This window comes from Acidobacteriota bacterium (assembly GCA_030697165.1).
Taxonomy (GTDB): Bacteria; Acidobacteriota; Vicinamibacteria; order Vicinamibacterales; family UBA2999; genus 12-FULL-67-14b.
The window spans coordinates 1-115,343 of the sequence record JAUYQQ010000001.1; the positions used below are offsets into that span (position 1 = coordinate 1).

Annotated in this window: 84 protein-coding genes (1 of these 84 running past the window's edge); 22 read left to right on the forward strand and 62 right to left on the reverse strand. The window is 65.5% G+C overall.

From position 1 onward, the window contains the following. Positions 1-193: hypothetical protein (locus tag Q8T13_00005; GenBank protein MDP3716131.1), on the reverse strand; the 193-nt coding region annotated here is incomplete at its 3' end. Between the two features lie 288 nt (positions 194-481). Between Q8T13_00005 and Q8T13_00010 the strand changes: the two genes are divergently transcribed. The 3 genes from Q8T13_00010 (at position 482) to Q8T13_00020 (ending at position 3,627) form a co-directional block, all read left to right on the forward strand. Then, positions 482-1,483: an isocitrate/isopropylmalate dehydrogenase family protein gene (locus Q8T13_00010; GenBank protein MDP3716132.1), complete on the forward strand. Its 1,002-nt coding sequence runs from the start codon at positions 482-484 to the stop codon at positions 1,481-1,483. Positions 1,484-1,558: 75 nt separating this feature from the next. Further along, positions 1,559-2,683, forward strand: a complete 1,125-nt coding sequence (locus Q8T13_00015; GenBank protein ID MDP3716133.1) for a 1-acyl-sn-glycerol-3-phosphate acyltransferase — start codon at positions 1,559-1,561, stop codon at positions 2,681-2,683. A gap of 14 nt (positions 2,684-2,697) precedes the next feature. Further along, complete coding sequence (locus tag Q8T13_00020; GenBank protein MDP3716134.1) at positions 2,698-3,627, forward strand: proline dehydrogenase family protein; 930 nt, start codon at positions 2,698-2,700, stop codon at positions 3,625-3,627. On the opposite strand, the gene Q8T13_00025 is transcribed toward Q8T13_00020, so the two are convergent. From Q8T13_00025 to Q8T13_00035, 3 genes are read right to left on the reverse strand one after another with little or no spacing between them, the layout of a single operon-like run. Then, positions 3,624-4,775, reverse strand: coding sequence for a M20/M25/M40 family metallo-hydrolase (locus tag Q8T13_00025; protein ID MDP3716135.1), 1,152 nt, complete (start codon positions 4,773-4,775; stop codon positions 3,624-3,626). The two genes, Q8T13_00020 and Q8T13_00025, sit on opposite strands and share 4 nt — an antisense overlap. Further along, complete coding sequence (locus tag Q8T13_00030; protein MDP3716136.1) at positions 4,775-5,158, reverse strand: type II toxin-antitoxin system VapC family toxin; 384 nt, start codon at positions 5,156-5,158, stop codon at positions 4,775-4,777. Before Q8T13_00030 ends, Q8T13_00025 begins: the two co-directional genes overlap by 1 nt. Continuing rightward, on the reverse strand, positions 5,155-5,385 hold the full coding sequence (locus Q8T13_00035) for a type II toxin-antitoxin system prevent-host-death family antitoxin (GenBank protein ID MDP3716137.1): 231 nt from the start codon (positions 5,383-5,385) through the stop codon (positions 5,155-5,157). Before Q8T13_00035 ends, Q8T13_00030 begins: the two co-directional genes overlap by 4 nt. Before the next feature lie 61 nt (positions 5,386-5,446). Here Q8T13_00035 and Q8T13_00040 point away from each other — a divergent pair, with 61 nt between their 5' ends. Next, positions 5,447-6,808, forward strand: coding sequence for a polynucleotide adenylyltransferase (locus Q8T13_00040; protein MDP3716138.1), 1,362 nt, complete (start codon positions 5,447-5,449; stop codon positions 6,806-6,808). A 49-nt stretch (positions 6,809-6,857) separates the two neighbouring features. Here Q8T13_00040 and Q8T13_00045 read toward each other — a convergent pair whose 3' ends face one another. From Q8T13_00045 to Q8T13_00065, 5 genes are read right to left on the reverse strand one after another with little or no spacing between them, the layout of a single operon-like run. Next, positions 6,858-7,394 (reverse strand): RES domain-containing protein, encoded by a 537-nt coding sequence (locus Q8T13_00045; protein ID MDP3716139.1) that lies wholly within the window; start codon positions 7,392-7,394, stop codon positions 6,858-6,860. Beyond that, positions 7,391-8,011, reverse strand: a complete 621-nt coding sequence (locus Q8T13_00050; GenBank protein MDP3716140.1) for a hypothetical protein — start codon at positions 8,009-8,011, stop codon at positions 7,391-7,393. The genes Q8T13_00045 and Q8T13_00050 overlap by 4 nt, the downstream gene beginning before the upstream one ends. A gap of 43 nt (positions 8,012-8,054) precedes the next feature. Beyond that, complete coding sequence (locus Q8T13_00055; GenBank protein MDP3716141.1) at positions 8,055-8,990, reverse strand: threonine/serine dehydratase; 936 nt, start codon at positions 8,988-8,990, stop codon at positions 8,055-8,057. A gap of 49 nt (positions 8,991-9,039) precedes the next feature. Beyond that, a complete protein-coding gene (locus Q8T13_00060) occupies positions 9,040-10,683 on the reverse strand; it encodes a M20/M25/M40 family metallo-hydrolase (GenBank protein MDP3716142.1) in 1,644 nt (547 codons plus the stop codon). Between the two features lie 55 nt (positions 10,684-10,738). Next, positions 10,739-11,662, reverse strand: a complete 924-nt coding sequence (locus Q8T13_00065) for an NAD-dependent epimerase/dehydratase family protein (GenBank protein MDP3716143.1) — start codon at positions 11,660-11,662, stop codon at positions 10,739-10,741. 72 nt (positions 11,663-11,734) lie between these two features. On the opposite strand from Q8T13_00065, the gene Q8T13_00070 reads away from it, so the two are divergent. From Q8T13_00070 to Q8T13_00095, 6 genes are all read left to right on the forward strand, one after another. After that, on the forward strand, positions 11,735-14,266 hold the full coding sequence (locus Q8T13_00070; protein MDP3716144.1) for an AMP-binding protein: 2,532 nt from the start codon (positions 11,735-11,737) through the stop codon (positions 14,264-14,266). 54 nt (positions 14,267-14,320) lie between these two features. Then, the gene (gene infA / locus Q8T13_00075; protein ID MDP3716145.1) at positions 14,321-14,539 is read left to right on the forward strand and encodes a translation initiation factor IF-1; all 219 of its coding nucleotides are present in this window, start codon (positions 14,321-14,323) and stop codon (positions 14,537-14,539) included. Between the two features lie 19 nt (positions 14,540-14,558). Continuing rightward, on the forward strand, positions 14,559-15,839 hold the full coding sequence (locus Q8T13_00080; GenBank protein ID MDP3716146.1) for a DEAD/DEAH box helicase: 1,281 nt from the start codon (positions 14,559-14,561) through the stop codon (positions 15,837-15,839). Further along, a complete protein-coding gene (locus Q8T13_00085) occupies positions 15,820-16,080 on the forward strand; it encodes a hypothetical protein (protein ID MDP3716147.1) in 261 nt (86 codons plus the stop codon). The genes Q8T13_00080 and Q8T13_00085 overlap by 20 nt, the downstream gene beginning before the upstream one ends. A 105-nt stretch (positions 16,081-16,185) precedes the next feature. Continuing rightward, positions 16,186-17,145, forward strand: coding sequence for a radical SAM protein (locus Q8T13_00090; protein MDP3716148.1), 960 nt, complete (start codon positions 16,186-16,188; stop codon positions 17,143-17,145). Beyond that, positions 17,142-17,537, forward strand: coding sequence for a hypothetical protein (locus Q8T13_00095; protein ID MDP3716149.1), 396 nt, complete (start codon positions 17,142-17,144; stop codon positions 17,535-17,537). The genes Q8T13_00090 and Q8T13_00095 overlap by 4 nt, the downstream gene beginning before the upstream one ends. Here the strand turns inward: Q8T13_00095 and Q8T13_00100 are convergent. The 6 genes from Q8T13_00100 to Q8T13_00125 all read right to left on the reverse strand — a co-directional run bounded on the left by Q8T13_00100 (position 17,534) and on the right by Q8T13_00125 (position 29,161). Next, positions 17,534-18,709 carry a tetratricopeptide repeat protein gene (locus Q8T13_00100; protein MDP3716150.1) on the reverse strand — a complete coding sequence of 392 codons (1,176 nt, stop codon included), beginning with the start codon at positions 18,707-18,709 and terminating at the stop codon, positions 17,534-17,536. The genes Q8T13_00095 and Q8T13_00100 overlap by 4 nt on opposite strands. A 63-nt stretch (positions 18,710-18,772) precedes the next feature. Continuing rightward, complete coding sequence (locus Q8T13_00105; protein ID MDP3716151.1) at positions 18,773-20,320, reverse strand: glycosyltransferase family 39 protein; 1,548 nt, start codon at positions 20,318-20,320, stop codon at positions 18,773-18,775. Beyond that, positions 20,317-22,293 carry a glycosyltransferase family 39 protein gene (locus Q8T13_00110; GenBank protein ID MDP3716152.1) on the reverse strand — a complete coding sequence of 659 codons (1,977 nt, stop codon included), beginning with the start codon at positions 22,291-22,293 and terminating at the stop codon, positions 20,317-20,319. The genes Q8T13_00105 and Q8T13_00110 overlap by 4 nt, the downstream gene beginning before the upstream one ends. Further along, positions 22,290-23,801 (reverse strand): glycosyltransferase family 39 protein, encoded by a 1,512-nt coding sequence (locus tag Q8T13_00115; GenBank protein ID MDP3716153.1) that lies wholly within the window; start codon positions 23,799-23,801, stop codon positions 22,290-22,292. The genes Q8T13_00110 and Q8T13_00115 overlap by 4 nt, the downstream gene beginning before the upstream one ends. Positions 23,802-23,812: 11 nt before the next feature. After that, positions 23,813-25,540 (reverse strand): serine/threonine-protein kinase, encoded by a 1,728-nt coding sequence (locus Q8T13_00120; GenBank protein ID MDP3716154.1) that lies wholly within the window; start codon positions 25,538-25,540, stop codon positions 23,813-23,815. A 9-nt stretch (positions 25,541-25,549) separates the two neighbouring features. After that, positions 25,550-29,161, reverse strand: a complete 3,612-nt coding sequence (locus Q8T13_00125; GenBank protein MDP3716155.1) for an FAD-dependent oxidoreductase — start codon at positions 29,159-29,161, stop codon at positions 25,550-25,552. Between the two features lie 68 nt (positions 29,162-29,229). On the opposite strand from Q8T13_00125, the gene thiS reads away from it, so the two are divergent. From thiS to Q8T13_00145, 4 genes are all read left to right on the forward strand, one after another. Further along, a complete protein-coding gene (thiS, locus tag Q8T13_00130) occupies positions 29,230-29,430 on the forward strand; it encodes a sulfur carrier protein ThiS (protein MDP3716156.1) in 201 nt (66 codons plus the stop codon). A 99-nt stretch (positions 29,431-29,529) separates the two neighbouring features. After that, positions 29,530-30,300, forward strand: coding sequence for a thiazole synthase (locus Q8T13_00135; GenBank protein MDP3716157.1), 771 nt, complete (start codon positions 29,530-29,532; stop codon positions 30,298-30,300). Next, a complete protein-coding gene (locus Q8T13_00140; GenBank protein ID MDP3716158.1) occupies positions 30,300-32,060 on the forward strand; it encodes a hypothetical protein in 1,761 nt (586 codons plus the stop codon). Before Q8T13_00135 ends, Q8T13_00140 begins: the two co-directional genes overlap by 1 nt. Beyond that, positions 32,057-34,126 carry a glycosyltransferase family 39 protein gene (locus Q8T13_00145; GenBank protein ID MDP3716159.1) on the forward strand — a complete coding sequence of 690 codons (2,070 nt, stop codon included), beginning with the start codon at positions 32,057-32,059 and terminating at the stop codon, positions 34,124-34,126. The genes Q8T13_00140 and Q8T13_00145 overlap by 4 nt, the downstream gene beginning before the upstream one ends. On the opposite strand, the gene rfbC is transcribed toward Q8T13_00145, so the two are convergent. From rfbC to Q8T13_00160, 3 genes are all read right to left on the reverse strand, one after another. Next, on the reverse strand, positions 34,127-34,663 hold the full coding sequence (rfbC, locus tag Q8T13_00150) for a dTDP-4-dehydrorhamnose 3,5-epimerase (protein ID MDP3716160.1): 537 nt from the start codon (positions 34,661-34,663) through the stop codon (positions 34,127-34,129). Between the two features lie 96 nt (positions 34,664-34,759). Next, entirely contained in the window at positions 34,760-36,052 is a 1,293-nt protein-coding gene (locus Q8T13_00155; GenBank protein MDP3716161.1) for a nucleotide sugar dehydrogenase, read from the reverse strand. 5 nt (positions 36,053-36,057) lie between these two features. Next, positions 36,058-37,170 (reverse strand): DegT/DnrJ/EryC1/StrS family aminotransferase, encoded by a 1,113-nt coding sequence (locus Q8T13_00160; protein ID MDP3716162.1) that lies wholly within the window; start codon positions 37,168-37,170, stop codon positions 36,058-36,060. 65 nt (positions 37,171-37,235) lie between these two features. Between Q8T13_00160 and Q8T13_00165 the strand changes: the two genes are divergently transcribed. Continuing rightward, positions 37,236-38,333: an FAD-dependent oxidoreductase gene (locus Q8T13_00165; GenBank protein ID MDP3716163.1), complete on the forward strand. Its 1,098-nt coding sequence runs from the start codon at positions 37,236-37,238 to the stop codon at positions 38,331-38,333. Here Q8T13_00165 and Q8T13_00170 read toward each other — a convergent pair. From Q8T13_00170 to Q8T13_00180, 3 genes are read right to left on the reverse strand one after another with little or no spacing between them, the layout of a single operon-like run. Further along, positions 38,239-40,380: a hypothetical protein gene (locus tag Q8T13_00170; protein ID MDP3716164.1), complete on the reverse strand. Its 2,142-nt coding sequence runs from the start codon at positions 40,378-40,380 to the stop codon at positions 38,239-38,241. The two genes, Q8T13_00165 and Q8T13_00170, sit on opposite strands and share 95 nt — an antisense overlap. Positions 40,381-40,408: 28 nt before the next feature. Then, on the reverse strand, positions 40,409-41,392 hold the full coding sequence (gene gmd, locus Q8T13_00175; GenBank protein ID MDP3716165.1) for a GDP-mannose 4,6-dehydratase: 984 nt from the start codon (positions 41,390-41,392) through the stop codon (positions 40,409-40,411). 9 nt (positions 41,393-41,401) lie between these two features. Further along, a complete protein-coding gene (locus Q8T13_00180; protein ID MDP3716166.1) occupies positions 41,402-42,967 on the reverse strand; it encodes a sodium/solute symporter in 1,566 nt (521 codons plus the stop codon). Positions 42,968-42,988: 21 nt separating this feature from the next. Here Q8T13_00180 and Q8T13_00185 point away from each other — a divergent pair, with 21 nt between their 5' ends. The 3 genes from Q8T13_00185 to Q8T13_00195 are packed head-to-tail and all read left to right on the forward strand — an operon-like array spanning position 42,989 to position 45,818. Then, complete coding sequence (locus Q8T13_00185) at positions 42,989-44,386, forward strand: hypothetical protein (GenBank protein MDP3716167.1); 1,398 nt, start codon at positions 42,989-42,991, stop codon at positions 44,384-44,386. Beyond that, positions 44,383-45,438 carry a DUF4330 family protein gene (locus tag Q8T13_00190; protein ID MDP3716168.1) on the forward strand — a complete coding sequence of 352 codons (1,056 nt, stop codon included), beginning with the start codon at positions 44,383-44,385 and terminating at the stop codon, positions 45,436-45,438. The genes Q8T13_00185 and Q8T13_00190 overlap by 4 nt, the downstream gene beginning before the upstream one ends. Continuing rightward, on the forward strand, positions 45,435-45,818 hold the full coding sequence (locus tag Q8T13_00195; protein MDP3716169.1) for a hypothetical protein: 384 nt from the start codon (positions 45,435-45,437) through the stop codon (positions 45,816-45,818). The genes Q8T13_00190 and Q8T13_00195 overlap by 4 nt, the downstream gene beginning before the upstream one ends. On the opposite strand, the gene Q8T13_00200 is transcribed toward Q8T13_00195, so the two are convergent. Beyond that, a complete protein-coding gene (locus tag Q8T13_00200) occupies positions 45,811-46,755 on the reverse strand; it encodes a hypothetical protein (GenBank protein MDP3716170.1) in 945 nt (314 codons plus the stop codon). The two genes, Q8T13_00195 and Q8T13_00200, sit on opposite strands and share 8 nt — an antisense overlap. After that, positions 46,755-48,116, reverse strand: a complete 1,362-nt coding sequence (locus Q8T13_00205) for a hypothetical protein (GenBank protein ID MDP3716171.1) — start codon at positions 48,114-48,116, stop codon at positions 46,755-46,757. The genes Q8T13_00200 and Q8T13_00205 overlap by 1 nt, the downstream gene beginning before the upstream one ends. 35 nt (positions 48,117-48,151) lie before the next feature. Here Q8T13_00205 and Q8T13_00210 point away from each other — a divergent pair, with 35 nt between their 5' ends. Both Q8T13_00210 and Q8T13_00215 read left to right on the forward strand, forming a co-directional pair. Next, a complete protein-coding gene (locus Q8T13_00210; protein ID MDP3716172.1) occupies positions 48,152-49,819 on the forward strand; it encodes a twin-arginine translocation signal domain-containing protein in 1,668 nt (555 codons plus the stop codon). Continuing rightward, positions 49,816-51,174, forward strand: a complete 1,359-nt coding sequence (locus Q8T13_00215; GenBank protein ID MDP3716173.1) for a hypothetical protein — start codon at positions 49,816-49,818, stop codon at positions 51,172-51,174. Before Q8T13_00210 ends, Q8T13_00215 begins: the two co-directional genes overlap by 4 nt. 79 nt (positions 51,175-51,253) lie before the next feature. Here the strand turns inward: Q8T13_00215 and Q8T13_00220 are convergent, their stop codons facing one another. The 15 genes from Q8T13_00220 to Q8T13_00290 form a co-directional block, all read right to left on the reverse strand. After that, entirely contained in the window at positions 51,254-52,018 is a 765-nt protein-coding gene (locus Q8T13_00220) for a hypothetical protein (protein ID MDP3716174.1), read from the reverse strand. Between the two features lie 55 nt (positions 52,019-52,073). Beyond that, positions 52,074-53,939, reverse strand: a complete 1,866-nt coding sequence (locus tag Q8T13_00225) for a glycosyl transferase (protein ID MDP3716175.1) — start codon at positions 53,937-53,939, stop codon at positions 52,074-52,076. Then, a complete protein-coding gene (gene asnB, locus Q8T13_00230) occupies positions 53,936-55,852 on the reverse strand; it encodes an asparagine synthase (glutamine-hydrolyzing) (protein MDP3716176.1) in 1,917 nt (638 codons plus the stop codon). Before asnB (Q8T13_00230) ends, Q8T13_00225 begins: the two co-directional genes overlap by 4 nt. 6 nt (positions 55,853-55,858) lie before the next feature. Next, entirely contained in the window at positions 55,859-57,028 is a 1,170-nt protein-coding gene (locus Q8T13_00235) for a GDSL-type esterase/lipase family protein (protein ID MDP3716177.1), read from the reverse strand. After that, positions 57,010-58,851 carry an ElyC/SanA/YdcF family protein gene (locus Q8T13_00240; protein MDP3716178.1) on the reverse strand — a complete coding sequence of 614 codons (1,842 nt, stop codon included), beginning with the start codon at positions 58,849-58,851 and terminating at the stop codon, positions 57,010-57,012. The genes Q8T13_00235 and Q8T13_00240 overlap by 19 nt, the downstream gene beginning before the upstream one ends. Positions 58,852-58,857: 6 nt before the next feature. Beyond that, positions 58,858-60,048 carry a glycosyltransferase family 4 protein gene (locus tag Q8T13_00245; GenBank protein ID MDP3716179.1) on the reverse strand — a complete coding sequence of 397 codons (1,191 nt, stop codon included), beginning with the start codon at positions 60,046-60,048 and terminating at the stop codon, positions 58,858-58,860. Beyond that, entirely contained in the window at positions 60,045-61,286 is a 1,242-nt protein-coding gene (locus Q8T13_00250) for a hypothetical protein (GenBank protein MDP3716180.1), read from the reverse strand. The genes Q8T13_00245 and Q8T13_00250 overlap by 4 nt, the downstream gene beginning before the upstream one ends. Continuing rightward, complete coding sequence (locus Q8T13_00255; GenBank protein MDP3716181.1) at positions 61,283-62,890, reverse strand: glycosyltransferase; 1,608 nt, start codon at positions 62,888-62,890, stop codon at positions 61,283-61,285. The genes Q8T13_00250 and Q8T13_00255 overlap by 4 nt, the downstream gene beginning before the upstream one ends. A gap of 2 nt (positions 62,891-62,892) precedes the next feature. Continuing rightward, positions 62,893-64,812, reverse strand: coding sequence for an asparagine synthase (glutamine-hydrolyzing) (gene asnB / locus Q8T13_00260; GenBank protein ID MDP3716182.1), 1,920 nt, complete (start codon positions 64,810-64,812; stop codon positions 62,893-62,895). A 15-nt stretch (positions 64,813-64,827) separates the two neighbouring features. Beyond that, positions 64,828-65,649 carry an ABC transporter permease gene (locus tag Q8T13_00265; protein ID MDP3716183.1) on the reverse strand — a complete coding sequence of 274 codons (822 nt, stop codon included), beginning with the start codon at positions 65,647-65,649 and terminating at the stop codon, positions 64,828-64,830. Beyond that, positions 65,642-67,624, reverse strand: coding sequence for an alginate lyase family protein (locus tag Q8T13_00270; GenBank protein ID MDP3716184.1), 1,983 nt, complete (start codon positions 67,622-67,624; stop codon positions 65,642-65,644). Before Q8T13_00270 ends, Q8T13_00265 begins: the two co-directional genes overlap by 8 nt. Positions 67,625-67,714: 90 nt before the next feature. Next, positions 67,715-71,335 carry a hypothetical protein gene (locus tag Q8T13_00275; protein ID MDP3716185.1) on the reverse strand — a complete coding sequence of 1,207 codons (3,621 nt, stop codon included), beginning with the start codon at positions 71,333-71,335 and terminating at the stop codon, positions 67,715-67,717. 18 nt (positions 71,336-71,353) lie between these two features. Next, positions 71,354-72,133, reverse strand: coding sequence for an FkbM family methyltransferase (locus tag Q8T13_00280; GenBank protein MDP3716186.1), 780 nt, complete (start codon positions 72,131-72,133; stop codon positions 71,354-71,356). Between the two features lie 74 nt (positions 72,134-72,207). Then, on the reverse strand, positions 72,208-73,014 hold the full coding sequence (locus Q8T13_00285; GenBank protein ID MDP3716187.1) for a class I SAM-dependent methyltransferase: 807 nt from the start codon (positions 73,012-73,014) through the stop codon (positions 72,208-72,210). 2 nt (positions 73,015-73,016) lie between these two features. After that, the gene (locus Q8T13_00290; protein ID MDP3716188.1) at positions 73,017-74,342 is read right to left on the reverse strand and encodes a glycosyltransferase family 2 protein; all 1,326 of its coding nucleotides are present in this window, start codon (positions 74,340-74,342) and stop codon (positions 73,017-73,019) included. A gap of 88 nt (positions 74,343-74,430) precedes the next feature. On the opposite strand from Q8T13_00290, the gene Q8T13_00295 reads away from it, so the two are divergent. Both Q8T13_00295 and Q8T13_00300 read left to right on the forward strand, forming a co-directional pair. After that, on the forward strand, positions 74,431-75,396 hold the full coding sequence (locus Q8T13_00295) for a GDP-L-fucose synthase (protein MDP3716189.1): 966 nt from the start codon (positions 74,431-74,433) through the stop codon (positions 75,394-75,396). A 14-nt stretch (positions 75,397-75,410) separates the two neighbouring features. Continuing rightward, complete coding sequence (locus Q8T13_00300) at positions 75,411-76,913, forward strand: hypothetical protein (protein MDP3716190.1); 1,503 nt, start codon at positions 75,411-75,413, stop codon at positions 76,911-76,913. Between the two features lie 6 nt (positions 76,914-76,919). Here Q8T13_00300 and Q8T13_00305 read toward each other — a convergent pair whose 3' ends face one another. The 24 genes from Q8T13_00305 to Q8T13_00420 form a co-directional block, all read right to left on the reverse strand. Continuing rightward, positions 76,920-79,502: a methyltransferase domain-containing protein gene (locus tag Q8T13_00305; GenBank protein MDP3716191.1), complete on the reverse strand. Its 2,583-nt coding sequence runs from the start codon at positions 79,500-79,502 to the stop codon at positions 76,920-76,922. A gap of 8 nt (positions 79,503-79,510) precedes the next feature. Next, positions 79,511-82,240, reverse strand: coding sequence for a methyltransferase domain-containing protein (locus tag Q8T13_00310; GenBank protein ID MDP3716192.1), 2,730 nt, complete (start codon positions 82,238-82,240; stop codon positions 79,511-79,513). 2 nt (positions 82,241-82,242) lie between these two features. Then, complete coding sequence (locus tag Q8T13_00315; protein MDP3716193.1) at positions 82,243-84,885, reverse strand: bi-domain-containing oxidoreductase; 2,643 nt, start codon at positions 84,883-84,885, stop codon at positions 82,243-82,245. A 14-nt stretch (positions 84,886-84,899) separates the two neighbouring features. Next, on the reverse strand, positions 84,900-86,990 hold the full coding sequence (locus Q8T13_00320; protein MDP3716194.1) for an alginate lyase family protein: 2,091 nt from the start codon (positions 86,988-86,990) through the stop codon (positions 84,900-84,902). Then, positions 86,990-88,078, reverse strand: a complete 1,089-nt coding sequence (wecB, locus tag Q8T13_00325) for a UDP-N-acetylglucosamine 2-epimerase (non-hydrolyzing) (protein ID MDP3716195.1) — start codon at positions 88,076-88,078, stop codon at positions 86,990-86,992. Before wecB ends, Q8T13_00320 begins: the two co-directional genes overlap by 1 nt. 8 nt (positions 88,079-88,086) lie before the next feature. Continuing rightward, positions 88,087-90,111 carry a hypothetical protein gene (locus Q8T13_00330; protein MDP3716196.1) on the reverse strand — a complete coding sequence of 675 codons (2,025 nt, stop codon included), beginning with the start codon at positions 90,109-90,111 and terminating at the stop codon, positions 88,087-88,089. Continuing rightward, positions 90,102-92,288: a hypothetical protein gene (locus Q8T13_00335; protein ID MDP3716197.1), complete on the reverse strand. Its 2,187-nt coding sequence runs from the start codon at positions 92,286-92,288 to the stop codon at positions 90,102-90,104. Before Q8T13_00335 ends, Q8T13_00330 begins: the two co-directional genes overlap by 10 nt. Then, a complete protein-coding gene (locus tag Q8T13_00340; protein MDP3716198.1) occupies positions 92,285-94,192 on the reverse strand; it encodes a hypothetical protein in 1,908 nt (635 codons plus the stop codon). Before Q8T13_00340 ends, Q8T13_00335 begins: the two co-directional genes overlap by 4 nt. Before the next feature lie 141 nt (positions 94,193-94,333). Beyond that, positions 94,334-95,128, reverse strand: a complete 795-nt coding sequence (locus Q8T13_00345) for a glycosyltransferase family 2 protein (GenBank protein ID MDP3716199.1) — start codon at positions 95,126-95,128, stop codon at positions 94,334-94,336. Then, on the reverse strand, positions 95,125-95,952 hold the full coding sequence (locus Q8T13_00350) for an AAC(3) family N-acetyltransferase (GenBank protein MDP3716200.1): 828 nt from the start codon (positions 95,950-95,952) through the stop codon (positions 95,125-95,127). The genes Q8T13_00345 and Q8T13_00350 overlap by 4 nt, the downstream gene beginning before the upstream one ends. Then, complete coding sequence (locus tag Q8T13_00355) at positions 95,942-97,297, reverse strand: ArgE/DapE family deacylase (protein ID MDP3716201.1); 1,356 nt, start codon at positions 97,295-97,297, stop codon at positions 95,942-95,944. The genes Q8T13_00350 and Q8T13_00355 overlap by 11 nt, the downstream gene beginning before the upstream one ends. A 6-nt stretch (positions 97,298-97,303) precedes the next feature. After that, a complete protein-coding gene (locus tag Q8T13_00360) occupies positions 97,304-99,886 on the reverse strand; it encodes a hypothetical protein (GenBank protein ID MDP3716202.1) in 2,583 nt (860 codons plus the stop codon). 1 nt (position 99,887) lies between these two features. After that, positions 99,888-100,925: a dTDP-glucose 4,6-dehydratase gene (locus Q8T13_00365; protein ID MDP3716203.1), complete on the reverse strand. Its 1,038-nt coding sequence runs from the start codon at positions 100,923-100,925 to the stop codon at positions 99,888-99,890. Then, the gene (locus tag Q8T13_00370) at positions 100,922-101,641 is read right to left on the reverse strand and encodes a WbqC family protein (protein MDP3716204.1); all 720 of its coding nucleotides are present in this window, start codon (positions 101,639-101,641) and stop codon (positions 100,922-100,924) included. Before Q8T13_00370 ends, Q8T13_00365 begins: the two co-directional genes overlap by 4 nt. Further along, on the reverse strand, positions 101,638-103,506 hold the full coding sequence (asnB, locus tag Q8T13_00375; protein MDP3716205.1) for an asparagine synthase (glutamine-hydrolyzing): 1,869 nt from the start codon (positions 103,504-103,506) through the stop codon (positions 101,638-101,640). The genes Q8T13_00370 and asnB (Q8T13_00375) overlap by 4 nt, the downstream gene beginning before the upstream one ends. A 22-nt stretch (positions 103,507-103,528) precedes the next feature. Then, on the reverse strand, positions 103,529-105,043 hold the full coding sequence (locus Q8T13_00380) for a hypothetical protein (protein MDP3716206.1): 1,515 nt from the start codon (positions 105,041-105,043) through the stop codon (positions 103,529-103,531). Between the two features lie 10 nt (positions 105,044-105,053). Then, a complete protein-coding gene (locus tag Q8T13_00385; GenBank protein ID MDP3716207.1) occupies positions 105,054-105,977 on the reverse strand; it encodes a methionyl-tRNA formyltransferase in 924 nt (307 codons plus the stop codon). A 3-nt stretch (positions 105,978-105,980) separates the two neighbouring features. Next, positions 105,981-107,141 carry a radical SAM protein gene (locus tag Q8T13_00390; GenBank protein ID MDP3716208.1) on the reverse strand — a complete coding sequence of 387 codons (1,161 nt, stop codon included), beginning with the start codon at positions 107,139-107,141 and terminating at the stop codon, positions 105,981-105,983. Between the two features lie 46 nt (positions 107,142-107,187). After that, positions 107,188-109,686 carry a hypothetical protein gene (locus Q8T13_00395; protein ID MDP3716209.1) on the reverse strand — a complete coding sequence of 833 codons (2,499 nt, stop codon included), beginning with the start codon at positions 109,684-109,686 and terminating at the stop codon, positions 107,188-107,190. A gap of 35 nt (positions 109,687-109,721) precedes the next feature. Further along, entirely contained in the window at positions 109,722-111,707 is a 1,986-nt protein-coding gene (locus Q8T13_00400) for a hypothetical protein (GenBank protein ID MDP3716210.1), read from the reverse strand. Then, positions 111,704-112,501 (reverse strand): methyltransferase domain-containing protein, encoded by a 798-nt coding sequence (locus tag Q8T13_00405; protein ID MDP3716211.1) that lies wholly within the window; start codon positions 112,499-112,501, stop codon positions 111,704-111,706. The genes Q8T13_00400 and Q8T13_00405 overlap by 4 nt, the downstream gene beginning before the upstream one ends. Positions 112,502-112,575: 74 nt before the next feature. Further along, entirely contained in the window at positions 112,576-114,081 is a 1,506-nt protein-coding gene (locus tag Q8T13_00410; protein MDP3716212.1) for an SGNH/GDSL hydrolase family protein, read from the reverse strand. Next, the gene (locus Q8T13_00415; protein ID MDP3716213.1) at positions 114,078-115,028 is read right to left on the reverse strand and encodes a glycosyltransferase family 2 protein; all 951 of its coding nucleotides are present in this window, start codon (positions 115,026-115,028) and stop codon (positions 114,078-114,080) included. Before Q8T13_00415 ends, Q8T13_00410 begins: the two co-directional genes overlap by 4 nt. Next, a protein-coding gene (locus Q8T13_00420) for a DegT/DnrJ/EryC1/StrS family aminotransferase (protein ID MDP3716214.1) crosses the window boundary here: on the reverse strand, positions 115,025-115,343 show its 3' portion. 818 nt of this gene lie beyond the right edge of the window; 319 of the gene's 1,137 nt are visible here — the last part of the coding sequence; the start codon falls outside the window, past its right edge — the gene reads right to left on this strand; it ends in the stop codon at positions 115,025-115,027. The genes Q8T13_00415 and Q8T13_00420 overlap by 4 nt, the downstream gene beginning before the upstream one ends.

The following is a 115,343-nucleotide window of genomic DNA, read 5'->3' on the forward strand; positions in this document are numbered from 1 at the left end:
TCACAATTACGACTTCTCTTTGTAGAATAAGGATTTGTAGGACAGTGTACCTTGTTTCTGGTTGTCGAAACAACAAAAACTCTTCCGAACCAAAATGAAACAAGTATTCTGCCTTTGGATTATAAAGCTTTTGAACTTCACAAAGAAATTCATACGGTACGAAGGATTCAGAAAGGTTTGCGTGCAAACGCATCGGGAGAAGCCTCATTCGATTTACAATAAGATCATAAGACTTTCCTAGATGCTCTTTTGCTGTACAATATGCCCCTCCACCCCTAACGTCCTGATCCTACTTGCAGTCTAACAGTTGCTCGTAGTTTCGCTGAAGGCCTTCTCCCCGCAAAGGGGCTCGCTGTATTGAAGGGATAAGTGAGCTCTTCTGTGAGGGATGCCCCAGTTCTTCTCCTGTCCCGTCCTGTTGCAGTTGCAGTTGCAGTTGCAGTTGCAGGCCGGAGTTGACCGCTTGAGCCGCCAGGACCCGATGAGGATCACGCTGATTCCCGGAGACGGGATCGGCCCCGAAGTCACCCGCGCCGTCGTCAAGGTGCTGGCGGCCGCCGGCTTTTCGCCGGAGTGGGAAACGTTCTCGGCCGGCGCCGAGGCGGTCGCCGAACACGGCACGACGCTGCCGCCGGCGCTGCTCGAGTCGATCACGCGCAACAAGATCGCGCTCAAGGGGCCCATTGCGACGCCAGTCGGCAAGGGCTTCACCAGCGTCAACGTCGGCCTGCGCAAGGCGCTCGACCTCTACGCCAACCTGCGCCCGGTCTCGAACCTGCCATCGGTGCCGTCGCGCTTCCAGGGCGTGGACCTCATCATCGTCCGCGAGAACACCGAAGACCTGTACGCCGGGCTCGAGCACACGGTGGTGCCGGGCGTGGTGGAGAGCATCAAGATCATCACGGAAGTGGCCTCGACCCGGATCGCGGAGTTCGCGTTCGAGCAGGCCCGCCGGCGTGGCCGCAAGCGGGTGACCGCGATCCACAAGGCCAACATCATGAAACTCAGTGATGGCCTGTTCCTCGACTGCGCCCGCCAGGTCGCCGCGCGCTACCCCGAGATCGAGTTCGACGACCGCATTGTCGATGCGGCGTGCATGCACCTGGTGATGCATCCCGAACGCCTCGACGTGCTGCTGCTGCCCAACTTGTACGGCGACATCGTGTCGGATCTGTGCGCCGGGCTGGTCGGCGGGCTGGGCGTGGTGCCCGCCGCAAACCTGGGGCTGAACGGCGTCGGCGTCTTCGAGGCGGTCCACGGCAGCGCGCCCGACATTGCCGGCAAAGACATCGCCAACCCCACCGCGCTGCTGCTGTCGGCCGTGCTGATGTTGCAGCACCTGCAGCTGGACGCCAAGGCCGACGCCATCGTGAATGCCCTGAAAAAGGTGCTCGCCAGCGGCCACGTCACGCCCGATCTGGGCGGCACGGCAACCACCACCTCTTTTGCCGACGCAATCGCGCACGCGCTATCATCTAAATGATGGATAGCTTGTCAGCCCAAAGGCCGCTCCGCTGTCGCGGCCATGAAGTTAACAGGGTCCACCCAGTCTAGAGCCGTGGCTACTGACACCATCGCCCAGGCCGTTCTCGCGCGGGCAGATGTCGCGCGTTTTCTGGAAGGTACGCACGGCCTGACCAGCGACGATGCCCGAACGCGGGTCATGGGCTACCTCGAAGAGTTGCAGACAACGCAGCGCTACGAGTTGTACCGGGCGCTGGAGTATCCGCTTTACCCCATCTTGCGCAAGATCGAGCGCGTCGTCGAGCGGCAGCACCTGGCCGTGGACGCGGCCGCCCAGGGCCGGGTGGCCTACGTGTCGAACCACCGCAGCCACATCGACTACCTGGTGGAGCCGCTGGCCCTGGACGATGCCGGCATTCGCCCGCCGATCATCGCAGCGGGCATCAACCTGTTCGGCGGACCGCTCGGCCTGATCCACAAGCACGTAACCGGCGCGCTGCCGATCCGCCGCAACACCAAGGATCCTGCGTATCTGATCACGCTGAAGGCCTACGTCAGCGAGCTGCTGCACAAGCACGACCTGTTCTTTTACCCCGAGGGCGGCCGCAGCTACAGCGGCGAGCTCAAGACCATGAAGACCGGCCTGTTCAGCGCGTGCATCGACGCCGGTGTGCCGGGCATGCAACTGGTGCCGGTGGCGGTGTCGTACGACCTGGTGCTCGAGGACCACGTCATCGCGAAACAGAAGGTCAAACGGCGGCAGAAGGCGTTCAGCCGCGAAGTGGCGGAGCTGGTCCGCTATGCCGTGGGCTATCGCAGCCGGTCGTTCGTCACGTTCGGCCGGCCGGTGCCGATCGACGGCATCGACGGCGAATCGCGCAAAGCAGTCATGGACGTGACGCGCCACGTCCGCGGCGAGATCGGACGGCTCTACAAGGTGCTGCCCACGGCGGTGCTGGCCGCGGCGATGACAGCGTCGGGCTCGAAGGCCGAGCTCTCCGACCGCATCAACGTGATCCTCGACGCGCTGCGCGCCGCCGACGCCAACCTCGGCGTGCAGACGGCCGACGAAGTGCTGGCGCTCGGCAGCGAGCCGCTGGCCACGCGTAACATCATCGTGATCGAAAACGGCCGTTACCGCGTCCGCGAGCGCAGCGTGCTCCGGTATTACGGCCGATCGATCGCGCACCTGCTGGCGCCCCCCGGCGCCACCCACTAAGGTCCCGGCCACGAATGCTCGACGTCACCTCAAAGGCCCTGTTCCACGGCCTTGCCCAAGTCTCTGCGCTGCAACGATTCGCGTCCTCCTACGGGATGCGGCCGGGCGGGTTTGCCCGCCGGTTCATTGCCGGCGAGACGGTTGAAGAGGCGATCGCCTCGGTCGCCGACCTGCCCGGTAAGGGGCTGGGCCTGACGCTCGACTACCTTGGCGAAAGCGTGGCCAGCGCGGATGCCGCGGCTGCGGCCGCAGCCGACTATGTCGGCATCATCGGCAAGATCGTCGCGTCGGGCATCGAGCGCAACGTCTCGCTCAAGCTGACGCAGCTCGGCCTCGATGTCGACCACGCCACGGCGGTCGACAACATGCGGCGCATTCTCGAGCCGGCCGATGCCAACGGCTTCTTCGTGCGCATCGACATGGAAAACTCGCCCTACACCGACGCCACGTTGAACATCCTCGCGACCCTTCGGCAGCAGGGCCACACCTCGATCGGCACCGTGATCCAGACCTGCCTGAAGCGCTCGGAGGCCGACATCCGCCGGCTGAACGGAATGGGCGTGCGCGTGCGGCTGGTCAAGGGCGCCTACAAGGAGCCCCGCACCGTCGCGTATCAGCAGAAGACCGAAGTCGATGCCGCGTTCGTGGACCTGATGCGCTTGCTGATGGACGAGGGGACCTACCCGGCCATTGCCACCCATGACCCGATCATGATCGACGCCGCCAAGGCCTATGCGAAGAGCAAGGGCTACGCCAACGATCGGTTCGAGTTCCAGATGTTGTACGGCATTCGCCGCGACCTGCAGACGGCGCTCGTCGCGCAGGGGTACCGGGTGCGCGTCTACGTGCCATTCGGCAAGCAGTGGTATCCGTACTTCATGCGCCGCCTCGGCGAGCGGCCGGCCAACGTGGCGTTTGTTGTGAAGGGTCTGTTGCGCGACTAACGACACCACTCGCGCGCCAGCGAAACGAGCGCGTCGCGGCACGTAAGCACCGACTGCGTGTCGACCCACTCTTCGATGCTGTGAAGCCCGGCACCCGTCGGTCCGTAGAGGATCGCCGGAATGCCGGCTTCGCTGAGCACGGCGGCATCGGTCCAAAAACTCATCCCGATCACAGGTGCCACGGTGCCAGGGTGCCCCGGTGCCACGGTGCGGAGAGCCTGCAGCATGGCCATCGGCAACGCGTGATCCGGCGCGATCTCGTGCGGCGGACGGCCGAAGGCGACTTTCGCGGCGCCCTTGAATTCAGGATCGTCGCGGCGTAACCGTTCGAGAATCGCTTCGACCTCAGTCCCCGCGATACCCGGAGCTTCACCGGGCACCGTTCGCCGTTCCATCTGCAGGTGGCAGCGGTCGGGGTAACTGCTCAACTCGTGGCCACCGGCAATCACCGAGGCATGGAGTGAGGCGGTGCCCAGCAGTGCGTGCGGTGTGCGTGATTGCAGATCGCGGTCGAGCGCATCGAGCGCGCCCAGCACGCGTCCCATCAGGCGGATGGCATCGCGGCCGTCACGCGGCCGGCTGCCATGGGCGGCGCGGCCCTCGGTCTCGATCTCCACCCACTCGAAACCCTTGTGCGCCACGGCCACCTGGAGGTCGGTCGGCTCGGTGACCACCGCGCCGTCGGCGCGCCAGCGGGTGACCAATGCATCGGCGCCGATGCTGGCATGCTCCTCGTCCACGACGCAGGCAATCACCAGGCGGCCGGCGTCGAGTCCGCCGGATTCGGCGATGACGCGGGCGGCGCCGATCATGGCCGCCACCCCGCTCTTCATGTCCTGTGAACCGCGGCCGTAGATTCGGCCGCCTCGCTCGGCGGGATCGAACGGCCGCGTCATCTCGGAGACGCCGACGGTGTCGGTGTGTCCGCAGTACATCAGCGAGCGACCAGGCGCCTTCCCTTCCAACGTACCGACGACGTTCGGCCGTCCCGGCGCCACTTCCTGGATCTCGACGGTGAGCCCGATCGTCCGCAACTCGTCCGCGAGCGCGCGCGCAACCGCGGCCTCGCCCGCCGCTCCCGGCACGAGCGACGGATTGATTGAATCGATGGCGACAAGTTGTTTCAGCAGCGTGAGTGTGGGATCCATCACCAGACGACCTCGACGCCATACTTGTGGAAGACACGATCTCTCGTTACCACCGGGTAGCGTTCTGTCAGTGCCTGCGCCACCAGCAAGCGGTCGAATGGATCGCGATGGTGCCACGGCAGGTCTTCGACCCTGGCAGCGTGGGTCCACGAGATGGCCAGCATGCGGTAGCCCTGACCGACCTTCTCAGCGAGATAGCCGCCGACCGGACCCGGCAGCTGGAGCCGCCCCAGACTCGCCTTGATGGCCATTTCCCACACCGAGGCGGCGCTGATCAGCAGCTCGGCATCGTCGGCTTCGATGGCCCGGCGCGCGGCCTTGCTGAGCCGGCGGTCCCCGGCCTGAAACCACAGGAGCGCGTGGGTGTCGAGGAGGAGCTTCACCGGTATGACTTCATGTCGGGCAACGGGGCCTCGAAGTCGTCGGCCATGGCCACCCGGCCGCGATCGGCACCGAAGGTGGGGCGACCGGTGCCCACGGTGATGGGGCGCAGTTCGGCGATCGGCTTGCCACGCTTGGTGATGCGGTAGGCGCGGCCACGGCTGACGTTGTCGAGCAGCTCCGACAGCCGGGTCTTGGCCTCAAAGGCGCCGATGTCTTCGGTGTCCATACCAACTAGTTTACCGTACTGGTTGACATCAGCCGGGCCAGCCATCGGCTATTCTGTGCAGGTGAGTCTCGAGCAGGACGCCCGTCGTGTCGCCCTCGCCGTGCGCGAAGCGGGTGGCCGCGCGCTGTGCGTCGGCGGCTTTGTCCGCGACCGTCTACTGCAACAACCGTCCGAGGACCTCGATTTAGAGGTCTTCGGGATCCCCGAAGATCGCCTGCGCGCACTGCTGACTACCCTGGGCCGGGTCGAGCCGGTCGGCCAGGCCTTTCCGGTCTACAAGCTCGGCCACATCGATGTCGCGCTGCCCCGCCGCGAATCGAAATCGGGCCGCGGCCACAAGGGCTTCATCGTCGAAGGCGACCACTCGATGTCGTTCGAAGAGGCGGCGCGCCGGCGCGACTTCACGATTAACGCCATTGGCTGGGATCCGCTGACCGACGAGTACCTGGACCCGTTCAAGGGACGCGACGACCTCGACGCGCGGCGATTGCGGGTCGTGGATGCGGTGACCTTTGGCGATGACTCGCTGCGCGTGCTGCGCGCGTTGCAGTTTGCGGCGCGATTCGAGTTGACGATCGAGCCGGCCACCGCGGACATCTGTCGGCGCATCCCAATCGACGATCTGCCGGCCGAACGGATCTGGGGCGAGATCGAGAAGCTGCTGCTGAAGGCACCGCGGCCCTCGATTGGGTTCGCGCTCGCGCGCCAGCTCGGCGTGATCGAGCAAGTCCTGCCGGAGATGGTGCCGCTCTACGAGTGCCCGCAGGATGCGGAGTGGCATCCCGAGGGCAACGTCTGGATCCACACGCTGATGGTGATCGACGAGGCGAGAGCACGAAACGCGGATCTGGACCGCGCCCGGCTTGCCACCATCATGCTGAGCGCCGTCTGCCACGACCTGGGCAAGCCGTTGACGACGGCGCTGATCGATGGCCGGGTGCGATCGCCTGGGCACGAAGCCGCCGGCGTGCCGCTGGCCACGGCCATACTCGACCGCCTCAACGTGCATTCGCTCGATAACTTCGACGTCCGCGCCCAAGTGCTGGGCATCACGGCCGAACACCTGCGGCCGAGCGCGTTTCACAAGCAGAAGGACACGGTCACCGACGGCGCCTTCCGCCGCCTGGCGCAGAAGGTGGACCTCGAACTGCTGGTTCGTTTCGGCCGTGCCGATTGCCACGGCCGGACCGGCACGTTCGACTGCTCCGCCATGGACTGGTTCATCGACCGCGCCCGGGCACTGGGCGTCGAGCACAAGCCACCCGCGCCGATCCTGCTCGGGCGCCACCTGATCGAACTGGGCGTGGCCCCGGGCCCGCGGATGGGGGAGATCCTGCGGGCGGTCTACGAACTGCAGTTGGACGGCGCGGTCACGACACTTGACGACGCGGTCCTCAAGGCCAAGAATTTCACAGGAGCCTAGAAGATCAAGAGAACAATTTTTCTCCTGATCTCCTGATCTCCTGTTCACCTTACGACCCGAAATGCCGGACGCGCGGGAGTAATCCGGCCGGCGGCGCGCCGTGTTCAACGGCCTTCCATCCGAGAAGGCCCGCGGGTTCGCCGAAAATCACAATGACGCGTCCGTCGCGCGGGGTGGCCGGTCGCTCGAGCGCGTCGACCACCTCGCGCCCGGCGGCGCCACCCGGCACGAGCGCGGCCGTCGGCGCGACCAGGCGCGTCGCCCCTCGCTCGCGCAATTTCCGCGCGTGCTCCTGGCACGCCCAGTAGCTGTCCTGGTTACCGGTCGCGACCGCCAGCTTCAACATCACCGCCTGGGCGGGCTCATCCTCACTCAGTTCGACGGCCCAGAGGACACGTCGAAAAGTCGCCACGTCGGCGGGATCGTGAATCTCCTCGTGCCGTAACAACTCAGCCCAGGCGCCGTCGGGCGTATCGGCGAAGTAATGGGCCGGACCCTCGCCATCGGCATGCCAGCGAGCAGCAGGCTGGTCAGAGTCGCTCCAGAGAAAGGGATAGCGAGGATCGGCCTGGCGAAAACCAGTCACGTGGCCCCCAGCGCGACCAGCGATCGCGCCAACTCCCGCACCTTTTGCGGCGGCGCATCATCGGGATTCCAGTCTCCGGTCAGCAGGGCGGCGGGCGCACGGCCACTGAGCGCAGTGCGCTTGCGTTCGAACCATCGGCGGACGCCGACTTCGTTGTATGCCCCGGCGAGGTCGCCCACGATCAGGGCCACGTGGTGCAGTCGCGCCGCCACGTCGTCTGGCGTGTCGCGCTCGCCAGACGCATAGCGCTTCAGGCTCGAGACCGACACGTTTAGTAACGGGGCGAGTTGATCGGCATCGATGACGCGAGTGACTGCCGGCCACTCGAATTTGGGCGCCGGCGACGAGTCGAGGGCGGCAATCACCAACTTCAGGAGCGATTCAGCCTCGGCCGCCGAGGGCGGCTCGACGTTGTCGAAATGGAGCGCCGGTCCGCGGGCAATGCCGGCCTCGCTGACGCGCTGCAGCAGGCGCGAGATGTCGGCGGCGTCGAGCGAGGAGGCATTTGCTTCGACCAGGCCCATCCCCTCGGCGCGCCGCCACACCTCGATCGCCAGCGACCGAATGGAGCGGGTCGCTATTGGATCAGATTTGGACTTGATTTGGGCCTGAGCCATAACCCAAATCTATTCCCATTGGTGGGACTTGTCAAATCCGGGGTCAGACCGCGATGTACTTGGCGAACTTGTCGGGAGCAACGTTGCCACCGGTAACGATTGCGACCACCTTGCCGCCGGGGTGACCAAGACCCAGGTGGACGGCGGCGGTGGTGATGGCGCCGCTCGGCTCGGCCACGATGCGGGCGTGCTTGAACAACCAGGCGACCGCCGCGGCGATGTCGGCCTCGCCGACCGTTACCACTTCATCCACGTACTTCTGGACGTGCGCAAACGTGAGGTCGCCGGGACGCAGGTTCATGAGGCCGTCGGCAATGCTCGCCGAGGAATCGAGCGTCACCGGATGACCAGCTTCGAGTGAGCGCGACATCTTGGCCGCACCGGACGGTTCGACCGCCACCACCCGGACCGACGGATTCGACAGCTTGATGGCGGCCGCGACGCCGGAGACCAGGCCGCCGCCGCCGGCGGGCACGAACACCGTGCCGACATCGGCGCACTGCTCGAGGATCTCGAGGCCGGTGGTGCCCTGGCCAATCACGATCAGGCGGTGGTCGAACGGCGGCACCATGGTCAACCCACGCTCGCGCGCTTCTTTCTCGGCCCGCGCCTGGCGATCGAGCGACGTGGTGCCCTCCATGATGACTTCAGCGCCGTAACTCTTGCAGCCTTCCACCTTCACCGCCGGCGCGGTAGTGGGCATGACGATCACGGCCGGCGCGCCCAGTGTCCTGGCGGCGAGAGCGACAGCCTGGCCGTGATTACCGGACGAATACGTGATCACGCCACGCGTCAGCTGCTCGGGCGACAACTGCGCGATCATGTTGAACGCGCCGCGAATCTTGAACGCGCCCATCGGCTGCAGGTTTTCGCACTTCAGCAGCAGCCCATCGACGTCAAGCAGCGGTGTGTAGACGGCGGCGTTCTCAATCCGTGCGCGTGCCGCGCGAATCTCGTCGAGCGTAACGAATGGTTCCATGAAGGCCCCCGGCGGCACTAAAGTGCCGCCCTCCTGGCGTGCTCAGACACTACTTCCTTCGCACTTGGGCGAATTGATCACCGTCGTTGTACTTGGGCAGCTCTGGCAGCGCGGCGATCCGCCAGCCGAGCTGCGCCAGCAGCTTCAGGTCGTCGACGCCGCCGCTGAAATCCCACGAGGCGTCGTACTGGTCGGTCGGCTGGTGGTAGTCCTTGCCGTTGTACTCTTCCTGCTTCTTGAGGAGTGCCGCGGCGTTCGGACCGGTGAACTGCTTCGGCGAGCTCAGCGACAGCGCCGGCACGCCGGCCTTCGCGAACGGGAAGTGGTCCGAGCGGAAGAAATAGCCGCGTTCAGGATGCGCGTCGATCCCGAGCGTGCGGCCGCGCTCCTTCAGGAGGGCCTCGACCATCGGCCCCAGCGTCGAGCGATCCGAGCCGAGTTGCACCATGTCGTTCGTGGGCCCGAGGTAATTCACGCCGTCCACGTTGATGTTGGCGGCGACCTTGTCGATGGGGAGCGGCGGGTTGGCCGCCAGGAACGACGAACCGAGCAGGCCCGATTCCTCGGCGGTCACGAACGCGAAGTAGATCGATCGCGCCGGCGGCTGCGGCGAGTTCTTGAAGGCCTTGGCGATCTCGAGCACGCCGGCCACGCCCGAGGCATTGTCGTAGGCGCCGTTGTAAATCCGATCCGCGCCAGGCGCGTCGGTCGGCAGCGCCTCGCGCACGCCGAAGTGGTCCCAGTGCGCGCTGTAAATCACCGCCTCGGACGGGTTGGTCCCCTTCAGAACGCCAATCACGTTCGGCGAGGTCTTGCGGGCCGAGCGCTGGGTCAACGTCGCGGCCGCGCGGGTGTTGAGGGTGACGGCCTTGAAGCCGCGCTTGCTGGCGGCCTCGCGCAGGGTGTCGAGGTTACGGCCTCCGCGGCGCACCAGATCCTTTGCCGACCGGTCGGTGATCCAGCCCTTGATGTTGAGCGCCGGTTCGCCGGGCTGCGGCGGCAAGGAATACTGTGTCCCGCTCCACGACGACTGCACCACCTGCCACGGATAGGTGGCCGATTCGTCGGTGTGGATCAACAGCGCGCCGGCCGCACCCTGGCGGGCGGCCTCTTCGTACTTGTAGGTCCAGCGGCCGTAGTAGGTCAGCGCCGGCCCCCCGAACAACGTCGGCTCGTCCGCGGGCGCAGGCGGATCGTTGACCATGATCAGCACCCACTTGCCGCGCACGTTGGCGCCTTCGTAGTCGTTCCACTTCAGCTCGGGCGCGTTGATGCCGTAGCCGACGAACACCACCTCGCCCTGGACCTGCACGCGCGGTCGCTCGACACCCGCGTTCGCAATCATGTCGGTGTTATAGCGATAGGTGTTTCCCGGCACGCTGAGCACGAAGTTGCGGTCGGTCACCGCTTCCACAATGGGCACCTGCTGAAAATAGCTCCCATCAGGAGCACCAGGCTCAATGCCGATCGCGGTCAGTTGTTTCACCAGGTAGTCGGCCGTCTTCTCGCCGCCGGGGGTCGCCGGCGCGCGGCCCTCGAACTCGTCCGACGCCAGCACCTTGATGTGCGTCGTCAACGAATCGACCGTGATCTCGCCCTCAGCCGGAGTGGGCGGTGGTGGCGGCGGCGGGGCCGGCTGCGTGCAGGCGGCGGTGAAAATCAGCAGGCCGGCGATCGTCAGAAACTTTGGCACGTTGGCACCCTGCACTATAGGCACCTTAGGCACTCAGGCACCTTAGGCACTTTTGCTATTCGTTCTTCTCACGCTGGGCGTTGCGATATTCCTCGACCAGGCGCGCCACGCTGTTGGCGACACCCGACTGGCTCGGTGACCAGCCGAGCGCCCGCGCCTTCGGGCTCCGCACCTTCTGATCGAGCGCCAGGCAATCGGCATAGGCGCCGAACTTCTTGCGCGCTTCCGCCATCGGCATGTAGCGGATGTCGGGCCGCTGTGGCACCTGCCCGGCAATGGCCTCGACGATGTCGCTGACCTTCTCGTCGGCCTCGTCCGTGGCGTGGAAGACCCCCGTGGCCAGCGGCGACTCGAGCACCTTCACGTAGAGGTCTCCCAGGTCGTGGTCGTAAATACACGCCCAGCGGTTCTTGCCGGGACCGACCACCCGGACGAGGCCGTTCAGGGCGTCCTTGATGAGGTCCGAGACAATGCCGCGACCGCCGCCGTAGACAATGCCCGGCCGGATCACGACCGGGCGCACCCCGGACGAAGCGGCCCCCAGTACCAGATCCTCATGGGCCGGACGCCACGCCACGTGCGGCGGGGGATCGAGCGGCGAGTCCTCGTCCGCGGCCCTCGCGGCGCGCCCCAGCACCCAGACCCCCGAGGTGTAGAGAAACGCCCGTGCCTTGCCGTCGGCGGCCATGGCGTCGCGCTGGGCCGTCAGCATGATCTCAATCGCCTGCTGGTCGGCCTGCACGCCGCGGGGCGACGATTCGAAGGCCGTGTGGACCACCGCGTCCGCGGACTTCAGCAGCGACACGTACAACTTGGGCAGACCGAGCTCCGCGACGACCGGAGTGGCGCCCTTGGCGCGCAGTTTTTCGGCTTTTTCCGGGTCGCGGGCGATGGCCGTGACCTGGTGGCCCCCCTTGATCATCGCGTCGAGTACTGCCGACCCGATGTACCCGGTGGCGCCTGTCAAGAATATGTGCATCAACTCCCCGAATGAGACAGACAGGTATTGTAGTCGACCGGGATAACGGACGTTAGAATTTGAGATTCCCGCGTGAACACGCTGATTGACCTCTTCCGCACGCTCGAGTCCAGGCGCGGCGAATGCCTCGTGTATGACGATGGCTTTCGCGTGCGACGGCATTCGTATGCAGACGTCACGGCGGCCAGCCGGGGGTTTGCGGCGTACTTGTCAAGCCAGGGCCTCGGCCGGGGTGACAAGGTCCTGATCTGGGGCGAGAACCGGCCCGAGTGGGTGGTCGCGTATTGGGGCATCCAGCTGATTGGCGCGGTCGCCGTCCCGATCGACTACCGCTCGTCGTCGGACTTCGTGACCCGCATCCGCGGCCTCGTCCGCGCGCGCCTCGTTCTGGCGGGTGACGAAGTCGAACCGGGCGCCATGGACACCGTGCCGCTGGCTGGCATCGACTGGAACAGCGATGGACCGGTGCCGGACCTGCCTGTTGACCGCAACGACGTGGCGCAGATCGTCTTCACCTCGGGCGCGACAGCCGAGCCGAAAGGCGTACTCATCCGCCACCGGAACATCCTCGCCAACCTCAACCCGATCGCCCGGGAGATCGATCGCTACAAGCGCTATGCCCGTCCGTTCCGTCCGATCCGCTTCCTGAACCTGTTGCCGCTCAGCCATGTGTTCGGGCAGGCCATGGCCACCGGCATCCCGCCCCTGATCGACGGCTCGGTCGTCTTCATCCGCAGCCTGAACCCCCACGACATCGTCCGGCGCGTGAAGGCGTCCAGGGTCTCGGTGATCGTGTGCGTGCCCAAGATTCTCGAGGTGCTCAAGGAGCACGCGGCGCGCATCGATCCGGCTTCAATGGAGCCACCGGGCGGGTTGTCCGTTCAACGGCGGTGGTGGCGATACCGCCACCTGCACCGCCAGTTCGGGTTCAAGTTCTGGGGGTTTGTGGTCGGCGCCGCGCCGCTGGCCCCTGCCCTCGAGGAGTTCTGGAAGCGCCTGGGATTCGTCGTCATCCAGGGATACGGCCTCACCGAGACGGCGCCGGCCGTCACGATCAATCACCCGTTCAGGACCCGCACCGGCTCGGTCGGCGCGCCCCTCGCCGGCGTCGAGGTGCAGATCGCGAGCGACGGCGAGATCCTGGTTCGAGGCGAGAACGTGACGACGGGGTATTACCGGCCGGGAGTCGGGAGTCGGGAGTCGGGAGTCGACAGTCGGGAGTCGGCTGCCGAGGAAGGCGGACGAGCAAGTGATGCCGAGGGGTGGCTGCACACCGGCGACATCGGCGAACGCGACGAGGAGGGGCGGCTATTCATCCGCGGGCGCAAGAAGGAGATGATCGTCACGCCAGAGGGGCTCAACGTCTTTCCCGGCGACATCGAACGCGCACTCGACGAGCAGGCCGGCGTCGTGGAATCGGCCGTGGTCGGGTCGATGCAGGGCACCGCCGAACGCGTGCATGCCGTGCTGGTGCTGGCGCCGGAGGTCGACGCGGAAACCGTGGTGCAGAGGGCCAATGCCGGCCTCGCGGATCACCAGCGCATCCGTGGGTTCTCGCTCTGGACCAGCGGCCCCCTGCCGCGTACCGAAGGCACCCGAAAGCTGAAGCGCACGGCGATCAAGGCGTGGTTGACGGACGGCGCAAGCCCTGCGGCTCCGGCGGGCGACGGCGATCCGGTTACGGCGGTGTTGTCGAAGTTCGCCGGCGCGCGGGTGTTGAGCGGCGACACTTCGCTCGAGGGACTCGGGCTAAGTTCGCTCGACCGCATCGAGCTGATGGTGGCCCTCGAGGGCCGGTTTGGGACGCGCATCGACGAGACGCGGTTTGCCGGCGCCAGGACGCTTGATGATCTGCGGACGGTGGTGACCGCCGCGCCGCCGGCGGCATCGGTTCACGAGCCGGTCGACTTCCCTGCCTGGAACCGGGCTTGGCCCGCGCGGTGGTTGCGGCGTGCCAGCCAGTTCACATGGATCCTGCCGCTGACTCGCCTCGTCGCCCGGGTGACGGTTGAGGGGCTGCAGCACCTCGACGGCATCCGCGGGCCGGTGGTGTTCGCGGTGAATCACCAGAGCCACCTGGACGTTCCGGTCGTCCTTTCGGTGCTGCCCGGCGCGTGGCGCGCGCGCATCGCGCCCGCCATGGCGAAGGAGTTCTTCGCGGCGCACTTTCACCCTGCCCAGTACCGCTGGAGGCAGGTGCTGACCAGCCGGGGCAACTATTACCTGGCGGCACTCTTCTTCAACAGCTTCCCGCTGCCGCAGCGCGAGGCCGGCGCGCGGGAGACCTTGCGCTACATCGGCGAGGTCACCGGGGCGGGCTATTCGGTGCTGATCTTTCCCGAAGGCGTGCGATCCGAATCAGGCAACATCAAGCCGTTTCGTGGCGGGGTGGGGATGATCGCCGCGCGGCTGGGCTTGCCCGTGGTGCCGGTCCGGCTGGAAGGGGTTGACCGAGTCCTGCCAACGGGCAAAAGAATGGCCCGGCCAGGCCCGGTATCAGTGACCTTTGGCGCGCCCCTGCGCCTCAGCGGGAATGACTACGGGGCCCTGGCCCGGCAGGTGGAGCAAGCGGTACGCGATTTGCCTATCAAGGGCGGCGCATGACACAATCCGTGGGTTGGGACTGTTCCCGACCGCGGAGCCGATTACTGGACCTGAATGAGCAAAGACGATCTGATAGACATGCAAGGCACGGTCGTCGCCGTGCATAGCGGTGGCCTCTACCGAGTGCAGGTGGATGCCGGACACGAAGTGCTGGCGCAGCTGAGCGGACGGATGCGGCGTTTCCGCATCAAGGTGGTTCCTGGCGACCGGGTGACGGTTGGCATCTCCCCTTACGACCCTCAACGCGGCATCATCACCTTCCGCGCCCGCTAGGGCGCAAGTTCGAGAAGTCTTGAATTCAAATTCCACTTCATCCCGAAGACCCGGCCGGCGCCGGTCTGGTGGTGGTGGCGGCCGCGGCGGACGCCGCGGCTCCTCCAGTGCACCGAGCTTCCGCCCTGCCGCCCCACTGCCCGACCTGCCGTGGATCATCGTCGACGCCGATGCGCCGCCGACTCCGTTCGACGAGTTGGGGTTCGATCCCCGGCTCGAGGCCGGTTTCCGCTCCCTCGGCTTCGAAGGCACCCGGCCCGTCCAGGGCGCGGTGATCCCGCTGGCGCTTGATGGCGACGATGTGATCGCGTGCGCCGAGACCGGCACCGGCAAGACGCTGGCGTTCGCGGCGCCGATACTCGAACTGCTGCTGACCGAACAGCCCGGCTACGGCGACCCGGCGCGCGAGGCCTTTACCCGCGCCCTGATCCTGGCGCCGACCCGCGAACTCGCGGTCCAGATTGAAGACTCGCTGGTCGGCCTGACGTACCACACGCCGGTGACCACCGCGCCGGTGTTCGGCGGCGTCGAAATGGGTCCGCAGGAACGCGCGCTGCAGGCCGGGGTCGACATCATCGTCGCCACGCCCGGACGGCTGATGGACCACATGCGCCACAGCAATACCGACCTGGTGCGGGTGCAGTTCCTGGTGCTGGATGAGGCGGACCGGATGATGGACATGGGCTTCTGGCCCGACGTCCAGAAGATCATGTCGGCGCTTCCTCCCGACCGGCAGACGCTGCTCTTCTCGGCGACGCTGCCGGGCGAGATCCAGCGGATGGCGAAAGAGATGCTGCGCTCGCCGAAGTACGTGCAGGTGGGCAAGCAGGGCGGTGCGGCACGGACGATCGATCACCAGATGGTGCAGGTCGAAAGCGGCGCCAAGACCGACTGGCTGGCCAACTTCGCCAAGCGCGAGGTTGACGGCCCCGTGCTGGTGTTCGTGCGGACCAAGATCGGCGCCGATCGGCTCACGCGCTCGCTGGTCGCGAAAGGCATTCGCGCCGCAGCGCTGCACGCGGATCGTACGCAGCAAGAACGCAACTCGGCGGTCGAAGGGTTCCGCTCCGGCAAGCATCCCGTGCTGGTGGCCACCGACATCGCCGCGCGCGGCCTCGACATCGAGGGCATCGCGCACGTCATCAACTTCGAAGTGCCCGACTCGCCCGACACCTACGTGCATCGCGTGGGGCGCACCGGGCGCTCTGGCGCATCGGGCCACGCCGTGACCCTCGTGTCGCCGAACGAACAGCGCAACTGGAGCGCTGTGGAGGCTGCCATTGGATTCCGGGCCCGTTAACTCGGCCGCCGTCGCGCGCTTCCTGTCGTGCCGCTGGCGCAAGCCGGCCGAAGACGGCCTGCCCGACCACTGCACGCACCGTGACGTGCTGCCGATGGCCGGCAAGGAAGGGTTCAGCGCGGATTCGTGGTGTGCGGATTGCGCGCTCTACAAGGCAAAGCGGACGCCGCGGAAGCGTGAAGAGCAACAGCCGCAAGGCCAGCCAGGACAGCCGCAGGACGACTGGCGCTTTCGTTACTAACGAGCGCCTCCGGGGCAAAGGCAGCGAATCGTAAAATCTTGTAACGGCCTCGTTGAGGCGTGCGATCTCTGGACGACAGGAGTATTGTGACGAGAGGGAGTGTAAATGAGCCCTATCTATAAGGGTGACCCGTCCGCTAAGAGCGCCTTCCTCATAGACCTTGAGTCCCGCCAGACTCACCACGACTTTCCACCTCAAGTCATCATCGAGACTACGGCCGCATGCAATCTCACGTGCGCCCATTGCCGCCACGACACCATGACCCGACCGGTTGGTCACATGCCAATGGCGCTGTACCGGCAGATCGTTGACGAGATCGCCGAGCGCGCGCCGCACACCGAAGTGTGGCCGACGTTCTACGGCGAAGCGTTCCTGCTCGACTATCGCCTGTTCTACATGCTGCAGTATGCCAAAGGGCGTGGCCTCACCAACCTCGTGCTCAATACCAACGGCACCCGCTTTACGGGCGAAGTGGCGGAATGGGTGATCGAGTCGGGCCTCGACCTGGTGATGTTCAGTCTCGACGGTTTCTCCCCAGCGGTCTTCGAGAGCGTTCGCGTCGGCGCGAACCGTGACGAGGTGTTTGCGAACGTCGAGCGACTGCTCGAGATCAAGGCCAGGCGCGGCGCGACCACGCGCGTCGAGGTCCAATATTCGATCATGGACGTCAACGAGCACGAAGTGGATCAGTTCCGCGAGTATTGGCTGGCACGCGGCGCGGACGTGAAAATTCGAGAGAAGCTCAGCTGGGGTGGCACGGTCGGCGCGGACAATCTCGACCCGCAGATGCACCGCATTGCCTGTCCGTGGGCCCTTCGCACCTGCGCAATTCACTGGAATGGCGACGTGGTCGCCTGTGCCGTCGATTACGAAGGCCGATTCGTGGCCGGCAACGTCACCGGGAGCAGCATCCACGAGATCTGGACGGGACCGCACCGTCGCCTCGAAGAACAGCACCTGGCGCACCGATTCTCGGACCTCCCGTCGCCTTGCCATGACTGCCTGGACTGGCAGGTTGCCGGTGGCGCCGAACACTTCAAGGCGGGCGAGGTTCGCACGTCATGAGCGAACCCATCACGATGGTCGCTCGATCCCTGGCGCCGTCGCCCGACAGCCAGGCTGAGATGCTCCAGTGGAAGCGGCTGGTGTCACAGGCGGTGGCCGCCAACCAGCGCTTGGAACTGCATTACTTCGGCGGAGCGAACCAGATTTCTGCGTATCGCCTGTTCTATATGCTCCAGCATGCCAAGCGAGCGGGGTCGCCTCACGTGGCCCTGCTCTCCGATGGCTTGTTCTGGAGCGACGAAGCCACTGACTGGCTGGCCGAATGCGGCGTGGACGAAGTTGTGCTGGAAACCGCCGGCGAGCTGCCGCCGGCGCTGGCCACGCGGGTCGCCGCTCTGGCGGGGCGCACGGATCATCAGCCCACCGTCATCCTCCGGCCGCGGCAGGGCTAGTCGGAAAATTCTTTCGCCAACTCCACCCACTCGCCTTGCGGCGCCAGGCGCTCGTAGGCGCGCCAGTGGGCGCGGGCGTCCACGGAACGCCCCATCTTCTCGAGCGTGACCGCCAAGTAGAAGTGCGCGTCGGCGTAGCTGTTATTCAAGGCCAGGGCCTGGCGGTACGAGACCTCGGCCTCGCCGTAGTGGGCGTGGTCGTGGTGGATGTTGCCGAGGTTGAAGTGCGCCTCGAAGTACGAGGGGTCGAGCACGATCGCCCGTTCGTACAGGGCCTGCGCCTCGGCCAGCTCATCGCGCGAGTAGCGGATGTTGGCCAGGTTGATGAGGGCGGCCACGAGGTCGGGCTCCTCCTCGAGCGCGCGGCGATAGGCCTTTACCGCCTCGTCTACGCGTTCCGGCGTGCCATCGTCTAACAAAGAACCCATCAAGAAATACTGTTCGGCGCTGGACAAATCTCTAACGCCGCCTAGGGTGCCTGGGGTGTCCGCCTCCGCGGACGTAGGCCGCTTCGGCGGGATGCCGGTTCGAGATCTCAGGTCGATGATTCTTGCCGGCTGGGCATCAAGACGGAAATCGAACGCCAGTTGACCGACGCGCGACGCCTGAAGACTACGCAGGGCGGCGCGGAAGGCGGTGCCTTGCTGAAGCTCACCGGCCATTTGGCGCAGCGTTGTGAGATCGCCAAACCCGAAAAAGGTGTCGGCGTTGTTCTTGAACGCCGGCTTGATCAGGCCGCACTTCTCCATGTAGCGCAGGTGATCGAGGCGCAACGCCGGGTACATGGCGAGCACGTCTTTCTGGCCGTAATGCTGAGTCCGGCGTTCAGCGACGGCCGGCTGGCCGGCCAGGCGGCAGAACTCGTCTTCGCTGAGCACGCGAATGCGGCCCGGTGTGTCGGCATTGATCTGGGCCACGCGGCGCAACTTCTGGCTCTGCGTACTGGAGTGGTCGAGAAGAACCGAGAGGTCAGGGGCACCGTCGGGATAGCTCGCCGCACCGACTACCAGCAGCGTGGTGCGCACCGTCACTTCCTCGTCCGTCGCGCCACCAAGCTCTTCGACCAGCGCCCGCGCTTCCTTGCGGCCGAACGACCAGAGCTTGCCGCTGAAGACAACGGTCTCGCCGCGAAGCGGTGGTGCGTTCGGCGGATCGAATGGCAGTTCAGGCATCGATCGCGTTCACGATGAAACAGTTCGCGGCGGAAGTCAAACAAAGAAGACACCGGCCCTGCGTCATAGCTTCTGGAACACCACGAACGCCGGACGCCCCCCCGGCTCAGTAACCACAGTCTCTCGACGCCATCCGGTGCGGTCGAGCACCGCCGCGAGCGGCTCATCGACCGCCGTGATCGCCTTCGCTCCGGCCGCGAACGAGCGGGTCTCGGCTATCTCAGGATCCAGGAGCTCGGGGCTGGCCGGCGCCCCCAAGGTGGTTTGCGCATAGAAGCGCCAATAGACGTCGGCGTACGGGATGCCGCGGCTGACGTAGGTTGCCCCACTCACCGGCGGGTGCCGCATCACTTCCAGCAAGGCAGCACGAAGGTTGCCGCCGTACCACTCACTCGTGCGCTCCCGGTAGGAGCCCATGTAGTCGCGATAGAAGCCGGCAAACTGAATGGGGATGGTCAACAACAGCGCGGTGGCCGCCAGACGCCACACCCGGCGCGGCGAGGCCCACATCACCGAGAGGCCATAGGTGGCCACCACCACGCCGAACGGCAGCACGAACATGCCACGATAGCGGTGCAGGTGCAGGACGCCGGTCAACACGACGGCCAGCGGCGCAGTGATCAAGCCGACGAGAAGCAGGCGCTCAAATCCGCGCGTACGGGACAGGCGCCAGACGCCGATCGGCAGGAACACGGCCATCGCCAGGGGGAAGAGACCCGCCTGGCGTGTCGAGTTGGTTAGGCTGGAGTCGCCTGACAAAAACAGGTAGGCCGGGTCGAAATATAGCCACCACTCACTCAACTTGCTGCGCCAGCTGCCCGCCGACATCACGCGCGCGGCGTCGGTCAACGTGGACTCGCCGGTCACGTCTCCAGGCCGATACGCGCGCATCAGATCGTCAAAGCGCTCCGGATGCGCGATGGTCCAGAGCACCACCGGGACGAGAACGACCGCGAACCCGGCGGCGGCCCAGCCAATCAGCTTGAGCTGACGCCGCTCTGCCAGCACCAGCGCGGTAAGCAGCAGGTAGACCGGCATCATCACCATGCTGGCGAGATAGCCGTAGATCCCCAGCCCCAGGAACACCCCACCAACAAACAGCATCCGTTGGCTGGCCGGGTCGCCAACTCGACGCATGGCGATCAGCCAGGCAATGACGAAGGGCACCGGGTACAGCACGCTCAGGGCCAACCGGCTGTGAATGAAGTGGCCCGGCGAGAGTGCCAGCATCACACCGGCCGCGAGGGACAGCCGCGCATCGCGGAACAGCAGCTGTGCCAGCCATACGACCAGCAGGATGTTGACGATGCCGACGAGCGCCGTCGGCAACCGGACGGCGGACTCCGACAGCGGCAGCACCTGCAGGACGAGCGCCGTCGCGTAGATCATCATCGGGTCGCGCCCAGCCGTGAACGCGGGTTCGGAGAAGTAGACGGGCAGCAGCCGGCCATTCAGGTCACGTCCGGTGTCAGCCACCGACGCCGCTTGCAGTGAGAAGTTGACCTCGTCGTGAGTCAGGTAGATCGGCGCGAAGCCGAGCCTCGTGGTGTAGAGGGCCGCGGCCGCGGCGCTCAGAAACAGGACGCCCAGGTACAACCCCAGGCGCTTCATCGCTTGGGCATCCGCGCCCTGCCAGGCCGCAAAGTGTCCCACAGCGCCAGCAGCGACACCGCGACAAACGTCAGGATCAGTGGCTGCACGGTGATCGTGTAGCGCATGTTGATCAGCACGAAAGCAATACTCGCCGGCAGCGTCGCGATCACCGATAGCGGCAACGCCACGGCGTAGCCACGGCGCCACCCGATCCACGCTCCCGCCAGGAACAACATGAAGAATGCGCCCGAGACAACCGTGCCCAGGAAATACACCAGGCGGCTATTGTCGAACTGGTGCGCCGTGCCCTGATCTTCGCTGCCCATGATCACAAACAGGCGCACGCTGCGGTAGACGACACTTCCGGCATACGCGAGGGGGTCGCGGCGAACATTGTCGAGGGCGAGCGCGGTGTAGCGGCGCATCTCATGTGGCTGGACGCGATAGAAGGGCTTATTGATGGCGGTCTCGCCAGGCGCGAGGCAGCGTTCGGTCAAGGGCAGGAGCGGCGCGGGCTGCTGCGCCACGCGTCGACGGACGCTGAGCAGCGCCGACGACACCCCATCGTCGAAATGCAAATCGGTCAGACGGCCGTTCCAGTTCCGCGGCACCACCAGTTCGGTGCCGTCGACAAAGACGGCTCGGACGTCACCGTCTGAGACCTGCACGCTCGACAACCGGTCCACCGGCGGGTGGTCCCGGTCGAGGTGTGTGAGCATGAGTTGCAGGAGGCTGCGCAAGTCAGGCTCGGTGACCTGGCCGTCGCCGTTGCGATCGAGCAACGGCGCTGGCGGAACCGGCTCGCGCCATGCCACGTGGCGAAGCAGCCGGGTCACATCGAAGACGTCCCACAACGCTCCGTCAGCATCGAGGTCGGCCACGTGATCACCGCTGACGAAATACACAAACGGGTCCGCAGCGCCGCCCGGCGGCGACGACCGCAGTGGAGGGTCAACCGCCTCGGCCGGCCAGAGCGCCTCGAGCCAGTAGTACAAGCGGCCGGCCCTTCCGAAGGCCGGCACTTCTCCGCGCCAATGCCGGTTCGCGTCTTCCGTCAGGCTGACCCGTTGCTCGGCGCCGTTGGCGTCGACGCGATACACCAGGGTCACGGCAGTGGGCCGGCCCGGCGGACAAGTCATCGACACGTCGAACAGCACCGGCCGCTGCGACAAGCTGGTGTAGTCGAATGCCGGCGTCTCGAACAGCCGGCGGGGATTGTGCGCCCGGCTGGTCAGGTACGGTCCGGTCTCGAGCGACCCGTACCAAAGCTGGACGCCCCCGTGTGTGCTCGTCGGAATGAACTCGCCAGCCAGCCGGTAGTTACGCCAGACCCATGGCGCCAGCATCACGGCGGTCATCACTCCCAGCAGCACCCCCTGCCCGATCGATCGCCACGAGAAGCGTCGGCTGACAGCATGAAACACCGCCAGTACCGCAGGCAGCACCAGGAGATTGGGCCGGAACTGCGCAGCCAGTCCCAGCACCACCCCCGTCACGGCGAACATCGTCCAGCGGCCACTGACGCGTGCCTCGACAAAGGTCCACAGCATCAGCATGAACAGGAACGTACACACTGAATCGGACGCCTCGGTTGAGGCGTAGACGGTGTTGAACGACAACCCTGCAACCAGGCAGGTGGCCAATGCCGCTACCCGCCTGTCGAATTCCCGGCACGCAATTCGGTAGACGATCAGGGGAATCAGCGCGTTGAGGACCACCTGGGCGACCAGCGCCGGCGCCGGCGTCGGGCCGAACACCCAGTAGAACAGCGCCAGAAAGTAGCCATAGCCCCAGGGCACATTGAGGGTAGGAAACGGCTGGCCGCTGGCGAGATCGACCGCAATCTGGTGGTACTGATCGATGCCAAACCAGCCCCACGGGTGAGGCGCCCACACGAAGACGAAGATGAGGCCAAGCACGAGTGAGACGAGCGAGGCCACCATCGGCAACCGCGGGCTGACCAGCCAGGCCTCCAGGCGATCGCCAATCATCTGCGCAGTACGCTGAACCACGGCACGCCGGCGGGCTCAGGAATGGCGGCCACGCGCGTCATGCCCGCAGCCAGGAGTGCGCCTTCATCGGCGACACGGCAGAACAGGAGGCCGCCGGAAGGAATGCTGTTGACGTCGAGCGATGACACGTCGACGAACGCGGTGTGGCGATGGAGATCAAGCCGGCCATGCTTAGCAAGGTAGAACTGCCAGTAGTAGGACGCCCACTGGACATTATCTGCGATGTAGACCGGCACCGAGACAGCCGGCTGCCGCCGGATGATCTCCTCCAGCCCACCGCCGATGTTGTATTCCAGCCACTTAGCCGACCGAACCCGGTAGTCGCCGAAGTAGTCGCGGTAGAACCCGGCGAACTGCAGCGGCATCAGGGCCAGCAATAACACGACGGTCACGCGGCCGCCGCGCGACCCGGCGGTCCACAGGACGTCAATCCCCATCGCCGCGACCAGCGCGACGAACGGCAGAAGCATCAGTGCGCGGTTGATGCGGTAGGCCTCACCGACCACCGCGGCGGCCAGCGGTGAGGCCAGCAGGCACAGCGCTATCAACAGAGTGGCCGGCGAGCCGGCGGTTCTAAACAATCGAACGAGTCCGGCGGAAAACAGAAACAGCACCGGGAGCAGGAACACGCCGGTGTAGCGAGTGCCGTTGATTAAGCTGGTATCACCGGCGAAGAACAGGAATGACGGGTTGAAGTAGTTCCAGTAGGCGGCCACCCGATCGGCCAGCACGACCGGCTCGGTCGAAGGCGCCTGGCCAAGGGAATACATCTTCATCTGGCCGAGGTACTGCAGCGGGTGCAGCAGGTGCCAGGCCACAAACGGCACCAGCACGATCGCGAAGCCGCCGGCGACGGCCGCAAACGGCCTCCAGGTGCGGGTGCCTCTCCACCACAGCAGAACCCACGTGATCGCCACGCAGGCGGGCATCGTGATCACCGCGCCAAGGTAGGTGTAAACACCCGCGCCGAGGATGGCCCCGGCCACCAGCAGCCGGCGGGTCGACAGGACGTCATGACCAATCACGCACAGCGCCCAAGCGAGCACCGCCGTGACGGCGTATTCGTGGTCGGTCCCCATCCGGCTGTGGATGAAATGGGCCGGCGTGAAAGCCAATACGCCCGCCGCCAATACCGCCAGCCACAGGCTGGCGAACACGCGCCGCGCGATCAAGAACAGCAGGCCGATATTGAGGAGGCCGACAACCACGCTCGGCAGACGGACCGTGACCTCCGTCAGCGGCAGCACCTTCAGAAACAGCGCGGTCAGGTAGATGTTGACTGGCGTGGCGAAGAATCCCCCCGACACGTGGATTGAAAGTGGCAGGAACTGGCCGTTGATGTCGCGGAGGGTGCTGGCAATCGCATTCGCGTTGATGGCGTAGACCACTTCGTCGTGCACGAGATAGACAGGCGAGCGGTCGAGGCCGGCGCCGTAGACCCACGCCAGCAGGCTGAGCGCGGCGACCGCGAGCACTGGGCGAGACATGGCGGGCGCGGTCATTCCAGCGCGCGGGCGAACGACTCGGCCGATTCAAAGCGCGCGGCCGGGTTGCCGTTGATGGCCCTGAGGATGGCGTCACTCACGCCGACGGGAACACCAGGGGCCAGACCCGTCGGCGCCTCGGGCTTCGACTGCAGCATCTGGCCCAGTAGCTCCGGTACCGAGCGAGCCTGGAATGGCTGGCGGCCAGTAACCATTTCGTAAGCGAGCACACCAATTGTGAAGACATCGGCGCGCGCATTGGGGGCACCGCCCATCAGCACTTCGGGCGCGACATAAGGCAGCTCGTGTTCGCTGGCCTCCTGGCCGCGCAGCTCCTGCTCACGCATGGTGGCGAGCACATCCTGGACGGAACGGATGCCGGCAGAAGAAACGACGATCTGTTCCCCACCCGCCCCACCAGCCCCACCAGCCCTACCCGCCCCACCAGCCCTAATGCGCACCATGTCGGGGTTCACGCCGCAAATGAATCCACCGCTGCGATGGAGCGCGGGCACGGCATCGAGCGCCTGGGCCAGCAGCGCCGATGCGCGCGGCCACGGGAAGGCGCCGCTCTCGGCCAATGCCTGCCGCAGGCTGGGACCCTCCACCCATTCGGTGACCAGGAACACGTTCTGATCGTCCTCTCCAAAATCGCGAACCTGCAGGAGGTTCGGATGCGGCACCTGCTGCGTGCGTGCCTCGAGCAGAAACCGCGCCCGCACCGCCTCCCAATGCGGTTGCTCGTCGCGTTTCAGGATGCGGATGGCTACCGCAATGCCCAGGGCCCGGTGAGTGCCACGGTAGACGAGGCTGCCGAGCCGGCCACGGCCCACGAGTTGGCCCAACTCGTAGCGCGCGAGCAGGCCGCCGCCAGATTCGGAGCGGTCCGGAGCGGCCGCGCCGGCGGCAACCCGCAAGGCGTTCACGAAATCGGCGACGCTGCCCCACCGCCCGAGCGGATCCTTGTCGAGGGCGCGCATGACGGCCTCGTCCACGGCCACCGGCAGGCCCGCCTGGCGCGTCGCCGGGCTGACGGGATTCGCCGTCAGCGCCTGCTGAATCAGGGTCGCGTGATTGCCGGCGTCAAACGGCCGGCCGCCGGTCAGCATCTCGTACGCGATGACGCCCAGCGCGTAGATATCGGTCGCCGCCGTCACCGTCTCGCCGCGCATCTGCTCAGGCGCCGCGTATGCCAGCGTACCGAGGAAGAAGGCGGGGTTGGTGAGGCGGGTCTCGTCGCTGGCCGCCTTCATGGCGGCCAGGCCGAAATCGATCACCTTGTAGACCCGCTCGCCCGACTCGTAGCGGTGAACGACGATGTTGGCGGGCTTGAGGTCGCGATGGGTGATGCCGCGGTCGTGGGCCAGCTGCAGGGCCGCCGCCACCGGCGCCAGGATCGCCGCCACGCGGGCCGGCGGCATGGGCGCCTCGAGATCGATCTCCTCGCGCAGGCTCGGGCCGCTCAGCAGCTCCATTACCATGTACGGCTGGTTCGCCGCGTCGAAATCGAAATCGAGAATGCCGACGATGTTGGGATGGCGCAGCTGGGCGCAGGCGCGGCTTTCGCGCAGGAAGCGCTCGCGCAAGTCCGGCGGTGAATCGTGCGCCGCCTGCATCACCTTGATCGCGACCTCGTCACCGAGCCGGAGGCGGCGGGCCCGGTAGACATGGCCCATGCCACCGGAGCCAAGGACGTCGATGATCTCGTAGCGGTCGTCGATCCGCGTTCCTGGCGCCAGCACGCGAACAGCTTATACGTGAACGAGCTCTGATTCAGCCTGATCCAGCACGTGCTCGAACCACAAGTTCGAGATCTTCTCCTGGACGCTGTTCTGGCGGAGCCGTGCTCGCAGGTTGTCGAAGTCGACGCGATCCAGCTCCTGGTCCTGGTTGTAGCACGAGAAGATGAACTCTTCGCGGCCGGTCTCGGGATCGACGTGGCGCTGCAGGCACTGCGCGCACACTTCCTTCATCATGCACTGCATCGGTGAATTGATGCTGCCGATGCCGACGTGCTTCGGGTCGAGGTACGGCTGCAAGACGCCGTGACGGGCGATGCGGACACCGTTCATCATGCGATCCGAGCCGATCGCGATGATGCGCGTGACGTCCTGGAGCGACACGGCCTGCGCACCCAGCCGGCCCTCGGCATAGGCCACCATCGCCTCGACGATGTTGCCGCGGAAATGCGCGTCCTGCGGCCGGTGCGGTTCGATCGCCGTGCCTGCATCGGTGGCCCAGATCACCTGGTCGGTGGCCGCCTCGATGTCCTCGCGCTTGAACAGGTCGGCGCCATTCCGGTAGCCGGCAAAGTAGATGACCTTGTTGCCCTGGGCCTTGAGCGCCCTGGCAATCGAGAACAGCACGGCGTTGCCCAGGCCGCCGCCGGCCAGCAGCACCGCCGAGTTCTCGGCAATCTCGGTGGGCGTCCCGGTGGGTCCCATCACCACCACCGGCTCGCCCGGCTTGAGGTACGCGCACAGCCGGCTCGACACGCCCATCTCGAGCGTGATCAGCGACAGCAGGCCCTTCTCGCGATCAACCCAGGCACCGGTGAGGGCAATGCCCTCCATCAACATCGACGCCACGTGATCGTTGAGCCGCACCTGCGGGCTGAGCCGTTCGAAGTTCTGGAGGCGATAGAACTGGCCGGGGCCGAAGTGCCGGGCCGCCGCCGGGGCGCGCACGATCACCTCGATGATGGTCGGCGTCAGCCGCACGACCCGCTCCACCCTGGCAAGCAGCTGGTCGTCGAAGTGAGCGACCATCGCCTGCCACGCCGACTCGCGCGCCGGCTGGTCGGCCGGGTTGAGCTTCGCGAGCTCGTCGGCAAAGAGTGCCACCACGTGCGGGTAGCCATGCTTGCCCGATGCCATCGCCTTGACGACGTTGCCGTTGTAGCGAGGATGGTTGTCGCCGTAGTAGGTGACGAACCGGCCGTCGGTGTCGTGGGAGGTGAAGAAGCCGTTGGAATCCGGTTCGAGGCGGAAGCGGCGACGGCTAAAGCCATCGCCCTCCACGGGAGTGGCGCGGAAACCTTGGAAGAACTTCTGCTTGCCGTCGAGGCTGAAAGAACCCGGGTGTTCTTTCTCGTAGGTGATGTTCGGCACCGTGCCGGCCGCCACCAGCACCGTGCGGGCTGGCAATTCGATCGACGACCCGTCGGCGCGGGTGAAGACCATCGCCTTGACATGGCCGAACTCGTCGGGGACGGCCTCGACCGGGTTCATGTTCTCGGTGACCGAAATGCCTTCCTGCAGCGCGAGCGTGACCTCTTCGTGATTGAGCCGGTAGGCCGGCGCGTCCTGCAGGCGCTTGCGGTAGGCCAGCGTCACGCCGCCCCACGCGTTGATCAGGTCGATAAAGTTGGGCGACTCGTCGGCTGCCTTCGCCCGCGCACGCTCGGCGCGCACGGCCCGGCCATGTCCGAGGAACTCGTCGAGAATGCCCTGCTCCTCCAAATCCATGATCCCGCGCACGCGGGCCTCGCCCAGGTCGCGCACGAGCGCCTCGTAGCGGTCCAGCGTCTTCTCGACCTGGATCGGGTAGTACGCCATCAGCTCGGTCGCGGTATCGACACCGGTGAGGCCGCCGCCAATCACAATTGCCGGCAGGCGCGCCTGCAGGTTCGACAGGGCGTCGCGCTTGAACGCGCCGGTCAGCTGCAGCGCCATCAGGAAGTCGCTGGCCTTGCGGATACCCCGGATCAGGTTGTTCTTGATGTCGATGATCGTCGGCCGCCCGGCGCCGGCCGCAATGGCCACGTGGTGAATGCCGGCAGCCCACGCTTCCTCGATCGGCAGCGCGCCGCCGAATCGGACGCCGCCGTAGATCTTCAGCTTGCCGCGCCGCGCCAGCGTCAAGTGGATCAGCGTGAGGAAATTCTTGTCCCACCTGACGGTAATGCCGTACTCCGACACGCCGCCGAAGCCTTCGAGCACGCGCTCGTCGAGCGGGCGGTAAATCTCGCTCCAGCTCTCGATCGGCCGCGGCGGACGGCCATCGCCGCCAACAATCTCTTCGGGCAGCGGTTCGATCTTGAGCCCGTCGATCGCCACCACGCCGAAACCCTCGTTCAGCAGGTAATGCGACAGCGTGTAGCCGGCCGGGCCAAGGCCGACGACCAGCACGTTCTTGCCGTTGTAGGGCAGCGCATACGGGCGCTTCGTATTGAGTGGGTTCCACCGCGTGAGCAGGCCGTAGATCTCAACGCCCCACGGCAGGTTCAGCACGTCGGTGACCACGCCGGTCTCGATCTGCGGAACGTTGACCGGCTCCTGCTTCTGGTAGATGCAGGCCTTCATGCAATCGTTGCAGATGCGGTGGCCGGTGCCGGGGACCATGGGGTTGTCCACGGTCACGATCGCCAGCGCGCCAATGGCGTCGCCACGCTTGCGCAGCGTGTGCATCTCGGAAATCTTCTCGTCGAGCGGGCACCCCGGCATCGGAATGCCAAGCGGGTTGTTGGCGGCCTTGCCCTCCTTGTCGCGAATGCCCTTCGAGCAGGTGTCCTTGTCGCGTTCGTGGCACAGCACGCAGTAGTGGATCTCGCTCAGCGTTTCGCGCTGCGTGAAGCGCGGGTCGGTCAGTGCAAAGCCCTGGCGCCGGCGCAGCTTCTCGCCGGGACCGACGACCTGCTCGGGCAACTTCGCATCGGGCCGCTGGATCTGGACCAGGTGGTCGTAGTCGAGGTTCTCGGGAAAGCGGAACACGACCCAGCCGCGGTAATCGGGGCTGTGAACGTGCGCGGCGCACCATCGCTTGAGTGATTCGATCTCGGCCGCCACCGCGGCCTTGTCGGCGTCGGAACCGTTGGCCTTGAGCGACTCTTCGCGATCGAGGAGCGAGCAACCGTATATGGCGAGCGCCATTTCCTGGAGGGCGGGGGCTTCAGCCCCCGCCTGGCGACGGCTAAAGCCGTCGCCCTCCAGTCGGAGGGCCGGGGCTTTAGCCCCGGCCTCGACGGTGGCGTGATCCTCCGCGGTTGCGGTGACGTGGGCGCCACCCTTCAGGAGCGGCAGGGCACGGCGGCGGACGAAGTCGATCTTGAATCGGAACAGGACGTCGTAGGCGCGCGTCGCCGCGATCAGCGCGTCAGCCTCGGTTCCCACTCCGAACAGGCGCGCGAGGAACCGGCTCACATGCGGCGCCATGGCCACGACGAGGATGCTGCGAGTGACCGCGCCCAGCGAGTCGGGCACCTCCCGGTACTGCTCCCACTGCGTCCACAGCTCCGGTTCGGACGTCCTGACGGTCTCGACAAACCGGTCGTGCAGGTCGCGCAGGCGGCTGGGTTGGTGCAGGTCAGCGAAGGTGAATCCGGGGATTCCGAGGACGGTTTCAGGTGCGGTGGTTGGTGCCATTTCCAACTCTCAATTATATGTGATCAGCTATGGTACGATCGGGCTTGGACGGGCCCTGGCACCAACCTATGACCATTAAGTTGAACGGCGATCCGCACGAGATTCCCCAGCCGCTGAGCGTGACCGCCCTGCTCGCCACCCTGGACATCGATCCGCGCCGCGTCGCCGTCGAACACAACCTCGCCGTCGTCAAGAAGACCGCTTACGACTCGGCTATCGTCGGCGATGGCGATGAAGTCGAGATCGTCAATTTCGTCGGCGGAGGCTAATGCACACACGGAACCACAGAAACACCGAAGCCAAGCTTAAGGATTATGGTTTCCGTGTTTCGGTGCTTCCGCGAGCGAATTTTTGGGTGAGAACTTGGCATGTCTGATTTGATCATTGCGGGACGCACGTTTCGCTCGCGCCTGATCGTGGGCACCGGAAAGTACCCGTCGCACGCCATCATGAAGGCCGCCCACCAGGCGTCGGGGGCGGACATGGTAACGGTCGCCGTGCGCCGGGTCGATATCTCGCGCAAGACCGAGTCGCTGCTCGATTACATCGACACGGCCAAGATCTTCCTGCTTCCCAACACCGCTGCCTGCTACACCGCCGAAGACGCCATTCGCACGGCGCGGCTCGGCCGCGAAGCGGGCATGTCGAACTGGGTGAAGCTCGAGGTGATCGGCGACGAGCAGACGCTGTTCCCCGACAACGAAGGACTGCTCGAGGCCACGCGGGTGCTGGTCAAGGAGGGCTTCATCGTGTTGCCCTACACCAACGATGATCCAGTGATGTGCCGCAAGCTGGCCGAGGCCGGCGCCGCCGCGGTGATGCCGCTCGGCGCGCCGATCGGGTCAGGCCTGGGGATTCAGAACCCGAACAACATCCGCATCATTCGCGAACAGGCCAAGGTCCCGGTCATCGTGGATGCGGGCGTGGGTACGGCGTCTGACGCCGCAGTGGCCATGGAACTGGGCGCGGACGGGGTGCTGATGAATACCGCCATTGCCGGCGCGACCGACCCGGTGATGATGGCGCGCGCCATGAGGCTCGCGGTCGAAGCCGGACGTCTCGCCTACCTGGCCGGCCGCATTGCTCGAAAGTCGTACGCCACCGCGAGCAGCCCCCTGCAGGGCGTCGTCGGATCCTGATGCACCTGGGCTGGTCGCGCCTCGCGGTCGTCGCATTGTACGGCGTCGCCAGCTACGTCTTCTGCTCACCGCTCTTCGCACAGCCCGCCGCCCTCGGCGTCAACGACTGGGATCAGCACCTGTTCTACTACGGTGCCGTGCTGAAGAACGTCGTCGAGTACGGGCAAATGCCGTTCTGGAATCCGTGGTACTGCGGCGGCAACGTGCTGTGGCAGAACCCGCAGATCGCGCTGCTCAGCCCGGTGTATCCGCTGACGGCGTTCATGCCGCTGGCGCTCGCGATGAAGGTCAACATCCTGCTGCACTATTGGATGGGCTTCGTCGGCATGCACTTGCTGCTGTCGCGGGTGGTCGGCTTGCGTTCGCTGCCGCTGATCTTCTTCCTGGCCACGGTGTTCACGGCCTCGGGCGGTCCGGCCATTCACCTGCTGGTCGGGCACAGCGTGTTCCTGCCGGCGTTCTACCTTCCGTTCGTCGTGTACTTTTTCGTGCGTTCGGTGCAAACCGGGACCGTGCGTGGGTCACTGTTGGCGGCCATCCCGATCGCGATGATGGTCTACAACGGCGGCACCCACATCCTGCCGATGGCCATCGCCGCAGTTGGACTCCTGGCCGTGGTGTCGGCCGCGGTCTTGCGGCAGTGGCGACCGCTGGTCTTTGGGGTCGCCTGCTGCGTCGCGGGCCTCGCCTATTCCGCGCCGAAGCTCATTCCGGTGGTGTCGTTCGTCAGCAGCGAGCAGTTCTGGGACACGCGTCCGCCCATTGAGCGTCCGGACCTCACCACGCTGGAGATGGCCGCGGGGATTTACCTGGATCCCGAACAGAAGAAGCGCACGCGCCTGCCCGAGCAGCGCCATGGCTGGCACGAGTACGGCAACTACATTGGGCCCGTCGCGGCCCTCTTGATTGTCGCCAGCGTGGTCTGGGCCTTCGTCAGGCGGCGCGCGGCCGACTACTGGCTCGGATTGGCGCTGGCCATCGCGACGATCGTGTTCTTCGTGTGGTCGCTCGGCGACTTCAGCCGGTTTGCGCCGTCATCGCTGGCAAGCCACCTGCCGTTGTTTTCGAGTTTCAGGATTCCGAGCCGCTACAACATCGCGTTCGTTCTGTGCGGAGCCGTGACTGCCGGCTGGGCCCTGCGATCGCTCAGTCTCGACGTGCTTCGCCCGCGGACAGCGAGAGTCGCGATCTCACTGGTATGCATTGCGGCCGCCGCGCACCTGATCGGGCGCAACCGCGAACTGCTGGCCGGCGGGTTTACGCAACCGCCGCTCGCCGTCACGTTCGAATGGTTGGGCGGCCCGGCACAACTGATTACCGACGCCGAGTCGAGCGCTTACACGGCCGGCTCGCCGATGTTCACGGCCCTGATGTACGACCGGTCCTTCTACAGCTGCTATGAGTCCCTGCAGCTGAAGCACTCGGCCAATGCGGAGTCACCGCTGGTGTACGCGGACGACCACGCGACCGTCACCGACATCGCGTTTTCACCTAATCGCATCGACTTCACCGTCACCGGGGGCGCTGAGCCCTCGCGTATCTCGCTCAACCAGAACTATGCACGGGGCTGGACCAGCACGGCCGGGCCCGTCACACAGCCTCCGGAGCGAATGCCGGGCGTGACGCTGGCCCCTGGCCAGACCGGGAAGTTTACGTTCGTCTTCGTGCCGGAAGGTCTCTGGGCGGGTATCGGCATGCTCGCCATTTCGCTGGCGGCCACATCCTGGCTGTTACGTGGTCGCCGGCCTCAGCGCTCATGACTCGCGCAACCTGGTTCAGGCACGCGAGCCTGCTGGCCTGGATCGCCTATTTCATCGTTCCCAACGACGGCGGTGGCTGGGTTCACGGCCTGCCCCTGGGCCCGCTCGAAGCCGTCGCGCTGCTGTCGCTGACCTGGCTGGCGCTGTTCAGTGAGGCGCCTCGACGCGGCTGGATCCCCGCGGCAATCCTGATCGTTGCCGGCCTCGCAGGAGCGGCAATCCCCGGCACCGGCGGGTTTCGAGCGAAATACTTCGCCAACGCCGCCGCCACGGGGCCGCACGAGCGCAGCACCGAGTTTCGCGATCCCAGCTTCACCCGCATTGACGCGCGCCTGGACTTCGCTCCCGGCGGACCAGAATTCCCACTCGCCTTCGTTAACGACATCAGCCGATTCAATTTCTATTCACCCGGCCAACCACGGCGGCGACAGCTCGAGTTCGCCGCTGCGTGGAGCGGCCAGTGGTGGACGGAGGCCGGCGACACGACGCTGTATCTCGAGGCACCGGGATCAACCGCGCAGTTGTTCGTCGATGGCACCGAAGTCGCGTCGCTGACACCGACGGTGGGCGCCATCAACGTCGTGGTGCCCCTCACGGCGGGATGGCACCGCATCGACGCCACCTTCTCGTCGCCATATGGTGCCCCTCGCCGGTTCTCGACTGGAACCGTGCGGGGCGATGCCCGTCAACCGTTCGATGCGACCTCGGTCGTGACCCAGAGAATGCGTCCGTGGCAGCTGACAGCCGTACAGCTCCTGCGATGGGCCAAGACCGTCGCCGACGGACTCATCCTCGTGTGGCTGGGATGGATGCTGACGCGCGCCCTGAAGCGCCATTTCTCCCGCTGGTCGGGCTGGCCGGCACTGGGGCAGCGGTCATGGCTGCTTCCCCTGCTTGCCATCATCGTCGCCATTGAAGCGCTGGTCTTTGCCTGGCCGTGGTCGCGACTCTTGATGGTCATGGCCGGCGGCGACGACCCCATGACCTACGAGTGGTACTCGCGCGACATCCTGTTCAACGGTCTGCTGATGAACTTCGGGCAACCGGCCGGGCAGGGTGAGCCGTTTTACTACCAGGCGCTCTATCCATACTTCCTCGCCGCCGTTCACGCGCTGTTTGGTGAAGGCATGTTCGGGGTGATGCTCGTCCAGCGATTGCTGGTCGCATTCACGGTGTGGGCGATCATCGAAATCGCGATCGCGATCGGCGGCGAGGACGCCTGGCTGGGCGCGCTCGCGTGCGGAACCGTCTTCGCGGTCTGGAAGCATTCGGGCATCGCCGCCGACCTGCTGAACGAAGCGCTCTACGTGCCGCTACTGGTGGCCTGGGTAGCCGTGTTGGTGCGCCTGGGGCACTCGCCCTCCACTCGCGGTTCGTTCAACGCAGGAGTCCTGGGCGCCCTCGCCGCCATGACCCGGTCGACGGTTCTGCTGGCCTGGCCCGCCGTGTGGATCGCCTGCTGGCGGTGCTGGCGCACCGCTGCAGGCTGGCGAGTGCCACTCGTCGTCCTGGCGCTGACCTCGGTACTGGTGTTCTCGCTGGTCGGCGCCCGGAACTGGATCGTGTCCGGACGGTGGGTGATGACCTCCACCGGATTGGGCGTCACGCTGCTCGGCGGTAACGAGCTGCCGGCGGATGTCGTGATCGACCTTCAGGCACGGGGCTCGCTGTACAAGAGCCTTGGACTGCGCGACGACACGGCACAGGTCGTGGAGTACGCGATCGTGGCGCCCAAGGCGTTTGCCCTGCATCAGGGGCGGAAGGCGCTGTTCGCACTCGGCTTCTACGAACCCTACGCGCCCGGATGGGGCTATTCGCCGATCTACCTGGCGGGCTTCGTCTTGGCTGTGGGCGGCCTGGTGTTGGCCATCCAGGGCGCTCGCGTGCCCCTGCCGGCAGTCTTCCTTCCGGGACTGATCGCGGCGGCGCAGTTCATTGCAGTCGTGGCGGTCTACCCAAAGGCTGAGCGGTTGATTCTGCCGATCCACGCGCTGCTGGTTCCCTATGCGGGCGTCGCCCTCGCGGCGGCAGTCGGTGCGGCCCGGCGGCGACTCGGGGGGAGCTAGCTAGCGGGGGCGAGCGTGGTCAGGCCAGCTGGCATCTTTGGACGAGATCACCACCGGCGCTGAGGGCCACTGGATCGCGAAGGCCGGATCGTTCCAGCGCACACCCGACTCTGCCTTCGGCTCCCAGGGCGTCGACGCGTGGTAGTAGGCCTCGGCCTCATCGGTCAACGTCAAATAGCCGTGGGCAATCCCCTCTGGCATGTAGAGCATGCGGCGGTTGTCGGCCGTCAGTTCCACGGCTTCCCACTGGCAATAGGCCGGCGATTCGGGGCGCAGGTCGACAATCACGTCGAGCAGGGCGCCGCGGGTGCAGCGAATGATTTTGGCCTGCGCGTGGGGCGCGTTCTGGAAATGCATGCCGCGCAGCGTGCCCTTCTTGATGCTGAAGGCCAGGTTGCACTGCGCCAGCGATGGATCCATGCCGCGCGTGATGAACTCGTCGGGCCGCCACGTCATCGCGAAGAGGCCCCGGTCGTCGTGGATCGGCGTGACGTCGATGATCCAGGCGCCGGGGATGCGCGATTCAGTGAACTTCATTGATCTCTCGGCGGCACTAAAGTGCCGCCCTCCTGGCACAACAGGCCGAAGTGCGGCCCTCCTGGCACAACAGGCCGAAGTGCGGCCCTCCTGGCGCTACAGACGGAAGATCTTCGGTCCGGCCACGCCCTTGAGAGCGTTCCGCGTATCCACCAGCAACGGGAACCGCTCGACCATGGCGCCGTAGTCGAACACCTTGTGGTCGGTGATGATCACGCCGCAATCGACACCCGTGTGAGCGACCGCTTCGTCAACATGCTGCAGATCCAGCGACGCGTGCTTGAACGCCGCCACGTAGGGGTCGGTGTAGCTGACGAGGGCGCCGCGGTGGGCGAGCAGCTCGAGCACCTCGAGCGCCGGCGATTCGCGCAGGTCGTTGACGTCGCGCTTGTAGGCCACGCCGATGATGTGCACGCGCGAGCCGTTGAGCGACTTCTTCTGCGAGTTCAGCGCGTCGATGATGCGCTGCACCACGAACTCGGGCATGGCGCCGTTGACGCTGCCGGCCAGCTCGATGAACCGTGCCTCGAAGTTGTACTGGCGCGCCTTCCACGACAGATAGAACGGGTCGATCGGGATGCAGTGCCCGCCCAGGCCTGGGCCCGGATAGAACGGCATGAAGCCGAAGGGCTTGGTCTTGGCGGCGTCGATCACTTCCCACACGTCGAGGCCCATGCGGTGGCACATCAGCGCGAGCTCGTTGACCAGGCCAATGTTGACGGCGCGGAACGTGTTCTCGAGCAGCTTGACCATCTCGGCGACGCTCGGCGAACTGACCGGCACCACCTTGTCCATCACCTGGCTGTAGAAGGCGACAGCGCAGCGGGTGCTGTCTTCGTTGATGCCGCCGACGACTTTCGGGATGTTCTTGGTCTGGTAATGCGGGTTGCCCGGGTCAACGCGCTCGGGCGAGAACGCCAGGTAGAAATCCACGCCCGGCGTGAAGCCCTTGGCGGCCAACACCGGCTGGACCACTTCCACGGTCGTCCCGGGATAGGTCGTCGATTCCAGGATGATCAGCTGGCCCTTCTTGAGCACCGCTGCGACCGCATCGACCGCCTGCACGACGTAGGTCATGTCGGGGTCCTTGGTCTTGCGCAGCGGAGTCGGGACGCAGATATCGATGATGTCAGCCGCGGCCAATGCCTTCGCATCCGTCGTCGCCTTGAAACGGCCGCTCTTCACGACCTCGGCCAGGTGCTCGGAGGGAACGTCCGGGATGTAGCTGCGACCGGCCATGAGTTCGGCCACCTTGTGCGCATCCACGTCGTAGCCGACCACGGGGAACCCGGCGCGGGCAAACTCCACGGCGAGCGGCAGGCCGACGTAGCCCAGCCCGATGACGCCCAGAGTGGCCTGCTTCGTTTCAATCTTCTTCAGCAATTCCATAAGAGTTATCCGCGGTAAAAGTGTGCGATGGCTTCAACGACCGCGGCCTGCTGGGCCTCGGTGAGTTCGGGGTAGATGGGCAGCGCCAGCGAGTCGAGCGCCGCTGCTTCGGCAACGGGGAACGCGCCGGCTTTGTAGCCAAGGTCCGTGAAGCACGCCTGCAGGTGGAACGGCACCGGGTAGTAAACCTCGCAACCAATGCCAGCGGCATCGAGATGCGCACGCAGCTGGTCGCGGCGGGGCACGCGGATCACGAACTGGTTGTAGATGTGCGTGCGGTCCGGCGCTTCCACCGGCAGCACGACCTGCGACAGACCCGCATCGGCAAACGCGGCGCGGTAGCGCACTGCGTTGTTACGCCTCGCCGCGCTCCACTTCGCCAGGTACGGCAGCTTCACCCGCAGCACGGCCGCCTGCAACGCGTCCAGGCGGAAGTTGGCGCCCACCATGTGGTGGTAGTACTTCGGCTCCATGCCGTGATTGCGAATCAACTTCAGGCGATGGGCGAGGTCCGCATTGGTGGAGGTCACCAGGCCGCCGTCGCCAAACCCGCCGAGGTTCTTGCTCGGAAAGAACGAGAAGCACCCAACTGCGCCCCAGCTGCCGACCGGCTTGCCGTGATACATGCAGCCGATCGCCTGGGCCGCATCTTCGATCACCGGGATGCTGCGTGGCGCAGCCGCGGCCAGAATCGGTTCGAGTTCCGCCGACTGCCCGAACAGGTGAACCGGAATGATCGCCTTGGTCTTCGAGGTGATCGCGGCCGCGGTCGCGGCCGGGTCCATGTTGAACGTGCCGGGGTCGACGTCGACCAGCACCGGGGTTGCGCCCAGGCGCGCCACCGAGCCGGCTGTGGCAAAGAACGAATAGGTCGGTGTGATGACCTCGTCGCCCGGGCCGATGTTCAGGGCCATCAACGCGGCCACCAGGGCATCGGTGCCTGACGACATGCCGAGGGCATACGGGGTGACCAAATAGGCCGCCAGTTCGCGCTCCAGACCCTCGACTTCCGGACCGCCGATAAATCGCTGGCTGTCACACACGCGGGTGACCGCGTCGAGAAGTTCCGTCCGGATGGGTAAGTACTGTGCGTTGAGATCGAGCAGCGGGACAGTCACAAACATCCAATGGTACACGGCGGCGGCGTTCCGGCGCAACCCGACCCCTTGTATAGTGAAAAGCCATGATAAGCGTCGATGTCGCAGTGATTGGCGGCGGCGTAACCGGCCTGGCCTCGGCCCTGGCCCTGGCTGAGGCAGGCGCGTCGGTCTGCCTCCTGGAACGCGAGGGCAAGCCGGGCCGGGCGACCAGCACCCACAACAGCGGCGTGATCCACGCCGGCATTTACTATCCCGAGGGCTCACTCAAGGCGCAGTTGTGCGTCGAAGGCCGCGATCGGCTGTACGCCTTTTGCCCGGCGCACAACGTCCCGCACGCGCGCGGCGGCAAGCTGATCATCGCCGCCGACGACCACGAAGCCGAGCAACTGCCCGGGCTGCTGAACACAGGGCGCAGCAACGGCGTCGCGCTCGAGTTGGTGGATGCCGCCTTCGTCCGCACGCGGGAACCCAACGTTCGCGCCGTCGCCGCGATTTGGTCGCCCGACACCGGCATTCTCGAAGCCGAGGCGCTGGTCAAGGCGCTCGAGCACCTGTGCCGCCAACACGACGTGGCGATGGTCGTGGGCAGCCCCCTGATCGGCGCCGAGCCAGCCGCCGAGGGCATTGAACTTGTCACGCCGCACGAACGCTTCGTCGCGGCCACGGTCGTGAACGCCAGTGGCCTCTACGCCGACACGACCTCGGCCATGCTGGGCGGCATGACGTTCCGCATCTACCCGTGCCGCGGCGAGTACGCAGAACTGGCGCCCTCACGCCGTCACATGGTCAACGGGCTGGTCTATCCCCTGCCCCATGCCTCAGGTGCCGGACTCGGTGTGCACCTGGCCAAGACCACGTGGGGCAGCGTCACGCTGGGGCCGACCATCCATTACCAGGACGCGAAGGACGACTACGAGGGCGGGCGCCTGCCGCTCGAGGCATTCGTGGAGCCGGCGCAGCACCTGCTGCCGTGGGTCACGCTGGCCGACCTGCAGCCGGGCGGCAGCGGCATTCGCGCCAAGCTGCACGGGCCCGGTCAGCGCTTCGCGGATTTCCTGATCCAACGCGACACGGTCAACCCGCGTGTCATCCAGGCGTCGGGAATTGACTCGCCGGGCCTGACGTCGTGCCTGGCGATTGGCGCGCGGGTCGCAGCCATCTGGGCAGACGAGCGTCCGTGAGAAACAGTGACACCGCGCACACCGACAGGGCGACCGTGACCGGGATCAGGTGCACGGTGAAGCGCCCCGGATAGGCCGTGCCTCTCGCGACGAAGCTGCCGACCAATCCGGCCAGGCAGAGCATGACCGCGTTCAGCGGTAGTTGACGGAAACGACCGACCCGCAGCACACCAGCGACCGCGGCCAGTACACCAAACATCACCGGCACCGCGCGCGGATCCAGTCGCGGCGGGTCGCTCATCGTGAGCACCATCATCAGGCTACCTGACAGCAGTTGGATGCCCTCGACGACGGTATCGGCCTGTTTCCAGACCGAGAGGTGACTGGCCTGCGTGCCGTGGAACATGTCGATGACACCGGTGTAGTACCACGTCCGTGCGGTGAACAGCCACATCGCCACCGCGGCGCCCAGCAGGATGGCCGCGGCCACAGGACGTGACGCCTTGGCCAACAGGACGCGGGGGTGAATCCACTCACCCACCGGCTGCGTTACCGGCCACGCCATTCCGACCAGTGCCACCAGCATCGGCAGGTTGTTCAGGCGCGTGTAGAACGATAACGTGCCGAGCACCGCCGCCGCGAGCAGCGCCGTGCGGTCGCCATGCCGCCCGCGCAGCGCGCACAGCGCCGCCGCGTAGAGCAGGCCCATCGACGACAACTCCGACAACCCGCGGCCGAACAAGTACCACGCCGGCCCCAGGGTGAACAGCATCAGCGTGAGCACGGCTGCGATGATGCCGGCGCGAAAGCCCGCGAACGTACGCGCGATCTGAAAGGCAAACGCTGCACCGGCGGCCATGCAGAGGCCATCCCAATACAACTCGCCGATGCTGGAGTCGCCGAAAGCCATGTGCAAGGCGCCGGAAATCCAGCGATACAGCGGCTGGAACCAGAACGTCAGCGAGCCGCCCTCGAGCCAGTAACCCTCCATGAAGATCCGGTAGCCGTAGCGCTGGAACATCCACCAGTCGTCGCCGCTCGAATACCACGTGAAAATACCTGCCTGCGGCAGGCCCAGCATGACAATCAGCGCGAGAAACGGCACCACTACGAGCAGCGAGGCGCCGAAATGGTTCCGCACTCGCCGCGGCAACGGCAGCGCAGCGACACCGAGCAGGAGGATGGGGGCCAGGCGCGTGAGCGCGTTCGAACCAACCGCGGGAATGACCGCGAACACGGCACCCAACGCGGCGGCCGCACCGACGGCCATCCAACTGCCCGCACGTTCGATCACGGCGAGCAGGCTGCCGGCGATCAACAAGCCGATCAGCAACGGCGGCACCAGCCACCCCCAGGGCCGAAACCACGAATCCCACCCCGAGGTCGGCGCCATCGTCGCCGTCGTCGCGGTCCAGAGATTGCGGCCGTCCCACCGCGGCTCGAGACTCCAGTGGGACTTGATGAGGCGGGCCTGAACATGCACGTGATGTTCGCCTGGCGGCACGGTGACGCCTGACACCACCGACTCGGCCGACTGCACCACGCCGTCGATGCGCACGGAAGCCTCGACATCCGGACCGCTCAGGACCTGGAAGAGACCGGGCGAATCGTTTTGCAGGTAGCCGACGAGATCGAGGCGCAGCACCACGTTGGGCGGGCGATCGGACTTCTCGGCCGGCTGCGTGTCGTTGGCCGGCGGCAGGTTGTAGAACCACACCGGAAAGCGTTCGAGGACGTCGAAGCCCGAGGTCATGACTGCGGAACAGCGGGGAGGGTCCGACCGCCAATCCGCCCGCACGTCCCAACTGTGGGGCACCGTTCCGGTGGCGCGATAAAGCGGCACGGGCGAGGTGAAGGTGAGGCACCAGCCGTCCTGGGTGACGGTGGCGGCCGTCAGCGCCTTCCACGCCAGCAGCGCGACGATGGCGCTGCGGACGAGGTGTTTTCTGAAGATGAAGGGGAAAGCCCAGGCCAGGATGGCCAGGACACCGCCGATGACGGCGGCCTCCGAAGCCTGGTCGAGCGGCGCCCCGTCGAACGGACCGGCGAGCCGGGCGGGCCAGAGCAGCGCGACCGCGCCGGCAATGGCCCACAGCCAGGTCGTCATGGGTCCACCGCCATGCAGGCGTCGCCGATCAGGCGACGAGAATGCCGGCCTTCAGCCGGGCGAGGTCGGCGTCCACCATCATCGCCACCAACTGCTTGAAGTCGACCGCCGGCACCCAGCCCAGTTCTTTCTTCGCCTTGGAGGGATCGCCGATCAGCAGGTCCACTTCAGCCGGGCGGATGAACCGGGGGTCGGTGCCCACGTACTTGTTCCAATCGAGGCCGACATGGCCAAACGCCGCCTCGACCAGGTCGCGCACCGAGTGCGCCGTGCCCGTGGCGATCACGTAATCGTCCGGCTGATCCTGCTGCAGCATCAGCCACATGGCGTTGACGTAGTCGCCCGAAAAGCCCCAGTCGCGGCGGGCATCGAGGTTCCCCAGCTTGAGCGAGTCGTTCATGCCCAGGACGATTCGCGCCACGCCGTCGGTGACCTTGCGGGTCACGAACTCGATGCCACGGCGGGGCGATTCGTGATTGAAGAGAATGCCGGAAACGGCGAACAGGTCGTAGCTCTCTCGATAGTTCACGGTGATGTAGTGGCCGTAGACCTTGGTGCAACCGTACGGGCTGCGCGGATAAAACGGCGTCATCTCGGTTTGCGGCACTTCCCGCACGCGACCGTACATCTCGCTTGATGACGCCTGGTAGAAGCGAATCTTCGGGTTGACGCTGCGGATCGCTTCGAGCGCACGGGTCACGCCCTGGGCGTTGAACTCGCCGGTCAGCATCGGCTGGTCCCAGGATGCCGGCACGAATGACATGGCCGCCAGGTTGTAGAACTCGTCAGGCTGCGCCACATCGACCGCCTTGATCAGCGACAGCTGATCGAGCATGTCGGCCTGCAGCAGCGTGACCTTGTCGAGCAGGTGCTGAATGCGCCAGACGTTGGGGGCGCTCAGGCGGCGAACCACGCCGAAGACCTCGTAGCCCTTATCGAGCAGGAGCTCCGCGAGGTAGGAGCCGTCCTGTCCAGTGATACCGGTAATCAGCGCGCGTTTCTTGGCAGCCACAGCCGTCGATTATGCCACGGGCCGGGCCATTACCGCCCGCCAAGTCAGCTGGCGCCCCGGCGCGTCACCCGACGCCGGCCGGATCGCCGCCAGCGCGCCCCCCACCGCCAACGTTGCCGCCAGGCCAAACGTCGACGGCCACATGAAACCGATCGTGCTTTCGTAGGCAACGTAGTAGCTCACGAACGCACCGGCCACACCCGCCGCCAGCACTCCACCACTCCGCGAACGCGGGCTGAACATCGCCAGCAGGAAAATGCCGAACAGCGGACCGCTGAAGGCGTTGACCAGCTTGTTGGCGATCTCGAGCAGGCTGCCGATACGGGAGACGTTACAGGCCAGCACCGTCCCGAGTCCGCCAAAGAACACCGTGGCCACGCGCGAGGCCATCACCTGGCGCCGCTCGCCCTGGGCCGACTGCGCGCCCCGTTCCAGGTCCTTGCCGAGCCACAGCCGGTTGTAGAGGTCCACCACGGCCACCGAGCTGCAGGAATTGATGGCCGAGTCGATGCTCGAAATCGACGCCGCCATGATCGCGGCGATCACCAACCCCACGGCCCCGGCCGGGAAGGCCAGCGACATGAAGTACGGCACCAGCTTGTCGGTCTGGAACTCCGGCGGCAACGCGCGGTTCTGGAAATACGCGAACAGGGCCAGGCCAACGAACGACAGGCCCACCATCCACAGCGCATCACCGACGGCATTGACGACGAACGCCTGCTTGGCATCCTTGATCGATCGCGTCGTCTGCAGCCGCTGCACCATCACCTGGTCGCTCGTGTAGGTGGCCATGCGCCCGAACACCAGCGACGCCATCACCGAGATCAGCGTCAGCGGCTGCGTGAAGAAGCTCGCGATTTGATCGATCACGGTGACGGCCGCTGGATCCACGAGCGGCGGCCAGATGTCGAGCTTGCCGGCAGCGCCGGCGACAGCCAGGATCTCGAACAGACCGCCGGGCACACTGACCAACACGATCGCCACCGTCGCGACCAGGCCGCCGAACATGATGCAGAACTGGATCACGTCGTTCCAGATCACCGCCTGGATGCCGCCGAGCATCGTGTAGAGCGTCACCACGGTGCCGACGATGATGGTGACGGTGTTGAGATCGACCTGGCCGCCGCTGGCGGCGTTGATGGCCAGGCTCGGCACATACATCGCGGTCGCCATCCAGCCGAGACGCCAGATCACGAAGATCAACGCGCCGAGCGTACGCACGCGCACGTCGAACCGCGCTTCGAGGTACTCGTACGCCGTGTAGAAATTGAGACGGTGATAAAAGGGGAAGGCTACCTTTGCGACCCACGGATAGACGGCGAACCACGAGAACACGCCGGCGGTGAGCACGGCGCCGTACTTGATGGTGGCCGACGGCTGCATCAGGTAGTCCATGCCGCTGTTGAGCGCGGCCATCAAGGACAGGCCCACCGGCAGCCACGCCATGCTGCGGTCGGCCAGGATGAAGTGATCGAGGCTGTTCTGCCGGCGCGAGAAGTACACGCCGACGCCCGCCATGGCCAGCAGATAGGCGGCGATGATCACCCAGTCGATGACATGAAACGACGATTGCATGCGACGCTATAATACAGGCGCGTGACGAGGCCCTTGCTGACGATCGGCGGCGGACTGCTGCTCGCGGTTGCCTACACCGCCTCGCCGCTCGGCCTGCTGTTCCTGGTCGCCGCGCCGCTGCTGTGCCTGCTCGCCGGGCGCGGGCTCCCCGAACACGAGCGGCGCATCCTCACCACCATCCTCGCCTCGGCGCTGGTTGCCCGGCTGCTGGCAGTGATCGCCCTGTTCGTCGTGGGCATTCCCTACCACAGCGATCTGGCGGTCGGCGCGCTCAGCGGCGACGAGGCGTACAACCTCGGGCGCGCGCTCCGCATCCGCGACATCATGCTCGGCTTCGGCGGCACCCACTACGACTACTTCGTCGCCACCGACGAGTACGGCCGCACCAGCTATCTCGAGTTGCTGACCCGGCTGCAGGTGGCCTTCGGCCCTGCCCCGTATGGCTTGCGGCTCGTCAACGCCCTGTTGTTCACGACCGGCGCCGCGGTCCTGTTCCGCACCGTCCGGCCCGCATTCGGGTTGATCCCCGCCTGCCTGGGACTCGTCGGGGTGCTGTTCCTGCCGTCGGTGTTCTACGCGTCGATCTCGTTGTTGAAGGAATCGCTCTACTTCCTGGCGACGAGCGTAGTGCTGGCGGCAGCCGTCCGCCTGCTGAGGGGCCGCGGGATTGCCGGCATGCTGCTCGCGCTCGTCGCGATGGCGGGGAGCCTGTGGGTGCTGGACGACCTTCGGCGCGGCGCCATCGTTCTGGCCACGGCCGGCATCGCCACGGCCATCGTCTTGCGACTGGCGACGGCATCGCGGCAACGGGCCGCCTGGGCCCTGGCCGGAGCGGTGATCGTCGCGGGCGTCGCGGTCACGCAGCCGCCGTTGAGCGACCGCGTACTCGGGGGCGTGACCGGGCTGGCGCGCCAGCATTCAGGCCATGTCTTCACCGTGGGCCACGCCTACAAGTTGCTGGACGCGGGCTTCTACATGAACCCGGCCACGCCGGCGTCCTCGTCGATCACGTTGACGCCCCCGCAGGCGGTGCGCTTCGTCATGCGCGCGCTGGTGAGTTTTGTGCTCACGCCGCTGCCGTGGCAGGCGACCTCGCGCGGCGAACTGGCCTTTCTCCCCGAGCATCTGCTTTGGTATCTGTTGCTGGCGACCGTGCCCTTCGGCCTGGTCGCGGGATGGCGACGTGACCCGTTGGTCACGGCCGTCCTGATTGGATTTGTGTTGCCCACGGCGCTGGTGCTGGCCTTGACCAACGGTAATGTGGGAACGTTGCTCCGCCTTCGCGGACTGGTCACGCCGCACCTGATGTGGATCGGCGTCCTGGGAATGTGCGTGATTGGCGAAGCGCTGGTCGCACGCCGGCGCGAGACCACTGGCCGGCAGACGTGGACGCCGGCACCTGAAGGGACCGTGGCATGAGCGTGATCGACGAACAAGGCCGGCTGTTTGGTCGCGTCAACCTCATCGACGCCGCCGTCGCGCTGTTCATCCTGGGGCTCATTCCCCTGGCCTACGGCACGGCACTGCTGTTTCAGCCCGCGCGTCCCCGCATCGACTCGGTGACGCGGGTGGACATCTCGAACGAAGAACGCCGCATCGTCGCCGGCGGCAGCTTGCTGGCGGCGAAGCTGAAGATCAAGGGCACGGGGTTCAACCCGATGCTGCGGGCGCAGATTGGCGGAGCACCGGCTTTGGCGTTCGTGTTCGAGAATCCCAACTCCGCTGACGTGCTGGTCGGACCGATGCCGCCTGGCGCGCACGATCTTGTCCTGATGGATGGCGTACAGGAAGCCGCCCGCGCGAACGGCGCCGTGGTGATCGACAACCCGTCGACCCGCACGCTGCATGCCGAGGGATGGCTGACCAACCTCACGCCCGAGATGGCCGATGGTTTCAAGGTCGGCACGGCCTTCGCCACCCATGAAGTCTTGATGATTGGCCCGTCGCGACCGGCGCGGTCGCGCATTCGCATGGGGGCCATGGAGGCCGACGTGCCGATCGCGGGGCGGGTCGAGCGAGCGACGGTGCTGGCGTTGCACTGCGACCCGCAGGGCGCCGACTTCAGGACGGGTCAGGAGCCCTGCATGATCGGCGGTCAGCCGGTCGCCGGCACACCGCCGGTCACGGTCGTGCTGCCTGGCAACATCGGGTTCTCGATTGCAGAACTCTTCCCGCCCACGCCGCCGGCGCGCGGCCGGGTTGTGGTCCGGCTGGATGGCGCCGTTGACGGCAGCGTGATCAAGACTGGCGATCGCGATGCGCTGCTGGACGCTCGTGCCGCCGTGATCGTCACCTCCGGCGGGCGCGACGTCAGCGTGGAACTGGGGCTGGATGAATCCCGCGAGGGCTGGCGCTACCGTGGCCGCCTGGTAACGCCGGGTGCGCCGTTTGTCTTCAACGCCGGCCGCTACGAGGTGCGTGGCGAGGTGCAGTCGGTCACCGCCAGCGCTCCCGCCGGAGCCAAGCCGTGAGCAGTGGCGAGTTTCCCGCACTAAGTGATGCCGCCAACCGCAGCCTACTTGTCGGGGCGGCGAAGACCGTCATCACCGTGCTGGCTGCAGCCGCGGACTCGTCCGCAACCTGGCGATGGATCAAGGGCCGGCGCGAGGCCTTCGTCCACCTGACGGCGATCGATCGACTTCGTTGGTCAGCGATGACCCTGGGGTGGGCGATCGTTCTCTACTGGGGTGGGTTGGCGGTGATGCCGCCTTACACCGCTACCGGCCTGCCGCGACCGTTCTTCCTTGCGCTGGTGATTATGGCCTGGCTGGTCGCGGGTAACGCCGCGACGGTCGCGCGCGCGTGGTCCACGTCTCGCGTCGCGCGGATGGTGCGTTGGCTCGTTACGTAGCCGCTCGCTCGCCGCGCATCCGCAGGTAGAGATCGACCTGCGAGCCGGCCAGCACTAACCGCAGCAGCAGCCGCCCGAGGATAAGGGCCTGCCCACCCACCACGAGTCGCCACAGTGTTGGCACCGATCCGCCAGGAATGAATTCGCTGGCCGCGTATCCGCCGAACAACACCGCTAGTCCCACGCCGTTGAACAGCAGCAGCACGGCCACGGTGAACCAGCGCTGACGAACGAGCCCGGCGGCGTCGCGCACCGCCTGCGGTACTGTCGCGCGCCCGAGGACAATCGCCAGTTTCGCGAAATCGAGTACCTGCCCCAACGTCAGCAACAGGCTGCCAAAGACCGCTGCCAGGGCCAGGCGCCAGTAGAACGCCGTGCGTTCGAGCGCACCGGCGGTCAGCCAGTCATACAGCGGTCCGAACATGGCGGCATGCAGCGTGAGGTACAGCACTAAGTACGCCAGGCCGCCGGCGATGCCGAGCCCCAACAGCGGTACGACAGACCGGCGTGACGCGGCGATGGCCGCGCGAGCGCCAATCCGGGTCCCGGCAGCCAACCGCGTGATGACACCACCCCAGACCGCGGTCCAGCACACAAAGAACACGACGATCGGCGCCAGGAGTGGCAGCGGCGGGGCCGAGCCATCGAGGACCGCGGCGAAGTTGCCGATTGGTGCGGCCACGCCGAACACCGCGGGCGTGAGAAACCGCGCCGGGCGTGGCGCATGCACGAACACCTCGTCCATCCAATCGATGTCGGGGGCGGGCGGGTCGTTGGCCTCAACCACCGCCGGAACATCCGGGGCGGGCAGGCTGCGCTGCAGCCATGCGCCGAGCGGAGCGGCGACGACCAGCGTGAGCGTGTAGAGGACCAGCAACGCGCCTGGTGCGCACACCACCCGCCACACGCCGCCGAACCAGGTGCGAAGGGGCAGCATCAGAAAAAGACCGCCGACGACAGCAGCAGGTCCTGCAGCCAGGTGGTCCAGCGGACAGCCCATGGCAGAGATGCGGCGAGTGAGGCCGGGGCCAGGGTCCGGGTGTTGTTCAGGCGATTGGCGTCGAGCAGCAGGGTGCCCGCCGGGTCGATGCGCGCCGCGGTTGCCGGCGCCGGCCCGTGGTAGACCAGCGTCTTCTCGGTGGCCCGGCCGTCCCAGTGGTCCTCGCTGTGCTGGCCATCGGCAAACTGCACTTCGATTTCGAGCGCCCGGCCCGACTCGAACGGCCCCACGGGCGCCAGGCTGGTGCCGGCAAACACGGCCTCGCCCAACCGCTGCAGCACCACCGTCGTGCGATAGCACGAACCGGCGCCGCAGCTGCCGGTGTCATCCGGCACGCTGGTCAGGTCCGCCACCGCGTAGTCGTAGATCCACGACTGCCCAAACGCCTGATCGACAAACCACGACAGGTCGCGGTCGGCGGCGTTGTCAAGGATCTCGAAGAACATCGCCGCGGTCATCGTCTGGCCCGCGTAGCGGCGCGCGGCGGCGCTCAGGGCGCGCTGCAGCGCCGGCCATCCCAGGTAGCGCTCGAGGGTCGTGATGGCGGCGGCGGACTTTGCCATCTGCATGGGGCGCGCGGTGGCCGAGGGATCGCGGAGGTCGACCGCCGGATGGCGCCGGAAGACAGGACGATTGATGCCGGTGGTCTGTCGATCGAGCCTGGCCGCGCGAATGGCCCACGGCACCAAGCCGCCGAACCAACGCGTCTCGAGCAGCGAATAGTTGAGGCGCTGATGGCGCCGATCGAAAATACGCTCGAGGGTGCGGCTCTGGGCGTACTCGACAAGACCGTCGGCGAGATAGCGATCGGGCATGACCACCAGCGTGCCCCACCACTGGCGGGCAATGCCGCGCGCCACCTGGGCCTCGAGGGTCAGCGACCGCTCGGGTTGCAGCCAGCGCGCGCGAATCGGCACCACGCCGGCGATGGCCGTGGTCGTCTCGGGCGACTGCCAGGGCACATCGATGATCGTCAGGCGGTCGTATGGATAGGGCGAGAACCACGCGCTGTACTGATCGATCGCCTCGCGAGCCGCGTCGGCAATCCGGTCCGCGTGCGCGGTGTGATCGGGCTGGAGCCAGATTCTCAGTTCGCAGGTAGCTCCTGAGGCGAGGGTCAGGGGAAACTGGCGCTCGACCCACGCGCCGCCCAGCGTGGCTCGAAGCTTGTCAGCCGCCGCGGGATCGAGCGTGGGCGCTCCAACTTGCGCACCGGCCGGCGCAGCGACCGCCGACAAGGCCACCACCGCCACGACCAGGCGCCACGCGCGCGCGAAAGATTTCAGCTCGAAATACAACGCTGCTATTCTAACGGCAGGTTTCCGACGCCGGTATGCCTGACTTTTCCCGTCGCGACTTTCTCAAAGCTGCCACCGTCGGTGCCCTGACCACGACCGGGCTCACCGGACGCGAGGCATGGGGACAGACGCCCACCCGCGAAGTGCTCTACAACGGGATTCGGCTTGGTTCGCCGTGGCCACCCGATAATCGCTACTTCTCACCCGATCCCATCACGCCGCCGTACCTGGCAGACCCGCCGGCGGTGATCCCAATCGACCTCGGCCGGCAATTATTCGTGGACGACTTCCTGATCGAGGAGTCATCGCTCGCGCGCACCTTCCACAAAACCCAGTATCACCCGGGCAACCCCGTGTTGCGGCCAGAGACCAAGTGGGAGTATCGCGACGAATACGCCGACCGCACTGAGACCAAGCCCAACCCGGCGGCTATGCCGTTCAGCGACGGCGTGTTCTACGACCCGGCCGATCGGCTGTTCAAGATGTGGTACATGGGCGGCTACAGCCTGAACACCTGCCTGGCGCTGTCGAACGACGGCATCTCCTGGGAGCGTCCCGAGCTCGACGTCATCAAGGGCACGAACATCGTCTTGACCCATCCCCGTGATTCGAGCACGGTGTGGCTGGACCACGAGGATCGCGACGGCGGCGGGCGCTTCAAGATGGCGTTCTACAACGGCAGCGCGGGCGGGCTGCTGATGTTTACCTCTAGTGATGGCGTGCACTGGCGCCAGGTGGGCAAGTCGATCAACCGCGGCGATCGCTCGACGTTCTTCTGGAACCCCTTCAGGCAGGTCTGGGTCTTCAGCTTGCGCGACGATATCAACGGCAACGAGCGTCATCGTCGTTATTACGAGAGCCGCGATTTTGCCACGGCGCGGTGGAACGCCGGCGAACCGCCGCTGTGGATCGGCGCCGATCATCGCGATCGATGGCGGCCGGAATACAACTCGCCGCCCGAGTTGTACAACCTCGATTGCGTCGCCTACGAGAGCATCGTGCTCGGGCTCTTCACCATCTGGCACGGCGAACACAAGTATCGCGAGAAGCCCAACGACATCAGCGTCGGCTACAGCCGCGACGGCTTCCATTGGTCGCGGCCGGACCGCGAAGCCTTTATTGGTGTGTCGGAAACCGAGGGCGACTGGAACTGGGCCAACGTGCAATCGGCCGGCGGCTGTTGCCTGACCGTTGGCGACCGCCTCTACTTCTACGTCAGCGGACGCCAGGGCGAGCCCGGCACCAATCGGCCCGGCGTATGCGCCACCGGCCTGGCGACCTTGCGCCGCGACGGCTTCGCCTCGCTCAGCGACGATGTCAGGACGCCGCAACCGGTGCGGGCGCGCCAGTCGCCCCCGGGCAGCGTGACCACGCGGCCGCTCCGCTTCTCGGGCGGGAACCTCTTCGTGAATGCCGCGGTCACCGGCCAAATGCGCGTGGAAGTGCTGGACCGGGAGGGCCGCGTGATCGAGCCATTCTCCGCAGCCAAGGCGGTTCCGGTCACTGGCGATGCGACCCGGATTCCGGTGTCGTGGCAATCGGGCGCGTCGCTGAAATCGCTCGCGGGCGAGATCGTCCGCTTCCGGTTTATCCTGACGCGCGGACGGCTGTATTCTTTCTGGGTGAGCGCCTCGGCCACCGGTGCCAGTGGCGGGTATGTCGCGGCCGGCGGCCCCGGCTTCCGCGCCGGCCGTGACGTGTGAGCCGATTCGCGACCGCTGAACAGCCCAAGACACCGCCGCGCATCGTTGCGGCGGAGCCGTGGCTGGCGATCGTCGTGGGAGTGGTGTGGTGGGCCGCGATGTATCCGGGCCTGTTCGGCGAAGACTCCCTCATCACCCTGACCGAGGCCCGCGACGGCCCCGTCACCGCCTGGTTCACGGCGTGGTGGGTGATCCTGATCGACCTCATCACCATGGGCACGCGTGCCATACCGCTGTTGACGCTCGCCGGGGTGGTGGTGCTGGCGTGGTCCACCGAGCAATGGGCGGCGGCGACATTTCCGGCCGGTCCCGCCCGCGCGTGGGCCGTCGTCTTCATCTGCGCCACGCCGCTCGTCGGCGCCCTCGGGATCCAGGTGCGTCACGATGCGTGGATGACGGCGGGCCTGCTGCTGTGCGTGGCCGTGCTGGTACGTACGGGCGGGCGGCTCGATCGGTTTCGCGCGGCCGACTATGGGCAGTTGGCACTCGCGATGCTGCTGATCCCCACGCGTCACAACGGACTGGTGACGCTGATCCTTGCAGCCATCGGCGGTCTCTGGGTCTTTGGCCACTCGAGAATGCGCTATCTGGCTGTGCTCACGACCGTCGCCCTTGGCGTCTTGGGCGTCACGCAAGCGGCCACGCGAAGCGCCGGCCTGCCGCATAGCGTGGACCCGGCCCAGGCGGTCGAATGGCTCATGGCCGATGTCTCCTGCTTGCTGACCCAGGACGGCGTGGTGCCCACCGCTGACGAATGGGCCACACTTGAAACCATCGCGAGCCGGACCGACTGGCCACAACCGCGGGCGTGCAACTTTGTCAGTCCGCTGTTCATTGCGCCGACCTTTCGCATCGCGCAGGTGGAACCCAACATCGGCCGGCTGATTCGCACCTGGCTGACGCTTGGGCTCCGCTATCCCGTCCGCATGACCCTGGTGCACCTGCGCCGGGTGTCGTTGTTCCTGCCGCCGTTCATCGTCGGCCTGCAGGATCAGGCTTACACGCCGTTCATCCACTCCACGATCCTGCCGAATGATTTCGGGCTGACGTGGGCGTTTCCGAGCGCCGCCAATCTCGCCCGGCAGCCGGCGCGAGCCTGGAACGCGCTGCGACTGGTGTTGGCGAACTCGGCGGTGTGGCTGGTGTTAATCGCGTTGGCGGCGTGGAAACTGCGGGGCCTTCGTCATCAACTGCTGCCCACGGTGGTCATGGCGGCGGCCTTGAATATGGGCCTGGTCGCCACGGCGCCGATTTCAGAGGGCCGCTACGGGCTGTTCATCCTGATTTGTGGTCAGGTCACGCTGGTCTATTGGTGGCTGGAATCGCGGCAAGCCCGGGGAGTCTCGCGAGGGTGACCGGCAAGCATACCGGCGCGGCCATGGCTCTGGTGTTGCTGCTGGCGGGCACGCCCGCCGCCACCATCCTGCGCCGGAACTAGGTTCGCCGGCGGACAAGCGTCGACAGACACTGCGCGCCCACCGCAGCGATGATGGCGGCAAAGGGCGTGATGTAGAGCGCACGCGCCGGAATCGGCGCCTCAGCGGTCAGGGCGGCCGCCAGCGGCGCCACGGCCAGGCCGGCCAGCCACAGACGCGTCAGCGGCGTCGTCGGTTCCCGCAACAACGCAAAAAGGCCCACTGGCAGCAACACCATCACGGGCGGAAACAACACCACACCGGTCAGGAACAGGAAGGCCGGATTGAAGTAGTCCCAGTAGACCTCCGACCGCGCCGTCAGCCCCACCCAACTGGTGATCTCGCGCGCGCCTTGTAGCACGTTGTAGCGATCGGCGTCGTAGAGGTGATGGCTGTTGATGGCAATCCGCAGTGGTTCGGGATCACGCAGCCACGTCACCGCCATTGGCGAGGCGCATGCGAAGAACGCCACCAGGCACAGTGCCACCTGGCGCGACGATGCTGCACGGGCGTGGATCAAAATAGCCAGCGTGATGACAAAGTAGGCGGGCATCATGACGACGGCGCCGAGCGAGGTGTATAGGCCAAGTCCCAACGCCGCGCCGGACGCCATGGCCCATTTCCAGGTTCGTGCCTCGGCCCACAGCGAGGCCATCAATAGCCATGCGGTCACGGGCAACAGCGGCAGCAGAGCCACCGGGTTGCTGGCGGCCAGGTGCCACAGCAACGGCGTGAGGAAGAAGATCGCGGCCGACAGGACGGCGAACGAGGTAATGCCGGGCACGGTGAATTGGCATTGTAGCGTCCGGACCTCCGGCCTCGCGGGTCACGGCGGCAAGTTATTTCTGGGCTTTGGGAGAGAACGGCACGACGGTGGCGGCCGTCGCCGGGCGGGCAGATTCTTCGGAGATGATCTCTTCGAGGGCGACGTGAATGCGGGTTAGGCTGACGGCGTGTTCGCGGCAGATCGTCTGCAGGTTGTGCAGGCGCTCGGGTGACACCTGCGGGCTGGCGATGATCACCAGGTCAACCGAGCGCGTGCTGACCAGCAACGAGAGCGCCGCGAAGTTCCCCAACACCGGATAGCCACCGATGCGAGTGCCGGCTCGACGCGGATCCTCGTCGATGAAGCCCAGGACGCGCAGCGCCTCATCGCCGTGTTGCGCCAACTGGGACAGCGCCAGCGTCCCGCCGTCTTCCGTGCCGTAGATCGCCACCCGCCGGCCGGTCTGCCGCTGCCGCTGGAAGAACTCGCCAACCAGACGGAACGACGCTCGCGAGAGTGTGACCGCCAGCAACAACAGGATGGCGTAGATGGCAAACACTGACCGCGAGTAGCTGAAGAAGCGATAGGCGTAGAGGATGATGATCTGCGTGGCCATGGCGCCAAACACGACGCCACGCGTGATCACCAGCGTGTCGGCCAACCCGAAATGCCGCCAGACGCCGCGATAGAGTCCGACCACGAAGAACGCAATCATCTGGACCGCGACGATCAACGGAAACGAGGCGGTGAAGTTCTGGAAGTTCTTCATGAAGTCTTCCGGATCTTCGAAGCGCAAGCGATAGGCCGCGTAGTAGCACGCCGACACCAGGCCGAAGTCGAGCACCACCTCAGCCACCCGGCGTTTGTAGACCAACTCCACGAGCAACGGCGTCAACACACCCTGTTCAACTCGGGTGTCACCCTCTTCGTAGACCCGGATGCTGAACAGGTAGACGGCAAAGAGCGCCATGGCCAGCACGAACGCGCCCGCCGACAGGGCGGCGGCCCCCTGGTTGAAGTAGTCCAACCGAATGCCAATTGCCCCGCCGGCCGCCGCCAGCAGCCACAACACCGCGACGGCCTGGCGCTCGCTCAGGCCAATCGCCACCAGCCGATGCGACGAGTGGTCGCGGCCGCCTTGCGCGGCCGAGCGGCCCGCGAGGATGCGGGACACGGTCACCAGGGTGGTGTCGAAGATGGGGATCATCAGCACCAGCACGGGCGCCGCGATAATCGAAATGACGTCGGGACGCGCCAAGGAATCGGCCCCGGTCGACAGTGTCGCCGCAGCGAAGCTGAAGCCGAGAAGGAGGCTGCCGCCATCCCCCATGAAGATCGACGCGGGGTGGACGTTATAGACCAGGAAGCCGGCCGTGGCGCCGCACAGGATCGCGAGATAACGGACTTCAGGAGGCACCGGCGCGCCAGGCGACAGCGCCTGCAGGAGACCGGCAATCAACGCGACGCCCGCAATCAACGACACCCCGGCGCACAGCCCGTCCATGTTGTCGAGCAGGTTGAACGCGTTGGTCAGACCCACGACCCACACCAGCGTGAAAATGGCGTCGAGGGTCATCGACTCGAACCAGTTCAACCGGTAATTGAAGAACAGCAGCGTCGACGCCAACGAGATCTGGGCAATGAGCTTCGTCGATGGCTTGAGGTGCAGCACATCGTCCACGACCCCGGTCAGGAAGATCAGCATGGTGCAGATCAACAGGACCGGCAGTTCCCAGGCGATGCCGAACACCAGGGTCGCGGCGAGCAGGGAAAGGCCGATGGCGACGCCGCCGAACAGCGCGACGGGCTTCTTGTGCCAGCGGTCCTCGCGCGGTTTGGCCACGTAGCCCAGCCGCATCGAGGCCCACCGGCAGGCCGGGACGAGGACCAGCGACGTTCCGAAGGCAAGCAGGAACGGACGCCAGAGAGCTTCGATCATGTAGTGGTCGGGGGCATGGTACCCCGAAGGAATGACGGGAGCAACTGGAGCCAGCGCTCGAAGGTGATGAGCGCCCACAGCCGCTGGCCTTCGTTGGCGCGGCCGGCATCGTGGCGTTCGACGGTGGTTCGCACCACGGTCGCGTCTAGATAGTCGCGATAGCGCGCCTGCGGCGACAGCAGCAGGTCGTGAACGTAACCCTTGAGCTCGCCGCGGAACCAGGCGTCGAGCGGCACGCCGAAGCCGGACTTGGGCCGGCGATCGACCTCGGCCGGAATCAGGTCGGCAAACGCATCGCGCAGGATGGCCTTTGACCGTGCGCCGTCGAGCTTGAACCCGTCGGGCAGGGTCGCAACGTATTCCATCAACTCGCGGTCGAGGAACGGGGCGCGGGTCTCGAGCGAGTTGGCCATCGCGCAGCGATCGACTTTGGGCAGCAGGTCGTCTGGCAAATACGACGAGAAGTTCGCCAGCAACAGCTGACTGAGCGGCGAGCGGCCGGCCATGCCGTCCCTGACCCCTTGCAGGTGCTGCAGTCGATCGATCGAGTGCGGCGCCCTGCCCAACAAGGCTTCGAGATCGTCGTAGAAATAACTGTTCCAGCGAGTGACCCGCTCGTGCAGCGGCATCCCGAGGGCGCGACCAAACCGCGCTAACCGTGAACGCCAATGCCGCTCGTTGGCACCACCAGGAATCTGCGACAACAGCGCCGCCAGCGGCGCACGCAGCGGACCCGGAATCTGGTTCGCCGTCAGTGCCGCACGAAACCGCATGTAGCCCGCGAACACCTCGTCACCACCGTCACCGGTCAACGCCACCGTGACATGTGCGCGCGTGAGCTTGGCGACCAGGTAGGTCGGAATCGCGGACGAGTCACCGAAGGCGCCATCGTGATGCCAGATCAGGCGGTCCAGCAGATCGAGGGCCGACGGGCGGACGCGAAACTCGGTGTGGTCCGTCCCGAACCCCTGCGCGATGCGGCGCGCCACCGGCGTCTCGTCGTACGCCTCGTCGCCCTCAAATCCAATGCTGAAGGTCTTGAGCGGCGCCACGCCAAGCTGGCGCATCACGCCGACGATCACGGTCGAATCGATGCCACCGCTGAGGAACGCGCCGAGCGGCACGTCGCTCATCAGCCGGCGCTTCACCGCGGCAGTCACCAGCTCGCGCACGCGCGCCGTGGCCACCGCGCGATCGGGCGCCGTGCGGGCGACCTCGGCGGCGGGAGGGTAGGTCAATGTCCAGTACCGGCGGGACGACAGGCCACCGTCACGGTCGATGGTCACGACCTGCCCCGGCTCGACCTGCCGGACGCCACGATAGAACGTCGCCGGCCCAGGGACGTAGCCGTAGAGAAAGTATGGGGCGACAGCCTCGCGGTCGATCTCGCCCTGGAAGTCCGGATGACCGAAGAAGGACTTGATTTCCGATGCGAACAGGATTCGCCGGCCGTCGTGGTGGTAAAACAGCGGCTTCTTGCCGGCGCGGTCGCGGGCCAGGAGGAGGCGACCTTGGCGCTCGTCCCAGATCGCGACGGCGAACATGCCGTCGAGCCCGGCAATGCAGTCGGCACCGCGTTCTTCGTAGAGGTGAACGATGGTCTCGGTGTCGGAGTGGGAGCGGAAGCTGTGGCCGCGCGCGACCAGGCCTTCGCGCAAGTCCAGGTAGTTGTAGATCTCGCCGTTGAACACCACCCGCACCGAGCCGTCTTCGTTCGGCATGGGCTGGTTGGCCGGGGCGCTGAGGTCGATGATCTGGAGGCGCCGGAAGCCGAGGCCGGCCTGTCCGTCGGGCGCCACATACCGGTCAGCGTGGTCAGGACCGCGATGGGCAATGCGATCGCGCATGGCCTCGAGAGCACCCGGGTTCACGGGCGCGCCGTCAAATCTCAACTCTCCGCAAATGCCGCACATCGGGGATCAGTCCTGGGGAAGCGTCTGCTTCAAGTGTTCGAACAGCACTTCGGCCTTCAACTGGTTGGCGTTGCCGATGGCATGCGCCTCGGCCAGCGGCATCTCGGACGGCTTGACGCGCATGAACGCCGGGTAGGCGCTCACCGCCGGCGTGCCGACGCTGAACAACTGCAAAAAGTAGTCGTGTTCGATCGCCTTGCCGTCGTAGAAGAAGTCGCCATCGGGGCAGACTGGTGGGATCAGGTTCAGGAAGAACATCACCTTGTAGGCGCCTTGCCGGTTCAGCTCCTGGAACTCTCGCACGGCCTCGACGAACGAAGGCCAATCAGGTCGAGCCTGTATTTCCGCAAGGTCCTCGGCACTCGGCTTCATGCCGTCGGGGCACGGTCGCGCGGCTACTTCGGCGTCGGTGAAGCGCGTGAACGGCGTGATCTGTTGACGAGCCGACTCGGCCAGCCTCTCGGTACTGGCCTGCATCCGCTCTTCGCTCTCGAGGTTCTCGAAGCGCAGGCGCGAGGCTTCGCTGCCCGACAGGCGCCAGGCCGCGGTGAGCACCACGCGCTTGTAGAACTCCACCGAGTACCAGTGGCGCTGCAGGAACGCCATGGCGCCGCTCGCGGCGCGCCGGCCCATCCCCGGCGTCGCCGGGGGCTCGTTGCCGATGATGTCGTTAATGTAGAAACCGACGATCACCAGGTCGGGTTGATAGGCGGGGCCGAGCTCGCGCAACTGCGCCAGCTCCTGGCTGGTGTTGTAGCCGGGCACGGCGAGGTTCCACACCTGCCAGTCGGTTTCGGGCTGCCACTGCTCGAGCATGCCCTCCAGCAGCGATGGGTAGTCGTGCACGGCGCCGTGGCCGAACGTGACCGAATCGCCGAGCATCAGGATGCGGAACGTGTTGGGGCCCTTCCGCAGGTCGTACTCGCGCGTCGCGCGGAAGCCCAGGCTGTTGGTGCGCACCGGCACGCCGGCAAACCAGCCTTGGTAATTTTCGCCCAGCCGCAGTCCACGCACCGGGTCAGAAACGAAGAAACCGGGCGTGCCCTTCTTGTCGTCCCACGACCAGCGGACCCACGCCTCGATCAGGATCGCGAACACGATCGCGCTGACCACCACGGCCGGCAGGCTGAGCAGCAGCAACCGGCGCACCTTCGGGTTCACAGCCAGCCGCGCCACCAGTACGACACGACGGCGGCGTATTCCCAGACGATGCCGCGCACCTGTTCGAGGCTGGCGCCCACGCCGTGCTCGTAGAACTGGCTGCTGAAAGGCGGCGTCGGGATCACGGTGACGTCAGGCGCCGCCTTGTGCCACACCATGGTGGCTCGCCGCATGTGGTACGGCGAACTGACCAACAGGATGCGCGTCCATTGGCGTTCGCGCAGGATGTTATTGGTGAAGGTCACGTTCTCGCGGGTATTGGTCGCCTGCTCCTCGAGCAGGATGCGGTCGGCCGGCACGCCCTGATCGATCGCCAGCGCCCGCATCACCTCGGCTTCCTTGAAGCTGAAGACGTAACCCGAGGAGAGAATCAGTGATGGAGCGTAGCCCGCCTTGTAGAGGTCCACGGCCTGCTTGAGCCGTTCCAGGTGACCGCCGCCGGCCTTGCCGGACTCGCCGACGCCGCCGGCAAACACCACGATCGCATCGGCTGGTTGCGGTGGATCGGACTTCTGCAACGGGCTCGCCGCCCACCACAACAGGGGCGTGTAGAACACCAGCGCGTATACCACCGCCACTGCCACGAGTCCTTCGACCGTCCGGCGCCGCGCAGCGGTGTACATCCGGCGCAGGCGTTCTTCCCAGCCCTTGCCACCGGTGTCGCGCCGGGTGACGGCCTCATCGATCAGCGTCCACATCGCCTGGATGCGGCGGTCCCAGCCGTTCGAGCGCGCCACGGCCACGCGCCTGGGACGGTCCTCCACGCGGGGGGCATCAATCGCCGACGAGGTCGCCTTCGCAAAGGCATCGGCGTCTGGCGCCACCTGCACCAGCTCGCCATGCTCCTGGTTGAAGCGGCGGATCTCGACGAGGTCGGTGGCCACCACCGGCACGCCCATCACCAGGTATTCGTTCAACTTGGTTGGATAGACGTTGGCCGTGTAATCGGTAATGCGGTACGGCACCAGGCCGACATCGAACCCCTGCACGTAGCGCGGCAGCTCCGCATGGGCACGCTGGCCGAAGAGATGAATATTGGGCTCGCGCTCGAGCGCCGAGACATCCACTTGCGGCGGTCCCACCAGCGCGAACGAGACGTGCGGCAACCGCCTGGCGGTCGCCACCAGCAGCTCCTGGTCCACCCACTGGTGCAAGCCGCCGACATAGCCGGCGACTGGCCTGGGCAACGCCTTGAGATCGTCGGGCACCCCGCTGCCGGCCTCGCGGACGCGGTCGAACGCCTCGAGGCTGACCCCGAACGGAAACAGGTGCACCCGCTCGCTGAGCTGCGCGGCTCGCTGCCGGAGCTTCTCGGAAGTGACGAACACCAGGTCGGCCTCGCGCAGCAGCTGGTCTTCGCTCGCGGTGATGCGCCGGGCCTCCGGGGAACTCGAGGCCAGGTCGTCGATGCAGTAGTAAATGGTGAGCGCCGGATCGATGTTCTGAATGAGGTCGCGGGCCAGGGGCGTCGGCAAGAACGTCCAGACGATCGGCTGCGCAAAACCGGTCGCCCTCATCCAGCGCGACAGGCTGCGCAGCATGATGTGCTTGTTGACCCACCGGGCCACCCGCGAGTACGGCAGCGGCAGCACCATTGGCGAATGCAGGAACAGATTGGGCCGCTCTTGCCTGAAGCCCTTGGTCCCCTTCCACCAGTTCATGGCCCGCTTGCGGACGCGTGAGATGTCCCTGACCGAGGGCCGCCGCACGCCGGTGTTCTCGATGAACAGCACCCGGTGGCCGTCGGCGGCGAGCCGCGACATGATCTCCTGGTGGCCTTGCCAGATGAAATCCCAGTCGATTGAGGAGATGCAGAGGATGTCTGGGCGGCGGTCCATCGGGCTCTACGAGTGTAATGCTTGCGCGTAGATCTCGCGCCAACGAGCCGCGCTCGGCGCCAAGCCATAGCGCGCCGCGACCGAAGTCCGGGCCCGGGTCCCCACCGCAGACGCCCACGAGCGGTCGGCCAGGACCCGTGCGAGTGCCACTGCCAAGGCACTGCAGTCGCGAGCCGGAACCAGCAGGCCCGTGACGCCATCTTCGACGATGGTGTCGGTGACGCCGGGGATGTGGGTCGCCACGACCGGCAGGCCCGAGGCCATGGCCTCGACCAACACCATGCCAAACGCCTCGCGCGTGGACGGCATCGCCAGCACGTCGGCCGCGCGGTACAGGCGCTCGACGCCGGGCAGTTCGCCCAGGAAGCGCACGCGTTCCAACAGCCCGAGCCGCGACGCATCGGTGCGAATCCGCTGAGCGAGCGTGGGGTCGACCTCGTGGTACTTCGACTCGGTTGCACCCGCGAAGGCCAGCCCAGTACCCTCACGCATCGCGGGTGGCAGGGCCAGCCACGCATCGAACAACAGATCCGGGTTCTTGTCACGCGAGAAGAAACCGACGAAGGCCACCCACTTGAACGAGGGGTCCAGGCCGAGCTCCCGGCAACAGCCGTCGCGTTCACCAGCCTCCGCTGGACGGAACCGATCCGTGTCAACGCCGTTAGGCACGACGCGCAAGCGCGACTCCGGCAAGCCGGCCGCACGATAGTTGCGCGCCATCGCTTCGCTGATTGCCAGGAAGCGGTCGGCCTGCGAATAGCACCAGTACGCCAGGCGGCCCAATCGCCGCACACCCTCGGGCTCGTCCGTGCCGGCCGTGTGAATGGTGATGATGACCTTCTTGCCAAGCAACCTGGCCAGCAGGATCACAAGAACCGACTTCTGCGAGAACCCGTGGAGGTGCACGGCGTCGAACGTCGCGCGACGGCTCAGGAAGAACTTGACCGTCCGCCAGGCCGCCGTGACTTTGGTCATCGGGCGGCTGACATCGACATGGATTCGCGTGACCGGTGTCCCCTCGACAGCCTGATCCACCGGCAGTGCCGCATCAGTGCACGTGGTCAGCACCGAGAAGTCGAGCCACTCCCTGAGGGCGTGGATCATCGTCCGGCACTGCAGCCCGCCACCGCTCAACTCTGGAAAGTACGCGCCGGTTACCATCAGCACCGAGGGGCGTCGCGAGGCTGGCCTGGTCATGGCTGCTGGCGCGCCTCGTCCAGAACTGCGGCGAACGCCCGCGTGGTCTCGCGAATGTCGAACGCGCGCGACACCTCGTCATGCTGCGGCGACGGCGCCAGATCACCAGACGCGTGCGCCGCGATGAGGCGCTCGACGGCGGCGCCGATTCCCGCGAGGTCCCGTGGATCAACGACCGGATACCCAAGTGCCCCGAGGAGATCAGCCGACGGTCCTTGCGCGGGTGTCACACCCAGCACGGGTTTGCGGAGGGGCAGGTAGTCCACGAGCTTGCTCGGCAAGAACAGGCTGGGGCCGTCGCTGGGAGCGTCGATGATCAACAGCGCGTCCGCGCCGGCCGCTTTGGCGCGGGCGGTCGCTGGATCCACCCGTCCGGCGAAGGACACCACCCCTCCGAGCTGCAACGTCGCCGCACGGCGTTGGTACTCGGTCATGTCGGCGCCGACGAACTCGACGTGCAACCGGCCGTCGAGCGGGCGCAGGCGTTGAAGCGAGGCCAGCGCCTCGAGGAAGATCTCGGGAGTGCGCACACCACCGTAGAAGCGTCCGGTGTAAACCAGACGGAGGGCGCGGTTGGTGCCGAGGGCAGGCGGCGGCTCGCCAGGCTCGAAGCCCTGGGGCACGACGCGCGCCTTGGCCATCAAGGCCGCCGGATACTTGGCCATCACGCAATCGCGGGTGTAGCGATTGACAAAGACGATGCGCGAGGCGGCGTGGATGACGGCGGACTCGTGAGCGGCGGCGGTCCGCCTGGCCCAGGCGTTGGTCGCGAAGTACGGACTGTCGACCCAGGGGTCGGAGAAGTGGGCGACCCACGGCAACCCCGTCTCCTGATGCAGGCGCAGCGCCACCAGGTGATCGGTCCACGGCTGCGCGAAGCTGACCAGGGCGTCGGCCGGAACCTCAGCCAGCGCCCGGCGGCCCTCGGCCAGTGCCCCCGGCAACCAGACCCGCTTCTCGTCGGGCTGATGCTTGAGGGGCGGACACAACCGCCACAAAGCCCGGATGAGGAACCACTCCTCCGGCGAGGCCACCGGCAAGCGCGTCACGGCGCCGCGCGACAACTGCTCTACTGGCACGCGGTAGTCCTGCTGGTAGCGCTCTGAGCGGGGTCCAAAGCAAATCACCCGCGACTGCCACCCGAGGTCGCCAAGGGCCGACAGCGTCCGCGTGACCTGCACCGCGCGCGGCCCCGACAGCGGCGGCATTTCCCACGAAATGGCGAGCAGTTGCTTCACGAAACGGGCACGCGTTCGGTGAGTGCCTGGATGATGCGGCGCGTGTGCTCGCGCCACGAATGCCGTGCGACGGCCAGGCGCCGGGCTTCGGCGCCCAGCGCCTCGCGCCGGGTGGGATCTTCGACCAGCACACGCAGTCCTTCGACCAGCGAATCGACATTGCCGGGCACGGTCATCTGCGCGGCACGGCCATGCTCCAGGATTTCCCCGACCTGATCGAGGTCGGAGGCGACAATTCCCTTCCCCATCGCCATGTATTCGAACAGCTTCGTCGGCGACCCGAAGAACGGCGTGCCATCAGGATTTGGCACATGAGGCGAGGCGAGAATGTCGCACGCGGCCAGGTATCGCGGTCCCTCGGCCTGCGGGACAATGCCGGCCAGCACTGTGAGGTCACCGACGCCGCCGGCCTCAAGGGCTGCCGTCACCTCGCCCATCTTCACGCCGTCGCCGATCATCAGCAGGCGGACGGTCTCTCGGTACTCCGGATGCGACGCCAGCAGTTTCGCGAACGCGGCCGCCAGGACCTCGGCGCCGTGCCACGGCCCCATGGTGCCGATGAAGCCGATCACGGTCTTGCCCACGAGCCCATGCTGGATACGAACTTCGCTGCCGTCGATGCCGGGCGAGTATCGATCGGGTTCCACGCCATTGGGATTGACCAGAATCTTGTCTCGCGGGACCCCTCGCGCCATGAGTTCGTCGGCCATCGGCTGGCTGACGACCACGACGAGGTCCGCGATCTGCAGATTGGCCAGCTCGATTCGCTGCGACAACGCCTCGTGCTCGAGCGGTGATCCCCAGTGACGGCTCATCCAGATTTCCGAGCCGTTGTATTCCATGACGTACGGCACACGGTGGTGGACGGCGAAGCGGGCACCGGCGTAGCTGTTTAGGCTGTAGCGCTGGTAGACAAACGACACCGGGCGCGACCCAACCGTAGCGGCGGCCACCGACTGAAACTGGCTGTTCATCACCAGGCTGGGCAGTTCCGGGTATTCCCAAAACGCCTCAGCCGGTGGCACCAGGTGCACCTCGATCGCCGGGTCAACGGTCGGGACCACATCGGTGGTCAGCATGACCGGCGCGCCACCAAAGGCGTGGAGATGGTTGATGACGCCCGCGATGTGTCCCACCGAGCCGCCGGCCTTCAGCCCGAAGCTCAGGTCGGTGCGCAGGTAAAGCGGTTGGTGTGAGGACGTCAGTCGACGCGGCGGCTCGGCGGCGGCTCGGGTCACCAGTGCTGCAGCCTCGTCGTCGATCGATTGCAGCAGCCGCGCCTTCCCGAAGGGCTCGCGAATGGCCTGCCACGCCCAGCGGGCGATCAGCGGATACGCCAGTGGCCGTTGATGGCCGCCCTCGTCTTCGACAAAACAGCGTCCGCGGCTCAGCACGCGCAAGAACAGGGCGAGCTTGAGCGGGCGGCCGATCGTGTCGAGGCGATGCGTTAAGATGCGCGCCTCGTCGTAGCGGAACAAGTGTCGGAGCAGCTCACCGCCACGAAGGGACACCTTCAACCGGTCGACGGTGGCGACGGACTCGGTCGCGCCTACCTCCCAGCGGCCCGATCCGTGGCGCAACACCGTCATTCGCTTCGGTGCCACCGCTACTCGACCTCCAGAGCTTCACCGGCAATGAAGTGGCGCCACCACATCGCCAGGTTTAACAAGTACCAGGTCTTGGAGCCCTGCCCCGTTCCGACGAGATGCAGGGCCGCTTGCTTGTCGAGCAGACCGGTCTCATCACAGAAGCGCGTCAGCTCTTTCGTGGCGATCTGCGCGAGGCGTCCTGCGAACAGATCGTCAACCGGAACGCCAAAGCCCTGCTTACGCCGCTCGATCAGTTCCGCCGGCACCAGGCCTTTCACGGCCGTCTTCAACAGGTGCTTCAGCCGACCGTTCGGCGCCTTGCGCGCGCTCGGGATGCTCATGGCCATGGTCACGAACTCGTGATCCAGAAACGGCACGCGCGCCTCCAGCCCCACGCCCATGGTCATCTTGTCGACGCGCATCAGCAGCAGCTCCGGCAGCCGCAGGCGCAGATCGATGTAACTCATCCAGTTCAGGTTGGACGTCTCGTGCGCCTTGCTCAGGAAGTCGGCGCGAATCGGCGCCAGCGCGTCCCAGGACGTCAGGTCCTTGAACTGGTTGCGCAGCCGCGAGCCAAGCAATCGGCGTTTCTCCGCGTCGGGAAACGACTCGGCGCCGCCCCAGAACAGCGGCTCGCCCCGCGAGCCGCGCCGAAGATACTCGTATTGCCACGCGTGATCGTAGCCGGCGGCCTTCAGCCCGGCCGCCGCCATTCCTTTGACAAAGCGCGGCACCGGCAGGTCGTCGTATTCCTGCCGTTCAAGTGCTTGTAGCCAGTTCGGATAGCCGATGAACAGCTCGTCAGCACCCTCGCCGAGCTGGCACACGATGGTGCCGCTCTCGCGGGCCAACTTCGCGACGTAGTGGACCGGCACGCACACCGGATCGGCGATCGGCTCATCCTGCAGGTGAACCATCCGCGGCAGGAACTCCACCACGTCATCGCGCGTGAGGCGACGCTCGTGATGCTCGGCGCCAATCCGTTCGGCCATCGATCGCGCGAAGTGCAGTTCGTTGGCATAGCCGGGATAGTCGCGGTCGTAGCCGATCGAGAAGGTGCGGACCGGCCGGCTTTCGCCCTCGGAGAACAGCGCCGCGTTGGTGCTGGAATCGAGACCGCCCGACAGGAACACGCCGACCGGAACGTCGCTCACCTTCCTGAGCCTGACCGAGATCCGCAACTCGTCCAGAATCCGCTCAGCCAACGACGCATCGTCGGCCTCAGCTATGGGCCTGGCGGCATCCCAGACATCCCAATAGCGCTTCTGGGTCACTCGACCGTCGGCCGTCGCGCGCAGCCAGGTCCCGGGCGACATTTTGAGAATGCCGTCAAACAATGTCTGGTTGCCCGGCGTCGTCAGGAACGAGAGGTAGTGAAACAACGCTTCTTCGTGGACGGCGCGACGCTGGCCCGGCACCTCGAGCAGCGCCTTGATCTCCGATCCAAAGGTCAACCGGTTGGCATCGACCGAGTAATACAGCGGCTTGATGCCGATGCGGTCGCGCACCAGCCACAGCGCCTGCTCGCGGGCATCCCACAGCGCGAACGCAAACATGCCGCGCAGGCGATGGACGACGTCGATGCCCCATTCCTCGAAACCGTGAAGAATGACCTCGGTATCGGAGTGGTCGGTCAGCCAGCGGTGCCGGCCTGATTTCGACAGTTCGGCGCGCACCTCGAGGTGGTTGTAGATCTCGCCATTGAAGACGATTCGCAGGTTGCCATCTTCGTTGGCCATTGGCTGCGAGGCGGAGGTCGCCAGGTCGATGATCGACAACCGGCGGTGGCCAAGGCCGATGCGGCCCGTAGGGTCGACCCACGTGTCGCCGCCATCAGGTCCGCGATGGCGCAACGTTTCGCGCATCGCCGTGACCAGGGGCTCGGACACACGACTCACGCCGTGGTCGAACGCCAGAACGCCGGCTATGCCGCACATGAAGGTTGGAAGAAACTACTCGTAGTCCAACAGGACGCTGCGGAAGGCGCGGAAGAAGGCGGCGCCCACCGCAAATGTAACCACGGCCATCGCGACGTAGATGCCGGCGACCTGCGGCGTCGGGAAGCGACCGAACAGCAGGCTGTCGCGATACACCTCGAGCAGGTAGTAGACGGGGTTCAGATACAGGACGGCGGCCACGTTGGCCGGGACCATGTCAGGCGTAAAACCAATCGGCGACACCCACATCAACAGGAACAGGAACAGGCTGATGAAATAGCTGATGTCCGGCAGGCCGACCGCAATGCTCGACAGGATCCACACGATGCCGAACAGCATCACGATCTGCAGCGCCCACACCAGCGGCAGCCACAGGATGTGCCACGACAGCGAGCCGTTGAGCGCCGTCAGTAGGATCACGACCGCCAGTCCGACCGCCTGGCTCACCGTCGCGACCAGCACCGCGCGCACCGGGACCAGCTCAATCGGCAGCATCACGTTCTTGACGAGGTGGATGTTCTGCTTGATCGACACCGAGCCCGACGTGATGGCATCGATGGTGCCCAAGTAGGGGATCAAACCCGTAAAGACATACAGCACGTAGTCGAGGCGGCTGAATTCGGCGAACCGCATCTTGAACACGACGAGGTAGACGAAGATGTAGACCGACAGCAGCAATCCGGGCTGCAGAATCAGCCACAACGGACCGAGCACCGATCCGGCGTACTTCTTTGAAAGCTCAACGCGCGTGATCGCGACGAGCAGGCGGGCGTTGCCCGCAAGCGTGCGGGTCATCGCGGCACTGCCGCCAACGAGGGCCGAAACAGGGTTAGCCATTAGCGTGCGGTCCGATCACAAAACGGTAGTCAGGCGCGGACGCCACGTCGGCCGTCACCGTGACGCCAATGGCGCGGCACGGCACCCGCACACCATACGACGGTGAGTACCACGCCTCAGAGAGGCTGACCTTCAAGTGCTGGGGCGCCCGCAACTCCCAGGTTCGGTCGGCGGCCGCAAGGGTGAACCGTCCGTCGCCGAGCTCGGCCACAACCACGCCCGGCCCCACGTGAAAGTGCCACGCCAGCTCATGCCTCCCGTCGCCGGTCAAGTGATCGGAGATGGTCAACGTGCTGGTGTCCTTGGAAAGGGTAAACGCTCGCTCGTGCTTCACGGGCGACGGCAGCCGTTCATAGCCGGTGTGGCGGCCTCGGTAGGTCGTCACTGCTGGGGAGTCTTCAAAGGTCAAGTGCTCGACCTTGGACGTCTCGAACATCCGGAAGAGGTAATCGAGCCGGACATCGTTCTGCTCGACGTCATCGATGCGAAGGGTGTTGTGATACCCGGTCATGCGGAACAGGTTCCTGGCATCGGGATCCGAGGTGTACACATAGCTGCCTGGATCAACAATCAGCGGCACGCCATTGGCGTGGAACTCAAACGACAACAAGTCGTTGTGCTTGTGGTTACCGAATCCGTTCGTGCCGACGCGACTGTTGGTGACCAACAAATACGTGCCCCCGGTGCGCGACACGGCGATGCCGGCGTGCGGAAACAATCGTGCCTCGTCTGCCACTGCCCCAGGTGCGGCAGGGGCGGCAATCGGTGCGCCCCACCACGCCGCTTCCCACAGTCCATCGTCGCCACCAGCTGCGTTCCAGGACGCTTCGCCCAACACGAACGCCGCCGAACCGGCCAGGTGCCGAGCGTCCTGTGGCTGCCACGTGCCGTAGTCCGTGAAGATGTGCAGACGGCCATCATCCGCGTCACCAACCTGGGGCATCAGGCCGTCTGGCCGCTGCACGGCAATCAGGAACTCGACCATCCGGCGCAGGCTCGCAAGGTACTCGGCCGACAGCGGTTGGCCTTCGAGTTCGGCGACCCTCGCGCCACCCAGGAACAGCTCGGCGACCAGGCGATGGTACGGGATGGACGACTCGTAGTCGGCGCCATCCTCGAGCACCTGCACCCGCATCTCCTGCTCGAGCCACTCGCGACCTTGCCGCAGCCACCGTTGGCCGGCGGCAAGGTCCTGGAACACGAGACCGACGCCGTAGAGCCCGACCACGTTACTCAGGAAGTGATTGCTGGTGACCTCGTACTTGTTCTCGAGGTTGCCTTCGATGAACACACCGACGTCGAACAGTGACTCGTAGGCGCGGGTTATCGCGACAGAATCAAACGCGGCCGATCGGCGGATCAGCTCGAAGGCCAGCGCCCAGTTGAAGGCACGGATGGCGACGTCCATGGTGCAAACAAACTGCACCCCGATGCCGACCGGGTTGGCGGCCATGAAGTCGCCGTGCTGGCGCACAATCTCGACAGCGTAGCGCTCATCGCCGGTGAGGCGGTACGCCTGCCCCAAGGTAACCCAGTGCTGGCAGCGGCCAATCTCCCACGGCCACTTGATGTCGGCCAGACCCGGTCGCATACTCGGATTCCACTGCTTATGCGGAAAGCCCTCGGGAAAGCGTAGCCCCAAGATGGGATCAACCGCCCAGTCGATGGGCCGGTAGCCGAAGCCATCGACCGGACGAGCGAGGTCGGCGATCGCCCGCGGGCCGCTACCAAGCAGATCGAACTCGTGGGCGACCACCCGGTCAGCAGCCGCGAGTAACCGCGCCGCGCGTTCCGGCCAACGCGCGCGCAGCAGTTCGACCGCCTCTCCGGGCAGGTCGGCATACAACCGGCCGGCGGCGCGCCGCTGCTGCAACCAGGACTCCGTGGACACGCCGAGCGCAGCGATCTGCTCGCCCCAGCGCTCTGGTGGAGGGGCACCAATGGCCGCCGCAGGCATCGCGGAAGGCGGCGCCACGGCCCTGCCTAGCAGCTGTTTCAGTCGAGTGACAAGGCTCACGGGCGGGCGGGCATCATTCTGGAAGACACGATTTCATCCATCTTAACCTCACCGCCCTCCCCCGATCCGCCGGGCCCCTTCGTCGTAGGCCCAATGGTAGGTCCCAGTCTTCCTTTCAATAGCCAGCTTGTTGCCCCATTGCTGAAGAAATGACTCGAACTGTTCGTCCGGGGCAGAAGTCTGGTCGCCCTTCCAGGTCAGGAGGTAGAGGTCGCGCCGCCCGGTAGCTTCGTGCCTGACCAGTCGCATGCGAGACCTGATCGAATCAGGAGCGAACAGTGGTGCAAACCCGCTGAACATCACGTCAGAGGCTGCGACATCGAAGAGAAAATAATGGATCCCTGCCGCTCGATACGTGGCGGCAGCTTGCTCTTCAGTGCCGTACAGGATCGTGGTGTAATTCTTGATGTAAGCGCCGCCATCTGGCCGCTGGAACGGCGTGGCGGGCACCGCCGTGAAACCAGGCAGGAAGTTGAGCAACTCCACTTTTTCGTGGGCAGGAATGGCAACGGCCACGCGGCGGGCGGCGACGGTGTCCCAGTTCTGGTCGTACATCGCCGCGTACGTGTTCTGGCCCAGGAAGAAGCCGACACTCGGCCGCCACAGCTGCGCCCACATCGGGGTCGAGCCGTAGTAGAGGGCAACACACGCGACAACTGAAATGGAGGCGGCGAGCACTCGCCGGCTCAACCGGCTCATTGTCAAGGACCAGGCTGCGGTAAGGATCACGGCCCCGAGCGCGATGCCGAGGGGCGTCGTGAAGTCGGTGAACCGCGCCATCGACGACCCAGCTCCGCCTCCGAACAGCCGGAGAACCGTGACCATCATTAGGCTCGCCGCGAGGTAGAACGCGGCCCAGGCTGGCCCTGTTTCGAGGGTCTTGCCGCGTGGAGCGCCGAACCCGCGCCGCGCAGCGAACGCGCATGCCCCGATCACGGCGGCACCGCCGAGCCAGATCCCGGTCGATTGGTTCAAGACGCCACCCAGGATTTGCATCAGGGGCAGGACTTCCGGCAGCGTCACGGGCGAAGCGACGACGACGTCGTTCGCCGACACGACGAGTTGCAGAAACCCCAGTCGATAGTCGACAAACGCGAGGCGCGGATCGAGCCACTGGCTGAGCCGCTCGAAATCGACCAGCCGGCCGACCGCTGAAGGCATGTTGTGAAGTTCGGGGACGCCGACCTCGAAGTAGTTGTAGGCGCACACCAACGTCGTCGCGGTGAGCGCCCAGGCCGGATAGATCAGCGATCGCCTGGCCTCGGCGATGCGGCCCGTGAGGGCATGGAGCATGCCCTCGATCACGAAGATCGGCAGCACCAGCACGATGGCGAGGGGCGACAAGAGGATGACTGCGGCAGTCACGACGATGCGACACAGCGCGTGGCTCCTGGTGTCGACCACCTGGAAATACAACGACCGCGCGAACGAGAGAATCAGATAAAGGATCAGGATGTTGCGGACAATATGGCCCTTCGCGTAGGCCCCCTGCTCCGCAAAAAACAGCAGGTAGATGGCGGCGCCGACCAGGCCGATGGCCTGGCCACCAGACGCGTAGCGGGTCGCCAGCCGCCAGATCATTCCCGCTCCCAGCATCAGGACCAGCCAGGAAGCAAGCGCCGCTCCCTGGACGTCGGAGAGAATGTTGAACAGGAAGGCCAGGCCGTGGCCCTTCGATACAAAGTAGTGCACCCAGTAGTCGTTCGGGCCGTTCGAGTGAGCGCGTAGCACGGCTTCGTAGTACGGCAGGTAGTTCCCAGGTACGTCGTTGTCGGGCCCAACGTTGCCCCAGAGGGCAATCGTCAACAGCAAGCCAGCGGCGAACACCCCAATCGTGAGCCTGAGGAGCAGACCGACGACACCCCATCGCTCGTGAGGCTCCGCGCTCGCGGTAGCGGGGCGAGCGGCGCGACGATCAGCCACGAATTGAGAGGCCGCTAGGAAGAGAGCGATGCCAACCAGCGGCAAGATGACCCAGAGGTAATAGAGGCGCAGCGTCGCCAGCAGAGCCACGCCGACAGCCCACGCGGCGGCCCCGCAAACGGCCTGGTCAAAGAATCGGTCCGTCCAGTGTTCCGGTAGCCGCGCTGACGTCGGCCGAGCGGCCAGAATGCGGGAACCGGTTGTCCAGAACACCACCAGCAGAAGCGCGAGGGTCCAGAGCCGCGAGAGATTGTAGACAACGTATCCGTAGCCCTGCTGATCGTAGTGATTCCAGTAGAAGCGGCTCAACGACAACCACACTACCGGCGATAACGCGACCAATGTAGCCAGGGCGATCAGGAGGCTCGTCGCCCAACCCTGCTCGTTGCCGATGACGCGACGCCGGGCCGACGCCCACGTCGAGGCGACGGCATTGGCAGGCCAGGCACGTGTGGTCTCGCTGTTCCCGTACCGCAGGAACGCGAGCACACCGGCCGCAGTCAATCCATACCAGAGCAGGTAGGCGCCCATCATCGAGGGCGCGCAGAACTGGCTCCACAGGTTCTCGTACGACAGCGCCCATGCCGCTCCAGCCCAGCCAAGACGTTCCCATATTTCTGCGCCAATCTGCGGCGGAGCGACCGGACCGCCGATGGGCGAAAAGACTCGAGACGAGAGGGCCTGCACCAGCACGAGACTGGCCGTTGCCACGGCTGCCGGGCGGATCGCAGCTAACGTCATCGCGCGGCCAATTACGAGGTACACCACCGGCGACGCCAGCACGAGGAAGCGCTCGGTGTCGCCGCCACCCACCCACGCCAACACGGCGAACATGCTGACGTAGGCCAACAGCGCCGGTTGTTGCCACAGCCAGCCCAGGCTTCGCCGCCAGAAGTAGATCGGCACAGCCAGGAGGGGGCCAAAGACCAGGAACCAGGCCACGACGTACTGGACGATCGATTTGTCGCGCAGCCACCGAAGCAGTTCACCCGATGCTGAGTAATCGGAGGGCGTGGCAGCCACCCAGGCATGAATGGCTGCGAGCATCGCGCCCCCACTGATCAGCGGGAGCCAGGCACCGGTTCGATCGAGGAAGTGCAGCCGGTCACGCCAGCTCGAATGACGCGGGTCGTCGGGCGGTGTGGGGGTCGAAACGAACAGCATGCAGACGCCGACGATGAGCACGGCCTCGTGGAAGACCACACCGGCGCCGACGATCAGAGCCACCACTGCCGCGCGCCCCGGACCGGGGCGGGACTGGAACCACTCGATGCCAAGCAGACCGGCGAGCAGGCCGGCCAGCATCGCCGGCTCCACGCTCAACGGCTGGAAGTAGGACAACCGCACTGGCGAATGCGGCTCCACCATGAACGCGATCACGACCAGCAGTCGCACGGCGACGCTGGTGACGTGCCGCTGGAGCAGCAACAGCAGCAGCGCCACCGACAGCGCATTGAACGCAACATTCAGCCGGTCGAAGCCGGCGCTGATCACCCAGTCCTGGCTCTTGGCCAGGGTCGCAGCGAGCAACGGCGTCCCCAGTCGATAGACGAACGGCGCTACGCCTTGCGGTGGCAAGTCGCGGGGCATGCCCTGGGCCATGGCGTGGTAAACCTGCCCATCGACCCCCGGTTCCTCGTGCGCGTTGCTATCGAGAAAGGTGTTGAGGGGTTGACTACCCGCATACGCCAGGTTCAGTACAAGGAAAGCGAACAGAGCACAGCACCACTCCGCCGTTCGCGACATCGTCAAGGAACTGGTCAACTAGATTGGCTGGACCGAGGCAATCACGTTGCGGCTCCCGCCGTTTGGGATCGAGTGCAGCAGCGCATCGAGATTGGCGGGGAGCGCGGCGAACGACTCTTCGTCGTACAAGTGGTAGCCCAGGCCGAGGAACAACTGGGGCAAGTCGCTTGGCGAGTCGCCCCGCTCCTCGAGGAGATAGGGCGCCAACTCGAACACCACCACCGGATGGTGCTTCTCCAGCGTCGCGAAAGCGCCCCTCAGCACCGGGAGTTCGTTGCCGTCCACGTCAAGCTTGATCAAGTCCACCCGGGCCAGGCCCAACTCGGCGACCAAGCCGTCCAGCGTGGAACCCGTCGCGCTCGATCGCTCAGGGTTGCCTTGATGGACAGGATGAGCGTTGGCTTTCGCCTCGAGCGGCCAGCTAGCAAAGTAACTCTCGGCCGGCCGGTCACCCGGCGCGCCGAGGGCTCGATGGACCAGCGTCATCCGCGAGCGGAGCTCGGGGTTGAGAGCGCAATTCCCCCGCAGCCGGGCCATCGCGCTATCGGCTGGTTCGACGGCAATCACTTGTCCGGTCTGGCCGACTTGCAGGGCCAGCGGCAGCGCCTGGGCGCCAATGTTGGCACCCACGTCGATGGCGATTGCTCCCGGCCGTGCCACTCGCGCCAGAGCTCGGGTCGTCGAACGCTCGTAGACGCCGAGATACAGGGCCAGCTGAACGCCCTCGTTGAGGTCGAGCAGCCACCGTACGCCGTTCCGCCGGCACGCGACCTTGCGCGGGTCTCCCCCGGTTAGCACAAGCCACGCCCCCGCGAGCCGGCGGAGAGACCTGGCGATACGCAACTTGGCGGAAGTCGAGAAGCGGAGCACGCTCAGTGGCTTACCTCTCTGCGGCGAAGGACGACAAGCGCAAACATTGCCCACCGGTCGGCGCGCCGTTCCAGGCGACGGTCGAGCCAACGCAGGAGTCCACGCGTGGCGCTTGGCATCAGTGTGCGCAGCGACACGCCGCCCGACAGCAGGTAGCGAAGCGGCCAGCCGGGGCGTACCAACTCCACCTGCCACTCAGGGTACTGCCTCTCAAAACGCTCGCGATCGCGCACGAACAGAATCCATGGCAAGGCCCCGTTGGCGGCGGACAGCGGCCCGCCGGCTGGGAAACCCCACTGCGTCGCGGTGGGCTCGAATGGCTCGTGATGCAGATGGCGATAGACCCATTCCGACCAGGGCGACACCCAAGGCTCGATCGCGGTCAGCACGCCACCAGGCTTCACCGTCCGCGCGGCCTCCCGGAGAAACGACTCCACGTCGGAGAGGTGGTGCACGACGTTGGTCATCGCGATCGCGCCGAGCGCGCCGGTCCGGAACGGAAGCTGATGTGCGTCCAGCACGACCTGGGTCGCGGGCGTCGCCCGCACGTCAGACGTGACAATGCCGGGCACATATTCGGCGAGGTAACCGGCACCGCTGCCAATTTCCAGGACCGGATGAGCGGAGCCGATTTGCGCGGCTAACGCGTCATACCATTCCTCGTAAACGTCACGCAGGAGGGGCTTCTGACGGATGATCTGGCGATGAATGGACGGCGCCGCTGGATCGTCGGGGTCGATCGCCTGCGCCAGCGGGTGCGCAAGCGCATTCCTCAGGGCCTGGCCGACGTCACGAAAAGGCGCGGCCATCGCTAGATGAACTTCAGGCGGCGGGCAGCGAACATCGTCATGCGCAGCAGCAGCAGCCCGTGCGCCCAGCGTCGGATGTTGGTGTCGCCGTAGACCCGTTCCCGATAGCGCACAGGCAATTCGACGATCCGGAAGCCCTGCCTGGCCGCGCCGAAAATCAGGTCGAAATCGCCAAACGGGTCGAAGTCCCCAAAATACGCCCGATCCCGCGCGATGGCCTCGTAGTGGGCCCGCCGCAAGACCTTCGTCCCACACAGTGTGTCCTTGAGCGGCTGGCCGAGCAGGAACGAGAACGCGGCCGCAAAGAACTTGTTGCCCATCATGTTGATGAAGCGCATGGCGCGCTTCTCCATGGGATAGACCAGGCGGCTGCCGTTGATGAACTCACCGACGTCATCGACGATCGCGCGGTAAAACTTCGGCAGCACCTCAGGCGGCACCGAGAGGTCGGCGTCGAGGATCATGAGGATCTCGCCGCGCGCTTCGCCGAAGCCCAGCCGCACCGCATCGCCCTTGCCCTTTCCAGACTGCTGGTAGATGCGGATGCTCCGGCTCGCGTGAACGGTTGCGACCCGCTGGATCTCTTCCCAGGTGCCATCGGACGAATGCCCCTCTACGAAGATCAGTTCGTCGTTGGGCCCCATGGCTGGAAGCCGCTGCACCAACGATTCAATGTTGCCCCGCTCGTTCCGCGCGGGCACGATCACCGAGACCGAAGGCGCGGGACCGAGCCGCTGAACCTTGCGCCGGGCGACGGCCACGTTGGCAAGCGACAACAGGCGAAAGCCAGGGAGCGGCGCCAGCCATCGATTGATCAAGTTGCTCAACACCGGCACATATACAGGCACGAGCACGCGCTGCGATTCGGCCACGAGTTCGAAGCCCGAGAGCGCCAGCAGATTCTTGATGTCGGACGGGGAAAGCCAGTTCTGCTCGGGGCCCGTGTCAGCCAGTCCGAGCAGGGAGGCCAGGCGAAAGACAGGCTTCCACAGGCTGCTGTAGTAGGTCAGGACGATGCGGGTATCGGGTGTGCAGACGCCTTGCACGCGCTCGAGCAGATCCTGCACATCGGGCGTAAAGTGCAGGCAGCCATTCAATATCAATCGATCCGGTGGCGCATCACGGAGACTGTCAAAACCGAAAACCTCGGACGACTGAAATGCATCCGGGTTAAGTGGCGCGACGATAGTGACCGGCCGGACGCCGAGGGCCTCCCGAAAGCGTCTCGACGTCGGGCTGATCTCGGCAACCCGCGCGGCGGCCGGCAGGTAATAGGAGGCGTAGTGCGCCAGCAGTCCGTAGAGGTAACGTTTGTGGAAGGTTTGCACGAGGCCAAGCTCAACGCCAGAGTGAGTTTACCATGTCGACCGTCCGCGACCGTTCGTCTGCAACGACAATGATAGACTTTTTGTTCGAATGGAATCCGCCGCCCGAATCTTTGTCGCAGGTCACTCAGGACTGGTTGGCTCGGCGGTGCTCCGCAGGCTTCGCAGCGAGGGCTTCAAGAACATCCTGACCGCGACCAGAGACCAGCTGGACTTGAGGGATCAGGCGGCGGTGAACTACTGGTTCCGCGCCAACCGGCCGGACTACGTGTTTCTGGTCGCCGGCACGGTCGGCGGCATTCTGGCCAATTCCACTCGTCCGGCAGAATTCATTTACGATAATCTCCTGATTCACGCGACCACCGTGCACGCCTCGCACCTGTACGGAGTGACCAAGCTCCTCTATCTCGGCAGCTCCTGCATCTACCCCCGCGACGTCAGTCAACCGATGACTGAGAGCACATTGCTGACCGCACCACTCGAGCCAACGAACGAACCGTACGCCATCGCCAAGATCGCCGGTATCAAGTTGTGCCAGTCGTACCGGACTCAATACGGATCGAACTTTGTGTCGGCGATGCCCAGCAACCTGTATGGTCCGCACGACAACTTCGATCTGGAGTCGGCGCACGTCCTGCCGGCCCTGATGCGGAAATTCCATGAAGCTAAAATCGCGGGGCGTCGCCAGGTGACCATCTGGGGCAGCGGCAAGCCGAGGCGGGAATTGCTGCATGTCGACGATCTCGCCACGGCCTGCGTCTTCCTTATGCATCACTACAACGACGAGAGCCACATCAACGTGGGCTCTGGCGAAGACCTCAGCATCCGGGAGCTGGCGGAAACCATTCAGGCGGTGGTTCATCCCGCAGCAGAACTGGTCTTTGACGAGACCAAACCCGATGGCACCCGGCGGAAGTTACTCGACGTGACGCGGATGAGGTCCCTCGGCTGGCGCCCCACGATTCCGCTTCGCGCCGGTATCGAATCAACATATCGATGGTTCCTCGAGAACCACGCCGCTGATGAGCCACTGGACCGGACGCGGAGCAACGCTTGATACTGCGCGTCGCCTTGTGCGCCGTGGTGCCTGCCGCCTGGCTCGTGCTGGCAGGAATCACACAACAGGCGATGGGGCGGTACTCTCCGTTCGACCCCGACTACTACTACCTGCTGTCCTCCCTGGATCTTGCCGAATCCAAGAGCCTGGGGCTCTTTCAACACCCCGGCACCCCGGCGGCCATTCTCGGCGCCGCGGTCATGACTGGTGAGCAATTGCTGACGGGTTCTGGAGAGGGTGTCCAGGCGGACGTACTGAACCACCCCGAAAGATACCTGGCCCTGCTTCGCATCTGGTCCGCGATCCTCATCGCCTTAGGGCTGGCCGCCGTCGGCGTCGTCACGCTGAGGGCCACCCGAAGTCCCTGGTTGGCCCTGCTCCTCCAGCTTTCCGTCTTCATGTCACCGGTCGTGGTGAACGATTCCGTGGGCCGGTTCAAGCCGGAGCCGGTGCTGCTGTTTGCGTGCTTGCTGTTCGTGGCCGTCATGGTCGCGGCCGTTCGCAGTCCCAACCCGAGCAGCCGCTGGTTCACGATCGCGTTTGGCCTCGCGTGCGGACTCGGCTTGGCCACGAAGTTCACGTTTGCCTCGGTAACGATCGTGCCGTTCCTGCTGGCACGCGGATGGAAACAGAAAGCCGAAGTGATCGCCTGGACCCTGCTGGCATTCTTTCTGTTCACGTTGCCGATTGCCGATCGCTACGACGACCTGCTGATGTGGACCCAGACCAATCTCACCCACACGGGACTCTACGGTAGTGGCGAGCCCGGTTTCGTCGAGACCGACAGCTATCTAGCCGGGGTCGCTGCCCTGGCAAGAGGCAATGCCCTCTTTGGTGCCGTCCTCATCATCGCGCTGGCGGCCATTGCACTCGTTGCCACCAAGGACCGCCAGAGCCAGGACTTCAGGGCCTTGTGCGCGCTCACCGTGTCGCTGATCGTCGGCTTTGCCCTGGTGACCAAGCATGGCTCGTTCGCTGACGCCAATCGCTATTTGTTTTGCTCCTATTGTCTACTGGGACTGACACTTTGGCTGAGCGTGACCACTTATACGAGGCTCAGCTTTGCTACCCCCGCCGTCAGGTACCTGGTCCCCGCCGCCGTCCTCGCGGTGGCAGCCTCGGTCATCACGGTCATGCCACCCAGCCTCTCGGCCCACATCAACCGGCTGCACGCCGCAAAGGCGTCACAACTGGATCGTGACTCCAAGCTGGCGGTACTGGAGGAAGGAACCTGGAAAAACTACGTCCGGATCTACGATCTGGGCACCCAGCGGACGCCGCTGAACGGCTTGTTCCAGGCTTCGTATTATTCGACCAGCCACCTTGAGGCCCTCGGCAGGACGTTCCCAACCACGTACTTCTGCGACTCGGGGAATTGCACGGCGGACAACTGGAAGACCAAGCACATTGTCGGGCTCGATCACCAAGCCATCACGCCGACGGAGCTAATTGCCAGGCATGGCGCACACATCGTCATGATCTACGGCCATACCCCCACCATTGAAGCAGTGAAGTGAACGCGATCAAGCGCGAGGGTTTCTGGCCTTGATGATGACGTTCCAGCCCATCAGGCGTTCGGTCAGGCCGATCGGCAGCAAGCGGAGCGCGCCGGGGATTTCGCTGGTCATCAGCTGGCGCTTGTAGATAACTCGGTTCTCGAACCCGTCGAACACGCGCTTCAGCCGGGCAGCCGTATAGACCTTAACCAGCGGCCGCGCGTCGTTCTGCGAGACCTCGACGTAGCGCGACATGATCTCCGCGATCGAGTGGTTCTTCAACAGGTCGCGATCGAGCCCGAGGGCACCCACCAACTCGCGCCAGTAGTGAACCGAGTGCTCGGCATACATCATGACAATCGCCTTGCCGCCCGGTTTTAGGACGCGTCTGATCTCCGCGACGACCTGGCGAGTGTTCGGCGTGTGGTGGAGCACGCCGTTGGAATAGACGAGATCGAAGGTGTGGTCTTCGAACGGCAGGGTCTCGGCGTCATAGTGCACGAACCGTCCGCGCAGGCCGCGGCGTTCGAAGTTCTCCTGCGCCAGCGCAAGGTGCCCCGCCGACAGGTCGAGGTCAGTAACTCGTGCGCCGTGGCGTGCGAACTGACTCAGATCCGTACCGATGCCGCCGCCGATCTCAAGCACGTCGTGACCGGCGTGCTGATCAAACTCCATCAACGCCGGCATCCACGGAGCGTACGCGCCGTAGCGGTGTGACTCGACTTCCTGGAACCACTCAAGGGTGTGCGGCTCGGTCGTCTTCGCATAGTGCGTGCCGACCGGGTTGTGGTTCCACTGGTCCTGGACGTGCTCCTTGTAGGCATCGCCGGTCGTGACGCGCCCGGGATCGATCGCGGCGCCCGGACCCGCCGGTAGCTCGTCACGAACGAAGCGCCACACGTTGCCAACGTGACGCGCCCAAGTGAACCGGTCGAGCACGGCTTGCCGGGCATTTCGCCCGAGCGACATCGCGACGTCAGCTCGATCCACCAATCCGGTCACGGCATCGACGAGCTCGTCAACGCTGCCAGGTGTGCACAATACGGCGCGTTCTGATCCGACGCGCAGATCTGCCCGCACCAAGTCGGCAGGCTGCAGCGCAGGGGACAGGACCTCGCCCAACTGCTCCAGATCGCTGCCGACGATGCCGGCGCCCATTGCCATGTACTCGAACAACTTGGTCGGTGAGCCGAAGAACTTGCTGTCGACCATGTGGCTGTTGTGTGGCGACACAAACAGGTCGCACGCGCCCAATAGCCGCGCGCCTTCCTGTTGCGGCACCCGGCCGGCGCTGTGGACCCGCGACTGCAGCCCGTGCTGTGCCACCGCTTCGTCCAGCAACGGCTTGTGCGAGCCGTCGCCGATCAACAGGAACTTGGCTTGCGGCGCTCGCGCGCAAATCTTCGGAATCGCCGCCGCAAGGACGTCAATGCCGTGCCAGCCGCCGAAGGTTCCCGAAAATCCGACCACGCGGTCGTCGTCCGTGAAGCCGAGACTGGACCGAACAGCTCTCCGGGCCTCGAGCGGCGGCGGCGCGTATTGCACGGGGTCAGCGCCGTTCGGGTTGACCAGAATCTTCCGCGGGTCGACCTTGCGGGCGATCAGGGAATCCTTCAGCACCTGGGACACGACGGTGATCAGCGTGGCCTGCCTGAAGGCAGCATCTTCGGCGCGCACGAACAACTGCTCGTGCTCGAGGCTGGTGCCGTTGAAGCTGCGGCTCATCGAGATCTCCGATCCGTTGTACTCAAGGATGTAGGGGATGCCGAGTTCGCGACTGACCAGCGCGGCCGCGAAGTTGCCGAGGCACAAGCGCTCGTAGATGTAGGCCGGCCGTTGCATGCCGAACGCCACCTTGAGAATGGGGTAGTAGTGCCACGTCGCGGCGAGCAGCGGAATTTCGGCCGCGGAGTCAGAAGCGGACGGCATCACCACCTGCCGCAGGCCAAACTCGTCCAACATGGCGAAGGGGCTGGCCATCAGGCACGTGAAGCCTTCGGTGACCGCCGCCAGCTCCTTGGCCACGTAGCAGGTGTGCCCGTAACTGCCACCTGAGGTCAGCTGCACCCAATAATCAGTGCGCAGGTAGACACCGGTACCGGGGATCCGATGATCGGTTGCCGGCAGCGGAAAATCTGCCGCGAATGGCACCGGCGCTGCGACCGTGTACAGCTGCCGCAAGGCGTCACTGCAGCGTTCAACGACGTCGGCGCCGGGATCGTGCACTTGCGGCCGAATTAAGCCCGTGAGACGGCGCTGCAGCAGGTCGGTGGTGCAGAACACCCACAGCCGCCAGTAACTGCCGAGCGTGTCTCGATCGATGACCTCGACCGCCTGCTCGGCGGGCCAGTAGAACCACACGCGACGCCGCTGCTTGAGCACTGCGGACGCAAGCCGCAGGTGCGACGAGCCGGGCCAACCGCGCTCCATCGCCACGATCACGCCCAGCAGGTCAGGCCGCCTGGCGAGTTCTCCCAGCGGGTCAAGGCACGTCGCGAGCGGACCCAGGCGAATCGCCAAGTGGTGCCGCTCGGTCGTCCCCGCCAGCCCCGCCTCGGTAACCGTCGTCGCGGCGCCCAGGTTGGACGCGACGTAGAGGCACGAGTCCATGCCCTGGCTCATCCTCGAGGTTTGGTCGCCTTGATGATGATGTTCCACCCCACGAGCTTGCCGAGGGGACCCACCGGCAGCCATTGCATGGGTTCGGGCAACTCCGATGTGACCATCTGGCGCTTGAAGAACTGGTGCCCGGAAAAGTCCTTGAACATGCGACGGAGACGGCGAGCCCCGTAAACCTTGACCAGTGGCCGCGCGTCATTCTTGGTGATCTCGACGCGGCGAGACATGATCTCGCCGATCGAGTACCGCTGCAGCATGCCGCGCTTCCACCCCTGCTCCCACACCAGGCGATACCAGTAGTGCCAGGAGTGCTCGGCGTAGAGCATGATGATCGCCTTGCCTCCGGGCTTGAGCACGCGGCGGATCTCGCCGACGACACGTTCGGTGTTCGGGGTGTGGTGGATCACGCCGTTGCTGTAAACCACATCAAAGGTATTGTCCGCGAACGGTAACGTCTCGGCGTCGTGATGCACGAACTCCCCTGTCAATCCTCGCAGGGCGAAGTTCTCGCGCGCGTGACCCAGGTGGCCGGCCGAGAGGTCCACGTCGGTGACAATGCTGCCGTGACGGGCGAACTGACTGAGGTCGGTGCCGAGACCGCCGCCGATTTCCAGCACTTTCTCGCCAGCGTGACGGTCGTATTCCATGACCTCGGGCATCCAAGGTGCGTACTCGGCGTAGCGGTACCGCTCCACCTCCTTATACCAATCGAGGGTGCGCGACGGGTTCTCCGTGGCGTAGTGGCTCCCGACCGGATTGTTGTTCCACTGGTCCTGAACCTCTTCTTTGTACTCATCGCCCGTGCGCACCCGGTCCAACTTGTCCCCGCCGGGCGCGGCCGAGACGGCAGCCTTCCCCACGCGAACGGCCGCCGGCGCGGCCTCACCGGCGAGGAACCGCCAGACATTGGCGACGTGCCGCTGCCAGGAGTACGAGTCGAGCACGGCCTGCCGGGCGTTGCGGCCAAGGGCCGCCGCGAGCGCCGGGCGCTCTGCCAACGAGACGACGGCTTCGACGAACTCCGTGACATCGCCCGGGACGCACAACACGGCGCGCTCATTGGTCACTTGCAATCCGGGCTTGAGGAAGTCCTCGACGCGAAGGGCCGGGGACAGCACTTCGCCAAGTTGCTCGAGGTCGCTGCCGACAATGCCCCCGCCGACGGCCATGTACTCGAACAGCTTGGTCGGCGAGCCGAAGAACTTGCTGTCAACCATGTGGCTGTTGTGCGGTGACACAAACAGATCGCACGCCGGCAGCATGCGCGCGCCGTCCTGCTGCGGGACGCGGCCCACGCTGCGCACGTGGTAGGCCAGGTCGCGCTCGGCCACGACGTTATCGATCAGGTGCTTGTGGGTGCCGTCTCCAATGAGGAGGAAGCGAAGGCGGGGGGCGCGCGCGCAGATCGCCGGAATGGCATTCGCGAGCACATCGATGCCGTGCCAACCGCCGAAGGTGCCGGTAAAGCCGACCACGCAGTCATCGGCCGCGAAGCCCAACTCGTCGCGCAACTCCTGGCGGGCTGAACCGGTGAGCGGCGCATAGGCCACCGGATCGGCACCGTTCGGATTCACCAGAATCTTCGCCGGATTTACCCCTCGGGCAATCAATGAATCGCGCACGACCTCCGAGACCACGCTGATCATCGTGGCCTGCCTGAACGCGGCGTCCTCCGCCTTGATAAACACGTCCTCGTGAGTCAGACCCACGCCGCCAAAGCTGCGGGTCATCGAAATCTCGGACCCGTTGTACTCAACGATGTAGGGAATCCCAAGTTCGAGGCTGAGCGCGGCGCCGCAGAAGTTGCCCATGCACAGCCGCTCGTAAATATACGCGGGACGCAGTGCCTCCATGGCCAGCTTGAGCTGCGGATAGTAGACCCAGTGTGCCCTGAGCAAATCTGTTTCGTTACTCGTTTCCGATGCCGGTGGCAAGACCACTTGGCGCAGGCCATAGTCGTCGAGCATGGCGAAGCGGCTTCCCATGAAGCACACGAAGCGCTCGGTGACCGCCGCCAGTTCCTTCGCCACGTAGCAGGTGTGGCCGTAGCTGCCACCGGAGGAGATCTTTGCCCAGTAGTCCGTGCGCAAGTAGACGCCAACGCCAGCGATGCGATGCGCCGCATCCGGCAGGCCGACATCCATTGTGACGGGCGCAATCGCCTCGAGCAACTGGTCCAGCGCCAACCGCGAGCGCTCGGCGAAGTAAACTTCCGCCGGTGGTAACTCCACGGGCAGAGGCGAGGCGACCGGCGCCGCGACCGCGTCTTCATAGCCTGGCGGATACTCGAAGGCGGCGTCACTCGCCGCGCGATACATCCGCCGCACCACCAGGTACAAGCGGTACGGAGCGGTGATCCGGCGCCACAGCGCGCGACCGGCGCGCAGGATGGTCACGAACAGCCAGAGGTTCCAGTAGCTGCGCAACCGGTCCCGATCAAGGCACTCACACGCCGCCTCGTTGGGCCAGTAGAACCACGCCCGGCGGCCACGACTTAGGACCTTGGCGGCCAGGGTCAGGTGGGATTGGCCTGGCCACCCTCGCTCCATCTCGATGATGACGCCGGCGAGACTGGGAAGGCGGTCAAGCTCGGCCAACGGATCCGCGCACGGTGGCATTGGCGCGCGAGGAATCACCAAACGGTGCCGTTCCGTCGTGTTCTCCAGGCCATCACAGTCGACGACCCGGGACGCCTTCAACTCCGTCGTCAGGAAGAGGCACATTGCCATGCCTATTCGCCCCCTTCCGTTCGATGGTGCAGGAGGTCTTCGACATGCAGCGACACCGCGGTCGTCTCGATGATTTCGTCGAACGAGATCGGGGCGGCACCGCCGGTGGCGATCGCGTCACCCAGCAGGCTGAACTCCTCCGCGTGGCCCTTGTCGGGATCGCTGCTCTGCCACATCACGTTCCCGTCGCTGGCGCGGGTGAGCTTCTGGAAGTTGTCCACGACATAGGCGTCGCCGTCGCAGAACACCTCGATGCGTTCCTTGCTCATGCCGGTCTTCGGCCCGAGCGCAGTGTAGACGAGGGTCGCGACGCTGCCGTCCTCGTAGCTGATCGTCGCGGAGAAGTTATCGTTACGCAGATACGGCAAGGTGCCGGGATCGATCGAGGCCGCCGAAATCGAGCGCACCGGCGAACCGGTCAGCGACCGGAACACGTCATACATGTGGCACGCCTCGCCGATGTTGCGGCCACCACCTTGTGAGCCTTGCACCCAGCTGTCCATCGGAATGTAGCCGCCATTGAGCCGGTATTCGATCATCAGCGGCGCGCGGCGACCGGCCACGGCTTTTTTGATCTCGGTGACGGCCGGCGAGAAGCGCCGGTTGAACCCGACCATCAGCAGTGGCTTGTGCTCCAGGCTGTTGTAGGCCTTGACTACCTCGTCCAGCCCCTGCCAGGAAATCGCCAGCGGCTTCTCGACGAACACGTGCTTGCCGGCCTGGAGGCTTTCAATCACGGGGCCGACGTGCTCGTGGTGGCGGGTCGCGATCACCATTAAGTGGAACGACGGATCATCGAGGACGGTCTTGAGCTCGGACGCGAGCACCTCGACACCGTTCTCGCGCGCGAAGTTGCCGCCCTGCGCGTTGTTGCGGGTCACCACACCGCGGAGAAAGAAGCGGTCTTTCCGCTTCTTCATCTGCGGCACCAGCATCGCCATGCCGAACGCGCCGGCACCGACCAGCGCGTAGTTGATCAGTTCCGGGTTGGGCGGCTTGTGGCCACGCACCGTGATGCGCGTCGAATCCGCCGGCTCCGGCAGCGTGCGCGCATCATCGGGGTAACGAATCAGCACGCCCAGTGGCGGCTTGGCTCCGGCAGCAAGTTCCTTGTACGCGGCCGTCGCCTCGTCCACCGTGATCACGCGATCGATCAGGGCATCGAGATTGACCCGGCCGGAGCCGATCAACTCGAGATAGGACTGCATGTTGCGATTGAGCGTCCACCGCACGTAGGCAAAGGGATAATCGCGCCCGTCGGTCTCGTAGTTCGAGTCGTAGCGGCCGGGACCGTACGAGGTGCTCATCAGCAGGTCGATTTCCTTGCGATAGAACACCGCGCGCTGCACGTTCAGGCCGACGTCGCCGACGATGACGACGGCGCCCTTGGCGCGGGTGATGTCCATGGAGAGGTTGACGACGGAGTCGGATCGCGTGGCGGCGGTCATCAGGGTCTTGTCAACGCCTCGTCCTTCGGTGAGATCCCTCACCAGCGCCTTGAACGCCTCGGGATCCGACGCGCCCGCATCCATCCCGAGTGCCTTCGCGCGCGCCACGCGCTCGGCATCGAGGTCGAGACCAATCACCGTGCAACCGGCACTGCGCAGCAACTGCACCGTGATCTGGCCGATCAGCCCGAGGCCGAGCACCGCGATGCGCTCGCCCAGCTGCGGCGTAGCGCGACGGACCCCCTGCAACGCGATCGACCCAATCGTGGCCGACGCCGCCGCGCTGGTCGCGCAACCAGTGGGAATCTTGCAGACCAGGTTGCGCTTCACGTTGACGAAGTCAGCGTGATTCGCGGCGCCGGCGCCGGCGCATGCCACGAGATCACCGGGAACGAGATCGGAGATGCCCTCACCCACCGCCACGACCTCGCCCGAGACCGAGTAGCCGACGTTCCAGCCGGTCTGGTCCATCTCGCTGTACGGCAGCCCCCCCGGCGTGGCCGGCGCCATCTGCACGTCGACGGTATCAACCGTGACCGCCGACGGCCCGCCATTGGAATTGGCGATCACCACCGTCACCTGTCGAGAAGACCCCGGATCGAAAATCAGGTAGTCCTCGAAACGGCCCGCGTCGAACGTCTTCGACCCCATCCAGGCCTGGCGGCCTTCGTTGAGGATGCCGATGGCGATCGCTCCTGAGTGAACCGTGCCGGCCACCCGAATCAGCGGCACCAGTCCTTCTGGCACCGCCAGCTCGCGCGTCATCACCTGGTACCCGGCCGCGGAATCGTCCGTGCTGATCTCGAGCCGCCCGTCCTGCGCCGTGAACTTGACGGCGTTCGCCTGGGTCCACTGCAGGTCGCCGGTGCTGACGACGGGCGCGAGCGTCTGCTTCGCCTCGGGCTTCATCTGCGCCAACTGCCGGCGCGCGATGGAGGCCAAACGGCGGGCCGCCTTTTCGGGATCGCGCCACGACGCCTTCAGGTAGTGGGTCGCGAGGCTGGCGTAAGCAGCCCCCTTCTCAACGGCACTGGCATTCTCGGACGTCGGCGCCAGGGGCGCCTTCAGCGGCGCCAACTCGGTGCCGACGCTGATCAGCGAATAGTGGACCCGCACCAGCACACTGCCCGCTTCGACCGCGGGCCTCGGCACACGGGCGACCACCGCCCCGCTGCTGTTCATCAAGATCTGACGCATACGCTTCTCGTCCTTCAGTGGATGCGCGCACCGTGCGCATCGAGTTGGGCCACCGCTTCGCGGCGCGCCTCCGCCGACAGGCAACTGTCGGCGAACAGGCACGCCAGCGAGGTTGGCATCTTGTTGTCGGGAATCACCAGCACCGAGGTTTCCGCCCGCACGCCGTACCCGGATGACACCCACCCGCGCTCAAGCTGCCGCGGACGCGCATCGTGTTCGTCGGCCGCCAGCAGCCACACCTCGCGGCCCGCAGCCCGCAGGCGGCAGTCTGGACCGATCAGTTCCGCCGTCGCCGCCGGGTCAAAATGAAATCGCCAGGTCGTCGCTTTCGGAGCCGCGCTGGTCAACCGGTCCCTGACCACGACGCGGGGACGCATGGGATCAACGTAGATTTCCCGAACCGAACCGACCGGGGGCACCAGCCTCGCATAGCCATCGTGGCCCCCACAAAAGTATCCCCCGAATCCGCCTGTTTTCCATTGGCGATCGACAGGGTGGGCGTCGTAGTGCAGCTGCCACAAGGCGTCCGGGCCCAGAAAGCGATTGAGCTCCTCGTCCTCCACCTGCGCCACGTTATGGAACGCGGTGCTGCGGAAGCGATTTCGCCACTCGCGCGACGCGGTATAGAGGTACGCCCCGCAGTCGGTAATCACGTTCAGGCCGTTCATGAACAGCTCGAAGCTGGTGATGTCGCTGTGGCCATGGCCGCCGCGGCCGTGCATGCCAACCTCGCCGCAGTCGACCACGACGTGCGCCGAAGGACTGCGCAACACGTAGAAGCCGCCAGCAGGAAAGGCCACGGAGCCTGGCTCAGACTGGCTCTCAGCCAGCGCATCGAACGCGCCAGCCCCGGCCGGCCCCAGCATCCAGAACGACTCGGCCCAGAACTGGCCGGCGGCCGCCTTGAAGGCCGGCCGCGCGAACTGCACGGCCCCGGTTGAAACAAGGTAGCGATGGTCGTTAAGACGCTGCGCCCCCAACTTCTGCACTCGCCCATCGTCGGCATCGCCGATCAGCGGCGCCAAGCCATCGGGCTTTGTATAGGCCGTCACGAACTCCAGCATCCGCGCGAGCCGATGTGATTGCGCCTTGGGGATGCGTTCGCCATGCAACTCGAGTAGCAGATAGGACGTCTGGAACAGCTCGAGGACCAGGCGCTGATACGACGTCGACTGCTCGAAGTCGACACCGTCTTCGGAGACCTGCAGCAGCATCTCGTCGATCACGATCGACTTGCCGGTTTCCAGCCAGCGCTGGCCTTGCGGCGTGTGCTTGAAGAAGAGGCCGAGAAAGACCAGGCCGGCACCGTCGCTCAGGTAGTGGTTGCCGTTGACGTCGCCCTTCTCGAGATGCTGAAAGACGAACTCGCCGTGAAGAAAGAGGCTCCGCAACAGCAGCCGGCGGAACGCCGGGTCGGCGCACGCCACGGACCCGGCCATAAAGTAGAAGCCCCAGATCCAGTTGATGGCGCGCAGCGCGACGTCCATCGCGCAGGCCCAGTTCACGCTGAAGGCGAAGGGATTGGTGGCGATCCAGTCTTCGATCTCGGAGCGGTATTCGGCGGCATAGCGTTCGTCACCCGTCAGCCAATAGGCCTGCCCCAGCGCCGTGAAGTGCTGGCAACGGCTCAGCTCCCACGGCACCTTCACATCCGTGGGCTTCTCGAGTTCCATGTACTGGATGTCGCGGCAGTACTGCAGCGGGTAGTGACGGCCGGTCTTGAAGTCATCGAGCCACGGCAGCTTCGGTCCAAACGCCTTGACTCCAGAGCCGAGCAGGTCGAACTCGTGCCGCATCGCGGCATCGGCCGTGGCCAACACCTTCGCCACTTCGTCGGGATATCGCTCGCGAAACGCCGCTGCGTAGGTATCGCGGTTATCAGGCCCAAGAAAGAAGGGCGCCGTCATCTGCCTCTCCCACAACGCGTCGATGGTCGCGGCCCCGCTCTCGCCGAGGATCGTCTGATCCCGGAGCACGCGCGGATAGACCTGCGCCCACGGCCGGCGGGTCTGGGTCCGCACTTCCTCAGCCAGGCGCGCCAGCAACACTCTCGGCGGCATGCCCGCCGCCTTGCGCGCGCGCCTCACGAAATTCGACAGCGACATCAGGCCAAGAATTTCTGTAGCACGGCAGCCACCCGCGGTGCGGTGTGGCCATCCCACAGAGGCGGGCGCCGGTGCGGCGCATGCTCGGCGGCCATTGCCTCTTTAAACCCGGCGATGATATTGGCCGTCTGGGTCCCGACCAGCCGATTGGTGCCATCGGTGATCGTGACGGGCCGCTCGGTGTTCTCGCGCAGCGTCAGGCAGGGGATGCCGAGCGCGGTCGACTCCTCCTGCAATCCACCCGAGTCGCTCAGGATGATGCGCGCGTGCGACGTCAGGCTGAGGAAGTCGATGTAGCCCATCGGCTCGGTGAGCTTCACGTTAGTGAGCAAATCTTCCACGCCGAACGTGGCGAGGCGCTGACGGGTGCGCGGGTGCACAGGGAACACGACCGGCATCTGCTTCGCGACGTGCGCAATGGCCACAAGGATGCGGCGCAGGATGACCGGGTCGTCCACGTTCGACGGCCGATGCAGCGTCAGCACGCCGTAGCCCTTGTCGGTGACAGCCACGCGGTCCTGGATACGATCGAGCGTCGCCATCGGCAGGTGGCGCATCAGCGTATCGATCATGATGTTGCCGACGAAGTGAATCTTCTCGCGCGGCACGCCTTCCTTGATCAGGTTTTCGTCGCCGTCGGTGGACGGCGTCAGCAACAGGTCGGCGAGGCAGTCGGTGACGATGCGATTCACTTCCTCGGGCATGCCGCGGTCGTAACTGCGCAAGCCCGCCTCGAGATGCGCGATCGGGATCATCAGTTTCGCCGCCACCAACGAAGCCGCCATCGTCGAGTTGACGTCACCGGCGACCACCACCAGGTCTGGCTTCTCTTCGAGGCACACCTGCTCGAAACCGATCATCACCTTCGCGGTCTGGACGGCGTGGCTGGCCGAGCCCACTTCGAGATTGCGATCCGGCGCCGGTAACTGCAGTTCGCGGAGGAACGACTTCGACATGGCCTCGTCGTAGTGCTGCCCGGTGTTGACCAGAATCTGCCGGATGCCAGGGGCGCCCTTCAGCGCTTCCATCAACGGCGCGACCTTCATGTAGTTGGGACGTGCGCCGACGACGTGAACAATGGTTTTCAAAGTGCCCTTCAGGGTTGGCGGCTCAAGAGCCGGGGAAGTTTCATCGATTGATACAACGGCTGCCCGGACCAGTCGGCGTCGGCCTGCAAGTGAATCCACAGCGGCAAGACGGCACGCGCGCTGACCTTTGAGATGGGGCCGAGGCACGACCCGGGACCGCCGACGACCTCCAGGCCGTCGAACTTCAGGTTGGTCTGGTCGCCAAGCCCCTTCCAGAATACGGGAATAAAGAGGCGGGTTGGAGCACCATTCCCTGAGGATATCGGAAGGTCGAGGGTTGTGGACAGATCGTGGCGCGGGCCGTCGGCCTGGTAGGTGACCCGCACTGCCGGCGGTGCGGCGCCACAGAGAGCGGGCTCAACCGAGACCGACAGGAGGTCTGATCCCCAGTGCTGCGGCGACACCCCGTAGTCCTGAGGATGCCAGTCGACGCGGACGAACGAGCCGCGCTCGATGACGGAGGCCACCGCTTCGGTCGGAGCCGCGAGATACTCGCCAACCAGCACCTCGACCGAGTGCGCCTGAATCACTCGAGCTGCGCCAAGAGCCCCGGCCAGGGCAAAGAGCAGCCCGGCGACGCCCAACGCGCCACGCACGAACGCCGGCTGCGTCCAGGCGCGGCGCGCGGCTGGCAGGACCTGTGCTATCACCACGAGGGCCGCCCACCATGGCAGGAACCGCAAGTGAAACCAGTGCCGCTCTTCAAACCGGATCGCGGGATAGCCACCGAGAAACAACACGAAGATCGACAACGCCAGACCCAGGCGTGCGGATTGCGCCCACGCGATGCCGATCGCCACCATGACCAGCAGCGGACCTGCCGGCGCCAGCAGCGAGGTCACGCGGTTGACAATGGCATAGCCAGCCGAGGCGACAGCGCTTGCCGGGAACGGGGGCACTGGCTGCATCATCTCTGGCACGGCAAGGCCTACCCGCAAGATCATCAAGACCGACGCATAGGCGCGCACCACCAGGTCAGCGGGAAACGTGGTCGCCATCGTTGTGTAGAGCTGACCCGTGGCGGCGTCGTACTCGGCCGAGCACTGGGCGGGCACTGGCACATCGAGGATTCGCGAGGCGAAGTCGGCGGCCTTCACCTCAATGAACTCATCGGTGAGCTGGTCACCGAAGCGGTAGATCGATGACGTCAGCCTCAACTCCTGAGTCAACGGCGTCGTCAACCCCAGCAGCGAGAAGTGATACTGGCATCCTCCAAGCTTCAACCCGCCGATCACGGGCGCCGCCACCACTGCGAACGTGAAGAGGAGGACACCGGCAGCCAGACCATTGCGAAGCCAGTTCGCGCGGAGGGCGCCGGGTGGAAACAGCGCCACCATCAGGGCGCCAAACGGCACCATCAACGCCAGATCGGTGCGAAACCCGTATCCGAAGCCGACTACCGCACCATAAAGGCCGGCCAGCGCGAGCATCCTCGCACGCGACAGCGGACGAAGCAGCAGTACGGCGAGGATCCAGATCGCTGCGAGGACAAACGGCGCCTTGCTGTAATCGCGCAAGGACAACAGCCGCGTCAGGTTGGCCGGAGAAAGCACCAGGAGCAGGGCGAAGACCACGGACACAGCTGGTCCGGCGACCGTGCGGAACAGTCCGAACAGCATGACCGCGGACACAGCGCTCATCAACGAGACCAGCACATCGAGCGCCGTCCACGACACGCCGGTCAAGCCCCACACGCCGGCCGAGGCTCCGTACAGGTAGTACCAGTTCGCATTCGCAGCCGAGGTGAGCGGCCGTGTCGACGTCGAGTCGGGCAGCAGCGCGCAGTCAAAGGCATCGCGCTTGACCTGCAGGAACTCGGCGAGCTCCTGAGGGGGTGACGCCGCAATTCCGAATCCGCGGCCGCACGCCATCATCACGGCCGGCTCGAAGTTGGATTGGTAGAAGAACGGCTGAACCCCGGCCTCACGGAACTGTCGCATTGCCGCCAACGAGACGGCGAACGCTAGGCCGAACAAGGCCAGCACGACAGCCGCCTCGACCACGATTGCCCGCGGGCGTGAGGTCAGGGCCATGCCGACTCTTGTGCGATTCCCCGCCGGCGCGCCTGCCAGCTGGCAGATGTCAGCGTGCCCGCGGCAGTGTATTGCGGTGGCTGCTGAAACCGCTGGTACCATAGGCCCTCACGCCACGCCGGCGCCAGTACCGCGGTCAGCAGGGGCAGCGGCACGGCTGCAACCCGCGCGACCTTGCTGATTCCACGCAGGCAAGAGATCTGGGCCTTCAGTATCGCGACGCCCTGGAAGATCGTGCCCTCGCGGTGAGAGAAGGCCGGGGTCAGCAACCGCGAGTGCTCCACGCCCTGCGTCACGGGAACGTCAATGACGCGCGTGTAGGGGCGGTAGAACGCGGACTCCGGTGCGGTGTAGACCAGGCCCACGGCCACGTTCGGCACAGCACAATCGGCGCTCACATCCACCTGGAGATAGTCGACTGACACGCGGTCATCACCCGGTGGCGACTGCCAGTCAGCCGAGGGTCCGGCCAGACGAAACAGCGCGGCCGACTGCCAGTGCTCCCGATGCGATTCGGCACGACCCAGCCAGGGCTCCAGCAACCGGCCATCTAGGTCAACGGGGGGCGCAAACGGTTCCAGCACCAAGGGCACTGCGCTCCACGGCAGCGCCAACGTCTGCTCGAGCGCGCCGACGACCTGACGCTGTTGATACCAGCGCGCGGTCCACAACAGACCTGCCGCGGCGACGACCACCGCCAGGGCCACAGCCGCGATCCTGCTTGAACCAGCCAGGACGCGCCGCGCATCCCGCATGGCGACGGCCGGCGAAGTGGCCATGATGCCGCGCCCCCACTCGATCGACATTCGCGCCGCGATGACGTAGAGGCCGATTGAGACGAGATCAAGGTGGAAGGAATGCCGCCTGGAGAATTGCAGCATCGAGTAGCCGCAGAAATAGAACACGAGGCCGACGCCAACCGCGCCGGCGCGCGCCGATCGAAGGGCCACCACAACGAGCACCAACCCGGCGAACAGCAGCGCCCAGCCCTCGACCGCCTTCAACGCCGCGCTTCGAGCAAGTCCAACCGCCCGGAACACCGGCGACTCGTTGAAGGGCACGATTCGGAGATACTCGCCGCGGGACGCGCCATCAAAGGGATACCGAATCGCCTGTGCTGTCGCACCGAGCGCGCGCACCATTGCGTCAGCCGGAAACCGTCGGGCCATCTCGGCGGCGAACTGGCTCCCGGCCGCGTCGTAACCGGGCGACAGGAATCTCGGGCCAGCGCCGCCATCGTTGACCCTGCCCGCGTGGGCCGTGATCAGGGAGAAAGCCTGGCTGTCGCTGTAATGATCGCCGACGTCATACGAAGGAGGTTCCAGTCCCAGGTTTCTCGTGAACTCCCTCATCAAGCCGAGGACGACCACATGCGACGAGTTTGACCCGTTCGACATCGGCGCCAGGATCGGCGCACCGATTCCGATCGACACCATGATGAACAAGGCTCCGGCCAGTGCCTTGGTGCCGAGGGAACGCCGATCGAATCCGGGCACCGCCAGCAGGGCCACTGCCAGGATCGCCGGAACGAAGACCAGGACGTCGATCCGAAACCCGATTCCGATCCCCACCAGCAATCCGGCCAGCACCGCTGACGTCAACAGCTTCGGCGACGCACGCTCGATGTTTCGCGAGATCATCCAGCCAAGGACCAGCCACAACGCGAAGAAGGCGGGCGCCTTGCCAAAGTCCCTGAAACTGAGCAGGGCAAGAACTTGATCGGACCAAACCAGGGCCACCGTGCCCAGGGCGGCAAGGGCGGGGCCGGCCACTAAACGGAAGACCCCGTAGGCCAACCCCATCGTCAGGCCAAACAGGAGCCCTTGGTACGCGTCCAGCGTCTGCCACGACAGTCCACCAATCCGCAGCGCAAGACCCGCGGCGTGAATGGCGTAACGTTCCCCCAGGGCAAAGAGTGCGGGGTGGGTGGCGCCTCGCCGATCGACGGCGTCACAGGAAATGCGATCGCTGGTCCGAAACAGGAACTCCTGCAGTGGGGCCGTCTCGAGCGGTTGCACGAAACCCGCCCCGCAGGCGACCATCACTGCCGGTCCCAGTTCCCAGGAGAACATGGTGACGGCGCCTCTGGCGGCGAGAAACCGCTGGCCGACCGTGGACGCCCCCGCCACCACCACCAGCACGATCGCGAGGTCGGCCAACCTCCGGCGCCAGGTCAATCTCTCACCGTGCGTTCCCAGTCGGTCAGACTCTGGTACAGCGGCCGTTCTTCCCAGTCAGGCGGCAACGTGGCGCCCAGCACGAGCGGGAACGGCGCGAGGTCGCCGAGACGAGAGACCTGGGTGGCACACTCGTCGCGGGTTCCGGAGAACTTCAGCCCGCTGAAGTCGTAGAAGACTGGAATGTATATTCGCGTCATGCCGGCACGGAGCGGCGGGCGTACCGCAATCGTCCGCGTTAGATCCCTGTTCTCGGCGCCGGCATCGTAGTGAGCCGTGATTGCAGGAGCCACGGGACAAGTGGCCGCATCGATGCGAACCTCCAGCAACTGGGGCCAGGCATTCGCCGCGATGCCGGACAACGGCTGGCTTGGTTCTTCGATCACCACCTTCGGCGCAGCCACGTAGGCACGCATCAGGTCCCGCGCATTGCGCGCCTGATACCATCGAGCCGCAATCAACAGGCTGCCCAAGAGCGCACATGAGAAGCCGACGACGGCGACGCCTCGCGCGGCTTGATGCAACTGGGGTCGCCACTGGTCGGGGTGGGCCAGCAGCGCGCGCGCAGACAGGTAGCCGTGGTGGAGCACGACCCCAAAAGCCCACCACCCCAGGAATTCGAGGTGGAAGTAATGGCGCTCGTCGAACTGGATGGCTGGGTATCCGCCACAGTAGGCGAGAAGGAGGCCAAGGAAGAGACCCAGCCGCACGCTCCTCGTGGTGACCAGGATCACTGCGGCCAGCGTGAAGTAGGCGCCCCACCGGTGGTTGGGCCGCAGGACGAAGGCTCGCGCGCGATAGAACCCTGCCGACCACTCTGCCATCGGTGGGCGGACCTTCCTGATCGGCAGCTCGACAATCTGAGTGATCGAGGCAACGGCCCTGGTCGCAAGGTCGGCGGGAAAGGTGGTCGCGATATTTTGGAGGTACTGGCCGGTCGCCACGTCGTACTCGTGCGTGCAGTAGCCGATCGGCGCGGTCCCGGGCTGCGTGCGATTCACGAAGCCCTCAGTGACCTGCCTGATGTATCCATCTGAGTAGGCGTGGCCGAACTCGTAAAGCGCCGGCGACACGCGCAGGTAATCATCAAAGGGCGACTGCAGCCCCAGCAGCGCGACGTGCCACTGGCAGCCGCCCTTGGTGTAGACCACTGACGACGCGGGCCAACTGACCGCGGCAAACGTGGCCAGGCACAGCGCGGCCGCTGATGCCTTCAGCGCGAGATGCCGGGTCACACCACCCGGCAGAAATCCGAACAGCGTAACGAAGACCAGCGGCACGTTGATCAGGAGATCGGTGCGAACGCCGTAGCCCACGCCCAGCACGGCGCCATAGGCAACCGACAGCATCAACAGCAAGTTGCGGCGGACGGGGCGGGTCACCATCACGCCGAGTAGAAAGACCAGCGCCAGCGTGAACGGCGCCTTTGCGTAGTCGCGCAGGTGCGGCAGATTGGCCAGTTGCATGGGTGAGGTCGCCAACAGACACGCGCACACAACCGCAAGAGCGCGGCCCATCCCCAGGCGGAACGCGCTATAAGCGAGCGCGGTGACCGCCCCGAAGAGGAGACCGAAGAGGGGGCCCATTCCACTCCACGAGATCCCCAGGATTCGCCAGGACCAGCCGACGGCCGTCTGCAGATAAATCCAGGCCTCCTGGTAGAGGTACTCCCGGCCCACTTTCAGATCGTCGGGCAAGTCGTGGCAGTCGAAGGTGTCGCGGCGCAACGACAGGAACTCCTGGAGCGATGGAGGCTGGCGCAACGAGGCGACAAACCCCTTGCCACAGGCCACCATCACGGCAGGTTCGAAATAGCTCTGATAGAAGACGGGTTGGCCGCCACGAGCGGTCCACGTGTTCCAGAACTGAGCGGCCCACCATCCGGAGCCGAGCAGCAGCATCACCGCGATCGCACACTCAGCGGCAAGGCGGCGCCAGTCGACCGGTCGATGCGGGACGCGACTCGTCTCCGAGGCCTTAGCCACCGGCGCTGCGGCCACTGGTTGTGAAGGAAGGCTCGACACAGCGTCGTGCAAGTTCGGCCGTCAGTCGGGAAGGGACGTCACGCTTCCGGCGTGTTGATTCGGGTGTTCGCCTCGGATGACCCATCGATACCAATTGCCGAGAATGTCCCCGACCGAGCGCACGATGGCGCTCGCTCGCGTTCCCGTACCCTTGCCTCGCCCTCGCTTCTGGAACCGCACCGGGACCTGAAGGAATGATGCGCCACCCCAATAAAGCTTCATCATGACTTCGGGATTGGTGAACGAGCCCTCCGACTCCAGGCGAAGAGGCTGGGCCAGGCGGGTCGGACAGATCGTGACGTTCTGGAAATCGTCAAACGGCAACCGGAACAGGACGCGGATCAACGTGTAGTTGGTCAGCGACACGATGCCCTTGTAGAGACTGTCGGAGCGCCTGCGCAGCGTGCCCAGCGAATACTCGCCTGGCCTCACGCCCTGCAGGACATCATGGCGGAGCAGCTCGTCAAAGTGCGGCTTGAAGGCGTCGATGTCGTAGGCCCAGTCCACGGTCTGCGCCATGAAGTAGGCCTTGGTGGCGGCGCCGATGCCCGTCCGATAGCAAAAGCCGGGGCCGCGGTTGCGGTCGTTCTTGATTGGCCGCAGCCAGGGACGGGTCGACGCCAACTCGCCCACGATCGTCCACGTCCGGTCGGTGCTGCCATCATCGAACAGGATCAGCTCGTAGTCATCCGAGACGCTGGACAGGAACGCTTCGGCGCGTTGCACGTAGTCGGCGACGTTCTCTTCCTCGTTGAGCGCCCAGCCCAGCATGGAGAGGCTGGGACGGAACCCTGCGACGGACGAAGCCTGGCTCATGAGGGTTGCGCCGATGGGAACGCACTACCGAGACGGGTGAGCCAGCAGGGCCACTCCCCCCGCGTGGCTTGAGCGGCGGCGTGCGACGCACACCACGCCGACCAGGCCCCGAGGTCCCACTTGAAGAACCGCGCTCCGGCGATCTCGATGGTGGCAAACACCTCGGCGGCCGGACGCATGACGTCACCAATGGCCGATGGGGTCGTGAGCTGCTGAAATGGCGGCCGCAAGCACATGCGCCGCACCACGCGAGACACCCCTCGCCCGTCGATCACCGTAGTAGCGTACACGCGATCGTTGTAAACCGCAGCCGGATAGCCGGCAGCCGCACGAGAGTCGATCGCATGGATGAAAGAATTCGTGTTCAGGCTCACGCCCAGTCCCACCAGCGTGGTGCCGCGTCCGAGCATCCGCTGGTAACTCGAGTCCGCGCCGAACGGGTCCGGCTCGGCCGGCTCGCGGCCGACGATCGCCTCGGCCTCCGCGCCGAGGGCACAGACGCTGAAGTCCGGATCGAGGCTGCGAACCACGCCGGCCGTGCGGCGAAACATCTCCGGCATGAGGCCGATCCCAGCGGGCGTGCGGCGCACATCGAACGTGGGCGCATTCCGCAGGTACTCCTGATGCGAGCTGTGAAACGGATAGCTCGGCATGACCAGCGTGCCCGCAGGGCCGGTCCAGTCCAGCAAGGTCGAGAGCATCTCGGGGGCCCGGAGGCCCGCTCGCTGCATCCAGTCGACGGAGGACTGAACGTAGACGATCCCGCCGCGCGGGACTTCCAGCGCGTCGAGAACGGACGCGGGGACCTTGGGACTATCGGCCATCGGGCTTGGTCCGGCTAAAGCCGGACTCTACATTGGAACCGCTGGCCCGGCTAAAGCCGGACTCTACATTGGAGCCGCCGGACTCTACATTCGAAACGCCGCACCATTTCAGGGCGACGCATGCCAGGTTGCCCGCCACCAGCGGCAGGTGGGCCAACTCGAAGTACTCGTCCGCCCCATGGACATTGCGACCGCCACCCGGCCCGTACAAGCACGCCGCCGACGTCGTCGCGGTGTAGTGGCGAAGGTCGCAATGACCCGCGATCACGCTTTCCTGCAACACGGCGCCGTGTCGCCGGCCGACGGTCTCGACCAATAGCTGGACAATTGGATTGCGCGGGTCGCCGACGTGCGGCGCCATCTCGAGGCCCACGAAAGCTATCGACGCCGGTGCCGCGAGTGGCCACTCGGGCGACTGCGCCAGCTCTCGCAACACCTCACGGAGCGCGTCCTTCGCGCCTGCGCACGTCTCAGGCGGCGGAAATCCGCACTGGCCCTCGATCACACACTCCGCTGGTACCGATCCCGGCCACACGCCGCCTCGAACCATCCCAAGGTTGATGAAATGGGGGCGCTCGTTGGTTCCCCATGGCAAGGTCTGCGCCGCATTGCGACGCTCCACGTAGTCCTGCAGTTCGGACACGACCTGGCCCACAGCGGCGATCGGGTTGGGACCGGCCGACGTGGCATGACCGGCGGTGCCGGGCAGGCGAATCTGGAACGACACATGCCCCATGTGCGAGACGATGAAACGCTCTGGCCAGGTGCCGTCAACAATGACCACCGCGTCGCCGACGTGACCACGCTTGGCGGCCGCCAACGACCCGTTGCCCGTGGACTCATCCTCAACCACGCTGGCCACCAGGAGATCGCCTACCAGGCTGAGTCCGGCTTCGCGGATGGCGTGGGCCACCAGCAGGCACTCGACGATGCCGGCCTTGTCGTCGGCGGCGCCGCGGCCATAGATGCGGCCGTCGTCGACGACGCCGCCGTACGGCGGATAGGTCCACGCATCTGGCGCGTCGACCGGCACGGTGTCAATGTGCGCGTTCAGCACCAGCGAGCGGCCACCGCCACTGCCCTTCCGCTTCCCGACCACACAAGGCCGGCCGGCATAACCGCGAGGCGAGGGATTGAATCGCTCATCACCGGCCAAGACAGACGCGTTGATGTCGAATACGTCGACATCGAGGCCGATGTCGCGCATGTGACCGGCGACGATCGCTTGCGCCGCGCCTTCTTCGCCCACCGGACTCGGCGTCCGCACGAGCGACTGCAGCAGGGCGCGATACGCCGGCTCGAGGCGATCGATCGCCGCGAGCACCCGCGCTTCAGCCTCGGCCATGCATCCTCACTTGATGGGCTCCGCCGCAGGCGCGATCAGGCCCGCGCGCGACACGCTCACCTGGTTCTCGAGCGACATGCCGCGCAGGTTATTGGCCATCACCACCTTGTAGTCGCCGTCTTCCGGCACCTTGATCACCACCGAGAACTCGCCGGTCTGCACCACGTGGAGCTGCACGACCCACAGGTCGTTGCTGACCATGCCGAACGTCACGCCACCCTTCTCAATCGTACCTTGCGCGATGAACGTGGTCCCCTTGGCGAGGCGCCGGGGTTTCATCTCGACAAGATAGAGAAGGGGCCCACGACCGCCCACGCCACCCACACCCCTGGCGGTCCAGGCGGGGCCGTCCATCTCAAAGGTCGGTGAAACCTTGAGGATGTCCCCGGGGACAAACGCCGCCGGCGTGGCGGCCAGGCTCTTCTTGACCTCGCTCCGGGCCAGATCGCTCGGGAAGGTGTAGGTCTCTGCCGGATTCTGGCGTCCTTCGACGCCGCTGATCGTCGCGTACGGGGTCACGCGCTCCCATCCCGGTCGCAAGCGAAGGTCCAGCAAGGCCGGCAAGGCGGCGACGTCGTTGAGACTGGACATCCGGACGAGGCAGCTCGCGTGCTCGCCTGGCAACTCGAGGCCCGCGAAGCCAAACGGCTCGTCACCGGCACTGGTCGAGCCCGGATTTCGGAAGTAGGCCGGGAAATAGAGCGCCACGGGTTCATCGACCAGGGGCACCGCCACGACCGCCGAATGACTGAAGTCGTATCCCTTGGTCATCGAGTGGTAACGCTGGGTGACGCGCAGGTTCATGGCGTCGCAGTTCGCCCCGCCGAGGTAAGCCGCCACGTAGGCGGCATGCACACCGCCATCGGTGGGCAACCCGCGCACGAGAGCCGGGCTCTCGAATCGGAGGTCGCCGTTCGGAAGCGAGACCGGTGTCAAGTCAAGGGTGGTACGCGGCGCGGCGTGGACGGTGCCGAGAAACGCGCGCACGTGCCCATCCTGGTACCGACGCAGAAGCCACAGCGGGCCAATGATGACGCCGGCCAGAACGGCCCACATCGCCAGCGCCATGCCGGCAGCGCGCGGCCAGCCGGCAGCGGGCGTTGCGGCCGTGAGCCACTCGGACTGCCATTTGACAGGCAACCCTGAAGGGTTGCCTCCACTCACTACGCGCGTGATGACCGCGCCGGCCGTGCGTCCCGCCAACATCAGGCAGAAGCCGAGGGCCCACCACCCGACGAACTCGAGGTGGAAGAAGTGCCGCTCCTGGAATTGCAGTGCCGGATAACCCGAGAGATACAGGACGAAGACCCCGGCGAAGAATCCAAGGCGAAGGCTCCACACGCTGAGAGCCGTCAGCGTGATGACCAGCGGCCATGGCCACAAGCCGCCAATCAGCCGCAGGGCGTCGGCCTTCAGCAACAGCAACCGCTGCGCGGCCGCCGGCAGGAACTCTGGCACCACCAGTGCCGCCGTGGTGGTCGAGTGCGGAAGTTCCGTGATTCGCACGGCCGATGCGTAAACGCGCGTGAGCAGATCGGCCGGAAAGGTGGTGGCCACCTCGCGAAGCAACTGGGTTGCGGTGCGGTCGTAGTCGGGACCGTACATCGGCAGGAAGCGGTGCTGGCCGAGCCGGCGATCCGCGTAGTTGTCGATCATCGCAAGCGCCAGCTCGTCGCGATACTCGAAACCTATTTCGTAGAGACGGCTGTTGTCGACTCCCAGGTCAGCGCTAAACGCCGGCGTGAGACCGAGCAGCACGAGATGCTGCGTTGAACTACCGCCACCCGTCTGGTAGACCGACGACATGGGCCACATCGCGACGTAAACGGCGGCCAGGTAGAGGGCAATCGCGCCGGCCCGGAGGCCAAGGCGCTCGCGCGGCGCCAGCGGCAGGAACAGCGCGAACACGCCCACAAACGCGGGAATGGCGACGAGCAGGTCGTTGCGAAAGCCGATCCCCACACCTGTCAGCAGGCCCGCGACTAGCGAGAGGCCCATCGTGCGCCGGACCGTCACTTCGCTGCGAACCAGGCGAATAGCCAACAGGACCAGCGCCAGGACAAAGGGCGCCTTCGCGTAGTCGCGCAGGTGCGGAATGTTATGGAGATGCAGCGTCGAGAACATCAGCGCCGTGGCGCCGAGGGCCGATAGCGTCCGCCCCATGCCTTGCCGGAAGATCGCGAAGGCCAGCACGATGGTGAGGCCATACAGGAACCCGTAAAGCGGGGTCAGCGCACTCCAGGCGACCTGGCCGTGCAGGCGCCAGGTCGCGCCGACGGTCATTATCAGGTAACGAAACGCGCGCTGCATCGAGGTCAGCGGGCGCGGGGCCACCGTCTGGAGGTCGGCGCACGACACCTCGTCCGCCTTCAAATCCAGAAAAGCAGTCAGCGCGGGGGGCGCCGTATCCCCCGGGTTTACGTACCCGAACCCGCACGCCTCCATCACCGCAGGACCGAACTCCTGCTGGTAGAACCAGGGCTTGCCACCGGCGGCGACAAACTGCGGCACGTACCACGACGCCACCGCGAACGCCGCGACGAACAAGGCAGCCGCGACGGCGGTCTCAATCCCCCAGCGACGACTCAAGCTAATGAAGCTCGGCCTTCCCCGATCCGGTGACAATCGGAATCTCGCGCATCCAGAGTTGCTTCTCCCACACGCTGCGGTGCGTGCGGTACCAGTCAATGGTCTTCTGCAGGCCCTGCTCGAAGGTCATGCTCGGCTGCCACCCCAGGACGCGGCGGGCCTTGGCCGCATCGGCGGTATGGCGGAACACCTGCCCGGGCCGCTCGCCAACGTAGGTAATCAGCGACTCGGGCTTGTCCATCAACCGGACGATGTGATGGGCCACGTCGGCGACGCTGAGGCTGTGATCGGTGCCGATGTTGATGACCTCGCCGACTACGGCCTCCCGGGGCGCGTGCACGATCCGATCGATCGCGTCGCAGGTGTCCTCGACAAAGACCCAATCGCGCTGGGCGACGCCCTGGCCGTGCAGGCGCAGGGGTTCATCCAGCAGGCAGCTGGTGATGAAGCGCGGCACCGCCTTCTCGAGGTGCTGGCGAGGGCCGAAGTTGTTGAACGGCCGCACGATCACCGCGGGCAGGTGGTAGGTCGCCCAGTAGGAGTAGACCAGGCGGTCGGCTCCGCATTTCGCGCTGGCATAGGGACTGAGCGGCTTCAGCGGATGCTCTTCGTTCATCAGCGTCGCCTCGGCGGTGCCGTAGACCTCGGAAGTGGAGATGTGCACGAATCGCTCGATGCGGTCCGCACAGCGCAGCACGGCATTTGAAATCACCTGCGTGCCCAGCACGTCGGTTTCGAAGAAGTGGTAGTTGTCGAAGATCGAGCGGGTGACGTGCGTCTCGGCCGCAAAATGCACCACCACGTCGACGCGCCGCATCAGGTTCTCGACGAGCGACGCGTTGCGTACGTCGCCGTACCAGAACTCAATTCGGCCGCTGGTGTGCGCATCCTGAAAATCGGTCGGCAGGTTATCGACGCTGCCGGCGTACGTCAGCAGGTCGAGCACTAGGATGCGGTAGTCCGGATACTTGTTGAAGATGTGGTGCACGAAGTTGCTGCCGATGAAGCCGGCGCCACCTGTCACGAGGATTGTCTTCATGCCGTGGGTCCGCCCTTGAGAATCTCGGCGCTCTGGTCGCCGCAGTTGAGAATCAGGTCGATCGCCGACAGGAACGGCACGAACTCACCGTGGCGCTGAGGGTAGACCGGGTGTTGATAGTTTTGCCAGACCACCTCGACGCCCTGGCTCGCGAACAGCGGGACGTCCAGGTAGTCGCTGGCCGCATCGCCGCTCAAGTATCGAGTGGCGCCGAAATGATGGCAGATGTTGATCAGCCGCTGTGACGGCGTGCCCTCGATCCCAAGGGTTGACGTTCGGATCGTTGGCAACGGCAACTGGAGCCACCCGGCCATCAGGCCGGCCACGGCGATGTCGAGGTCGCCCAGGTGGGTCCAGGGACGACTCAACATCTCCTCGAGCTCAGGCAAGTAGCGCGCAGCATGTGGGGCCTTGGCATAGTACTGCTTCAGCGAGGCAATGTGCTTGCGTTGCCAGTTGGAGCGCGTGTCGATCAAGGTGTCGAGAATCAGGGGTTGCCCCTGGCCATGATGCAGCACCGGCACAGTGAGCCACAGCGGTCCCGCCGGCGTCTTGATTCGATTTCGGTTGCGCCACCCATGCTTGTTGAACTGCACATCGTCGTAATAGGCAAAGACGTCGGCGCGGCGCATCTGATCGAAGAACCCAAGCCACGGCAGGTAACCGGGCTGGAGCACGACGAGCGTCTTGGGAGCGGCAGCCACGGCGGCGGTCATGCGAGATAGAGATCGTACCACTCCTGAAACACCACGAACGCCAGCACCTTGTTGACGTCCGTGTAGTCGGCGCCCGGCTGATAGAGGCGATCGACAAGGGCGCCGATACGCGTCGCGTCAAAGAAGTCGTGCCGGCCAAGACGAGACGGGCTGAGCGTATCGCGCACGTAGGACTGCAGGTCGCCCAGCATCCACTGCGTGACGGGCATCAGGAAGCCTTCCTTCGGCCGGTCCACCATCTCCGCCGGGAAGTATCGACGGGCCGCCTGCTTCAGGAGGTACTTCGTGTCGCCCATCTTGATCTTCACGCGGCCTGGTAGGCGGGCCGCGAAGGTCACGACGTCGGTGTCGAGGTAAGCGCTGCGGACTTCGAGCGAGTGGGCCATCGACAGGCGGTCGCCGTAGGTCAGCACCTGGTCTGGGAAGATCGTCTTGAACTCGGCTTCGAGGATGCGGTTGAGCGGATCGGTTGCGGTCAGGCGCGCGAAGGTCTCTTTTAGGTAGTCAGCCGTGCTGCTGGCGGCAAGTTCGCGCTGCAGGTCCGGGTGGTAGAGGCTGCGCTTCTCGTCCTCACCAAACACCAACAGCTTGGCACGCCATTCCCAATCGAGCGCCGCCGTGTCACCACTCCCGAGGAGTCCCTGCAAGTACTCCGGCCGGCTCTCGAACGGCCGGATCAAGTCGGCATTGCCGGTGCGCTGGTATTCGGGAAACTGCGCCATCGGCTGCGCCAGGCGATGCGACAGGTAGCTGCCGAAGATCTCGTCGGCACCATCGCCCGACAGGGCGACCTTCACGTGACGAGCAATCAACTGCGACAGGAAGTAGCTGGAGACGACGCCGGCGAACGGCTCGTCGAAGCAGCCCAGGATCTTGCGCAAGTTGTCCGGGTAGTTGCTGAACTCGATGGTCTCTTCGTGATGCTCGGTGCCGTATTTCTCGGCTACCCAGCGCGCCCACCGGCGGTCCTGCTCCTTACCGGGCGTCGTCGACTCGTTCGCGTAGGTCAGCGTGAAAGTCTTGATGCGCCCGGTCGCCTCGGCGGCCATCGCGGTGGACAGGCTCGAGTCGAGTCCGCCGCTCAGGAAGAACCCAATCGGTACATCCGAGAGCAGGCGGCGCTTCACGCCCTGACCGAGCAGGCGAATCAGCTCCTCGGTCAGCGCGTCCTCTGGCTGGCTGTCGAGATCGGGATCGACGGTGAAATCCACGTCCCAGTAGCAGCTGATGACCGGCTGCTCGCCGGGGCGGAACGTCAGCCGGTGAGCCGGCGGCAGCATGTAGACGCCCCTGAAGATGGTCAGCGGATGCGGGACGTGCTTGAGGCTGATGAAGTGGTGCATCGCCTCCAGATTGATCGTCCGCGTGAAGCCGGGGACGGTGAGCAGCGCCTTGAGCTCCGAGGCGAAATACAGCACGTCGCCGCTATGCCAGTAGTAAAGCGGCTTCTTGCCCATCCGGTCGCGCCCCAGCAGGCCGGTCTGCGTCTTCTCGTCCCACACCGCGATCGCGAACATCCCGTCGATGTGCTCGGGCAGCCCGGCGCCGTGCTCCTCGTAAAGATGCGGCAGCACCTCGGTGTCGCAGGTGGTGTGCAGGTGATGACCTGACTGTAGCAACCGCGGGCGAAGCTGCGGGTAGTTGTAGAGTTCGCCGTTCTCACAGGCCCAGATCGAGCCGTCCTCGTTCGACATCGGCTGCCGGCCGTGTTCGACGTCGAGAATAGCCAGGCGCCGCGCGCCCAACGCGAATCGCTCGCCGTGGACCACGTGGCTGTCATCCGGACCGCGGTGGCGCAGGGTCGCGAGCATCGTCTCGGTGGTGGCGCGATCGCCGCGCCCGAACATTCCGCAAATGCCACACATATCAGGGATCGGGGATCAGGGATCAGGGATCGGGGATCGGGGGCCGAGGATCGGGGGCCGGGGATCGGGGGTCGGCAAGGGGCGCATAGCTGCCGGGCCGCACGCCTTCGCGCACGGGCGACACGCTTGGGATGGCCCACGCGTTGGTTTCGTCGCTGAGCACCCGATCGACGACGGTGCCAGCGTCGAGGTCGACGACGAACTCCGTGGCTGGCACGAACTCGAAGCGATCCGGGCGCGTCGCCACGCTGACCCATTCGAAGACGAGGCGAGCGCCTGTGGCGCGCGGAATGGTGCGGGCATAGCGCAACAACCGCTCCACAAACAGCGCGCGGTTGCTGGGGTAGTACTTCAGCGTGGTGAACACGCTGGTCAGCGCGATGCACTCCGCCACCTGCGAGAAGCGCCAGGGGCCTGTCATCCGGTAGTCCGTCACCAGTCGCCGGTCGCCACCGTCGGCTGGCGCCTCCCAGATACGCACGAAGAAGTTAACGACGTCGGCGGTGAACACCCGCCACAGGATCAGGCCAAAGGCGTTGGCGTAGCCATCGAGGGCCCGCTGGACGGGCGGCGGAAGGGACCGGTGTTTCAACTGGTTGTAGAACATGCCGGTCCGCACGAACGGCAGCAACGCGAGGTAGCCCCAGCACAATGCGGACAGCGTCGACTGCGCGAGGGCGGGCAGTGGCTGGCCGCTGACGGGCGCTGCCGATGGCAGGACGGCCAGCAACCAGGCGTTGACGATGGTGCCTTCGCCGACGAACAGCAGGCAGCACACCATCACCATTTCGGCCAGGAACCCGAGACGTATCTGGGTTGCGATGAAGACAAAGCTGGCGAGCATGACGAGGCCGCCCAGCATACGGGTGGCGGGAATCAGCATCAGGATGCCGCAGGCGACTTCGGTGCCCCACGCCATTTCGTTGAAGAACCGGAACAGCGGATGGGCCGGGGGCCACCTGGACCAGAAGCGCCACCAGTAACCCCATTCCGGGTTGGCCATACCCAGTTCCATGCCGCGCTGCTGCCGGTATCCGGCGAAGAGCTTGTAGAGGCCGGCCGACAGCATGATGGCGGCGAAATCGACTTGCAGCGTCAGCAGCGCCAAGCCTCGCAGGCCAGGCGCGTGGCGCGTCGTGAGTTCGAGCAGCAAGACCGCGGCGCCAAGCCACAGCGAAATGAAGCCGGGCGCGCCCATTCCTCGCGACACGCTCTTCCAGCGCATCCGGTTGAAGAAGTAGTAGCAAAAGACCAGGTTGACCAGGGCCGAGGGAAGGACCGCACGCCCCGAGATGAGACCGAAGGCCGCGAGCACCCACAAGGCCAGCACCACGGGAATCACGACGGGGTTCTGGATGGCGTCGGCCAGTGCGCTCGATTGCGCATACCCACCCCACTTCTCGCTTCGGAAATAACGCCGGGCATGGGGCAACGCCGCGCCCAGCGTCAGGAGCATCAGGACGCCATAGGCGACACGAATCGCCGCCTGCAATTCGAGGCTGAGAGTCGGCGCGAGAAGAGAATCTGAACCGAGCACAGAGTGACTGCTAATTGAAACGAGCGCCGGGCACGATGCCTATCCGGCGAAGGTCGACGCGACTGGCCGGCTGCGCCGGCAACTCGACTTGCAGCAACTTGAGGTCCCCCGAGCCGGTCGACACGACCGGCCCTGATTCGTCAATGCGAACCACCGTGCCGGGCGCCGAGACGCCGGCGGCCTCGATCGGCTCACCCCGGCGCACCACCAGTTTCGCGCCGCCGATCGTGGTGAACGCGCCAGGCCATGGCGCGACCAGCGCCCGCACCAGGTTATGGATCTGGATATTGGACTGCGACCAATCGATCAACCCATCGGCGGGCGTGCGCATCCGGTAGTAGTGCGCGCGCGATTCATCCTGGGCTGTTTGCGGTGCCGTCCCATCCACGAGGGCTGGCCACCACTTGGTCAGAAGAGCCGTGCCGGCCACCGCCAGCTTGCCCTGCAGTGAAGCGATGTCCTCATCCGACTCGATGGCAAACCGTTCTTCGGCCACGACCGGGCCGGTATCGATCCCGGCATCGACCCGGTGCAGCGTGGCCGCGCTCTCGCGCTCGCCGTTGATCAGGGCCCAGATCATGACGTGGCCGCCGCGATACTCAGGGAGCTTGCCGCTGTGAATGTTGAATGCCCCGTTCACTGCGAGTGAGACCAGTTCCGGAGGCAGCAACATCGGGTACGACCACACCAGCATCAGGTCGGGGCGAAGTAACTGGATGGTTTCAAGAAACGGCGCCAGGTCCTTTCGGCGCGGCTGCACCAACAGCCTCAATGACTTCTCGCGCGCCCGCGCGACCACCATCTCCACATCGGCGCCGCTGCGAATACCCGGCACCACGACCGCGACCGGCGTGACGCCGAGTCGTTCGAGCGTGTCGAGGGCCGCGAGCGCCAGCCGCCCGAACCCAAAGACCACGACCCGACTTGCCGACATCCGTTACTTGGCTGGCGGCAAGTCGTGATGGGGCTGGTAGACCTCGACGTCCACGCCAAGGTCCTTCTTCATCACTTCCTTGACGTGATCCCCGGAGGTCTTGAGGACCTTCAGCCAGCCGTGCTCCCAATCGCGGACGCCCGCCAGCCACGCCGAACAGCCATTGCACGGCCACGCCTCGGCGCCCTTGCCTTCGAGGTGCAGGCGGCGGTACCAGTTGAACCGCTCACCTTGCCAGATCTCCTTGAGGCTGGCATCGTTTACGTTCGGGAAGAGATCGGCCGTGCGGAACGAAATGTCCTGCCCGCACAACGCTACGCGCCCAAGGGTATCGACGTTGAGGCGTTCGAACGGCCATACGCACGGCTCCTTCCGCTCACCCGGCATGTGCTTGTAGAGATGCGGATCCATGGCGTGGCCCAGCTGGATGGTGGTGTTGTCGTCCCACGACAGGAACTTTCGGGTAATCACCTCGTCGACGCCAACGTCTTCCATCCAGAACTTCACCGCCGCTTCCATCTTGCCTTCCATGATGTCCTGCCGAATCATGGAGACGACAATGCGGTTGGTGGTGCGAAATTCCTTGCGCATGGCCAGCGCCGCACGGACGTTGCTGACGTGGTTGTCGAACCACTTCTGCGGATCGCGAGGCGCGCCGCCGTGTGGCGGACGCACCTTGGCATAGGTCTCGGCATCACCAGCATCCATCGAGAACTCGACCAGGTCGATGCCCGCCTTCAGGATGCGTTCGAGCTTGTGGCGGAACGCCGGCAGCGGGCCGAACATGCTGCCATTGGTGTTCATCCAAATGCGCGCGCCCTTGGCCTTGGCGTACTCGACCATCTCCACCATGTGCTTGTGGAGCATCGGCTCGCCGCCGCCGGTGCAGCGCATCCACGCGCCGTAGGGTCCGCACTCGTCGGCCATCTTCTCCCACAACTTCACCGGCATCAGGTCGCCATCGTGGGCGTGGTAGAACTTTCGCAGGTCCGAGTTGCCGTCGGTGTACGGGCACATCGGGCAGCCGAAGTTGCAGGGGTAGATGATCGAAATCACGACCATCAACGGGAACTCTTCCGCGCCGGGCCTGAGGCCGTACTGTTTCTGAACAGCTTCCTGATGCTGCGTCCTCACGATCGCCGCCGGGGTCTTGATGTTAATCATCGTTCCACGGTCATCACGCGCTCGTGATTCCTGCTGTGTTTGTTCGTCATGGCTCCCCGTCCAAGACCGCGATTCTCGAGATCGTGAAGCGGTTCCGGAGTGAAGTGTTGCTCAGGTAATTGGCAATCACCAGTTGATACCGGCCCGCGCGCGGCGCCTTGATGACAGCCTTGAATGCCCCCGGTGTGCCGATGGCCATTCGGGCCGCCCAACCGGCACTATCGGTTAGACCAATCGCCAGGCCGCCTCGAACCAACTCGCCCTCGACCAGCACGATATCCGCTTCATCGAACGGCCAGTCCGCCCAAGCCGCCAGATACGACCCGGCCGCATCGGCGACCCCCGCGACGTGCACGCTCGCGTCCGGCGCGACCCGCGCGATGCTTGCGGCATACGCCAACGGGGCCGCAAACCGCTCGACGGTGGCTCCGGCGCGCGACAAGCGCTCGCTGACCACGGTGCGGGAAACCGCCGGCCCCCAAAAAGTCTCTGGCTCCCGGCCCGCGCTCGTCGCATCGCGCTCCCAGCCTCGCAGGCTCTGGCGCAGCGGCCGCCCGCGCCAGTCGGGCGGCAACACCACTGGCAGCAACAGCGGGAGCTGATCGGCCAGGGCGAATCGGCGCAACCCCGTGACGCAGTGTTGCTCGGCTTCGGCCATCTCGATCCCTCCGAACTTCAGCGCGTCAGCACCCGGACCGGTTGGGCTGGAACGGTAGATCGGCACAAAGACTCGCGCGACACCTGCGCCGGCAGCCGGCACTTCGATGTCGTAGGTGCGCGTGAAATCCAGATCAGGATTCTCCGTATCGTAAGTAAAGCTCATCGCAGTATGGCTGACGGGGCACCTTTCAGCAGACACCTCGGCCACGATCACATCCGAGCGCATCGATCGCCTGGGACCCTCTGGCAAGGCGTCCTTCACCAGGCGTACGACCCCGGGCCCGGCCGACGTGACCGCCCCTACGAGCGGCTCGGTAGGTGCCGCGAGATAGCTGTCCATCAGTGCCGTCGCCGCTCGTTGTTGATAGGCGCGCAGGACCTCAAGAGGCAGTGTCACGATCGCCACGACGCTAAGCGCAAACCCGAGCGGGCGCCAGATGACGCCGCTCCCGGGCACCGCATCACTATCTTCAGCCGGAACGCCGCGCCAACTGGCGACAATCCTCGAACACGCGGCTGAGATCAGGAAGGCGAGAATCCAGACTGACAATAATTCCAGGTGGAACACATGCCGCAGTTGAAACTGAATCGCCGGATAGGCACCCAGTAACGCGACCACCCCGAACAGGGAGGCCGCCAGGCGAACGCTTCGCACGCTCAGCGCCAGAACCGCGGCCGCAAACAGCGCCGTGCCCAAGCCGGCGAACATGATGCGCACACGGCCCACCAGGCCGATCACGCGCGTCATGAACTCGGGGAGGATTCCCTGAGACAGGGAGTGCATCCCGCTGAACGGCAGGTCCAGCACCTGGATGATCGCCGCCCAGCCGCGTAGGAGCGCGTCGGCTGGAAACGTGCCGAGGAGCGTTGTGTAGTACGCGCCGCTGGCCTCGGCATAGCCCGGGACGCCAACCGATACCTGGGCGAAAGAGCCGAGCCTCCGTCCCGCGAACGCATCAATCGTCGTCGCTACGTAACTGTCGCTGTAGAAGTACATCGGCTCGTACGGACCGGGGATGATGTTCAGCGCACGGTCCCATTCGTGGGCGTAGCCCAGGAGCGCCCAGTGCCACAAGTTACTCCCCGACGACTGCGAGGTCAGAATCGGAAACGCGACCGCGACAAAACCCAGCAGGCATGCGGCCGCGGCGCCGATACGAATCCGCCAGGTGCCGACAAGACGGCCAGGCAGGCAGGCACAGGCAACGCCCACGAGAAGCACCAGGTTGACGACCACGTCGGTGCGAATGCCAAACCCAAAGCCCAGCAAAGCGCCGCCGGTAGCGCACCAACCCACCACTACCCTCGGCGGGCTGGGGCGCGTGATCAGCACGCCGGCGACGAGCAGATTGGCGAGGAAGAACGGCGCCTTCGCGTAGTCGCGCAGGTCGTAGAGGTTCGCGAGCTGGATAGGCGACAATAGCAACACCACCGCCACCGCGGTTGCGGCCACTCGTCCCATGGCGAGGCGGCCGATGAGATACGTGAGGCCGACCGAGGCCCCAAACATCGCGCCCTGCAGGTAGTCGATACCGGCCCACGTCAGGCCTGTCAACGCCCATGTGCTGACCACCAGTTGCAGCAAGTAGCGCGATGCTCGCTGCATCCCATCAAGTTCATCGGCCGGCTGATCCGCTGGAATCTCGCTGCACGCCAGCACCTCACGGCGCTGCTCGATGAACTCGACCAGCGGCCGATGTTCCGGCCGTGCGCGGGTCATTGCGTTCGCGGTTACGTCAGGCGTTTGAAGGCCGTGGCCGCAAATGCTCATGGCGGCGGCGCCGAACACACGCCGGCTGAAGTCCGGCATGTCGGCGACGAGGTGGGATTGACGCGTGATGCGGACGTAGCTGGAGCCAATCGCCAGGCCGGCGGCCACCAGCAACAGGCACAGTACTACGTCACTTCGGAGCGGCCTGCTCAGGGCCGCCCGTCACTTTCCCAATCCGTCAGCTGCTGGTACAGCGGATGGCTTGCCCAATCGGATGCCAGCGTGACGCCGAGCAGCACCGGGAATCGTTTCAAATCAGTGACGCGCGAGACGCCGGTCAAGCAACCGGGCCGGGGATCGACCAAGTCGAGACCCAGATAGGTCTCGAACACCGGCATGAAGAGCCGGGTCGTACCGGGCGTGCCCGACGACGACGCCGCCTTCACCGTATGCGTAAAATCAGCGCCGGCGGCCTTCTCGTCGTACCGAAACCTGACGGCCGGCGCTCCGCCACACGCGGCCTCGTTTAAATCGACTTGAAGCAGCTGCGGCCACTCCGTCTGGTCGAACTTCGGCAGGGGTTGCCCGGGCGACGTCACCGGTTCTTTCGGCGCCGCGAGGTAGGCATCGAGCAGTTGGCGAACCTGACGGGCCTGATACCATCGAGCGCCCCCGAGCGCCGCCACCATGATCAGGGCGGCAATGGCAGCGTAAACACCAGATCGAGCCGCGGCCCTCGCGAGCGCAGGCACGTCCGGCGGCGCGTGCCTGAACTCTCTGGCGACACGCAGCGCTTGGTGCAGCACGAAACCGATGGCCCACCAGCCGATGAACTCGAGGTGGAAATAGTGGCGCGGCTGGAACTGGATAGCCGGATACCCGCCGAAGTAGACGAGGGAGAGCATCAGGACGAGTGCCAGCCGGATGCTGGCCATTCCCGTCAGCACGATGGCCCCCGCCGTGAACCACAACCCCCACCGGTGATCCGGCTCCAGCAACCAGGCGCGCACCGTATACACCGGCGTCAGCCAGTTCTGCAGCGGGCCGACAAAGGTGTGAAACGGCAACTCGACGATTTGCAGCACCGAGGCGTAGGACCGAACGAGGATGTCGGCGGGGAACCTCAACAGGATGGCCTGCAGGTAACGGCCGCTCTGAACGTCATATTCGTGAGAACAGAACACCATCGGCTGCGCGCCCTGGACGGTCCGGTATTGATAGCCATTGACGGCGCGGTCGACGTAACCGTCGGCATACGCATAGCCGAAGTCGTACGGCGCCGGCCGGACTCTCAAGTAGCTATCGAAGGGCGACTGCAGCCCCAGCAAGGTCACGTGCCATTGGCATCCACCCGACCGGTAGACGGTGGACGTGACCGGCCAGCTCACCACGGCAAAGGTCGCGACGAACAAGACTGCCGAAGCGGCCTTCAATCGCAGGTTGCGGGTCAGCCCGCCGTCGAGGAAGCACAGTATGACGACAAGCATGAAAGGCAGATTAATGAGCAGGTCCGTGCGGAATCCATATCCGACACCGCTTACCACCCCAGCTACTGTGGCGAGCGCCAGCACCGTCCAGTTGCGCACGGGCAACGTCACGAGCAAGCCGGCGAGCAGCACCAAGGCAAGCGTGAACGGCGCCTTGGCGTAGTCGCGCAGGTGCGGCAGGTTGACCAGATGTAGAGACGACAGCGTCAGAAACACGGCGCCCACAATCGCCAGGGCGCGGCCCATGCCCAGCCTGAAGATTCCATAGGCGAGCGCAATGACGGCGCCGAACAACGCTCCGAACATCGGCCCCATGCCGGACCACGAGATGCCCAGCAGGCGCCAACCGTAGCCGACGGACACCAACAGGTAGGTCCAGGCCCCTTGGTAGAGGTAGCGCGTTCCGAGCGGGTGATCGGCTGGAATGTCGGCGCAGTCGAACGTGTCGCGGCGCTGGAAGAGGAAGTCTTCGAGCGACTTGGGCTGCGTTTGCGTCGAGATCACGAAACCTCTTCCGCACGCAATCATCACCGCTGGTTCGAAATAGCTCTGGTAGAAGACGGGCTTTCCGCCCTCAGCAATCCAGGCGTTCCAGAAGCGGTCGGCCCATACTGATGAGCCGGCGAACAGGGTGGCGGCGATCAGCAGGTCGACGGCAATTCGTCGCGGAACGACCGGGAAGCCCTGGCGGACGAGCGGCGATGTCACGGCCGGAATTCCAACCGGACATGGCGGCGACGGGCAACAACGAGCAGGGAGCCGCCGAACGGCAAGGTCGGGCCGGCCCGGAGGACCCACTCGTCGATGCGCATGATCCAGTCGAACAGAATATTGAGGGGCCGCGGCAGCGTCACGCGCTCGGCGAACTCGGTGGTGGTGTCGGCAGCCCGCGCCTCGCCCCGATCGAGGAGCCGCGACATCACCATGAACGGAAACAGTGTGGTGACAAAGGACGTGGCGTAAATCACCTCGAACCCCGCGCGGTGGAGTCGCTCGGTCAGTTGGCGGCGGGCGTAGCGCCGCTTGTGGTTCACAATTTCGTCGAGCGTGCTCCACATCCACTGGTACTGCGGCACCGTCACGACGAACAATCCATCTGGGCGCAGTGCCGCGTGCACTTGTCGCATGACGAGTTCGTCCTGCTCGATGTGCTCCAGCACGTCGAACGCTCCGACTACATCGAACCCGGCGTGGAACGGAATGCTCGTGGCATCGAGCTGAATGAAGTCGACATCGGGCATCTTGCTGCGCGCGTACTTGAGACCCTGAATATAAATCTCAGACCCGGTCAGTCGTAGGTGCGGCAATTGCCGAAGCGCCCCAATCACGCCGCCGATACCGCAGCCGATCTCCAAAACGTCCAGAGGTCGCGAACTATCGGTGAATCGCCGGAACAGCTGCGTAAGCACGCGGTTGCGGGTCCGGCACCAAAAGCTGCGCGCTTCGACATCGGCGGTGACGTCGAAGCCGCCGCTCGGGTAGTCGCTGTAGTCGAGCGCCACCGCAGGTGCATAGCACCTGATACCGTCGATGACCTGGAACGGCGCCCCGTCCAGGGGCGATGGACGTGAATCGTTCATGGGCGGCATGAGGACATGATGTCGCGACGGCTCATCAGACGGGGCGCATAGTCCGAGGGGTTCCGCGCGGGCAGGGGAGCGGCCGCGCGGGGCCAGCGCCCTGAGTCGAGGCGCGTAAGGATGACCGGCACCAACTGCTGTAGATAGATCCACGCCTGCAGCCGCATGCCTTCCTCTCGAAGGTGAATCGCGTCCGCGAACAATAAAGGGTCGGGGGGGAAATCGCGGGCAATGTCAAAGAACGGCAGGTCGTATCGTGCCGCGTAAGAGGCGAAGACCCGGTTCTGGAAGTCTGCGGTCCGGCGGAGGTGGGCGTAGGTCGCCGGCCAGTACATGTCATTGAGATACCGGTACAAGGTCAGGTGCTTGGACAAGTCGAGCTGCATGCCAGGGTAGACCATCCACAGGAACGACGAGACGCCCAACTCACCATCGCCCAGGGTTCGTCGCATGCGATCGAGGTTGCCGACCACGGCGTCGAGGTCCATCGGCAGCGGCTTCTGTGTGATGTCGGGATGACTCTCGTCGACACCGCCGGGCCACACCACCGGGTAGTCAGGCTTGGGCGCCTCGTAGCCATTGCCGCCGGTCCACATATCGAAGGCCGTCAGCAGCCGCCGGGCGCTGGCCAGGTAATCCTCGAGCGGCGAACGCTTCCGAAAAGTGGTGGTCGGCCTCGGAGCCAAGGCCGGCGGCATCCGCATCAACTTCCCAGGTGCGAATTGATTGGCCCCCTCGTAGTAGATGACCAGGTCGGGGTCGACGGGCGCGACCTCCAGCCGCACGACGGCCTCGATCGAGGCGGAATCGATGCCCGCTCGGCCGGCGTTAATGACCTCGAACCGGAGCGGCAGGCCGCGAGCTTGCGACCACAGGTTCAGCCAGTGGCCCACGTGCTCAGGATGGGAGTTCGCTGCGCCGTGGACTCCGATGGTGGTCGAGGCGCCGACAAACGCGATGCGAATGGTATTGGGCGGCTTCTTGAGCGCCAACGCGGGCCCTCGCCAGCCGAAGGCGTTAGAGGTGAACCAACTGGGTGCGCTGTTGTTCGGCAGGTGCCGGTAGATCGGAAAGGTGCTGTCCTCGATTGGATCGAAGACCAGGAAGTCATCGAGGATCCCCAGCGACCCAGCAGTATTGCCGGCGCAGATCTGCTGCTTCAAGTACAACGGGTTCCAGACCAGCAGCGCCCCGATTGGGTCATTGGGGTACCGCTGCAGGCGTTCCATGACCAGGGGATCGTCTGGGTATCGCGGAATCGGGGTCGGGTCACTGTCGTACCATTCCGCATCGACGCCCGGAGCGAGCGGCATGGCCAATGCCGCCTGTCGGTCCCTTCGTTCCTCTGGCTGGCTGGCAGGCTCCGCCGGCGTGGTCGATGACTGACGCAAGCGGACCGACACCAGGGTGAATCCGTCCAGCCTCCTCACGGCAAGCTCGCCGGCCAGCAGAGCCGCGACGAGCGACGCGCTGACAACCATGACCCGCGTCAGGTGGTTCATTGCGGGCTGCGACCGTCACCGTGGGTAGCGCGCACGATGTAGTTCGGCTTCTTCTTCACTTCGTCGTAGATGCGCCAGACGTACTCGCCGATGATGCCGAGCATCAGCATCAGCAGGCCGCCGATCACCAGCAGCAGGATCATGATGGGCGCCCAGCCGGTGAAGGGCGTGCCATGCTGAAAGCGCGTGTAAGCGATGTTCAACGCGTAGAGAAAGCCCAGGCACGCGGTCGCCGCGCCGGCGACGCTGATGAAGCGAATCGGCAAGTACGACGAATCCAGGATGGCGTCGAGCGAATTCTTCAGCCGCTTCGCAAAGGTGTACTGCGAACGGCCGATGGTCCGCTTCGCGCGCGTATAGGGAATGAACGTCGTCTTGTAGCCCATCCAGAGCAGATCACCCTGGAAGAAGCGGTTGCGCACCTCGATGCTGTTGAACGAGTCGACGACGCGCCTGGCCATGAGGACATAGTCGAAACCGCCCGCCGGCATCTGCGGAAAGGACATGCGGATAATGCGATAGAACAGGCGCGAGGTCACGCGCGAGGTCCATTGGTCTTCACGCTCGGCGCGATGGCCGATCACCAGTTCCGAGCCGGCTTCGTAGTCGCGCACCATCCGCGGGATGAGCTCGACTGGGTCCTGCAGATCGGCGGAGAGGTGCAACACGAGGTCGCCGGTGGCGCCCTTCAGACCGGCCAGGATCGCCGCCATCTGGCCGAAGTTGCGCGTGAACGAGATCACCCGCACGTTGGGGTCGGCCTCGCGGAGCCGCAGCAGTTCCGCCAGCGACCCATCGTCAGACCCATCGTCGACGAACACGAACTCGTAGTCGTACGCCGCCAGTTCGGTTGCCAACGCGCCCCGGATCTTCTCGTAGGTCAGCGTGACCGCGCGCTCGTTGCGGTAAACGGGAATCACGAACGAGATCGTCGAACGGGTGCTCATGCGCGCGCCTGATTCTCAAGGACCATGTCGCAGATCCGGTCGACGTCCCCAAGCGCCAGGGTCCCGTAGAGCGGCAGGCACAACACCTGCGTCACCACTTCCGATGCCACCGGCAGCCGGCCGGGCCGCGCCGACGGCAGGTCGCGGTAGCACCCGTAGTCGGTGCAAAGCGGATAGAAATATTTGCGGGCCAGCACGTTGTAGGTCTTGAGGTGATCGAACACCTCGTCTCGAGTCCGGCCAAACGCCGGGCCGTCAATCCGCACGACAAAATACTGGCAGCTACTCTCCACTCCCGCGGGCTCCGGCATGAGC

What these genes read in the sequence shown, in the direction of transcription:
- Q8T13_00010 (MDP3716132.1), top strand. Translation starts at nt 482, where the DNA reads ATGAGGATCACGCTGATTCCCGGAGACGGGATCGGCCCCGAAGTCACC.
- Q8T13_00020 (MDP3716134.1), top strand. Translation starts at nt 2,698, where the DNA reads ATGCTCGACGTCACCTCAAAGGCCCTGTTCCACGGCCTTGCCCAAGTC.
- Q8T13_00025 (MDP3716135.1), bottom strand. Translation starts at nt 4,775, where the DNA reads ATGGATCCCACACTCACGCTGCTGAAACAACTTGTCGCCATCGATTCA.
- Q8T13_00035 (MDP3716137.1), bottom strand. Translation starts at nt 5,385, where the DNA reads ATGGACACCGAAGACATCGGCGCCTTTGAGGCCAAGACCCGGCTGTCG.
- Q8T13_00050 (MDP3716140.1), bottom strand. Translation starts at nt 8,011, where the DNA reads ATGGCTCAGGCCCAAATCAAGTCCAAATCTGATCCAATAGCGACCCGC.
- Q8T13_00055 (MDP3716141.1), bottom strand. Translation starts at nt 8,990, where the DNA reads ATGGAACCATTCGTTACGCTCGACGAGATTCGCGCGGCACGCGCACGG.
- Q8T13_00065 (MDP3716143.1), bottom strand. Translation starts at nt 11,662, where the DNA reads ATGCACATATTCTTGACAGGCGCCACCGGGTACATCGGGTCGGCAGTA.
- infA (MDP3716145.1), top strand. Translation starts at nt 14,321, where the DNA reads ATGAGCAAAGACGATCTGATAGACATGCAAGGCACGGTCGTCGCCGTG.
- Q8T13_00090 (MDP3716148.1), top strand. Translation starts at nt 16,186, where the DNA reads ATGAGCCCTATCTATAAGGGTGACCCGTCCGCTAAGAGCGCCTTCCTC.
- Q8T13_00095 (MDP3716149.1), top strand. Translation starts at nt 17,142, where the DNA reads ATGAGCGAACCCATCACGATGGTCGCTCGATCCCTGGCGCCGTCGCCC.
- Q8T13_00100 (MDP3716150.1), bottom strand. Translation starts at nt 18,709, where the DNA reads ATGCCTGAACTGCCATTCGATCCGCCGAACGCACCACCGCTTCGCGGC.
- Q8T13_00105 (MDP3716151.1), bottom strand. Translation starts at nt 20,320, where the DNA reads ATGAAGCGCCTGGGGTTGTACCTGGGCGTCCTGTTTCTGAGCGCCGCG.
- Q8T13_00110 (MDP3716152.1), bottom strand. Translation starts at nt 22,293, where the DNA reads ATGATTGGCGATCGCCTGGAGGCCTGGCTGGTCAGCCCGCGGTTGCCG.
- Q8T13_00115 (MDP3716153.1), bottom strand. Translation starts at nt 23,801, where the DNA reads ATGTCTCGCCCAGTGCTCGCGGTCGCCGCGCTCAGCCTGCTGGCGTGG.
- Q8T13_00125 (MDP3716155.1), bottom strand. Translation starts at nt 29,161, where the DNA reads ATGGCACCAACCACCGCACCTGAAACCGTCCTCGGAATCCCCGGATTC.
- thiS (MDP3716156.1), top strand. Translation starts at nt 29,230, where the DNA reads ATGACCATTAAGTTGAACGGCGATCCGCACGAGATTCCCCAGCCGCTG.
- Q8T13_00135 (MDP3716157.1), top strand. Translation starts at nt 29,530, where the DNA reads ATGTCTGATTTGATCATTGCGGGACGCACGTTTCGCTCGCGCCTGATC.
- Q8T13_00140 (MDP3716158.1), top strand. Translation starts at nt 30,300, where the DNA reads ATGCACCTGGGCTGGTCGCGCCTCGCGGTCGTCGCATTGTACGGCGTC.
- Q8T13_00145 (MDP3716159.1), top strand. Translation starts at nt 32,057, where the DNA reads ATGACTCGCGCAACCTGGTTCAGGCACGCGAGCCTGCTGGCCTGGATC.
- rfbC (MDP3716160.1), bottom strand. Translation starts at nt 34,663, where the DNA reads ATGAAGTTCACTGAATCGCGCATCCCCGGCGCCTGGATCATCGACGTC.
- Q8T13_00155 (MDP3716161.1), bottom strand. Translation starts at nt 36,052, where the DNA reads ATGGAATTGCTGAAGAAGATTGAAACGAAGCAGGCCACTCTGGGCGTC.
- Q8T13_00165 (MDP3716163.1), top strand. Translation starts at nt 37,236, where the DNA reads ATGATAAGCGTCGATGTCGCAGTGATTGGCGGCGGCGTAACCGGCCTG.
- Q8T13_00170 (MDP3716164.1), bottom strand. Translation starts at nt 40,380, where the DNA reads ATGACGACCTGGCTGTGGGCCATTGCCGGCGCGGTCGCGCTGCTCTGG.
- Q8T13_00180 (MDP3716166.1), bottom strand. Translation starts at nt 42,967, where the DNA reads ATGCAATCGTCGTTTCATGTCATCGACTGGGTGATCATCGCCGCCTAT.
- Q8T13_00190 (MDP3716168.1), top strand. Translation starts at nt 44,383, where the DNA reads ATGAGCGTGATCGACGAACAAGGCCGGCTGTTTGGTCGCGTCAACCTC.
- Q8T13_00200 (MDP3716170.1), bottom strand. Translation starts at nt 46,755, where the DNA reads ATGCTGCCCCTTCGCACCTGGTTCGGCGGCGTGTGGCGGGTGGTGTGC.
- Q8T13_00210 (MDP3716172.1), top strand. Translation starts at nt 48,152, where the DNA reads ATGCCTGACTTTTCCCGTCGCGACTTTCTCAAAGCTGCCACCGTCGGT.
- Q8T13_00225 (MDP3716175.1), bottom strand. Translation starts at nt 53,939, where the DNA reads ATGATCGAAGCTCTCTGGCGTCCGTTCCTGCTTGCCTTCGGAACGTCG.
- asnB (MDP3716176.1), bottom strand. Translation starts at nt 55,852, where the DNA reads ATGTGCGGCATTTGCGGAGAGTTGAGATTTGACGGCGCGCCCGTGAAC.
- Q8T13_00240 (MDP3716178.1), bottom strand. Translation starts at nt 58,851, where the DNA reads ATGGACCGCCGCCCAGACATCCTCTGCATCTCCTCAATCGACTGGGAT.
- Q8T13_00245 (MDP3716179.1), bottom strand. Translation starts at nt 60,048, where the DNA reads ATGACCAGGCCAGCCTCGCGACGCCCCTCGGTGCTGATGGTAACCGGC.
- asnB (MDP3716182.1), bottom strand. Translation starts at nt 64,812, where the DNA reads ATGTGCGGCATAGCCGGCGTTCTGGCGTTCGACCACGGCGTGAGTCGT.
- Q8T13_00265 (MDP3716183.1), bottom strand. Translation starts at nt 65,649, where the DNA reads ATGGCTAACCCTGTTTCGGCCCTCGTTGGCGGCAGTGCCGCGATGACC.
- Q8T13_00275 (MDP3716185.1), bottom strand. Translation starts at nt 71,335, where the DNA reads ATGTCGCGAACGGCGGAGTGGTGCTGTGCTCTGTTCGCTTTCCTTGTA.
- Q8T13_00285 (MDP3716187.1), bottom strand. Translation starts at nt 73,014, where the DNA reads ATGGCCGCGCCTTTTCGTGACGTCGGCCAGGCCCTGAGGAATGCGCTT.
- Q8T13_00295 (MDP3716189.1), top strand. Translation starts at nt 74,431, where the DNA reads ATGGAATCCGCCGCCCGAATCTTTGTCGCAGGTCACTCAGGACTGGTT.
- Q8T13_00305 (MDP3716191.1), bottom strand. Translation starts at nt 79,502, where the DNA reads ATGGACTCGTGCCTCTACGTCGCGTCCAACCTGGGCGCCGCGACGACG.
- Q8T13_00310 (MDP3716192.1), bottom strand. Translation starts at nt 82,240, where the DNA reads ATGGCAATGTGCCTCTTCCTGACGACGGAGTTGAAGGCGTCCCGGGTC.
- Q8T13_00315 (MDP3716193.1), bottom strand. Translation starts at nt 84,885, where the DNA reads ATGCGTCAGATCTTGATGAACAGCAGCGGGGCGGTGGTCGCCCGTGTG.
- Q8T13_00320 (MDP3716194.1), bottom strand. Translation starts at nt 86,990, where the DNA reads ATGTCGCTGTCGAATTTCGTGAGGCGCGCGCGCAAGGCGGCGGGCATG.
- Q8T13_00330 (MDP3716196.1), bottom strand. Translation starts at nt 90,111, where the DNA reads ATGGCCCTGACCTCACGCCCGCGGGCAATCGTGGTCGAGGCGGCTGTC.
- Q8T13_00345 (MDP3716199.1), bottom strand. Translation starts at nt 95,128, where the DNA reads ATGAGCCAGGCTTCGTCCGTCGCAGGGTTCCGTCCCAGCCTCTCCATG.
- Q8T13_00350 (MDP3716200.1), bottom strand. Translation starts at nt 95,952, where the DNA reads ATGGCCGATAGTCCCAAGGTCCCCGCGTCCGTTCTCGACGCGCTGGAA.
- Q8T13_00355 (MDP3716201.1), bottom strand. Translation starts at nt 97,297, where the DNA reads ATGGCCGAGGCTGAAGCGCGGGTGCTCGCGGCGATCGATCGCCTCGAG.
- Q8T13_00365 (MDP3716203.1), bottom strand. Translation starts at nt 100,925, where the DNA reads ATGAAGACAATCCTCGTGACAGGTGGCGCCGGCTTCATCGGCAGCAAC.
- Q8T13_00370 (MDP3716204.1), bottom strand. Translation starts at nt 101,641, where the DNA reads ATGACCGCCGCCGTGGCTGCCGCTCCCAAGACGCTCGTCGTGCTCCAG.
- asnB (MDP3716205.1), bottom strand. Translation starts at nt 103,506, where the DNA reads ATGTGTGGCATTTGCGGAATGTTCGGGCGCGGCGATCGCGCCACCACC.
- Q8T13_00385 (MDP3716207.1), bottom strand. Translation starts at nt 105,977, where the DNA reads ATGTCGGCAAGTCGGGTCGTGGTCTTTGGGTTCGGGCGGCTGGCGCTC.
- Q8T13_00390 (MDP3716208.1), bottom strand. Translation starts at nt 107,141, where the DNA reads ATGATTAACATCAAGACCCCGGCGGCGATCGTGAGGACGCAGCATCAG.
- Q8T13_00410 (MDP3716212.1), bottom strand. Translation starts at nt 114,081, where the DNA reads ATGAACCACCTGACGCGGGTCATGGTTGTCAGCGCGTCGCTCGTCGCG.
- Q8T13_00415 (MDP3716213.1), bottom strand. Translation starts at nt 115,028, where the DNA reads ATGAGCACCCGTTCGACGATCTCGTTCGTGATTCCCGTTTACCGCAAC.